Origin of the sequence: Bacillus yunxiaonensis, assembly GCF_037104695.1 — a bacterium.
Taxonomy (GTDB): Bacteria; Bacillota; Bacilli; order Bacillales; family Bacillaceae_G; genus Bacillus_A; species Bacillus_A yunxiaonensis.
In genome coordinates this window covers 1-115,013 of the sequence record NZ_JBAWSV010000002.1, presented here as the reverse complement: position 1 = coordinate 115,013, position 115,013 = coordinate 1, and the positions used below count along the sequence as shown (strand labels likewise).

The following is a 115,013-nucleotide window of genomic DNA, read 5'->3' as shown; positions in this document are numbered from 1 at the left end:
AAACCGAGAGCTAACAGCGGATATCCGGGATAGTTACTTTTCACTAAACTCTCATCATATGAATAACATTATGAAAACATTAACCGTTTTTTCAACCATTTTCATGCCATTAACATTTATTGTTGGTGTATATGGAATGAATTTTGACAATATGCCAGAGTTAAAATGGGTGAATGGTTATTATGTTTGTTTAGCCATAATGGCTCTTATTGGTGGTGGAATGATGGTATGGTTTTATAAAAAAGGTTGGTTTAAATAAAAAGACGCCGGGAATTCCCGGCGTCTTTTTATTAGCCAATGGCAGGTAACACAAACATGAGTAAGAAGAGACATGTGATAATATAAAGAGGTTTTGCAACTTCTTTATGCTTACCGAGTGCTACTTTTAAGATTGGATATGCAATGAATCCAAAAGCGATACCATCAGCGATGCTATATGTGAGCGGAATCATAACGATAATTAAAAACGCTGGAAATCCTTCTGAAAAATCGTTCAGAGGAATTTGTTGAATGTTTGTAATCATTAAACCGCCAATAATAATTAAGATTGGAGCGATGGCACTATCTGGAATCAGCTTTACAAACGGCAAAGCAAATAATGAGGCAAAGAATAATCCACCAGTGACGATAGACGTCAGACCTGTCTTGCCGCCCGCTGTAATACCAGCAGCACTTTCTATTGTAGAAACAGTTGGACTTGTGCCAAATAGACCGCATGTCATCGCTGAAATTGCATTTGCCTGATAAGCACGAGAGAATTTACGCTGATCTTCTAACAAACCATGCAACAGTCCCATGTTTTCAAAAATGAGTACCATACTCAATGAGAACGTTGCAATTAAAAATGGTAAAGAAGCGAGTTTCCCGAATGACATTGCACCAAACACATCACCATAGTTAGCAAATGAAAATGAGCTATTGCCAACTTGACTTGTATCAACAAGACCAAATAACCAAGCAATTCCTGTTCCGATTGCGATTGTCCATAAAAAGTTTCCACGTACGTTACGAATAAATAAAACTAATGCAACAATAAGGGTAAGCAGTGTTGCTAAAACAACTGGACTACTTAATTTTCCTAATGCAACAGCAGTATTCGAATTCGCAACGACAAGACCACCTTTTTGCAAACCGATAAATGCTAAAAATAGTCCGATACCGACAGTAATAGCTTCTTTTAACGACTTTGGAATTGCGGCAGAAAGCGTGCGAGCAATAGGTGTAAACGCAGCAATTGTAAAAATAATACCAGCGATAAAGACAGCTGCTAATGCTTCTTGCCAAGTTAAACCAAGCGTATGCACAGCTGTGTACGTGAAAAACGCATTTACTCCCATGCCTGGCACAAGAATCACTGGTGCATTTGCCCAAAATGCCATCAATAGACATCCGACAAATGAACTGAAGACAGTTGCTAAAATTCCTGCTTCAAGAGGAATACCAGCATCTGATAAAATCGATGCATTCACAATCATAATATAAACAATCGTGAAAAATGATGTTACACCAGCGAGTACTTCCTGTTTTGGCGATGTGTGATGTAGGTCTAATTTAAATGTTTTTTCAAGAATTCCTTTCATGTTAAACCTTCTTTTTTATATCCCTCTCCCGCCCGTGATATCCCTATGCAGGACTCACCATTGTTTATTATAACAAAACGAAAGGTTTTTTCAATAACTAAAATGAGAACGTTTACTTCTTTTTATTGGATATAATTAAATATAGGTAAAAACAGCGCGTACCGTTGAAATGATTTCCAATTCTCCTGATTGAATAGGAGGAGCACCACTATGGACAGCGGAATAAGCAACAAATTCCCGCGGCATTTGAGAGGACTCTTCAACGAGAGAAATGGGAATGGGATTTATATTTAGACTATATGTACTAGCAATCGTTCTTGCTTTTTCTTGGGCATTTTGCACAGCGAGTACTAATGCTTGTTTGTAGTAAGCGTTAGGATCTGAAACGCGAAATACAAGTCCTTTGGCGACGTTTGCGCCGTTTGCTACAGCTGCTTCATATACTTCTCCTGCTTTTTGTACATTCAATACAATAATTTCATATAAATGTTCAACTTGATAACCGCGTAAAATAGCCTTTTCGTTCACATGTTCATATTGCGGTGTAATGGTGTAAGAAAGTGTTTTGATATTTTGCTCTGTAATTCCAAGCTGTTTTAAGGATGCAAGCAACTGAGTAGAAAGAGCAGCGTTTTCTTCTTGTGCTTGCTTTACATTTGTACCTTCAGTACGAACACCAATTGTTAACACGACAACATCAGGTTTTGCTTTTACGACACCTTCACCTTGTACAGTAACAGTTGCTTCTTTACCATTACGTAAATCATGTATATATGGGGGCATTCCGATTTGCATAACTGTTCACCTTCCTTTTTCCATTTATATGAAAGAAATCAGTCCATTTTTTCTTTAAATTTAGAAATATATTGGAAAATCTAAGTAGAAAGAAAATATATACAATTAAGGTATTCATGCATTATAATATGTGTAAATATTATAAAAAAGGATCGAGAACAGTGAACGAAAAACGAGAAGCACTTATTTTAGACTTATCTATTTCCTTTCGAAAAATGATTCGTTTATTACAAAATGATATTAATGAACTCTTTTCTGAGTATATGCCATGGAATGAGTTTTCTGTACTGCGTGCATTATATTGGAAAAGCCCACAAATGGCATCGCAAATTGCAAGTGAAGTGAACGTTACATCGAGTCATATTACAGCGGTTACAGATCGTCTTGTTCGTAAGGGACTTGTAATGAGAAAGCGCTCTGATTCAGACAGACGTATTGTTTATTTAGAAATTACGGATAGCGGGAAAGAAGTTGCCGAAAAGCTTGAAAATGTTCGAAAAGAATATTATAGAGAGAAGTTCCAGGACTGGAGCGATCAAGAAATTGAAATGGTATTGGAACTCTTTGGAAGAGTTCTATAAAAAATAGAAAAGCAATTTTGCTTTTCTATTTTTTGTGGCTTCATCATCCTATGGAACAGATACGTTGCATAAAAATTAACCTAAATTCCTATACTTTACCTATATGGAATAGGAGGTAGACTATGAAACGTATCGTTTCTTTTGGAATTATCGGTATATGTTTATTATGTTACAGTATACAAATAAGTGCGGCATCTCCGAAACAAATTGTACAAAAGGAACTGCAATATATTTCGAATAATGAATCTGTTTTATATGCGCAATTATGGGTACGTTCCATGCAAAATTCCGTTTTATTTTACCATAGTGATCAGATTCGTCATCAAGATACTTTACATAATGTGAAACGTTCTTCTCTTGTCAACGTAAAACAAATATCATTGACCAAAGCTTCAGTGTATATTCCGCGAGTCCCTCAGTATGTGGCTAAATTTGGAAAAGAAAACGTACAAGTGTATTATTTGGCTGCGCGGTATGATGTGAAAAAAGAAAATCCGTATCAGCTAAATGGAATGAACTATTTCTTACAAGTGTTTGTACAAGAGCACGGAGACTGGAAAGTTGCTGAAAGTGTCGTCGCACCGACAGATCAAATCGTGACAAATGGGGATGGATTTGGGACGGATGAAGAGAAGAACTATAGTGGAAGACGAAACAACGTGAAAAAAGCCTCCTGACTAGAAGGCTTTTTTCACGTTGTTCATTCTGCTATTCGCGGGCAGTAAGACTCCCGCTGATGGAAGTTTCACTTTATCTGACAAAATAGTCACTCTTTACTGTCTTAACCGGAGACACAACTGCATTCTCTTTAATAGAATATACTCCTTCAGCTGTTAAGCGTATAGCTGGTAGATGGGTCGATGTTAAAAAGAACATTGTATATAATGGATCGATATGCTGATGCCCTCTCTCCTTCAGGAGTTGCACAAGCTCCGTCGTTTTTACAATCAGTTCATGCATGGGCAACTTGCTCATTTTCCCTCCAAGCGGCAATTCCAAATTGAATAAGGTTTCCTCGCCTCTCATTAATATGGTACCGCCCCCTTGATCGAGCAGTTGGTTTACGGCTTTCACCATAATATCTTTCTTTTGTCCTATAACAACGATATCTTGAGATGCTGTGTAGGTTGTCGCTATAGCATCTAGGTGATTGGCAAACCCTTTTAGTATGCCATTAGTAACCCATTTTCCTTTTTGATCAATAAGACTGACATAACAATATCCTTCTCTAGCTTCTAACTCAATAATGCCTTGTTTTAGCGGCAGTGTTTCTGGACTGGATTTTGTAATAACCGCATTAAGCATTTCTATCACAGGGACTTCCGGGTTTTCAGTAGTCATATCTAGCCACTCCGGCTGAACACGCCACTCTATGTGCATAGGTTCAAATTGCAATTGTCGCCAATCACATACAGGAAACGGCTTCAAGAGCTGCCTGTTTGTCACAACCAGCTGTCCGTTTGCTATAACCTTGACCGGGGAAGGTTTGCTTATATCTTCGAGAAATAGAATATCTGCGACTCGTCCTGGAGCGATTCCACCGATTTCTTGATCCAATCCATAATACGTTGCAGGATTTAAAGTGGCCATCCGATAAGCAGCATGGAAAGGGACACCATTATCGAGAGAAATCTTAATAAGATAGTCCATTAATCCGTGCTGAAGAAACGGGGGCATGGAGCCATCTGTTGTTAACATAAGCCTTGAAGCGGAAGGAAAATCAAAGTCGAGCTCTTGTAAATCTTTGATTAGGCCTGGCAAATCAGGACGTATGGAGGAGTGACGCAAAGTTGCATACATACCTAAACGAAGTCTTCTAATTACTTCCTCTCCATTTATGGCTTCATGACAAGCTGTAACACCGAGTGCTGCCAAAGCATTTAAGGTTTCACTGGAAGCTCCTGGGTTATGCCCTTCAATTCTTTTGCCCAGCCTCCGTGCTTCTGCAATTCCTTCAAGTATTGTTTCATCACCAGCCAAGGCAGCAGGCCAAGCTGTCAATTCACCGGCTTGTATAACCCGCTTATGACCAAGTAAACTGACCAAGCGCTCAGTCGTGAATTTCGCTAACATATCCGGTTGGTTGCTTTGCGGATCCATCCTTGCCCACCAATAATTTTTAACAGGTAAATGACTGCTGTAGTCTATTAAATATTCGAAATCTTTCTGATCTGTATTTAAATAAAATATTAGATTATCATTCACTAAAGTAGTTGTACCTAAGCTTAAAGCGAATTCTCCAAATGATGTAAGATTATAATACTGATACGGATGTGCATGAGGTTCGATGTATCCTGGAACTAATGTAAAACTGGATGCATCTATAATTTGCGTGTTCTCATCAATTTGCGGTTCACGCATTCCTACATAAGCAATACGATCTTCATACAAAACGATATCTTTTCTTTCCAGCTCTCCTGTGTATATATTAAGCACAATTCCTCCTGTAATCCAAGCTGTTGCTGGGTGCTTCCCTCTTGATACTTCTATAAGCTTCCACAATGTATCCTTTTCAATGGATCTCATGTAAGTCTCTCCCTTATCTGCTTTTTCCACGCTCAGAACTATTTTAGTCCATATCAAGTGTCTGAAAATTCGGTCTTATACACTTTTATATTTTACTATAAAGGGCAATCGCATTGTAGATTATCTTTACTTCTTCTATTTTTTTGTAAGTTAAATCTATGACAGACTTGCGCAGCAAACGCAGTACGGTTCATTTTTCAAGTTCTGTTCTACATAGTACATAAAAAAATCCTCCTCTTTCTATCGTAAAGAGGAGGGGGGAAAGGCGAGTGTATATGGATAAGTTTGTTTTTCAACACTCTGAAAATAGCCTTCTGACTAGGGGGCTATTTTGCATATAAAGAAAGTTTATGCTTTAACATTCGTTGTAAAATGACGTATGTCAAAATGCTAAACCCTATAACATACATATAGTGAAGCGGGATAGATTTACTGCCATTAGTGAAAATTTCGCTGCCAAGAAGTCCGAAACAAATGGAAGTACATATTGAGAAATAGACATGAAGTCTTTGATATAGCAATATCTTTCCATTATGTTCATTAGGTGAGCGTGCATATAAATAGGCTCCTAGTGGAAGACAGATAAGTATATAAATTGCAGGACTTAGTATTGTCCAAGCAGATGGAATATGGTGATAAGCAGGTCCTGCATGTAGGTCTCCGTATTCATCTTTTGTAGCTTCTTTTCGCGGATGATAGTCATAGTTAATTTTAAAATGCGTAAGAGGAGCTAATGTACTTGTATTTTCTATATACATGGAACTTTTACCATAGACATTGTTATATTCTTTTTCTGATAAATCAACATGTAATGCAAAGAAAGGAAACACAAGCTGAAAAATGTAAATAGGTAAAATCATTAAGATATAACTTAGCGCACCTTGTGAAACAATATTTCCGGTAATGGTTCCGATAAAAAGAGCTAGTGTATAAACTGCAATTAATGTCATGATTGTATAGGCAAAGTATAGATGAAATGGTGTAAATGATTGATATTCGGCATGTATCGTAGTTTTATAGACGATATACATAAGGAACCAGCTTACGCTAAGTGCACTTACGATATGAGCCATACCGAATAACCACTTTGATAAAAATAAGTGTGACCGTTTAAATGGCATAGCCCAAAGAAAATCGACCGATTGATTATTTCGTTCCCACCCTATTAATAGGGTAGCTAATGCAATTAAAATGAGAGCAGGAAATATGATAGGATCACTGCCTCCAAAATAATAAAAATAATAACTATCTTTAATATTCATCTGAAAGTAATGAACCGTATTTTGAGCCTCTACATAATATTTATAAGGTAAAGCGTATAGTGTAATGAACCAAAAGAGCAAAATGACATATTTCCCTTGCTTCCAGTTTCGCATCCATAATGCTTTATGGAACATGTAATTCACCTCAATTTAAATGTATATTTTTCTTGGCTAAACAAATCGTTATCTTCCTATGAAAGAGAATTTCCGTTTTAGTAGACGAGATAAAATAAGATAACAGATAGATCCTGTACCTAGAAAACCGATATAATAGCTCGCCAACGAATTGATTCCTCCTAGTAAACGAGCACCAAGCAAGGCAAAGCACGTTACCGTACAAACGATAAAGAGCTTTTGCAGCTTTGGAAAAAGTAGTATTTTTCCGTTCTGTTCGTTAGGTGACCGAGTATATAAGTACGTGCTTAATGGTAATAAAATCAGTGTATATAGAATAGGGCTTATTAATATCCAGGGAGACGGAATTGAGCTAAAGTTAGGCTCATTGATTCGTTTTCCTGTTTTATCTTTATAGGCAGACTGCGGATCGTAATTAAAATAAATTTGAAAATGTATCATAGGTGAAAAGGTAGTAAGTTTTTCAACTTTATTCATATATGCATTTTCTTGTTCGTAAGTGTTAGAATACGATTTATTCGTATGAACAGAAATGAATCCAGCAATCAAAAGAGACAATACAAAAGGTAAAATAAGAACAATTGTAGTTAACAAACCTTGTGAAACAACATTTCCAGCAATTGTTCCGATACATAGTGTTAACGTATAGATTGCAATAAGTACAATGGCTGCGTATAAAAAGTAATAGTGAAAAGGTGAAAATATTTGATACTTATTATGAAAAGTTGTTTTCTTCAAAATAGCGAAAATCCCCCAGTTCAATACTAGAACGCCAATAATATTACAAACACCGAAAAGCCACTTTGTAAGAAAGATATGTGTGCGCTTAAATGGCATCGACCAAAGTAAATCGATAGATTGATTGTGACGATCCCATCCAATGAGTACACAACCTAAAACAATAACAAGTGCACCTTGTATTACTATAGTTTCTTCAGGAAAACTATAGTTGTAATGAAAACGATATTTCCATTTCATACTATCATGCAAAAAGTTTAGTTGTTCTGCAGCTGCCAAATAATATCTGCACGATAGTAGATAGAAGTTAATGAGCCAAAATAACCATATGATATATTTACTTTGCTTGTATGTTTGCAGCCACAATGCTTTCTGAAACATAGGATCGCTCCTTTAAAAAATTTTATATTTGCTAGCACGAGATAGTATGAAATAGGTGATGCTCCCAACTAAAAAGAAACCGACGTAGTAATTCAATAATAAGCCAAAAGGATTTGAAAACCGCCCACCTATTAAAGCAAAGTAAAGTGTAGTCCCCGATATCCATAGCAAGCGGTGTTTTTGAAAAAGAAAGATTTTCATATGATTTTCATTTCGTGTCCGTGTAAAAAGAAATGTGCCAAGTAGTAAGCAACAAATTGTATAAAAGACAGGAACCAGCATTGCTTTGGCAGAATAATATTGGTGAAATGCAGGACCTTTTAGAGTATTTTTAGTATCATCGGTACGACGATTTTTTGGATCATAATTGTAACCGATAGTAAACTTGTTTATAGGAGCTGAAATACTTGTTTTTTCATTGAATTCATAAAGTGATTCAGATGTTTTCCAATGATTTTCATTGTCTACTGCGTTCCAATGAGTAATTAGAAAAGAGAGTCCTAGTGAAAATACGCCACACCCCATAACTAAAAAAGTAATGCTAAAGATACTTTGTGAAATAACGCTCCCTGTAAATGTTCCAATACATAAGGTAGCTGTATAGATTGCAACATACGAAATAATTGCATAGAGAAAGTATCGGTGAAATGGATAAAATGATTGATATTCAAAGTGAATTGTTGACTTATAAACGAGATACATAAGTATCCAACTTATAAAAAAAGAACCTACAATGTGAACAAATCCAAAGAGCCATTTTGATAAGAAAATATCACGTCGCTTAAACGGCATTGCCATAAGCATATCCTCAGATTGATTTCTACGTTCCCATCCTATTAAGATACATCCTAAAATAATTGCAATAAAGGCTATCCAAAAACTATTAGAGGCAAAAAAAGTATATTCATAATAAAATTTTCCTTCTGTGTGAAGTTTATGATAAAAATCGAGTTGTTGTTGTGCTGCTTGATAATATTTATATGGAAAAAAGTAGAGACAACTAAAGAAAAATAGTAATATAATATATTTCCCTTGCTTCCAGTTTCGCATCCATAACGCCCTATGAAACATGTGACCCCTCCTCAAAAGCCGTAACAAATACATCCTCAAGTGACATTGGCAACTCTTCTAATAAGAGTGGCTGCTCTTTATGAAATTTTTCTAACGTAGCAGCTACATTGCCTTCGATTAAGACGGTATATACTTTTCCTGTTTGGTTTAATACTTTCACATTACATAAATTCATCAGCTTTTGTGGTAGGGAGCGCTCGTAAGCTACTTGAATTTTTGCATAGCGCAATTTTGTATCTTCTAAAGCTGTGATTGATGCGATTGTATGATCTTTTAAAATGATGACTGTGTCTGCGATTTTTTCCACTTCATCTAGATGATGCGTAGAAATGAGAACTGTGATTTCGCGCTCTGCTACTTCTTCAATTAAAAATTGAAGGATTTGTCTTTTCACGATTGGATCTAGTCCATTTGTTGGTTCATCTAAAATAATGTATTCTACGCCAGTAGAAAAAGCTAGGATCATCGCTAGCAATGCTTTCATTCCGCGGGAGTAACTGCGAATTCGTTTCTCTGGTAAGTTAAAGCGCTCTAGTAGCTTATAAAAATAGTCTGCATTGAAATTTTGATAGACTGCTTTATAAAATTTTACGATTTCTTTTACTGTATATCCGCTAAGTACATTTGTAGAGTCTGGAACATATACGACCGTTTGTTTTACTTCAGGATGTTTGTGCACGTCAATCTCGTTATATGTAACCGTTCCTTCATCTGGATTTAAGATTCCAACGAGTGTGCGTAATAATGTTGTTTTTCCAGCTCCGTTTCTTCCGAGTAATCCGACGATGCTTCCTTTTTTTAAAGTAAATGAAATATCTTCTAATATTGTTTGGTTATCAATTGTTTTCTTTACGTTCGTCACCTTCAGCATGAGTATTTCCTCCTAATTCTTTATAGTATGAATCAATCCAATCATGAATTTTTTCTTTTGAAATACCGAGATAAGAAGCTTCTAGTAATAGCTGATGAAATTGTTTTTCCACCATAGCAATTTTCCTTTCATCTTGTGTTGGGATAATCGATTGGGATACAAATGTTCCTTTGCCGCGCAGTGTTTCAATAATTCCTTGTCGCTCTAATTCTTGATACGCTTTACTTACTGTATTTGGATTAATTACGAGTGAAGAGGCAAGTTCCCGAACAGAAGGGAGTTTATCGTTTGGTGCGAGTATCGCTTTTAAAACTAGTTCCTTTACGTTGTGAACAATTTGTTCCCATATCGGAGTGTTGCTTCTTGGATCAAGTTGAATGTGCAAGAGCAATGTCTCCTTCCTGATGAAATTTTAAGTGTACTATTAGGTATAATACACTTAATACAATATATAATACACTTTTGTTTGTCAATTCTATTTTTAGAAAAAGATGGTATAAAAACCCTTCATTTGGAAAAGATAGGTGTGATATAGAATGGAGGGTTAGTCATGAAGCGATTGATTGGAATACTTGTTTGTTTCATGTTAGTGCTTTCCGCTGTTCCAATTGGTTTTGCGCAGTCTGAGAAAAAAGAAGCAGAAGCAGAAACAAAACCAAAACTAGCGGAACAAGCATCGTCAGCGATTGTTATTGAACAGGATACGGGAAAAGTTTTATTTGAAAAAAGCCCAAATGAAAAGTTGCCGCCTGCTAGTATGACAAAAATTATGACCATGCTACTCATTATGGAGCAAATTGAAAAAGGAAAACTAAAATTGCAAGATAAAGTGAGAACGAGTGAACATGCAGCTTCTATGGGCGGATCGCAAATTTTCCTTGAGCCTGGTGAAGAAATGACAGTGAATGAAATGCTAAAAGGTATTGCAATTGCATCTGGAAATGATGCATCAGTTGCAGTTGCTGAACATATTGCTGGGTCAGAAGAAGGATTTGTAGACATGATGAATAAAAAAGCAAAAGATTTAGGACTTAAAAATACTCATTTTCAGAATCCAACGGGCCTTCCAGCCAAGAACCATTATTCAACAGCATATGATATGGCAGTTATGGCAAAGGAATTAATGAAATACCCGTTAATTCGTAAATATACAGGTAAATATGAAGATTATTTACGAGAAGATACGGATAAGAAATTTTGGCTTGTCAATACAAACAAGCTTGTTCGTTTCTATCCAGGTGTTGATGGCGTGAAAACAGGCTTTACAACAGAGGCAAAATATTGCTTAACAGCATCTGCAGAACGAAATGGCATGCGTGTCATTTCTGTTATTATGGGGTCTCCGACATCAAAAGAACGGAATGCGGAAGTAACGAAGCTTCTTGATTATGCATTTAGTCAATATATGACGAAAAAAATGTATACAAGAGGCGAAAAAATTCAGACAGTAAAAGTTGGAAAAGGAAAAAAAGAAACTGTCGACTTAGTTGCATCTGACAATGTTTCTCTACTAATGAAAAAGGGAGAAACGATGAAAAATATCAAAAAAGAAGTAGTTACTGAGGAAAAAGTGAAAGCTCCAATTAAAAAAGGAGATGCTTTAGGTACACTTGTCATAAAAAAAGATAATCAAGTTTTACTTAAACAGACAATTGTTGCGAAAGAGGATGTCGCAGCAGCGAGCTGGTGGGAGTTATTTAAACGAAGTTTTGGGATGTTTTCGACATCGAAATAGCGGCAATTTTGTTGCCGCTTTCTCTTTTGTTGTTGAGTCTGTTGTTATCTTAATGGTAAGAGATACCGCTAAAAGGTTCATTTTATGACGAAATAATACTTCTTTTGTCAGGTGGAAGGATTCTGCATTTATTTTAGAGAAAAACTTCTTATATGTTTTGCGTGTATACGCGAATTTTGAATGTAAGGAGGAAATAAAGTGAGTCTTTCCATTCATTTAGAAGTAAAGCGTGACGTCTTATGTGTTCGTTTAGCAGGCGAACTGGATCATCATACTGCCGAAGAGTTGCGAGCGAAAGTCACTGATATGATTGAGACGCATCATGTTCATCATATTATTTTAAACTTAGAGCAATTAGCATTTATGGATAGTTCTGGTCTTGGTGTTGTGTTAGGAAGATATAAACATGTCAAAAGCTTAGGCGGCGAAATGGTTGTATGTGCAATTTCTCCTGCTGTAAAACGCTTGTTTGAGATGTCAGGGCTATTTAAAATTATTCGTTTAGAAGAAAATGAAGCACATGCGCTCGCGACATTGGGGGTGGCGTAGATGAGAAATGAAATGAACCTTCAATTTTCAGCATTAAGTCAAAATGAATCGTTTGCTCGGGTTACAGTTGCGGCTTTTATTGCGCAGCTTGATCCAACGATGGAAGAGTTAACTGAAGTGAAAACAGTTGTGTCTGAAGCGGTAACGAATGCCATTATTCATGGGTATGAAGGGCATGCAAATGGCATTGTGTATATTACAGTTATTTTGGAAGATGACATGGTAAAGTTAACGATTCGTGATGAAGGGATTGGAATCCTAGATTTAGATGAAGCAAGGCAACCCCTTTTCACAACAAAACCCGAATTAGAGCGTTCCGGAATGGGATTTACCATTATGGAAAATTTTATGGACGAAGTAGAGGTTATTTCTAATGAATCTTTCGGGACAACGATCCATTTGACGAAGTATCTATCAAAAAGTAACGCTCTATGCAATTAAGGAGAATTGCCTATGGACATAGAGGTCAAAAGTGAAAAAGGAAAAGGCCAGTTAAAGGATCACGAGTTAAAAGAATTAATTAAAAGAAGTCAAGATGGTGATCAAGGAGCGAGAGATTTAATTGTACAAAATAATATGAGACTTGTTTGGTCGGTTGTACAACGTTTTTTAAATCGCGGTTATGAACCGGAAGACTTGTTTCAAATTGGTTGTATTGGTTTGTTAAAATCTGTCGACAAATTTGATTTATCTTTTGATGTAAAGTTTTCGACATATGCAGTCCCAATGATCATTGGAGAAATTCAACGTTTTTTACGTGATGATGGGACAGTGAAGGTAAGTCGTTCTTTAAAGGAAACTGGAAATAAGATTCGCAAAATGAAAGATGAATTATCAAAAGAGTATGGCCGTGCACCGACAGTTACCGAGATAGCTGAGGCATTAGAATTAACGCCAGAAGAAGTTGTAATGGCGCAAGAAGCAAGTCGGACACCGTCATCTATACATGAAACGGTGTATGAAAATGATGGTGACCCTATTACCATTTTAGATCAAATTGCGGATCGTTCTGAAACGAAGTGGTTTGATAAGATTGCTTTAAAAGAAGCGATTCGTGAATTAGATGAACGTGAACGACTGATTGTATATTTGCGATATTATAAAGACCAAACGCAATCAGAAGTAGCGGATCGTTTAGGGATTTCTCAAGTACAAGTGTCACGACTAGAAAAGAAAATATTAAAGCAAATGAAGGAACGAATAGGCGAATAGTCTATTCGTTTTTTTTATTTCAAAAAAGTTGTATTAGAAAATTTTCCAATATCCATACTACAACTACGAGGAATAGTTAAGAGGTGATTGGAGTGGAGCAAACGATATATGTAAAGATGAGAAGTCGTCTTCAAGTGTCGCCTGCTTATGAGATTACAGTTGGTGATGTTGCACAAGTAGTTGGAGATTCACATATTGTCGACGAAATAAAACGACAGGCTGTATACAAAATTACAAAGAAAGATAAAACGCATGTGGTAATTGATGTGATGAAAGTTATTCAGCGCATTCAACAGTATTCTAGCAATTTACAAGTTAATTTGCTTGGTTCAGCACAAACTATTGTTGAAATCGTATATGAGAAAAAACGAGTAAATCCCTTTTTCTTTGGAATGGTTTGGCTATTACTATTTGTGGGAGCTGCCCTTGCTATTATTTATTTTCATGAAGATGTTAGTATGCAGCAAGTACATCAACGCTTGTATTACATGATTACAGGAGAAAACAACAAAAAGCCACTTTTATTTCAAATCCCATATTCGTTAGGACTTGGGCTTGGAATGATTCTTTTTTTTAATCATGTTTTTCAAAAGCGCATTAATGAGGAGCCGAGTCCATTAGAAGTTGAAATGTTCCAATACCAGCAATCTCTCGATCAATATGTAATGATGAACGAAAATAAAGAAATGATAAAGAAAATCCCAAATGATTGAATATATCGGGGTAATCTTTATTGGATTTGCTGGTGGAATTGCCGTTGGAGGAGGATACGTTGCATTTTTAACTGTATTAGGCGTGATTCCAAGGCTTGCTCAGTTAACGAAAAGTGGTCATCGTGTTCAATATTATGAATGGGCTGTTGTGAGTGGCGCATTAAGCGGCGTATGGTGCAGTTTACGGGATATCACATTGGTGGCTTCACCGTATTGGCTTTTGCTCCTTGGATTGTTGTGTGGCACATTTATTGGAATGCTTGCCGCTGCCTTAACAGAAGTGCTGAATGTACTTCCGATATTGGCAAAACGTGTTGGGGTTGATGGAAAAATTGTTATTCTTCTTATCGCACTTGTTCTTGGTAAGGTGGTAGGTTCTTTATTTCATTGGATTTATTTTGTGAAATAGGAGGTATGTAAATGACACCGCGAAAATTGAAAGATGATTATACAAATAACGTGAAAAAGTATCAACCAAAACCTAACTATGTTATGAATTGCGTCAAGGCCTTTGTTGTGGGAGGACTTATTTGTACATTAGGTGAAGCCTTGATGAAGATGTATATACACTATTTTGATTTTACGGAGAAAAATGCGGGAAATCCAGTAATCACAACATTAATACTATTGTCAGCCATTTTAACGGGGGTTGGTGTTTATGATAAACTTGGACAATTTGCAGGGGCAGGATCAGCCATCCCGGTTACTGGATTTGCAAATTCAATGGTGAGTGCAGCAATGGAACACCGCAGTGAAGGGGTTGTTCTTGGGATTGCCACCAATATGTTCAAGATTGCTGGAAGTGTAATTGTATTTGGTGTTGTTGGAGCGTATGTTGTCGGTCTCATTCGGTATACATGGAAGCTGTTTATCTCACCCTAATAGCAGTAATTTCTCACCTTAAGATTCAGAGAAACCGAAGAGGACAGGTGGGGAAAATCACTAAGGGAAGTTTCACTTTATGTAAGTAAAGGAGAAGGCAGATGAGATTAACAGGGAAACAAACGTGGGTATTTCAAAACGATGTATATGTGAATGCGACAGGAACGGCTGTTGGACCGGAAGAAGCGGAGGGGCCGCTTGGAGAAAGTTTTGATATTACATATGATGATTTGCATTGCGGAGAAGAGAGTTGGGAGCTAGCAGAAAGACGATTAATGAGAGATTCAATTCAACAAGTATTGCGAAAAGAAAAGCTGCAAGCATCTGATATCGATTTTTTTTTAGCTGGAGATTTATTAAATCAAACGGTTACAGCAAATTATGTTGCTAGAGAACTTTCGATTCCATTTTTAGGAATGTTTGGAGCATGTTCAACTTCTATGGAGACACTCGCTATTGGTGCTGCATTTATTGATGGTGGATTTGCAAATCGCGTATTAGCAACAGTTAGTAGTCATAATGCCACTGCTGAAAGGCAATTTCGTTATCCAACAGAGTATGGAGGGCAAAAACCAACTACAGCGACATTCACTGTTACAGGAGCTGGTACAGCTTTAATTAGTCGTGAAAGAAGTTCAATTAAAGTAACATCAGCAACCATTGGAAAAGTTCAAGATTTAGGCATAACAGATCCGTTTGATATGGGATCTGCTATGGCGCCTGCTGCAGCCCATACAATTCAACAGCATTTTGAAGATTTAAAAAGAAGTGCTGCAGATTATGACTTAATTGTGACGGGTGATTTATCTGCAGTTGGAACACCAATTACGCGGCAACTTTTGTTAGATGAAGGCTATGACATAGGTAATGTCTATAATGATTGCGGTTTAATGATTTACAGAGATGACCAGCAAGTATTTGCAGGGGGGAGTGGCTGTGCCTGCTCTGCAGTTGTGACATATGGACATTTAATGAAAGAAATGAGAAAGGGAAATTTACAACGGATTTTTGTTGTAGCAACAGGTGCTTTGTTAAATCCGATTATGATACAACAAAAAGAAACGATTCCAACGATTGCACACGGTATCGTATTTGAAAGAATAAAAGGGGTGTAATATGTGGAATTTATATATGCGTTTGTAGTTGGAGGGGCGATCTGTGTTATTGGACAACTACTGTTAGATTTTACAAAATTAACACCTGCACATGTTATGGCAATCTTCGTAGTAGCTGGCGCTATTTTAGATGGATTTGGAATTTATGATAAGTTGATTCAGTTTGCAGGAGCAGGAGCGACTGTTCCTATTACAAGTTTTGGTCATTCTTTATTGCATGGTGCGATGGAAGCCGCAGAAAAGCATGGTTATCTTGGGATTGGAATGGGAATGTTTAAGTTAACATCTGTTGGAATTTCAGCATCAATTTTATTTGCATTTTTAACAGCACTTATTTTTAAACCGAAAGGATAAACAAGATGAGAAGACGGGTTATTTTGGTGACAGACGGAGATGAATATGCACAGCGAACAATCGAGTTACTGACAAAGGAGTTTGGGGGACGATGTATTTCGGCATCACAAAGTAATCCAACGAAATTAACAGGGAGAAAGATTGTTGAGCTTATCATGCAAACACCACATGACCCAGTTTTTGTTATGTTTGACGATAGTGGATATATTGGAGAAGGTTCAGGAGAAAAGGCACTAAAATATGTAGCAACAAATAAACAAATTGATGTGCTTGGCGTGTTAGCTGTCGCCTCTAATACACATCATTGGGAATGGGCCCGCGTTGATGTAAGCATTGATCGAGAAGGACGGTTAACTGAATATGGTGTTGATAAGTTTGGGTTAGCAGATGTTGAAATAGGAAGGATTAACGGTGATACCGTTTACTGTTTAGATGAATTACATGTTCCCATTATTGTTGGAATTGGGGATATTGGAAAAATGCGCGGAAATGATGACTGCAAGCGTGGATCACCGATTACAAAAAAAGCAATTCAAGTAATTTTAGAAAGGAGTGGTTTTTATGACCAACAAAAAAAAGACTAGCATACCAATTTCTTCGTTTTTAAGCGATAATGAAAATTATTTAAAACAAACAGTTGGACTTGGTGTTACGTTTGATGTGGGAATTCGTAAATTTCAAATTTTAGATAAAGAAATTGGTGTTTTTTTTGTGAACGGTTTAAGTGATTCGAACTTCATTATACACATTTTGGATGAAGTTGTTGATACGAATGAAATACAAAGGTATGAAGACAATACTGTAAAGCTGTTAGAGAATCGTCTTATTCATCAGCAAGTAAGTAAAATAAAGACGATGGAAGATGTTATATTTCAAGTTTTGTCAGGTTTAATCGTTATTTTTGTTGAGGGAGAAACAGAAGCATTTGTAATAGATGTTCGTAGTTATCCAGGACGAACTCCGACAGAGCCGGATACAGAGAAAGTTGTTAGAGGGGCCCGCGATGGATTTGTTGAAAATATTATTGTGAATACAGGTCTTATTCGGCGGCGTATTCGTGATCCTCGCTTGCGATATGAGATGATACGGGTAGGTGACCGATCAAAAACTGATACTTGTATCGCATATGTGCAAGATATTGCGAATCCAGACTTAGTGAAAATAATAAAGCAAGAGTTAGAAAATATTCAAATCGATGGTATAACAATGGCTGATAAAACCCTTGAGGAGTTTCTTGTCAAACAAGGGTACAATCCTTTTCCGCTTATTCGATATACGGAAAGACCAGACGTCGCTGCGAACCATTTGCTAGAAGGACATGTTTTACTATTGACAGATACTTCCCCTAGCGTAATTATTACACCAACAACATATTTTCATCATGTACAGCATGCTGAGGAATTTCGGCAAAATCCAGCTGTCGGAACGTTTTTACGTTGGACTCGATTTATTGGAATAGTATTTTCACTGTTTTTATTACCACTTTGGCTTACGTTTGTACTTGATCCTACTTTATTGCCAGAAAAACTTGCGTTTATTGGACCAAATAAAACGACAAATTTACCGATTTTCTTGCAAATTATTTTAGCGGAAGTAGGATTGGAATTTTTACGAATGTCAGCTATCCATACACCAACACCACTGTCATCAGCAGCCGGATTAATTTCAGCTATATTAATTGGTCAAATAGCAATTGATGTCGGTCTATTTGTACCAGAAGTTATTTTATATATTGCCATTTCTATGATCGGAACATTTGCAACGCCAAGCTATGAATTAGGATTAGGGAATAAAATTGGTAAATTATTCTTAATTATATGTACAGCTGTATTTCGAGATGTAGGATTTGTTGTTGGAATGACAGTGTTAATTTTATTTTTAGCATCGATTAAGAGTTTGCAAACACCGTACCTTTGGCCATTCCTTCCATTTGATTTGGGAGCATTCATGAAAATTTTCATTCGGCCGTCTATTCCTAGTTTGAAAATGCGTCCAAGTATAGTTCATCCACAGGATAAAAGACGACAAAAATGAGCAGAAGGAAACTTCTGCTCATTTTTATTATAAATTTATATGTTTTTAACAAAAACATAACATTTCTTTTGTACACTAGAAGTACATATGTTGTATGGAAGGGGAGATTACATGATTAAGTTATTTGTGAGTGATTTAGATGATACACTCGTTTATAATGTGAACCGGATTCATCGAGAGGATGAAAAAGCATTATGCTGGCTAGCAGAGAAAGGAACGGATATTTGTTTTGCTTCTGGCCGTTTTACTCATCGTATTCATGATGCTGTGAAGCAATTCGCTTTCCCTTATTATACAACAGGGTTAAATGGTGCGGTCTTATTAACGAAAGAAGGAGAAATGCTCCACGAATCGACTTTTAATGGTGCAATTGCCCGGGAAATATATAAATATATACATGAAAAAGAGATGGCGGATATTGTATGTGCGAAGGAGCATCGATATACGAAAAAGAAAAATGAGCATCATCGTATGTTTGAAGAATCTATTCAAGTGAAAATCGCAGAAGTGGAGACATTAGAGGAAGAGTTTGGACAAACTATTCATCCCTCAAAACTATTTGTATATGGAGAAGAAGCAAAAGTTACAATGTTAGATGAAGAGCTGCGAAACAAGTTTCGAGGCAAAGCAGAAGTAGTGATTTCGGGAAAGAGATACGTGGATATTATGCCAGTTGGGATTAGTAAAGGAAGTGCGCTGCAACTTTTAATGGAACACTTACAAGTAGAAGCACATGAAGTGGCGTGCATTGGGGATTCCTTTAATGATGTTTCAATGTTTTCTGTGACGCCGCATTCTTTTACGTTGCATCATGCTCATCCATATGTGAAAGAAAAAGCGAATCATGTTGTTCGTTCTGTAGAAGAAGCAATTATGAAACTTCCATTGTTAGCATAAAAAAAGCTCGTCAATGACGAGCTTTTTTTAGTTAAATAGTGATTTAATAAAGTCAATAAAGCTGGAGAATACACCTTTTAGCTTTTCTAAAAAGCCTTGACCTTGTTCAGAACCTAGAAACGCAGAAACATGATCTTTCGCTTTGTTTAATTGGTTACTAACTTGATTCCAATCAATATTTAAGTTTTTCATTTTTTCAAAGAGTGATACTAAACTATTGAGTTGTTCATCAGTTAATGTAATTCCAAGTTGATCTGCAACCTTTTTAATTAGTGAACGTAAATCTTCTGTTGTTTTTGGCTGCTCTTTTGCTATTTCTTGTTTAACGTTTGCAACAAGTTGTACAGCTTTATCATTCCCGATTTGGTCACCAAGTTTTGCGGTTTGAACCATTTCTTCGTTTGCCACTTTTTTTACTTCGTCTGGAATTTCTTTTTTCGATGTTGTTTCGTAAGCTTTCATTAAACCTGTTAAAGCTGCAGTTCCTGATACTTTAAAAGGTGCTGTAATGTAGATATTCGCATCTTTTACACCTGCTGTAATTAATGCGTTTGTATACATTGCATCTGTTACCCAATTAATATTATGTGCTTGTACAACAAGACCAGATCCTTTTTTAGTATACGTAATCATAGAAGAAGAAATTGCTTTTGTGCCGATTTGTGCGTTTGGTACAATCCCATCTAAATATTTATGTTCTTCCGCATTTGATACCGTAATAATTTGCGCATCTTTTGGCGCTTTCATTTCTTCAAGAAGTTGTTGTTTTTGCTGTTCTGTTAAATTTTCTCCTAATGTAACAATAGACTCTCCCTCAATCACGTCTGCATATGAAGCTGTTGGAATTAAAAAGACCATGACAGCTAATAGCAGTGCTAATAGTTTCGTTTTCACGAAAAATCGCTCCCTTTCTCTTTCTGGAATTTTCGGGCAACAAAGTAATTATAGTATATTTTTTGTATTTGTCATCCGTCTTCAGATTGATTTGTTAAAGAAACAGCAGGATTGTCGGATTTTATAAAGGTTTTCGCAATAATATTTTTGTTTATTGCAGTGATTGTGGTAATATAAGGCTGAGATTGTTGAAAGGAGCTAATTATACATGAAAACTTTAGGATACATATTAATGGAAAACGGTGAAAAAATCGAACTAGAATTTTTCCCAGAAGAAGCACCAAAAACAGTAGATAACTTTAAAAAACTAGCAAACGAAGGCTTTTATAATGGGGTTACGTTCCACAGAGTAATTCCTGGATTTGTAAGCCAAGGTGGCGATCCAACAGGAACAGGAGCAGGCGGTCCTGGCTACTCCATTCCTTGTGAAACTGAGGGTAACCCTCATAAACATACAGTAGGCGCACTTTCTATGGCGCATGCTGGTAGAAATACTGGAGGAAGTCAGTTCTTTGTTGTGCATGAGCCACAGCCGCATCTAGATGGTGTTCATACTGTATTTGGAAAGGCAACAAGTGGTATTGAGACAGTATTAAATATGCGTCAAGGCGATGTTATGAAAGAAGTTAAAGTTTGGGAAGAGTAAAATGTGAGGAGGGAGCAAAATGCTCTCTCTTTTTTTGTAAAAAAGGAATGTGTAAGTTAAGAGCGGTAAAAGATACGTATAGGAGAATTTATGTTTTGATGTACCATTTAAGCTAGATGCGGACAATATTATGATATGAGCATAATATAAATAGAATATCTATATTTGACTTCCTCTTTCCCTCTTTGTATGATTATAAAGTTGTTTTTGGGCAACCCTTCTCAGCTAATTAGAAATATTGTAAAATAGACATGATGTAAGATTTAAATTGCTGGTTGAGGGGATATATGATTTGTAACTTTTGTAAGAAGGGATAAATTTCATGTTAATTCGTTTTAAAAAAAGTTATGAAAAAATTGCAATGGGACTTCTTTCTTTTATGCCAATGGAAAAAGATATAAAACGTTTACAAGCAACGATGAAGGATTATGAAAAAAATGATAATTGGCAGCTCTATTTATGGAAAGAGGACGATGCTATTGTTGGGATTATTGGTACGGTAAAACAAGATGAAGGTGTATTAGAAATTCAGCATATTAGTGTGAACCCTTCGCATCGTCACGTGGGAATTGGAACAAAAATGGTACAAGAATTACAAACAATGCTGCCGAATGTTACAATATGCGGCAATGAACAAACTTCTGGCTTTTGTGAGAAATGCAAAGAAGTCGAACATAATGTGCATTAATAAAGTGAAACTTTCTTCAGTGGGAATTTTTTTCATCCATCACTGAGGGAAAGCTCTCACCAATTGGGTGCATGCCAACAGTTATCTCTACCCTATCTTTTTTCTGAATTTTGAGGTTGGGATTTTACTGTTCAGAAGTGGCGGAATAAAAGCAGAGATAATGTTATCTCTGCTTTCTTTTTTGTAATTGCACATTTCGTTCAGCAATCACATCTTCACGATTGCGGCGAGAATGTTTATGAATAATATCGTCATTTGGAGTAGAAGAAGTCTCTTTCCAAGAAAGTCCTTTGTTTTTACATAATTGTATGCATATGTTTTCTAGATTCGGATTAGAAAAAGGAAGAAATAGTGCTGTATAAGGCTTATGATTTTGAATGATGTGCAGTCGTTCCTCAAGGAGCAATAATAGGTTGGGATAGTCTAAATCTAACGCTTCTATGTGTTGTTTTTCATTTTGTAAAATGGAGAGCGCACTCTTCATCATTCGCTGAGCGCCATTCCAATTACAACGTCTATGATGATATAAAGCGACAGCGATTTGAATGAGACCTACCCAATGTTGCTCACGTTCTCCGCGTGGTTTTGTTTTCCAATGTTCTTCTAAAATTTCGTGACATTCAAAGTAGTCGTAATCACTATGAAAATGAATTAAAAACTGTATGTATGCTTCATGATACATGCTTTTCACTCCTATTCTAAGCAACGTACATATATAGTGTATCATAAAGTGAAACTTCCATCAGTGGGGGATAAATATAAAGCGACTAGAGATTGTTCTAGTCGCTTTATGTCAGTTAGCAGAAGCAAGCTGCACCGACAATAATTAATAAAATAAACAAGACAACCAGTAGAGCGAATCCACCGTGGAAACCTCCAATATGTCCTCCCATAGTTTGTAACCTCCTACAATGTACTCATTACACTGTTATCATATGAACACGATGGGCATTGTGGCATAGGTATACGTCTATTTTTGATTAAATTTCTGAAAAAGGTTGGATAGTGTATGCGTATGCTCTATACTTATGGAGTGACAGAAAAAATGTGGTGGGATGATTTGTGCAATATAATTTTAAAGTTGAGGCATTTGAGGGCCCTTTAGATTTGTTATTACATTTAATTAATCGTTATGAAATTGATATATATAACATTCCTGTAGCGGGAATTACAGAACAATATTTATCATATATCCATGCGATGAAAGAATTGCAGCTTGATGTTGCAAGTGAATATTTAGTTATGGCCGCGACGCTATTACAAATTAAAAGTAAAATGTTACTTCCAAAGCATGAAGAAGATGAACAGGATAGCAGTGAAGAATTTATAGAAGATCCTCGGCAAGAGTTAATGGAACGTCTGATTGAGTATAAGAAATATAAGCAAGTCGCTACCCAATTAAAAGAAAAAGAACAAGAACGAGCACAGTTATATACACGTCCTCCTCTTGATTTTATGATGTTTCAAAAAGAGGATGATGAAAAGCTGCCGATTGATGTTACGCTATATGATATGCTGGCAGCATTTCAAAAGCTAATGCGTCGAAAGAAAATACAACGTCCGGTGACAGCTACAGTTGCTCGGCAAGAGATTCCGATTGAACAACGAATGGGTGATGTTTTAAAACAATTAGAAATGGCAGGAGGTCGTCAAAGTTTTTATGATTTATTTGCAGATGACGACCGAGAAATGGTTGTTGTTACATTTTTAGCAATTTTAGAGCTTATGAAACATCAGCAAATTGTCATTGAGCAAGAGCATAATTTTGATGAAATTTTCTTATTGAAATCATAGTTGTACAGTTTGGCCGAACGCAATATATTGTTGTTCGGTCTTTATGATGTATATGGATACAAGGAATGTGAGAAAGGAGCTTTTATCGTTGGATAGACAAGAACAAAAGGCAGTTATAGAAGGACTGCTGTTTGTAGCAGGTGATGAAGGGATTTATCCGGAACAAATCGCAAAAGTGTTAGAAATAGAAGTGAAAACTGTAATAGGGCTTGTAGAGGAATTACAGACGGAATATGAGCAGTTGCACCGAGGTTTGCAAATTGTTCAATTTGCAAAGGTGTATCGTTTTACAACGAAGAAAGAACATGCCTCGTATTATCAAAAATTGATGGATGCACCAACAGCTGCATCTTTATCGCAAGCGGCATTAGAAACATTAGCAATTGTTGCCTATCGCCAGCCAATTACGAGAACAGAAATCGAAGAGATTCGCGGTGTAAAAACGGATCGCGCTTTGCAAACACTTGTGTCTCATTTGTTAATTAAAGAAGTAGGGCGTGCAGAAGGACCAGGACGTCCCATTTTATACGGCACAACAAAAGAATTTTTAGATACATTTGCATTACAAACATTAGATGAATTACCTGCTTTGTCAGAAGAGGGCGAAGGAATGAATGAAGCGGATTTATTCTTTGGTTCTTTACAAGAAATTTCGAAGTGAAAGCTTGGCATTTTGCCAAGCTTTTTTGTATATGAAATGAAAGCTGCGTCATACTAAATAGAAAAAGGAGAAGGTGTATGAAAGATGTGCGTATCGCTCTTTTTCTATTTTCAATTGTATTATGTATAACTTTAAATAGTGCATCCCCTATACGTCAGCATACTTCTATACATACGGCTTCTTCCTTTTCAAGTCAGCGTACGCATTTAGGTAAGATGACTGTAAACTTTTTAAAAGTTGGGCAAGGGGATGCAACAATTATTTCTTTACCGAACGGGAAAACAATTTTAATTGATGGTGGACCGTATGAAGCAGGAGAGCCTATTATTGATACATTAATTAAAAAAGGGATTAAACGTTTAGATGTTGTCATTGGTACGCATCCTGACATGGATCATATAGGGGGATTAATTCCAATTATTGAACAAATGCCAGTTTCACTTGTGTTAGATAGTGGAAAACTATATAGTTCATTTACATATCATACGTACATAAGAAGTATTAAAAAAAGAGGTGTACCATTTTTACGAGTAAAAGAAGAACAATATATCCCTCTAGATCCTCATATTTCTATTCAAGTGTTAAATGATGGGAAAGCGAAGCGAGAAAATAATGAATCCTCTATTGTATTGAAAATTCGTTATGGTAAGGCTGATTTTTTGTTTATGGGAGATGCAGATACAAATACAGAGGAAGAAATGATAAAACGATATGATGTACATGCGGATGTATTGAAAGTTGGTCATCACGGCTCGTATACATCAACGAGTGAAAAGTTTATAACGGCTGTTGCACCGCAGTTTGCTGTTATTTCATATGATAAAAAGAATCCGTATGGTCATCCACATCGAAGTGTGATGAAACGACTATATCGGCATGGCATTACTGTATATACTACAGTAAAACATGATGTTGAAATTGAAACAGATGGAGAGCGTATTGTTATTCAGCATCAGTTACCTTTACCGTTGTTAAAATAGTGTATGTATAAGCTAACTTCAGCAGCGGGTATATAAGCTGCTGAAGTTACAAATATAATTAATTACGTTTATATACAGTCACGTTCCAAAGCTTTTCTTGATATCCGTTTAATAAAATATCTAAGTCATGCATAACACGATGTATTTCTACAAGTGTAGTTGCTTTTTTCTCTTTACGGGCTTGTTTCGTGTAAGAAACAATATTTTGAAAGTCTTTTTGCAAATCTCCTTCAACTGACGGTGTGTATTGTAAGAATTGTTCTTCAATTTGTTTTAAGGCGGCATCATGCTCAGCCCATAAAGAAGAGGAAGGGGTCCAGTTTTTATATTGGTCATAACAGACCAATTTGTTTAGTAATTCATGCTTTTCATGAATTGATTTGTAAATAGCTGCAGTTTGAGCATCTTTTGGAGGCTCTGGAGGTGTTGAGACTTGTTTAGATATATTCATTTTCGTCATAATATAATACGTTCCACAGCCAATAAGAACTACTGTTATAAAGATAGTGAATGAAATAATTGCGGATTTCTTCATGAGATTGTTAATCTCCCCTTTTGAATAAAATGAATGTTATATATTATAATTAGAGAAGAAAAGTGAATTACCTGTTTCTTTTATCAAAAATTTATCTGTATTGTATAGACAACTACTCGTGTATATATTATGATGAAAATAGGTAAATAGGTAATAATACAAGTAGTATTATATGGGAAAGGATCGATGGAAATGAAAACGCAAGTTGTCATCAATGCCAAAATTTATACAGGTCATGAAGTGTTAGAAAACGGTTTTATTCGTTATACAGATCAAATTCAAGAACTGGGATTGATGGCTCAGTATGTACCACAAGAAAATGAAGAGATTCATGATATAAAAGGGAATATTGTAATTCCAGGAATGATTGATGTTCATATTCACGGTGGATACGATATTGATGCAATGGATGCAAATAGCGATGGATTAGTAACTCTAGGTAAACAGATGTTACAAGAAGGAGTTACAACTTTCTTCCCAACAACAATGACGCAGTCTCCCGAAGCAATTGAAGCAGCTCTAAATGCTGCAAAAGAAGCAAAGGGAAAAGGTGCACATATTGAATATATTCATTTAGAAGGCCCGTACGTTTCAAAAAAACGTGCAGGTGCACAGCCACTTGAATACATTGTTCCTGCAAATATTAAACAATTTAAACAATGGCAAGAAACAAGCGGAAATTTAATTAAACTGGTAACATATGCTCCTGAAGAAGAAGGGGCGCGTGAGTTTGAACAATACCTCGCAGAAACTGGTGTTATCGGTACAATCGGACATACAGATGCAACTGATAATCAATTAACAGATAGAAATATTACACATGCAACACACCTTTATAATCAAATGCGTGGTTTGCATCATCGGGAGCCGGGTGTAGTTGGTCATGTGTTATTAAACCCAGACGTAATGGTTGAAGTGATTACAGATGGTATTCATATTCATCCAGATATGGTGAAATTGGCATATAAATTAAAAGGTCCTAAAAAAGTAAGTGTTATTACTGACGCAATGCGTGCAAAGGGTCTAGAAGATGGATTATATGAACTTGGCGGACAGCCTGTACATGTAAAAGATGGTAGTGCTCGATTAGAAGATGGAACATTAGCTGGTAGTATTTTAAAAATGGACCAAGCGTTCCGAAATGTAATTGAATTTACAGGATGTTCAATTGAGGATGCTGTACTTATGACATCAGTTAACCAAGCGGAAGAATTTGGATTAAATAGCAAAGGTGCATTAGCGGTAGGTAAAGATGCAGATTTTGTTGTCATGACAGAAGATTTACATGTATATGATACTGTTCGATTAGGAATCCATATGAAAGAAGGGAAGTAAATAGATGAATATCCTTGTTGTGAAAACTCCAGAAGAATTAGCAGAAGCAGGCTATAAAATAATTGAAAAAATTGTAAAATCAAAAGAAAATCCAGTGCTAGGAATGGCTACAGGAAGCTCTCCATTAGGGATTTATGCATTAATGAGAAAAAATAAACTTGATACAAGCCGTGTAACCACTGTAAACTTAGATGAGTACGTAAATTTACCATACGAAGACAAAAACAGCTATCATTACTTTATGCAAGAACAGTTGTTTAATCATCTTCCATTTAAAAAAACTTATGTACCAAATGGAATGGCAGGCGATTTACAAGAGGAATGTAAACGTTATGAAAGCATTATTGATACCAATCCAGTTGATTTGCAAATTCTTGGAATCGGTGAAAACGGTCACATCGGATTTAATGAGCCGGGAACACCACTTGATTCTGCAACTCACATTGTTGAGTTAACAGAATCTACTCGTCAAGCAAACCGTCGTTTCTTCGAAAAAGAAGAAGATGTGCCAACTCATGCCATTACAATGGGAATTGGTAGCATTATGAAAGCAAAGCAAATTTTACTTGTTGTTTCTGGCTTAAAAAAAGCAGAAGCGATTAAGGAAATGCTACAAGGGAACGTAAACGAAGGTTGTCCGGCTACAGTTTTACAACGTCATCCAAATGTAACCGTAATCGCAGATCAAGAAGCTCTATCTTTATGCAGTGAGGCGATTGCTGATGAACATCGACAAGTATTCACCATTTCCGATCTATTATCAGATTCAAGAGTGGGTGAAACAACTAATTGAAGACGGTGAATGGAAGCCGGGAGATAAAATTCCATCTGAAAATGAATTATGTGATAAGTTTGAAGTAAGTCGAATGACAATCAGACAGGCAATTAATAACTTAGTTGAACAAGGATATTTATACCGAAAGCGTGGAATTGGAACTTTTGTACAACTTCCGAAAGTTGAACAAAAGCTGCAAGGCATGACTGGATTTACAGAGGATATGCTCTCTCGTGGAATGGAACCTAGTAGTGAGTTATTAAGCTTTCGCCTTGTTCCGGCTACTGCTAAAGTAGCAGACAGACTTAGAATTCAAGAGGGAGAATCAGTTTATGAAGTGAGACGTATTCGCTTAGCTGATGAAGAACCAATTGCGTTTGAGACAACGTATTTGTCACCATCTCTTGTAAAAGATATTAACGAAGAAATTTTGCAGCAATCATTGTATGAGCATTTAGAAAAAAAACTAGGTTTTAAGCTAGTTCGTGCTATGCAATCTATTGAAGCATCTATTGCAACGGATGAAGAGGCTGAGCATCTTCATATTCCAAAGAAAGCACCTGTGCTTGTAATGAGACAATGGTCGTATGCAGAAGGTGAGTTACCACTGGAATACGTAAAATGTATTTACAGAGGAGATCGCTATAAGTTTATTACAAATATTTCACGCAATAAATAGGAAAATAATGTTTTATGGAGTGAAATAAAGTGAAACTTCCATCAGTGGGGGTGAAGAAAACCCCACTGATGGAAAGCTCTCACCAATCGGCTTTTTACTCCTCGCGAATAGCGGGATAAAAATACGACTCATCCTTATAGGGAGTGAGTCGTATTTTTATGTTCTTCATTATAATGAAGAACATATTCAATCGCATCTTTAACAGAAGAAACTGTATGAGTTGCGTGTTGTCTGACTTCATCATCTGCGCCCGCCATCGCAAAGCTATGAGGTGTTAAAGCAAACATTGGGATATCATTGTAAGAATCACCGATACAAGCTATTTCGTTAGGCTGAATGTTAAATTCATCTAATAAGACAGAAATAGCAGAACCTTTACTAATGTTAGGTGGCATCACATCTAAACACTGCTCGGCAGAAATAAAGGTGCTTACTTTTCCTTTGAAAGTTTCATCAATTTGTTTTTGAAGAGTAATTAAATCTTCTTTGGTACCCCCAACTGAAATTTTATTAGGGAAAAGTGTCTTATCGATTTTTTCGAGCAAATTTGGTTCTGCAACGGAAGTCATTTTTATTTGCTTTTCGAGCTCATGAATAAACGGTGTTTTTTCCTCAATATAATAATTATATTCATCACTTACATAGCGAAAGAATGGTTCTTTATTTGTTATAGACAATAGCTCTGGTAAAATAGTAGAATCAAATGTTGCTGATAGCAATTGTTTATTTTCGTGTGTATATACAAATACACCATTTACACTAATACGATGAAAGTTTATGTCAACTTTGTTCATTAACTCGGCAATTTCGTTATCAAGTCTTCCAGAAGCGAAACAAAGGATTATATTTTGGTCAGCAAGGCTACGCAGTGCATCTATATCTTGTTCATCGATTACACCTCCGTGTTGCATCATTGTGCCATCAATATCGCTTATGAACATTTTAATCATGTTGTTGCTCCTTTCTACTAGGCGTATATCTTTACATTATACGCATCTCATGCAATCATGTCTAAAAAACGACATTTTCGAAATGGTAGATGTTTTACATTGACGAAAAATAAGATTGTTCTGTAACATGAAAGCAGACGTTTTTATGAGCAAGGGTGGTGTTGAATGAATAATTGTCTCGAAATTAAAAAAGTTTTAAATAATAATGTTATTATTGCTGCACATCCAGAACATGAAGAAGTAGTCGTCATTGGAAAAGGAATTGGGTTTGGCAAAAAAGCAAAAGAAATGTTACAAGTAGACCAGATTGAAAAGATGTTTGTATTAACAAATGAACGTGACCGTGAACAATATAAACTTCTTGTTCCGCATGTGAGCGAGAAGTTAATTGAATTAATGAATGATCTTATGTTTTATATTCAAGATCGTGTAGATAAACCGTTAAATGAACATATTCACATAGCTTTAACGGACCATATTGCTTTTGCTATTAAGCGATTAAAGCAAGGATTTACAGTAGACAATCCATTTTTAGTAGAAACAAAAGTACTGTATCCAAACGAATATAAAATTGCAGAGGAAGTTGTAGAATTAATTAACTCTCGTTTAAATATTCATCTTCCAGAAGGGGAGATTGGATTTATTGCATTGCATATTTATAGCTCTATTACAAACTCTGAAGTGTCTTCTATTAATCAAAATTCTAAATTGATTGCTCATCTCGTCTCTTTAATTGAAGCAAATTTACAGATCGTGTTAGATAAAGAGAGCATTCATTATTTACGTCTTGTTCGGCATTTGCAATACGCAATTGAACGTGTGAAAAATGGTGAACAAGTGGAAGAATCACAAAATTTTGCAGCTCTATTAAAAGCTGAATTTCCAGAGTGCTATAATTTGGCATGGAAACTTGTTAAAGTAATGCAAAAACAATTGCAATTGCCTGTGTATGAAGCGGAAACGATTTATTTAACGATGCATTTACAGCGCCTTGTGAAGGTAGAACAAGTATAGGAATTGTTTGATTTTGTCGAAAATGTAAACGTTAAAAAAAGTTGTTGAATCGCTTACATGACTTATGTATAATAAACTTACAGAAAGTTATTACTTTCGACAAATTTTGCACATCGATAAACGGAAACGTTTGCGTGAACTGAATATCGCACTTATTTCATTACGATTCGACACGTGTTACTGATTCGATCAGGCATGAGTGAAGAAGAGGTTGGAATGGTAGCTATTGAAAGGGACATACTACTCCTTGATAGCTATTTTCTACCTTTTTTTAACTCATGCCTTTTTGCATTTGCCGAAAGTAAAAATAAAAAAGAAAGGGAGGAAGAATCCAAATGTTTAAAAAGATTTTTGGTGTTCTTCAAAAAGTCGGAAAAGCGTTAATGCTTCCAGTTGCTATCCTTCCGGCGGCAGGTATTTTACTTGGATTTGGTAATGCATTTCAAAACCCACAGTTAACAAATCTAATCCCTGCTTTAAAAGCAGACTGGTTTGTTCTAGTTGCAAAAATTATGGAACAATCTGGTGATATTATTTTCGCAAACCTTGCATTATTATTCGCAGTAGGGGTTGCCATCGGGTTATCAAACGGAGACGGAGTAGCTGGATTAGCGGCCTTCGTTGGATATTTAATTATGAATAAAACGATGAGCGTATTCTTAGGAGTAGACAAGCTAGTTCAAGTAACAAGCAAAGCTGGAGATCCAATTAAAACTGGTTTTGCAGATCCATCTTATGCAAATGTATTAGGCATTCCAACACTTCAAACGGGAGTGTTTGGTGGTATTATTGTAGGGATATTAGCAGCATATTGCTATAACAAATACTTCAACATCGAATTGCCATCATATTTAGGATTCTTTGCTGGCAAGCGTTTCGTGCCAATTGCAACAGCAACATTCGCTTTAATTTTAGGGATTGTAATGTGCTTTGTTTGGCCACCAATCCAAAGCGGTTTGAATGCATTTTCGCATCAAATGATTGATGCAAATAAAACGTTAGCAGCATTTGTGTTCGGGTTGATTGAGCGGTCTTTAATTCCGTTCGGGCTACATCATATTTTCTATGCGCCGTTCTGGTTTGAGTTCGGTTCATATACAAATGCAGCAGGTGAAGTTATCCACGGTGACCAAAAGATTTTCATGGCACAATTAAAAGATGGTGTCACATTAACAGCTGGTACATTTACAACAGGTAAATATCCGTTTATGATGTTCGGTCTTCCAGCAGCAGCATTAGCAATGTATCATGAAGCACGTCCGGAAAATAAAAAAATGGCAGCTGGTATTTTAGGATCTGCTGCGTTAACATCTTTCTTAACAGGTATTACAGAACCAATTGAGTTCTCATTCTTATTCGTAGCACCTGTACTATTTGGAATACATGCAGTATTTGCTGGTTTATCATTTATGACTATGCAACTTTTAAACGTTAAAATCGGGATGACATTCTCCGGTGGCTTAATTGACTTTATGCTATTTGGTGTCTTACCAGGCCGTACGGCATGGTGGTGGGTAATTATTGTTGGTCTTGTACTAGCAGTGATTTACTACTTCGGATTCCGCTTTGCAATTCGCAAATGGGATTTAAAAACACCAGGTCGTGAAGTAGTAGAAGAGGTCGAAGGAGCAGAAAAAGTAGAAGCAGGCGAGCTTCCAGGTGAAATTTTAGTAGCATTTGGCGGAAAAGAAAACATTGCTTCTTTAGATGCTTGTATTACACGTTTACGCGTTCAAGTAAAGGATCAAAAAGATGTAAATAAAGGTCGTTTAAAAGAGCTTGGAGCAGCAGGTGTTCTTGAGGTTGGTAACAATATTCAAGCGATCTTTGGTCCAAAATCTGATACGTTAAAATCACAAATTCAAGATATTATGGCAGGTCGTGCAGTGCATGTTCCAAAAGAAGCGCCTGCAAAAGTAGAAGAGCCTGTACAAAAAGCAGATGTAAATGAAGTAATTGCGATTCCGATTGAAGGTAAAATTTTACCGATTACAGAAGTGCCAGATCAAGTGTTTTCCGGAAAAATGATGGGGGATGGATTTGCGATTGAACCGGCGGAAGGAACTGTAGTTTCTCCGGTAAATGGTGAAATTGTGAACGTATTCCCAACGAAACATGCGATCGGTATTCAATCTGAAGGCGGAAAAGAAATTTTAATTCACTTCGGTATTGATACAGTGAAATTGAATGGAGAAGGCTTTGAAGCACTAGTTTCTCAAGGTGATAAGGTAACGCAAGGCCAGCCTTTATTAAAAGTAGATATAGCATTTGTAAAAGAAAATGCGCCTTCTATTATTACGCCGATTGTTTTCACAAACTTACAAGAAGGCCAGAAGGTTGAAATCAAAAAGCAAGGTAATATTAAAAAAGGTGAAACAAACGTTATTGACATTCAGTAAAATTTAGACGCAAAATGTTTATAATTATAATAGGCGATGTAGTTGACCGAACATCGCCTATTATATACAATAGAATGTGTAGTACTCACGTCTATACAACCTAAAATATACTGTAGTTTAAAGGAGATAGATTATTATGGAAAAAATCTTTAAAGTAACTAGTGACTCAGGAATTCATGCTCGTCCAGCAACTTTACTTGTAAATACTGCAAGCAAATTTGGTGCTGATATTAACTTAGAGTATAATGGAAAAACTGTAAACTTAAAATCAATCATGGGTGTTATGTCTTTAGGTATTCAACAAGGCGCAGAAATCAAAATCACTGCAAACGGTGATGATGCAGCTCAAGCAGTAGCAGCTATCGAAGAAACTATGAAAAACGAAGGATTAGGAGAATAATGACTCTTAATATTAAAGGAATCGCCGCGTCAAGTGGTATTGCAATTGCAAAGGCGTTCCGTCTAGAAAATCCTGAATTTAACATTGAAAAGAAAACGATTACGGATGAAGCTGCGGAAATCGCACGCTTAGAAGCTGCGCTTGAGAAATCAAAATCTGAATTAGAAGCAATTAAAAATCACGCTTTTGCTGAGCTTGGTGCTGATAAAGCGGCTATCTTTGAAGCACATTTACTAGTATTAAATGATCCAGAACTAGTAAACCCAGTAAAAGATAAAGTGAAAAACGAAAAAGTAAACGCTGAATTTGCGATGGATGAAGTTGCATCAATGTTCATTACTATGTTTGAGAGCATGGATAATGAGTATATGAAAGAACGTGCAGCGGATATTCGTGACGTGACAAAGCGTGTTATTGCACACTTACTTGGAATTAATTTCTCAAACCCAAGTACAATCTCCGAAGAAGTAATCATCATTGCAGAAGATTTAACACCGTCTGATACAGCACAGTTAAATCGTAAATATGCAAAAGGTTTCACAACTGATATTGGCGGACGTACATCTCACTCTGCAATTATGGCTCGTTCAATGGAAATCCCAGCTGTTGTTGGTACAAAAGTTGTTATGGAGCAAATCCAAAACGGCGATATCGTAATCATCGACGGCTTAGATGGAGAAGTAATTGTAAACCCATCTGAAGAGACTCTTCGTGTTTATGAAGAAAAGAAAGCACAATTTGAAGAGCAAAAAGCAGAATGGGCAAAATTAAAGAATGAAGCAACAGTTACGGCAGATGGTCACCATGTTGAGCTTGTAGCAAACATCGGTACACCAAAAGATGTAAAAGGTATTATTGATAACGGTGGTGAAGGCGTTGGTCTATATCGTACAGAATTCTTGTACATGGGCCGTGACAACCTTCCAACAGAAGAAGAGCAATTTGAAGCATACAAAGCTGTTCTTGAAGGTGTAGGAGAAGGTCAGCCGGTTGTTGTTCGTACACTTGACATTGGTGGCGATAAAGAGCTTCCATACTTACATTTACCAAAAGAAATGAACCCGTTCTTAGGCTACCGTGCAATTCGCTTATGCTTAGAAGAACAAGATATCTTCCGTACACAACTTCGTGCATTACTTCGTGCGAGTGTATACGGTAATTTGAAAATTATGTTCCCGATGATTGCAACTCTTGATGAATTCCGTCAAGCAAAAGCAATTTTATTAGAAGAAAAAGAAAAACTTGTGCAGGCTGGTACAGTTGTGTCTGATAGCATTGAAGTTGGTATGATGGTAGAAATCCCCGCTTCTGCGGTGTTAGCTGATCAGTTTGCAAAAGAAGTAGATTTCTTCTCTATCGGAACAAATGATTTAATCCAATACACAATGGCAGCGGATCGTATGAATGAACGCGTATCTTACCTATACCAACCATATAACCCAGCAATTTTACGTCTTGTAAAAATGGTTATTGATGCAGCTCATAAAGAAGGAAAATGGGCTGGTATGTGCGGTGAAATGGCAGGAGATGCTCTAGCAATTCCGCTATTAGTTGGATTAGGATTAGATGAATTTAGTATGAGTGCAACATCTATTCTTCCAGCGAGAACGCAAATTTGCAAGCTTTCAAAAGCACAAATGGAAGAGTTAGCACAAAAAGCTTTAAACATGTCAACTGCTGAAGAAGTAGTAGAACTTGTAAAAAGCATTTAATGAAAAAAACCTGAGCTGAGTGAAATCGGTCTCAGGTTTTTTTATAACGTAAAAAATTTTCTAGGTAGGTATTTTTTCTCGCAAGTAACAAAATAAATAAAACCAGGAAAGCAATAGCTTTCCTGGAAGGTAATGACTTCTATTAGAAAACGATAGCTACAACGTCATGTGGGCAAACACGTAGTAAACCTGTTGTTGTTGTTCCTACACTTACACTTGTAGAGACTCCAGAGAAAAGTGCTACCCCATTTGAGAAGCCCTCAAATACAACGTTATTAAAAGAACCGTTATCTCTAATTGTTAATAGAGCGATTGGAGTACCGATTGAAATATTTCTAAGAACGCTGCAAAAACGATTTCTATGACCAGTACGATGCTCGCTACGGCGGTCGCTACGTACACGGCGCTCGCTGCGGCGGTCGCAGCCATCAAATCCGAAACATCCGAACATAATTCTCACCCCCTTCACATTAATAAGATATGCTCAAGGTACATGCTTTGTTTGGACACAGTGCAGATTTTTTAAAAAGATTTTTTCCTATTTTGTAGGAAAAGAATAAATGTTTTAGGTAGACTGTTGCGATTCTTCTTATAACATATGAGAAGAGGGAAATGAGAGTTTGGACAAAAATCTGATATGGAAATAAAAAAGACTGCCTCTTTTTTAAAGGCAGTCTTTATATTTTTTTGCTTTTATATAAAACAATGATATACACAGGAAGTGCTAATAGTAGTGGTGCAACAGATCGAGAAGCATGTTGACCAATTTCGGACTGAAGCGCTGTTTCTTTTGAAAACTGTAGCATCGCAATATTTGTCATATCTCCAACGAAGTACAGAAGCAGTACTGTGACTAGGTAGCACAATATCGCGATAAAGCTTCCATATAAATTCAACGAAAATCCCTCACTTGTTATCAATTTGTTACTATTGTATCATAATTGTAACAAAAAAGCATCTTTAGATTCTATCCTTCCTAAATAAAGTAGTGATAATTACTGGCTTGCTAAAGATATGGATTAAAAAAGACGAAGGAAAATCCCTTCGTCTCTTATCCTGCTATTCGCGGGCAGTAAGTCCCCACCTCAAGATTTAGAGCGAAACAAAGAAGATAGGTGGGAGATAACTGCTGGCAGTTTTACTTTATTTTGCCCATTCTGTTACTTGTTCTACGCTCATGCGTGGTGCTGGGTGCCCCTCTAATGTAGATTCACCAATTGTAATTAACATAATTGGAAGGTAACGAGAAGACACATTAAACTCTTCCATTAATGCTTGCGGGTTAAAACCGCCAATTGCACATGTGTCCCAACCAGTTGCTTTTGCTGCAAGCATAAGTTGCATTGCTGCTAAAGATGCATTAGAGAATGCAGCATCACGTGGGTATTGTTCACGTTGATATGCACCTTCAATGTTTTGTGCCAAACGATTTTTTGCTTCTTCTTGCATAAGTCCTTGTTCTACAAGTGGACCGTATACAGCATCAACATTTTTATTTGCTTCTAAGTCACCTAATATAGCGACAACTGCAGATGCATCAAGAATTTGTTGCTGGTTATATGCAATTGGATGTAAGCGGCGTTGTACTTCTTCACCTTGGAATACAAGGAATTTCCAGTGTTGTAAATTCCAAGCTGATGGTGCTTGACCAGCAGCTTTTAAAATATTATATAGTTCCTCTTTTGAAATTTCTTTTTCAGGATTGAAAGCACGATTAGATGTACGTTCGTATAAAACAGTAAAGAAATCTTGCTGTGTCATTATAATTCCTCCAAGCTTTGTTTCTATTTATAAATGAGACGAATATAAAAATGTTCTTAACTTACATTTTGTAAGTATGTACTGTAAAAGAATATAATATATGTAGTTATATTGTCAAGTGTTTTAAAAAAGATAGGAATAAAAGAAGATATTCGCACAAACGTCTCACTTATTGTTGTCATACAATAAAAAGATGATACAGGACTTCAAGCGGTTTATATAACGTGAAACTGCCATGTGATGGTTTGTTGAACAAATCAAGTTCTTATAAGTGACGAACTCTATCGTAAGGGGGTTCTTAAGCTTGTAAGAATGAGATAAATGAAGTGAGTGAAAGCCTAGTGGTGAACATTCTGCATTTTTTATTAGAACATACAGTTTTTCAAAATGTATTACAGGATCTCGATATGAATGTATTGTATATTGAAGAAGGTCATAATCAAGAACATACAGTTGCAGCGTTAAAGCCAAAGTGCTTGTTTTTAGCACATAATTTTAAGGAAGGGAAAATATTGTTTGAAAAAGTTCAACCACAAATCGTAATTATATATATTTCTCATTCTTCTCAAGTCGAATTTGTAAAAGAATTATTTACTTCAGATATTTCTTTTATCATTGTATGGAGTGAACAAGTTACATCTCAATTTGTTGACCTTATTAAACTTGGGGTGCGAAATATTGTATTACCTCCAATTACGCCTCAATCTATACTTGCTGAAGTGCAAAAGAGTGTGTATGAGTTGTCACTATTAAAACAAGTTATATTACAACAAGAGCTACTTCAAATGATATTTGATTTTCAGAATGATTTGTTTTTTATTCTAGAAGATGATGAAATTATAGATTGCAATACAAATTTTTTACGTTTCTTCGGATATGAAGATCTTATGTCATATCATGAGGATCACATGACATTTGCTGAACATTTTGCAAGGGAGAACGGGTATTATATTGCAGAAAATGATATGATGTGGATTGATGATTGCTTAACGCAATCAAGAAAAATCAAAATGTATAACGACGCTGAAGAAGCAACTGTATTCTTGTTACGTATTGTTCCTTTGCCGGATGATGTATCGAGATTCATCGTTACATGTACAGATATTACAGAATTAGAAGACGAATATAAAGAGCAAGAGCGTTTAGCAACCATTGATTCCTTAACAAATATTTATAATCAGTTGAAGTTTCAAAGACTATTTTCACAAGGTTGGGAAACTGCTATACGAATGAGTCAATCATTTGCTCTTATTTTATTTGATCTTGATGATTTCAAAAAAGTAAATGACACATATGGTCATGATTTTGGAGACTTAGCATTGTCACAACTAGCAGAACTTGTGACAGCAAAATTACAGCCGCATCATGTTTTTGCACGGTGGGACGGAGAAGAATTTATTATTTTTTTGTCTCATACAACAGAAAAAGAAGCATTTCAAATTGCAGAATCACTTCGTTTTTTTATCGAAACAAAAAAATTTTCTGGAATTTCAAAGATCACAGCAAGCTTTGGTGTTGCTGCATACGAAAATGGAATTACGAAAGAAATATTGATGCATCGAGCAGGTATTGCATTATATGAAGCGAAAAACAAGGGGAAAAATCAAGTGTGCTTATATAGAAAAGAAAAAATGTAACATTTTTCGCAACAAATTGTTGCGATTTTTTTTTATTGTCGGATAATGGTGAAGAGGGGAATAATTATTTAAGATGCGACGGAGGATTTTTAGTAATGAAGACGTTATGGAGTACCATTATTTTTTTGCTTTCTATTTTATTAGTTGGGAGCTATTTCTTTTTTAAAGTACCTGCTAAAAAAGAAGCAAAGTCAACAAAAACAATACCCTCTACTGAAACAATAAAAGAAAGAGAAAAAGAAAAAGAAAAAGAAAAAGAAATTGATTATACGGCTGTTACGCAAAAACTAGAACAATATTTAAAAGATAAACAATTTAACGGCTCGGTTCTCGTTTCATATCAAGGCCGTACAATATTCAATAAAGGGTATGGCTTCGCGGATGTACAAAAACAAACTGAAAATACGCCGCAAACAAAATATCGAATTGGTTCTATTACAAAAACGACCATTGCGGTATCAATTCTACAGTTGCAAGAACAAGGGAAGGTAAATATACAGGATAATGTGAATAAATATATTCCTTCTTTTCCTGCTAGTAAAAATATTACGTTGTATCATTTATTAACGCATACATCGGGACTCCCTGAACATGGAAAAGGGAAAGTCAATGCATCATCTCGCCTTAATTTAGTGACATGGCTGGGACAACAACCAACCGCCTTTCAACCTGGAAGTGGCTGGTTATATTCGGATTATAATTATATGGTGCTAGCTTATATTGTAGAAAAACTCTCGGGTCAATCCGTAGCACAATATGTTACAAATCATATCTTTATTCCCGCAGGAATGACGGAGTCAGGTATGGGAGAGGCACCAACAAGAGATGCAAATTTTTCAAAAGGATATAAAAGGAAAGAGAATGAGCTTGTGTTAGCGCCTAAATTAGCAATGAATTGGTTATATGGATGCGGAGAGATGTATACAACGGTGCAGGATATGAAAAAACTAGATGAAGCAATTATGACAAATAAGCTTATTTCTGCTGAAAGTTTAAAATTAATGCTAACACCATCCTCCGAAAAAAAATATGCATTTAGTTTATATATATATCCTGATTATTATCATAATCATGGTGTACTTTCGGGATGGAATACATTTAACAATTTTAATTGGAATAAACAATTATTTGTGATTGTATTTTCAAATGTGCAAAATGGAATTGATGATGGGTTTAATAATGAGTTTCGTAAACTTGTGAGTGATTTATTAGAGAAAAGGGGATAAGAAGATGAAACAGATATTGCCACCGGCTTCTATTGGTTTTGTTGGTACAGGTGTTATGGGAAAAAGTATGGTGCGTCATTTAATAAAAGCTGGTTATATTGTTTATGTATATAATCGTACAAAAGAAAAAACAGCAACTCTGATTGAAGAAGGTGCACACTGGTGTGATTCTCCTAAGGAAATTGCAAAAAAAGTAGATGTTGTCATGACTATGGTTGGTTATCCGCATGACGTGGAAGAAGTATATTTCGGTGCAGAGGGGATTCTTACTCATGCCAAGCGAGGAACGATTACGATTGACTTTACAACATCAACACCAACTCTTGCGAAACGTATTTATGAAGAAGGGAAGAGCAAAGGAATTCATGTATTAGATGCCCCGGTATCAGGCGGCGATATTGGAGCAAAAGAAGGGCGCCTTGCGATTATGATTGGTGGGGATGAAGAAGTATATGAAGCATGCTTACCTTTATTTGAATTGTTAGGTAAAAACATTATGTTGCAAGGAAATGCAGGTAGTGGTCAACATACAAAAATGTGCAACCAAATTGCAATTGCATCTAATATGCTTGGTGTATGTGAAGCACTTGCTTATGCAAAAAAGGCAGGTTTACATCCAGAAAAAGTGTTACAAAGTATTTCTACTGGTGCAGCAGGTAGCTGGTCATTAAGTAATTTAGCACCGCGTATGTTACAAGGTGACTTTGAACCAGGATTTTATGTAAAACATTTTATTAAGGATATGAAAATTGCGTTAGCAGAAGCAGAACAGCTTGGATTATCTGCACCTGGCTTAGCTCTTGCGCGAGAATTATATGAACAATTGATGCAAGACGGTGAAGAAAATAGTGGAACACAGGCATTGTATAAACGATACATAAAGGAGTGAGTGCATGGGCTTGGAGAAATTTGATAATATCATTGATACGGTACAGCGCGCAGAAACAATTCATATTAATGATAAGCAACTGGCTGCATTTAAAAAGAAGTATAATTTTGAACCGGTATTTGAATATGGCAGAGATGAAACAGGTCGTTATGTCATTCGCACAACGAAAGAAATGCTAGAAGAGATGGAATTTTATTTAGCGTTAAAGTACGAACGTGATCTCATTGATGTATATATGAATGCAGAAGTAGCTGGGAAATTTTATGTTTCGGTTAGTTATGGAGAGGATGCACTTCATTTACAGGAGCTATTTCAATTCTTAGAAGAAAATAAATAAAAAAGTCCTCATATGAGGACTTTTTTATTTAAGAAAGGCCTGTTGCGCGGCGTGCTTTTTCAATTGGAAAGGGAATGACTTCACCCATTCTAGTTCGAGTAAATCGTTTTGTGCGAGAATGACGTAATATATATAGTGCAAACAGTGTACAAACAGGAATTGCACCATATAAACCAAAAAATAAAGCGCTTACAGAAGATGCGACAAAACCGATCATACCGACTTCTAATTCCTCCATAATAGCTCCCACAACAGCAGGTATAGACCCGCAAACGACACCGAAAAGAATGGCTAAAATTAACTCCATGTATTCCCTTCCTCCTTTTTACAATTTCACTTGTTTTTTCTATTATTTGTATTATAACACATTTTAAACAGAATATTCAGAAAAAATTCACAAAATGTTCATAAAATTGTAAAAAATTATTCAACAAAAAATGCAGGTTTATCTCCTGTATAGAGATAAACCTGCCCATAGGAGGATGTATATATGTAGAGTGAATAAAAGGAAGAAAAAGGGGAATCCATTCCTTTTATTCAACGTACTACCTTAGTAAATAGGAACCCAACCTTCAGTTGTCACAAAAATACGAATTGCGACAACTTGACGATCATCTTGAAGTGTAAAGTAATGTCTCGTGTTTTCAGGAACCGAAATTAAATCGCCTGGTTCAAGTTCAACATCAAAGAAACGACCATCTTTTCCTTGAATGGCAAAAATGCCATGTCCGCTAACAATAAAGCGAACTTCATCATCAGTATGATGGTGTTCTTGTTTAAAGTTTACTAATAATTCATCTAAATTCGGTGTTGCGTTAGAAAGTGAGATAACATCGCTTGCTTGATAGCCGCGGCGCTTAGAAACATCAGCGACCTCTTCTGCGAACACTGCTAAAATTTCTTTCTTACTTTCATCAGTTAATGCATAGTTTTCTTGTAAATGAGCAGGAAGTTTTATGATATCCCATTTCTCATACAAAACACCTTCATTTTGTAAAAATTGTTGTACTTCTATTTCTTTTTCAATACGAGTGTTAACTTCATGAATACGAATTTGCGCCATGTTGAACGCCTCCTTTAATTGATAAAAGTTTAATATGGAACTGGAATAGAAACTCATATGCTTCTAATCTTTTTTTTGTATCAAAGCTATCTTTTCCCCATACTGTAATACCGTGATTTCGGATTAAAACTGCTCCTGCATCTTCATAAATATGATTACGGAAATTCTCACCTAACGTTGGAATATGAGCGTAATTTTCAATGATTGGAATTCGAATAGAGGCTCCTTCTTCCCAAATGTTGAGAGCTTTAATAATTTCTTGATTGCAGAGTACAACTTCTTTGTCATATACGTTTGTAATGACATTGTTATCGGTTGTATGGACATGCAAGACGCATGCAGCGTTTGTATTGTTATAAATGTGAGTATGTAACAATGTTTCTGCAGAAGGGCGTAAATCTGTTTCTAAAACAGGATCCCCATTTTGATTGACTAACAGAAAGTCATCTGGCGTTGTTTTTGTTTTATCTCTTCCACTTGCTGTAATGAGAAAGGTAAGTGGATTGTCGCTCACTTTTATGGAAATATTTCCGCTTGTTGCTGGAAACCAATTTCGGTCGGTTAATTCTTTTTTCAGGTCACTTAGCTCTTGCCATTGACGAAATAACTGTTTCACTTTATCACCTCCAACAATTTCCCTACTTCGTTTTGGATATCATGAAATGTTTCAAAAGGTGTATAAGAAATGTGATGTTCTTTGCATTTTGTAATAAGAAAGTCACGAGCAAACACTTTATCAGCAAGTTTTGCGGCTTGTAAATCTGTAATAGAATCCCCAATTACAATTTTAAAATTATTCCGTGAACTTAAATTGCGAATAAGCGTTGATTTACAAAGACCACATTCATTTTCACAATGTTCATCACACAAATGTGGCCAATTTACTTGAATTGTTTCATTAGAAAAATCAGTTGTATTACAATAAATTTGCTTAAAATCAACAAGTCCTTCGAGAAGAGGATAAACAAAAAAGTCCATTCCTCCTGATATGATATAAAGTGAGATATTGTTATCTCGTAAAAACTGTACAAATTCTATAAAGCCAGTACGAATGACTGCGGTTTCTTTAATGAAAGCTGTAATCTCATTTTGTAGACTTGTAGGTAATAGAGAAAAAAGTTTTCCAACACCTTCTTGAATAGAAAGTTCTTGTGATAAAATTTGTTGTTTAATTGTTTCCGCTTCTGGCGGTGCAAACTTTTCCATAATGGCAACAATATTATCGTTATTTGTAATTGTGCCATCGAAATCGCAAAAAATTTGAATACTCATGCCTTCACCTCTCCAGAAGGATTGCCCCATAAACGCAAGGCGGCTTGTAAATTAGGATCATTAACCTCATGAAGAGGTATGTTTGTTAGCGTTGCATCGATAGCAGATCGAAATGCTTTTCCGCCTCCCTGTGCGCCAGATGGGTGTCCGTGAATACCGCCACCAGCATTAATGACACATTGCTGACCAAAATCACGAATAAGAAGCGGAACAAGTCCTGGGTGAATGCCAGCAGATGGAACAGGAAAACTTCGTTTAAATGGCTCATTTTCATCTGTAAGTGATTTTGCTAAAGAAAGTGCTTCTTCTTGTTTTAAAGCGACAGTTCCATAAGGTGATGGAAATAATGAAAAATCTGCGCCTGCATAGCGAAGGAGCTTGCCGAGTAATAAGGAAGATGAAAATCCATATAAATCAGATGCTATGTAAGTCCCGCTTACTGCTGGGTGTGCCATGATTGGAATAGAAATATCATCGTCCTCCGCTAAAGCTTGTAAAACATCAAGTCCATAAGCAAATGCATTGAAGAGTAATAGATCAGCTCCAGCTGCAACGGCTTGTTTCGCCTTCTCTTTTAAATCATAAGTGCGTCCTGAAAGATTAACAGCATATAACGTCTTATGACCATATGTTTCGTAAACGGACTGCAATACTTCTTTTCCAGCTCGGATCCGTTCAGACAGTGGTGTTAACGGATTATCAAATAAAATTTCGTCATCTTTTACAATGTCTACACCTCCGCTTGCTTGATCGCGAAGCTGTGTTTTCAAATAGCCGATATTTCGGCCAATCATTCCTTTGAAAATACTCATGAGAAGAGGGCGGTCGTGAACTTTCAATGTGTTTCGTATCCCATTAATACCAAATTTAGGACCTGGAAAAAGCTTTTTTATATCATCAGAAAATGTTAAATCAATTAATTTAATTTCTCCGTCTAGTGACAATTTTCCGAAAACAGTGGTGAAAATTGCTGGTAAGTCGGTACTGAAGTTAGCAGATGGATAATGAATTTTAATAAGGCCTCGCTTTACTTTTTTATCAAGGTATATATTTGTTTTTTCGTTGTTTTCTAATTCTTCCACGCTAATGACGGAGCCTTTATGTTGTTTTAATTGTTCTTGTAGTAAGTGAGGTAAGTGTGTCCACGAACCAACTGTTAAACCGAGAGCGATTTGCTCTGCTTTGTGAATTAAATTGTGAGAATCATCATGAATTAAGTATGTTGCTATTATTCCGCTCATTTTCATAACCTCCTAGTTGAATAAAAAAAACCTCTCAGCTAAGGAGAGGTTTTTTACAACCAGCTCCTTATCTGTCAGCGTAATGCTGCGAGAATTAGCACCGTGCCTACATAAAGTAGATCGGTTGCCGGGTTTCATCGGGCTCGTCCCTCCACCTGCTCTTGATAAGAAGTATTTGGAAATGCTTTAATTTTTTTTGATAACTGAATTTTGACAGAGAATTTTTATGTTGTCAATATTTTTTTGAAAATTTTTAATTGATCAATTCTATGAACTGCTTCTCGAAGGCGTTCTTCTGTATGTAATAAACCAACGCGAATATAACCTTCTCCGTGTTCACCAAATCCGATACCTGGTGCGACGGCAACGTGTGCTTGCGTTAATAGTACATCAGCAAATTGCTCTGACGTATATCCATCTGGAACAGGAAGCCATGCGAAAAAAGATCCTTTTGGTGCAACAACATTCCAGCCGATAGAACGACAAGCGGCAATTAAAGCATTTCTTCGAGATTCATAGCGTTCTACTAGTTCATCTACGCAAGTTTGCGGACTTAATAAAGCTTCGCAAGCAGCTTCTTGCACGGCACCAAAAATACTGACGTACATATGATCTTGTAATAAGTTGATCGTTTCGATGACACTTTCATTCCCAACGGCAAATGCAATGCGCCATCCTGCCATATTATATGTTTTTGATAACGTATAAATTTCAATGCCAACATCTTTTGCTCCATCCACTTGTAAGAAACTAATTGGTTTTTTGGTATCAAAACCGATAGCACCATATGCGAAATCATGACAAACTAAAATGTCATGTTTGTTTGCATATGATACAGTTTCCTCAAAGAATTCTGTTGTTGCAACAGCTCCGGTTGGATTATTTGGATAGTTTAAAAACATTAATTTTGCTTGTTCAGCAGTTTGTTTATCAATCTTTGTATAATCAGGTAAAAATCGATTTTCTGCTAATAATGGCATTGTTGAAAACTTTGTTTTCGCTAAGGCAACACCTGATAAATAATCTGGATAACCAGGATCAGGAACGAGAATTGTATCGCCTGGATTTGTAAAACAAAGCGGTAGCTCAACTAATCCGGCTTTCCCGCCAAATAAAACAGCTACTTCGGTTTTGGGATTTAACTGTACACCGTATTCACGCTCATAAAACGTAGCGACAGCTTCTTTTAAGCTTTCATGTCCGCGAAATGGCGGATATTTATGATGAATTGGCTGTTCTGCTGCACGCTGTAGTGCCGTTACGATATGCGTTGGTGTTGGCTGATCTGGATTTCCTTGTCCTAAGTTAATAACATCATGCCCAGCTTGCACGGCTTTGTTGACTTTTGTGACAAGCGTAGCAAAAAATTGTGTTGGTAGTGATGTTAATACCTCAGAAGGTTGAAAATGTTTCATACTTTCCACCTCTTTTGAAAATTGTTGCAATTATAGTGACAAATGATATAATCTTTTCAACTTTTTGTAAAGGAAAAAAATAAAAGGGAGTAGGGAGAAATCTATGAAAATTGCTTGTATTCAAATGGATATCACTTTTGGTGATGTAGAGAAAAATATAGAACACGCTGAGAAAAAAATAAACGAAGCAATGAAGGAAAAGCCAGATGTTATTGTATTACCAGAGCTATGGACAACAGGTTATGACTTAGATCGGCTTGCTGAAATTGCTGATCCAGATGGGGAATACACGAAACAACTATTATCGAAGTGGAGTAAGCAAAATTGTGTAAATATTGTTGGAGGATCGATTGCTAAGCAAACAGAGAAAGGTGTTACAAATACAATGTATATTAGTAATCGAAGCGGAGAAATTGTGGCTGAGTATAGTAAAGTTCATTTGTTTCAACTGATGGATGAGCATAAATATTTAATTGCTGGAAATGAAACTGGGCATTTTCTATTAGAGGATATACCGTGCGCAGGAACAATTTGCTATGATATTCGTTTTCCAGAATGGATACGTGTTCATGCTGCACATGGGGCAACAGTATTATTCGTTGTAGCAGAGTGGCCACTTGTTCGCCTAGCACATTGGCGGTTATTACTTCAAGCAAGGGCAATTGAAAATCAATGTTATGTTGTAGCGTGCAATCGTGCCGGACGTGATCTAAATAATGTATTTGCAGGGCATTCGCTTATTATTGATCCTTGGGGAGAAGTCGTCAATGAGGCAGATGAAACAGAAATGATCTTGCATGGAACGTTAGATGTAAAGAAGGTTGCTGAAGTGCGTAAAGGGATTCCTGTTTTTTTTGATCGCCGTTCAGAATTGTATAAGTAAAAAAGTATTGACAAGTAATTTTTATTCTTGGTATAGTCAACAACAGAAACTGAAAAATTTAGACAACTATATACTCTTATCAAGAGCAGGTGGAGGGATTTGGCCCGATGAAACCCAGCAACCGACCGTAATACCATTGTGAAATGGGGCGCACAGTTCGCGCCTAGTAAGGCACGGTGCTAATTCCAACAGAAAGAGAGACTTTCTGATAGATAAGAGGGGAGAAGTGAATCTTCAAACCTCTTTCGTCATCGAAAGGGGTTTTTTATGATGAAAAACCCCAATATATTTAGGGGGAATCAAAATGGGATACAAACAATTAACAGAAGAAACAGCCGTTACATATGCGAAAGAAAATGGTTATTTTTCAGAAAAGGCAGTTGTCACTTGTGAAGAAATTGGTGATGGGAATTTAAATTATGTGTTTCGTTTACGTGATGGGAAGAAGGGATTGATTCTTAAGCAAGCTCTTCCATACGCAAAGGTAGTAGGAGAAAGTTGGCCGCTATCTTTACGCCGTGCAACCATTGAAAGTGATGCATTGCAAATTTTTGCAAAATACGTACCAGAGTATGTACCGAAAGTATATGGGCACGATGAAACATTAGCGATTAGTGCTATAGAAGATTTATCAGCTTTAACGATAACGAGAAAAGGATTGATAAACGGGGAAGACTATCCCCTATTATCCAAACATATCGGGCGTTTTTTAGCTCATGTTCTTTTTTACACATCCGATTTTGGAATACAAGCAGAAGAAAAGAGAGTGCTAGATAGTCAGTTTGTAAACCCTGATTTATGTAAGATTACAGAGGACCTTGTATTTACTGATCCATTTGCAAACTATGAAACAAATGAGTATGAAGAAGAATTACAGGGTGTTGTTGACGAACTTTGGTGTGATAAAAACTTGAAGCTACAAGTAGCGCAGTGTAAGTATAAGTTTTTGACGCGAAAAGAATCATTAATTCACGGTGATTTACATACGGGAAGTATATTTTCATCATCTTCAGAAACGAAAGTGATTGATCCAGAATTTGCGACATTTGGTCCGTTAGGGTTTGATCTAGGTCAATTTATTGCGAATTTATTATTAAATGCACTGTCGCGTGAAGAAAACAAACGCAGCGTATTATTTTATCATATTGAGCAAACATGGAGTGTTTTCGTAGAAACATTTACAAGGTTATGGATGCTCGAAGGCGTAGAACCGTATACGAGAGAAAAGCAATGGCTACCAATTGTACTGAACAATATTTTCACTGATGCAGTTGGATTTGCAGGATGTGAGGTCATTCGCCGTACAATTGGATTAGCGCATGTTGCAGATTTAGATGAGATTTCTCATAAAGAAACACGATTACAAGCAAAAAGGCATGCATTACAGTTAGGAAGAAAATTACTTCTACATAAAACAGAAAATGCAGATGCTCGTTTGTTCCATATCTTATTTGATTCTATTGTTTTGGGGAAGGAAGTAAAAGCGTGAGTATAAGCATAGCAGTACCTCGTTCTATTAGTTGGAAGGGAGATTCCATCGCTCTTTTGAATGAAACGAAGTTGTCGACTATTGTTGAATATAAGGCATTAACTACAATTGAAGATATTCGGAAAAATAAGCTGAAATGATTTGTCTTGTTTTTATTTACCACTTTTTTGGAGTCTCACTTACCTATAATAAGAAGGGAGGAGAGACTATGGAGGAATGGATATCGGTTATTGGCAATGTTGGCTTTCCGATTGTCGTTACGCTATACTTACTGCATAGAATTGAAAGTAAGTTAGATGGCGTTATTGTCGCGATTGAGAAGTTACCAAAGCAGATGCAAAGATATGAAGCTCCAAAATAAAGTGAAACTTCCATCAGTGGGGGTCTTACTGTCCAAAAGTAGCGGGATAAAATATGTGATGAAAACGGATTGTGTGGTAAAGGCACAATCCGTTTTTGTATATATAATAGAAGAAAAAGATGCTGAATTTTATTGTGCGGTATAACCACCATCAATGACAACAGCTTGTCCTGTAATGCCTTTCGCTTTTTCACTTGCCAAAAATAAGGCGTAGTCTGAAATTTCTTCCACGCTGAGCAATCGCCTTTGTGGTACAAGCGGGTAAATTACATCTTCTAATACATGTTCAAGCGGGACATCTCTTGTTATCGCTAAATCTTGAAGTTGATTGCGAACAAGAGGTGTATCAACGTAACCAGGACAAAGTGCATTTACTGTAATATTATGTTCGGCACCTTCTAATGCTGCTACTTTTGTGAGCCCAATTACTCCGTGTTTGGCACTATTATATGCAGATTTGCCAGCAAAGCCAACAAGACCATTAATAGAAGCTATATTAATGATGCGTCCGTATTTTTGTTTTTTCATAATAGGAAAGGCATGTTTTATCGCAATAAACGGTGCAATTTGCATAATCTTAATAAGCATTTCAAACTTTTCAGTTGGAAAATCTTCAATTTGGGAAACGTATTGCATGCCTGCGTTATTAATTAATATATCAAGTGAACCAAAACGTGTAACTGTTTCAGAAATAGCTTGTACAATCTCTTGTTCTACTGTTACATCACATTGCATTCCAAACACTTTATATCCTTCATTTTGTAATTGTTTCGCTGCCTTTTGTGCCTTGTCTTCTAAACGATCTGTAATCATTACAGTTGCGCCTTCTTTTGCAAAGGCTTTTCCCATTTCGTATCCAATTCCGCTTGCAGCACCTGTTAAAAATACAACGCGATTTATAAACATTTTCGATTCCATCTCCTTCATAAATATAGTTAGCTCTAGTGCTCTATTTAGAGAAATAAGGATGGAAATCCTGCAATCTTTTGGAAAAAATGCTCAAGCTATCTTGTAAAGCAAAATACTGTTTGCTATACTACTTGGTAAAGCAAGATACTTACACTTATCTATCTTGTAAAACAAGATAGAAGGGGGATTTGAATAATGTCGACGAGTCAAATGCTAAAAGGTATTTTAGAAGGATGCTTGCTTGCTATTATTTCTGAAGGAGAAATATACGGATACGAAATGAGTGAAAAACTGGCACAGTACGGTTTTACAATGGCAAGTGAAGGAAGTATTTATCCGTTACTAATTCGCATGCAAAAAGAAGGATTGATTACAAGTACGATGAAGGAGTCGCCATCTGGCCCAAAACGAAAATATTATACATTAACAGAAAAAGGTGAAGATGCATTAGATGATTTCATGGAAAGATGGGAAGCGATGCAAAGTAGTGTGCAGCGGTTGTTAGAGGGAAAGGAAAGCAGACGGTGAATTTTGTATTTCTAACGCCGAAACAATGAAAGTAAAGCAAAAATAAGTAATCTAGACGAGGAGGTTACATATGAACGTTTCTAAAGAGGGCGAAAAGTTTTTGATTGATATGAAAGTATATTTATTAACAAAAGGAATAAAAGAAAATGATATAAATAATTTTATAGAGGACGCTGAGCTTCATTTAATAGACGGAGAAAAAGAAGGAAAGACGGTAACGGATATTTTTGGAGACTCGCCGAAAGAATATGCAGAAGAATTGGCTGAAGAGATGGAAGTTGATAAGAAAGAAAATTGGAATTTACTTATTTCTTTAGCAATTGGAACAGTGGCTTATTGGATGATTCCGGCTCTCGTATTTCGAAATGCAGAGAAGCCATTCACTGTATCGCTTATTAGTTTAATTGGGTATCCTATCATTTTATTTTTGATGATAGCAGGTATGATTTTTACTTTTCGAAGCTCCAGTTTTCAAAGTAAATTGAGAGAGTTTTCCATTATATATGTGGTAATGGCCATCATTCCAATGGTGTTACTTGTTGGATTAATGCTATTAGATAAAAAGTATGGTACACCATTTTTCTCTTTATCTTCGGCTCAAAGCTATGTTCTTGGTTTTTTATTATTTGCAGCAGCTATAATCATTAATTTTCGTTTAAATAGCTGGATGGGGATATTAACATTATTTGTTGTGCTTTCTATTATGTTTATATTTGAGTATTTTAAAATTAATAATACGGCTTGGGGATCTTTAGAACCAGTTTTGTTGTATGGAAGTTTAGTACTGCTTATGATGTGGGATTCCAAACGACAAAATATTGTACAGAGATAGTTAAGATAGGAGAGAGTTAGATGCTTTCAAAACAATCAAAGTAATTTCTAGAAGATAAAGGAGCGTATTTAACGGTAAAAGGAATAAAAGAAGATATAAAATCTTTTGGGGTAGAAGAGAGGAAGTACTCATATAAATTCATGATGATTTTTCAACATATAGGTCGCTGCTATGCAGAATACAACATGACCTGTACTCGTTTTCTCCTTTTGTTTTAAACCTTGTATGTGGTAGGAAAAGGCCCTGACCGTTTCTATGTGCGGCCAGATGCTCTCGTCCTCCTAAAAATAGTTTTTTAAATTTATATATATAGAAGTAACTGTAACGGTTACTTTTTTTCTTTGCGCAATAAGGGGCTTTTTAAAGATAATTCTCTTTGGGTATTTGTTAATAAGGAATCTATTTGTGATTTATAAGGAGTAGGAATGATGTAATACATAAGGTTTGTGGGAGAAGGATGGTGCTCGGAACCGTTTGGGCATTCGGGATCTGCATTTGTAAGCTTGTCCTGTACACGGCGCGTGAATAAAATGTGACCAATTTCATGTGCAAGTGTGTACATGTTCTTCCAAGCTGAAGCGGAGTTTGTTAATATAATGTAACCTTTAATTTGTTTATTAGTTGATAAAGAATAGGCACAAGCGATAACAGAGTGTTCTTGAAAATAATCACTACCGATATAACAAATATAAATATCACTTTGCGATGCACGTTCGGTACATTCAGCAAATAAGGAAGTCAACTTTGGTTGTGATTTTAGTGAAGACATGTAACTAATTTCGCCGTCATTAAAACGATATGCTTCATCTAACGTGCTGATATCTTCAATTTGAAATACAATAGGATGCCAAATATATTCAGCAATTGTAATATCCCTAGCAATCCGGTCTTCATCAATATTCGCTCCAGGGGCAATGCAAATACATATGTTAACATAAGGATACATATGGGACACCTCAAATATAGTGAATTTTTAGGAAGAGATAAAAAGAAATTATATTTATCGATTGAAAAAAGGAGGGATAAATGTTTTTAATGTATCTACAGTATTTTGTGAGCGCATCTTGTATGGGGAATATTCTTTATTTGATAAAAGGTGCGGTAACATATCATCATCTTTGTTGAGCAAATTGCTGAAATTTGTCAGGATATGAGTAAATTGTTCATCCGTAATCATACCGCTCGTGTGCCAATAGCACATCATCGCATAGGCAATGGAGCTTGTATCGACGTTTACGTTTACATTAACATGAGAGTTTCCGCTGTTTGAAATATTTGAGCCGTTTTTTGGTAACATGATAAAACCTCCTTACAAAAATAGGCTACGTTTTAGTAGCCTAATCGTATATGTCTCGATTATTGTAATTTTGATTTTGATAATTTTGATTTGGATAATTCTGATTTTGATGATTTTGATTTTGATGATTTTGATTTGGATAATTTTGATTTGGATAATTTTGATTTTGGTAATTTTGATTTTGGTAATTTTGATTTTGGTAATTTTGATTTGGGTAATTCTGATTTGGGTAATTCTGATTTTGGTAATTCTGATTTTGGTAATTTTGATTTGGGTAATTCTGATTTGGGTAATTCTGATTTTGGTAATTTTGATCTGGGTAATTCTGATTCGGATAATTTTGATTTGCGTAATTTTGTGGGGGTTGAGCGGCATTACTTAATGCATTTGTTAAAAATGGTAGCAAAGCCGCTAATAGTTGGTTTGTAACATCTGTATTCAACTGTCCTTGTCCTTGTGATTGTCCTTGCCCTTGTGGTTGCCCTTGTCCTTGTGGTTGCCCTTGTCCTTGTGGTTGTCCTTGTCCTTGTGATTGTTCTTGTGATTGACCCTGACCCTGCTCCAGTTCTACATCAGTAGACTGCTGATTCGAAGAAGCTGTTTCAGAATCCAAATCAGAGTCTACATTTAAACTTACGCGGGAATTTCCACTATCTGAAATCTGAGCAACATTGTGATTGTGTGTATGTTTTTTTGTAATTTCTTCTTGTGAGTCAGATCCAGATCCATATCCAGATCCATCAGATCCACCAGATCCAGATTCAGATCGGTTCTCAGATCGGCTCTCAGATCGGTTTTCAGTATACTGGGATTTTCTTCGATAACGATCATAATAATAAAAACACAACAATACCCTCTCCTTTATAAACTATAGAAAATGTCTATATCAATACTTTATGTAAAAATAGAGAATGTGCATGGACAAATGAACTATCATTTAGTATAGTTTTTTATCGTGTCACAACATAAGTTGATAAGAAATTATTATATTTGCATTAGGGTGATTTGTGGGAAATTACAGTACCAAGGTATGTATATGTAGTGTTCAGGTTGCCGGATTTTTTTAGCAATGTGATTGTATGTAATAAGATGATTAGAAGCGCAGCAATTATGAGTACTTCCTTTGAAGTCATTTGTTCACCTCTTCACTGATGGGATTCATTTTATCCCGCTATTCGTTGGCAGTAAGAACCCCATCTCAAGATTCGGAGAAAAGCAAAGAAGATAGGTAGGGGATGAGGAAAACCCCATGATGGAAGTTTCACTTTATCCCGCTATTCATGAGCAGTAAGCCTCCCGCTGATGGATTATTAGCAGCTGTGTGTTAGCCGAGAAAAAAATTATTTAAAAGAAGTCAGAAAATAGTCACACTTCGACACGTTTATATATTCATTTTTTGTTATAGTAAAAAGAAAAGGGGGAAAAAACATGTATACATTTAAAATTGTTTCAGATCGTGAAGCTATTTATCAATTTGCAAGTTATGCTCAAGTTGTACAAGGGGTAGAAAATGTATATGTGGAAGTAGGTGAACCTTTGTATGAGCGTCCACTTATGAAGTTTTATGTTCATATCTCCATAAAACAAGAGTATGAACAAGCAAAAGCATTGCGTGAAATCGCACGTTTAATAGAATTAGGACGTTTTACATACGTACATTACCGAGATGAAGAAATTGAAAGAGCATTTGAAGAAGTAAAATATGAGAGCCGCGTGGGCTAAATAATAAATAAGGAAGGAGCTAATGTGAATTAGCTTCTTTTTTTGTTTATGAAATATTTTTATATGCATCAAACAAATAAAGAAGGAATTTTGCTATGATAGGAGAGGAAAAGAAAGGGGAGTTATATAATGGGGTATATACAGGAACTAAGGGAATTAGTTGGAACAAAACCACTTATTATAGTAGGATCAGCAATTATTGTTTTAAATGAAAAGAATGAAGTATTATTACAACTTCGTTCTGATACATATGATTGGGGATTGCCAGGGGGAGCAATGGAGCTAGGAGAAACAATTGAAGAAACAGCAGAGAGAGAATTAAGAGAAGAAACAGGTTTAAAAGCAGATTTCTTACAATTTCTTGGTGTGCTCTCTGGACAGGAATTATATTATCGTTATCCGCATGGAGACGAAATTTATAATGTAATCAATGTATTTCAAGCACATCACGTATATGGTGAAATAGAATGCGATGAAGAAGGGTTGGACATTCAATATTTTCCAATTGATAAATTACCAAAATTAAATACAACAACAGAAAAAATCCTTCAAAAATTTTTATTGGCATTAACAGAGTAGAGAGAAGAATGAACCTTCTTTCTATTTTTATTATATTAAATATTTTGATTTTTTAGTTACTTAATAATATAATAGATATAGACATACATCTTATGGTATTCCATCCAAAAACTTATCAGGGTACATAAGAGAGGGGAAAGTACACGATGCGCAATGTAGTCATTACAGCTGCAGTTCGTTCACCAATTGGAACATTTGGAGGAGCTTTCAAAACTGTAAAACCGACTGAACTAATGGTTCCTGTATTGCAGGAAGCTGTAAAAAGAGGCGGTGTTTTACCGCATGAAGTAGATGAAGTGATTTTAGGTCACTGTATTCAACGAACAGATGAGGCAAATACAGCAAGAACAGCAGCGCTTATGGCGGGATTTCCTGATACAGTTACAGGTTACACAATTCAGCGTCAATGTGCTTCAGGTATGCAGGCGTTAATTTCAGCAGCGATGCAAATTCAATTAGGTGTAAGTGATGTTGTTGTTGCAGGAGGAGTAGAAGCGATGAGCTCTAGTCCATATGTATTAAAGGAGAACCGCTGGGGACAACGAATACAACACGGAGAAATTCGTGATATGGTATGGGAGGTACTAGAAGATCCAATTCATCATATTATGATGGGTGAAACTGCAGAAAACCTCGCTGAGCAATATGAAATTACTCGTGAAGAACAGGATGAAGTAGCGGTGTTAAGCCATCAACGTGCTCTTCATGCAATCGAAGCGGGCTATTTTGACGAGCAAATTGTACCGATTACGATAAAAGAACGTAGAAAAGAAATTGTTGTTTCTAAAGATGAACACCCTCGTGCAGATATTACGTTAGAAAAACTTTCAGGTTTAAAAGCAGCTTTTCGTAAGGGTGGAACAGTAACTGCAGGAAATGCATCGGGTATTAATGACGGAAGTGCAGCGTTAGTATTAATGAGCGAAGAAAAAGCGAAGGAAAAAGGACTGCAACCGTTAGCGAGAATCGTTGGATACTCTATGGCCGGGGTAGATCCTAAAATTATGGGAATCGGTCCAGCTCCAGCGATTCGAAAAGGACTGGAAAATATAAATTGGTCAGTAAATGATGCGGATTTGTTTGAAATTAATGAAGCATTTGCTGCGCAATATTTAGCAGTAGAAAAAGAGTTAGGCTTAAATCGTGAAAAAGTGAATGTAAATGGTAGTGGAATCAGTCTTGGACATCCAATTGGATGTACAGGAGCACGCATTACGGTAAGCTTGATTCATGAATTAAGAAGACAAGGACTAGAAAAGGGTATTGCTTCTCTTTGCGTCGGCGGCGGCATGGGAGCAGCGTTATTTATAGAAGCATTATAAGAAACAAAACCAGCCAGTGTACTCACTGGCTGGTTTTGTTTATGGACGGAATAGATGATGGAATAGCCTTTCACGATCTTCAAAGAAGAGTTTCATTGTTTGATAATGTTCTGTTTCTTCTAACGTAATTTCTTGTATCTTTTCCTGATGTAAGGAATACATAGTTGCATCTGGATATCCCATTAAAATCGGAGAATGCGTAGCTATAATGAACTGTGCCCCTTCATCAATGAGTTCGTGCATTCGAATTAACATAGAAAGTTGGCGCATCGGTGATAGGGCGGCTTCAGGTTCATCTAAAATATATAGTCCGTTACCAGAAAAGCGGTTCATAAATACAGAGAAGAATGATTCACCGTGGGACTGTTCGTGCAGGGAAGTACCCCCATAAGAGCGAATAGCATCAATTTCATCAATATAAGATGCAACATTATAAAAAGATTCTGCACGAAGAAAAAATCCATCTATTGGTTTTTGTAAACCTTTTACAAGTGTGAGGTATTTATGTAAGTCTGAATGAGAAGCGTTTGTAGAAAAACGAAAATTTTTCGTCCCTCCCTCTGGATTGAATCCCCATGCAGTGGCAATTGCTTCTAATAATGTGGATTTCCCTGTTCCGTTTTCTCCTATAATATAGGTAACCTTTGGATGAAAGGATAAAGCTTGTAGTGAACGAACAATAGGTAAGGAAAAGGGATACATAGAAAATGATGGGACTTTATCTTTTTTTAATAAAATTGTTTGTAAAAAGGATCGTTTCTCTTTCAATATAAGAACCTCGCTTCAAAATATATAAATCCATTTTGATTTTTCAACATATAAGTCGCTACTGTGCAGATTAAAACATGGTATGTACTCACTTTCCTCTTTCTTGCATATGACAGGAAACTTTCTAAGCATGGCTAAATGCTCTCATCTATTTAAAAAGAAAGGGTTATCTATGTTGTTTTTTTATTTGTATTTATATATTAACAAAAATTGAAAGAAACTTTACTTTATATTCATAGAAAAAATAATTAATATAAAAGTAATTCAATCGTTGTTTTAAAGTATAGAAGGAGAAAGATAATGAAAATATGGAACGTATTTTGTATTTTGTGTAGTTTTGTTATTGTTTTAAGTGGTTGTACTCACCAAGAAAAAGTGAAACAGCCGAAGAAACAGGCCATTCCAGAAACGAATGAGTACGGCGGTATACAATTAACAAAAGTTGGGCAAGAAATCAAAGAAAAAAATTGGGGTACTCTAAAATTAGAACAAATCAAACATGTAAATGAAACATTTACAGTTGGAACGATGAAAATCTATGTAGAAAATGTGAGAGTTATTACACTATCGAATATGGAAGATGAAACAAAAGAGACGCTGAAAATGTATACAAAATTAAGTCCAGAAGAAGTACAAAGTCGTTTAGGTAAGACAATGGACCAAGCAGAGGCAGAATGGTATGCTTCATTAAGTGGACAAGATATTGGTGATACTGCTAAATATGTTGAAATTACATATAAGGTTGAAAATACTGGCGATAAAGAAATGCAGTTCTTTTCTATGAATGATGTAACTGTAAATGAAACACAACAATTTCATGTGCCAACGAAAAACTTCTTATATGCAGAAGATACGCTTGTTGGTACAAAAAGTGTATCGAGAGAGGATTATAGTTCTGGAGAAACAAGAGAAGGATTAATTGGACTTTTACTAAGTGATAATCATGAAAAAGTAAATACAGTTTCTTTTATAACAGATGTACTTGCAATAGGCGGTACCCATGAGAAAATAGCAGAACCACAAACGTTTACCATTTCACTATAATAGTGAAATGGTTTTTTCTTCATTGCTAGTAGGACAGGAAATATGTCGTTTTGTAGAGAATTTATACATATATAGCGTTTAGGAGGGAAATGAAAATGAAGAAGGGATGCTACATATGTGGTAATAAAGAAGTAGAAAAAGGCACTATGTCACCTTATATAGAAAGTAATGTTGGAAGTTATATTGTTCCGCTTGCAGAAATGACAGCAGAAGTGGAAGTATGTAAGAATTGCGGGGCTGTTATAACGATGAAAAAAGAACATATAGAGTATAATCAAAGGAGAGAGAAGTAAACGTCATGTATATTGTCAAAGCAAATCTACATGACGCAAAAGAAATTGCACGTGTTCATGTTGATAGTTGGAGAGAAACATATGAAGGCATTATGCCAAAAGAAGTGTTAGATAAAAAATCGTATGAGAAACGAGAAGTGTTGTGGAAACAAATATTACAGAAGCAGCAGTCACATGTTTATGTCGCCAAGACAATTGACGGGAAAATAGTTGGTTTTGCAGATGGCGGGAAAGAGCGAACTGGTATATATGAGTATGACGGAGAGTTATATGCGATATATATTTTACGGGCATATCAGCGTAACCAACTTGGGAAAAGATTGATAAAAGCAGTGGCAGCAGATTTATATAAGAACGGATACTGTTCTATGCTTGTTTGGGTAGTAGCAAACAATCCGTCTAAATATTTTTATGAAGCGTTACAAGCTTCTTTTTTAAATGAGAAAGAAATTGAAGAATTACGCGTAAAAGAAATTGCGTACGGTTGGAAAGATATACAAACTCTTTTCATGTAATAGCAATTCCCGGCAATGGCCTGCTCGTTTTATCACTTCGTGAATATAATATAATGAAGTGAATAGAATGAAAGGAGAGACAATCCGTGAGAGTGTTCACGGTTTTGGTCGGGTTTGTTATAGCTGTTTGCTTTCAAATAGGATTATTATATATGTTACAACGAATCGAGCAACTATCACTTATTCATCTTCTATATGAAATTATATATATAGGAGTACTATTTGGATTTGGAATGGGTATTGCACATTATTTCTATAAATATAAAATCTATATACTTATAGTCGTATTCGTCTTTTTATATGGATGGGGATACTATAACTATCATGATAATGTTCAAACCATTTTACAACTGCATCTTGTATTAATTCAACAGGCATTACTGTTGTTATTTTGTATTATGTTTGGAACCATTGTTTATAGAATGTTGTTTTATAAAGAAAATACAGAGGAAAAGGTCAGATGAAATGTTTCATTTGACCTTTTTTTAAGATGGTTGCTTTTCTTTTGTAAAGTAAGTTTTTACATTTTGTAATTGAACTTGTTTAGGGATACGAAATTCTTGTTTTTGTTCTTCGAATTGTTTTTTTGTATAGGGACCAAATCTGCGGTTATTTTTTAAATCGATAATCCAATAATTTTCTGTCGTTTCATTCGTAACAGAAGCATCAGGGTTATTAGGATCATCTATTTTTTCTATCTGCTTTGCTAAAATATAGGTGTCGTTCCAGGCAATTTCCGCAATTTCTGGTGGGATATATTGGGAGGCGTATAAAGCGTCTGCTTTAGGAAAAAGTTCTAGTGCATTGCCTGAAACATTAATGAGCTCATATTCATCTCCAACGCTGTAATGAGATGGATTAAAATTTGTTGAACAACTAGTTAAAAATATGAGAGAACAAATGATGATGAAGCGTTTCAATATGAGCTCCTCCTTCCGGAATATGATTGATACATATTTTACAGGAAAAGAAAATAAAACACCAATTTATGAGTTGTTTACAACTGTTTTTAGACATGATACGATGAAACAGTTAATAAAGGATAGAAAAAAGGAGTCGACACAACATGAAGTTGAAAATACATCAACCAGCGATTGTTATGAATCGTCTAGGGGCTGCAATGATCGATATGTTTTTCATTTCTGTTTTGTATGGTGCTGTTGTTGCAATTACAACAGGAAACTATAAAGCGATTTTGAATCGTTTTAATGTGAGTTCAGGAGACATCCGTTATGATCTTGGGCTTGCATTTTTATTAATGGCGCTTTATTTTATTATTCTACCATTTATTTGGAATGGATATACGCCAGGGAAAAAAATTACACGTACAAAAATTATATCGCTTACAAGTGAAAAGTTAACGTTAGGAATATTAATAATGAGGTTTATTGTATTGCTAGTACCAAACATATTACTACTTGGAATTCCAGCAATATGTAATATATACATGATGTTGTTTAGAAGTGATAATAGTGGTTTCCATGATCTTATAGTAAAAACTAAAGTTATGAGTATTGTGTAGGGAGAGAGGGAAGAGATTGCCTCTCTCTTTTTAATTCGAAAAAATTTTTGTGTAATTTGGTAAAGATGAAATGTTTCAATCTTATAGAGATACAAGTAATATCTCAAGTGAAATAACTGATTATACTATTATCAGAGATTTTTGTTAGTATAATGAAGGACACTATGGACTTTTTATTGAATAGGAAATATATGTTATAAAAATTAACATTTTGTAAAAATATTTTTATTAAGTCTAAATTTTTACAAAATTCGATATCTTCAATTGGTATAATAGAATTTATATAGGACAGGCATCTCCTATATAGTACCCTCCATATTGATGGCGCGTCACGGAAAGACGCGCTTTTTTTATGAAAAATAGACTGAAAATTAAGGTAATTATAGTATTTACAATACAGAGTTTATGTTTTTTATATGGGAAGGAAGCGAAATGACAGGAGAAAGTTTATTGTTTTGGGGGATTCTTATTTTTGTTGGTTTAGTTTTTGATCAGTATAATAGTAAGAAAAAAGAGGGATCTTGAAAGTAAGCGATTATATTATATATATCTATCTTTTCCTGCTTGCGGATGCTTAAAAAAAAAGAGTATACTGTATGACGTTGAGACTAACCAGAAGGGGTAATGACGATGAAGCTAGCAGGAAAAGTTGCCGTTGTAACAGGTGGAGGCATCGGCATTGGCCGTAATACGGCTCTTTTGTTGGCAGGGCAAGGTGCAAAGGTAATTGTGACCGATATTGATGAGGAAAACGGACAAGCAACAGTGGAGAAAATTGTAGATTTAGGTGGAGCTGCACTTTTTGTTACTCACGATATGAGTAAGCAAAGTGATTGGCAACATGTTTTAGAAGTTGCAATTGAAACCTATAGCAGAATAGATATGTTGTTTAATAATGCGGGATTATATAAAATAGCTCCAACTTTTTCTCATGAAAAAGAGAACGATTCCAATGTACTTTGCATAAATGACGTCTGGATAGAAATAAAACAATTGAGGTCATCTTTTATAGGGCAGCAAGAAGAAGTGAGGTTGAGTGATCTACCTATTTTTGGTGTTATCAGTACAAAGAAACAGTCACTTCATACAGTAGAATCTTTAGTATAATAAGTTGAAAACCGTCCTCAATTTATATGTGGACGGTTTTTTTTCGCTATTCGCAAGCTGTAAGATCCCTACCTCAAGATTCAGAGAAAAGCATTGTCCAGCTCTAGCGGCTAGAATCTGCCCCCTCGGACGAGGCAAAAAGCGCCTCTCTGCCTTGAGCGCGGGCGTCCTGCGATTCTGCGCGAGCCGCTTCCGCTTTTCTTAAGAAGATAGATGGGGGATAACTGCTGGCATGCGCCCGATTGATGAGAGCTTTCCAACAGTAGTGAATGAAGCCTCCACTGTTGGAAGTTTCACTTTATTTAGCGAATACGTTTTTCAGTTATTACATCAAAGAAGTGCGCTTTGTTCATATCAAAAGCAAGCTTAATCTGATCACCATGTGTAAAAGTATGTCTTGCATCAACACGTGCTGCAAAATCTTGATCTCCAAGTTTCATATATAAAATAGATTCTGCACCTAATAGTTCAGCAACATCAATTTTTGTTGTAAATGTTGTATCTTGTGAAGCTTCTAAAAATAAGAGTTCATCATGAATATCTTCTGGGCGAATTCCTAAAATAATTTCTTGGCCGATGTAGCCTTGTTCACTTAGTAGTTTCATTTTTCCTTCAGATACTTTAATTTTTATCTTATTGTCAATTACAAAGTGATTTTCTGTTAACTGACCACGGAAAAAGTTCATCGCAGGAGAGCCAATAAATCCGCCAACGAAAACATTTTCTGGTGTTTCATATACTTCTTTTGGTGTTCCAATCTGTTGTATCTTTCCGTCTTTCATAACAACAAGGCGTGATGCCATCGTCATAGCTTCTGTTTGGTCATGTGTTACATAAATAGTTGTTGTTCCTAGTTTTTGATGAAGCTTAGAAATCTCTGATCGCATTGTTACGCGTAATTTTGCATCTAGGTTTGATAATGGTTCGTCCATTAAGAAGACTTTTGCATCACGAACAATGGCACGGCCTAATGCAACACGTTGCCGTTGACCTCCAGATAATGCTTTTGGTTTTCGATTTAAATATTCTTCTAGTCCTAAAATACGGGCTGCATCTTTCACACGGCGATCAATTTCGTCTTTTGAAATTTTACGAAGCTTTAAGCCGAATGCCATGTTATCATAAACACTCATATGCGGATAGAGTGCATAGTTTTGAAAGACCATTGCAATATCACGATCTTTTGGAGGAACATCATTCATTATCTTGCCATCAATTGAGAATTCACCTTTTGAAATATCTTCTAAACCAGCGACCATTCGTAATGTCGTTGATTTCCCGCACCCAGATGGACCAACAAACACGATAAATTCTTTATCTTGTATGTGCAAATTAAAGTCTGTTACTGCTGTTACATTGTTATCGTATATTTTGTAAATATTTTCTAATTTTAGTTCTGCCATGACTTTTCCTCCCTAGCAAAAGTGTGCAAACGTTTTCTTTGGTTTTATTATAAATTAATGCATAAAAAAAAGAAATAAAAAATTAAAACGTTTTCAAAAATTTAAGGAAGTGTACACATAAATAGTGTGTTTTTATATTAAAGGAGCTTTAATTTTATTTTTTAACCAATACAAAAAATGTAAGGGTTGTTTTCATTTTATTTCAAATCTGTTATCATTCACTAATGAAAACGTTTGCGCCTGTTTTGCGATTAAATAATGAAATGGGGTAGCATGATGGAGAAACAATGGTGGAAAGAAAGTGTTGTATATCAAATTTATCCACGTAGTTTTATGGATAGTAATGGTGATGGAGTTGGTGATCTTCGCGGAATTATTTCAAAGCTTGATTATTTACAAGAACTAGGAATAGATGTAATTTGGTTATCGCCAGTTTATGAATCTCCAAACGATGATAACGGTTATGATATTAGTAATTATCGTAAGATTATGGATGAGTTTGGGACGATGAATGATTGGGATCAATTGTTAGATGAAATGCATAAACGTAATATGAAGTTAATGATGGACTTAGTTGTCAATCATACTTCAGATGAACATAATTGGTTTGTTGAATCCCGAAAGTCAAAGGATAATCCATATCGAGATTACTATATTTGGCGTAAAGGAAAAAACGGAAAAGAACCAAATAATTGGGGAGCTGCTTTTAGTGGGTCTGCTTGGCAGTATGATGAAACAACTGATGAATATTACTTACATTTATTTTCAAAAAAGCAACCAGATTTAAATTGGGATAATGAACATGTACGAAAAGAGATTTATGAGATGATGAAATTTTGGCTGGAAAAAGGCATTGACGGTTTCCGCATGGATGTCATTAACTTTATTTCAAAAGTAGAGGGACTACCAGCTGTGAATACAGAAGCAGAAGGGTATGTATCGGGTCATCAATATTTTATGAATGGACCTAATATTCATACGTATTTACATGAAATGAATCAAGAAGTGTTATCTCAATATGATATTATGACAGTTGGTGAAATGCCTGGTGTAACAACGGAAGAGGCGAAGCTTTACACAGCTGAAGATCGTCAGGAATTACAAATGGTTTTTCAGTTTGAGCATATGGATTTAGATTCTGGAGAAAGTGGTAAATGGGATGTAAAGCCATGTTCGCTTGTTACATTAAAGGAGAATTTAACAAAGTGGCAAAAAGCATTAGAACATACAGGATGGAATAGTTTGTATTGGAACAATCATGATCAACCTCGAGTTGTCTCTCGCTTTGGTAATGATAAAACTTATCGTATTCTATCAGCGAAAATGTTAGCGACGGTACTTCATATGATGAAGGGAACCCCTTATATTTATCAAGGTGAAGAGATTGGAATGACAAATGTCCGATTTACTTCAATTGATGAGTACCGCGATATTGAGACACTGAATATGTATCGTGAAAAAGTAAGTGAACGTGGTGAGAATCATGAAATAGTGATGCAATCTATTTATGCTAAAGGACGCGATAATGCTCGGACGCCAATGCAATGGGAAGACAGTGAACATGCTGGGTTTACAGCAGGTAAGCCGTGGATTCAAGTAAATCCTAATTATAAAGAAATTAATGCGAAACAGGCATTACATGATCCAAATTCTATTTTTCATTATTATAAGAAATTAATTGCACTTCGTAAAAAGTACGAAATAATTGTGTATGGTACATATGATTTAATTCTAAAAGACCATCCATCTATTTTTGCTTACGTAAGAACATGGAAAGGTGAGAAATTACTTGTCATTGCAAACTTTACGGAAGATTCATGTGTATTTGAATTACCGGAAGAGATAGCGTACAGTAATTTAGATTTATTGATACACAATTATGCTGTACAGGATGAATCAATTGAAAATATTATTTTGCAGCCTTATGAAACGAGGGTGTATAAATTGAAATGAGAAATATGTAAGTAGACAATAGAGAGACCCAGAGACGGGTCTCTCTTGTTTCTCGATTAGAATGGTTGGTATTGGTACATAAAACGATGCATTGGATTGTAAATTATAGTATACAACATATACCGGTTTCTAGAGAGTGGTTGCTGACCATGATAGATTCGTTAAAATGCTTGCTGCTTTGTCTTGGATAAATATAGTAAAAGCCTTGTGTAATTTTTTTGCACAAGGCTTGTTAATTTCAATATTTTAAAATGGAAAATCCATATGGAGGAATTGTAACTAGTAATAAGTTTGTTTCAGCGGAAAACTCTTCTTTTGTATACAGATTTACAATTTTTTTGCCAGCCATATCAAAAGGGATAGGAGCTGTAATTTTATTATTTGTTGGATTTAAAACGAATAATATCGTTTCTTTTCCGTATGTTTTTGTATAAGAAATATAATTGTGTTTGTTATTAGCTTCAATCCATTGAAAGGAACCGTGTCCACCAAAGGCTTTATATTGTTTCCGAAGTGAAATTAATGTCTGTATATGTTGAAATAATTCTTTATCCTGTTTATCTTCATCCCAGATCATACATTTTCGACACCCTGGGTCTATTTCTCCTTCCATTCCAATTTCATCACCGTAATAAATGCAGGGTGAACCGATAAAAGAGAGTTGGAATACATAGAGTAATTTTACTTTTTCTTTATTGCCTTTACAGGTTGTTAAAATTCGTGGTGTATCATGGCTATCTAATAGGTGAAAAGCAACTTCGTTTACATTCATAGAATATGAATGTAAAGATTCGTTAATTTGGTGCATAAATTCATTCGCCCCAATGGTTTCATTTGCAAAATAAGAAAGAAGAGCGTTTGTAACTGGATAACTCATAACGGCATCAAATTGATCGCCTTGTAACCATGGAAGAGCATCATGCCAAATTTCGCCTAAAATGTAGACATCAGGATTGATCGCCTTTATTTCACTGCGGAATTCACGCCAAAAGCTATGATCCACTTCATTTGCTACATCAAGTCGCCAGCCGTCAATGTGAAACTCTCGTACCCAATAACGTCCCACTTCTAGTAAGTATTCTTTTACGGCTGGATGAGTGGTATTTAATTTTGGCATATGCGGTGTAAAAGCAAATGTATCATAATTAGGTAAAGGTTTTGTTATAATTGGAAACTCATGAATGTGAAACCAATCTTTGTAGGGAGAGTTTTCTCCTTTTTCAAGAACATCTTGAAATTTATCAAAAAAGTATCCACTATGATTAAAAACGGCATCTAGCATTATTTTTATCCCGCGTTGATGACATGCTTCCACAAGCTTATGAAATGTTTCTTTCGTCCCGAATTGAGGATCAATTTCCATATAGTCAATCGTGTCATATTTATGATTAGAATGTGCTGTAAAGATTGGAGTAAAGTAAATGCCGGAAATGCCAAGTTCTACAAGGTAATCAAGGTGATTCATAATGCCGACGAAATCCCCGCCAAAAAAATTTGTTGCAGTTGGATCTGTACTGTCCCAAGGAAGAGTGTTTGCTGGATTACATGTACAATCTCCATTAGCAAATCGTTCTGGAAAAATTTGATACCATACTGTATTCTTCACCCATGGGGGAGCCGTAAAAACATCCTTTTTATGTATAAATGGGAAGCAAAAGTAATAGCCAACGTCATTAGTAGGTGCTTCAGAGAAAAGGCCTCTTTCTGTATAAACGATAGTTTCGGTACTACTTTTCAGTTCGAATCCGTATCGTAAACGCTTAAATTTCGGTTCAATTGATACAAACCAATAATCAAATAAATCCGTCGATCCGCTCTTTTTCATTGGTATTTTTTTTGTTAACCATTTCCCATCTTGCCATTCATATGGATCACCATAAATGAAGGATACTACATCTGCGTCGTTTTTTTTCGTACGTAGCCGAATGTGAAGTGTTTTTTCATTATAAGCGTATGCGTAATTATCTTTTGGTCTGTGGTATATTGCTTCTTTAATCATATAAAATATTCTCCTTTACTAGTTCTTTAAATAAGAATATATTGCAAACGATTGCTTTTTATATAATTTTAATATTGCTTATAAGGGTAGTACGCATTCCATATAAAGTCAATGAATATAAAGAATAACTGCGTAAATTTTTTGAAAAATAATATTTGCAAAACATATAAATGTATGTATAATAATAGACAAATAGCGCAAACGTTTTCATAGATTAGAAAGTTGTTTGTGCTTCTATAAAACTATTAGTTGCAAACGTTTTCATTAATTAGAGTAACATATACATAATTTGGGGAGGTATTTAGGGATGAAGAAAAAAGCGTTATCTTTATTAACAGTTTCAGCTTTGGCAATCGGTATGTTATCGGCATGCGGACCGAAAGATTCAGGGAAAAAAGAAGCGAGCAAGGAGAAGAAAGATTATGATCTTCTTGTTTGGGAAGATCAGAAAAAAGGTGTTGGTTTAGATCCAGCCGTAAAAAGTTTTGAGAAGAAATATAATGTAAAAGTAAAAGTTGTCGAGATTCAGATGACAGAACAAGTAAAAAAACTTCGTCTTGATGGTCCAGCTGGTACAGGACCGGATGTTGTAACATTACCGCATGATCAAATCGGGGATGCAGCAACAGAGGGGTTACTTTCTGAGATAAAAGTGGATGATTCTGTTAAAAATAGGTTTACTGATTTGTCACTAAAAGCGCAAACATATGATGGGAAATTATATGGTTTACCGAAAGCGATTGAAACACCTGTATTCATTTACAATAAAAAATTAATGCCAAAAGCACCAGAAACGATGGATGAACTATTTAATTTTTCAAAAGGATTTACGAAGGACGGGAAATATGGATTTTTAGCATTAGGAGATAACTTATATTTTGCGAATGCATTTATGGCTGGTATGGGCGGTTATGTATTTGGTGAGAAAGACGGACAACCAAATGTAGCTGATATTGGATTAAATAATAGCGGTGCAGTACAAGGTGCAGAATATATTCAAAAATGGTATAAAGAAAAACTATTTCCAGAAGGAATTATCGGTGAGTCTGGCGGACCAGCTGCAGATGGATTATTTAATGAAGGAAAAGCTGCTTCTATTATGAATGGTCCATGGGCATTCCAGGCGATGGAAAAAGCAGGAATTGATTATGGTGTAGCTCCAATGCCAAAATTACCAAATGGTCAGCCGATGAAAACATTTGTTGGTGTAAAAGGATGGCATGTAACAAGCTTCTCAAAAAATAAAGATTTAGCAACAAAATTCACTGATTGGGTAACAAATGAAGAAAATGCAAAAATTCGTTTTGAAAAAACAAAAGAAATTCCACCAGTGAAATCAGTTATGGAAGATCCGGTTATTAAAAATAACGAAGCTGCAAAAGCAGTAGTGACACAAGCCGAAAATGGTGTTCCAATGCCGAATATTCCAGAAATGCAAGAAGTTTGGAAACCAGCTGGTGATGCGCTGCAATTAGTTGTAACAGGTAAACAAGAACCAAAAGCGGCACTTGATGAGGCTGTGAAACAAATTAAAGGAAATATTGAAGCAAATCATAGTAAGAAAAAATAATATAGAATTCGTGTCTTTTGTAAACAAGAGGCACGAATTCTCCTCCTTCCAAGGGGAAGAAAAAAGGGGGAAGAACTATGCAAACATCCTTTGAACCAACACATGCAGTAAACGGTTCAAAACACCGGAAAACAGCGATAGCGTTGTCTATTATTCCAGGTATTGGTCAACTGTACAATAAACAATATGTAAAAGGTATCATTTTTTTAGTATTAACTTGTTCGTTTTTTGTAGCATTTGCTGATTTGTTAAATATCGGGTTGTGGGGAATTGTAACGCTCGGTACAGAAGTTCCTCGTGATCACTCTATTTTTCTATTAGTAAAAGGTATTTTAGCGCTTATTGTTATTGCATTTGGACTAGGTGTATACACCTTTAATTTATATGATGCGTATCAAAACGGGAAAAAGCGTGATGTAGGAATACCACTAAACTCTGTGAAAGAACAATATCATCATTTATTAGATCAAGGTTTTCCATATTTGATGGTTTCACCAGGTTTTCTTCTATTAATTTTTGTTGTTGTACTTCCAATTATTTTCGTCCTATTAATTGGATTTACCAATTATGATTTATATCATTCTCCTCCTGCAAAACTTGTAGAGTGGGTTGGGTTTAAAAACTTTGTTGATATTTTTACATTGCCAATGTGGCGAGACACATTTGTAAGTGTATTTTCTTGGACTGTGATTTGGACCTTTGTCGCAACGACATTACAAGTTGCACTTGGTATTTTCTTAGCCATTTTAGTTAATCAACCGAGTATTAAAGGAAAAGCAGTAATTCGTACAATTTTCATTTTACCTTGGGCTGTTCCGGCATTTGTATCTATTCTCGTATTTGCTGGTATGTTTAACGAATCATTTGGAGCAATTAATAATCAAGTGTTAGCTCTATTTGGAATCGAAAACATTGCTTGGATGACAGATCCATTTTGGTCGAAAATCGCTTTAATTTTTATTCAAACATGGCTCGGATTTCCTTTTATTTTTGCGATGACGACAGGTATACTGCAATCGATTCCAGGCGAATTGTATGAAGCTGCTACGGTAGACGGTGCGACAGCTTGGCAACAATTTCGTAAAATTACATTGCCGCTCGTTTTATATGCGACTGCTCCTATTTTAATTACACAATACACATTCAACTTTAATAATTTCAGTATTATTTATCTGTTTAATGGTGGTGGTCCAGCTGTAGCGGGACAAAATGCAGGTGGAACGGATATTTTAATTTCCTGGATTTATAAGTTAACGATGACATCAGCTCAATATGGAAAAGCAGCAGCATTAACGATGATATTATCGGTAATCGTTATTTCAGTTGCTTTATGGCAATTTAAAAGAACAAAATCATTCCAAGAAGAGGATATGATGTAAATGAATATAAAACGACAGAAGATGTTACGCCTTTCATTAAGTTATTTCGTAATTTTCGTGATGTGTGTTATTATTTTCTATCCATTATTATGGATTATAGGCTCCTCGTTTAACCCAGGAGATAGTTTGTCGGGATCAAGCATAATTCCTAAAAATGCAACGCTGGATCATTACAGAAAACTATTAGATCTTTCACAAAGTAACTATGTACTTTGGTATAAAAATACATTGAAAGTTAGTATTTTGACAATGATTTTCTCTGTATTGTCAATTAGTTTTACAGCATATGCGTTTTCGAGATACCGTTTTGTTGGGAGAAAGAATGGTTTGCTAACTTTTTTAATTCTTCAAATGGTTCCAAACTTTTCAGCATTAATTGCATTGTATATATTAGCGCAGCTGACAGGGTTAATTGATACACATCTAGCATTGATTTTAATTTATGTCGGCGGTGCAATTCCAATGAATACGTGGCTCATGAAAGGGTACTTTGATACAATTCCAAAAGAATTAGACGAGTCAGCCCGTATGGACGGGGCAGGACATTTTCGGATTTTTTGGCAAATTATTATGCCTTTGGCAAAGCCAATTATTGCGGTTGTAGCGTTGTTTACCTTTATTGGTCCATTTACTGATTTTATTTTAGCAAGTGTTATTTTGCGTACACCAGAAAATTATACGTTAGCCGTTGGATTATACGAAATGGTAGCGAAAAAATTCGGTAATGAGTTTACAACATTTGCAGCGGGATCGGTATTAATTGCAATACCAATTTCAATTTTATTTTTATCATTGCAAAAATACTTTATTTCTGGTTTAACAGCTGGGGGAACGAAGGGATAAATGGGACATTATGTTCCATTTATCTTTTTTAATAGGAATATTGGTTTAGATGACATAAGAACAGGGTAATTTTAAAAAAAATAGTATATAGTATAGGAAAATAAGGTTCTATCCCTTACAATACATGAAGAGGGAAAATATAGATATAGATTTACATTAATAGAAGTTTTTATGAATGGAATAAGGTGTAACGTCCATCAGTGGGGAGTTACTGTCCGCCAATAGCAGGATAAAAATAGAGATAACTTGTATAAATAATGTAGATAAAAAAGAAAGGAGGAACAAATTTATGACAGTTACAATTAAAGATGTGGCAAAAAAAGCAAATGTTGCTCCTTCTACGGTTTCACGTGTTATTGCTGATAATCCGAGCATTAGTGAGAAAACAAAACGACGCGTTCGTAAAGTGATGGCTGAATTAGGATATCACCCGAATTTAAATGCGAGAAGTCTTGCAAATCAAACAACAAAAACGATTGGACTTGTTATGCCAAGCTCTGCGAGTAAAGCATTTCAAAATCCATTTTTCCCAGAGGTTATTCGAGGAATTAGTTCATTTGCACATGGAGAAGAATATTCATTGTATATGTCAACGGGAGAAACGGAAGAAGAAATTTTTAATGGTGTTGTGAAAATGGTGCAAGGAAGGCAAATCGGTGGCATTATTCTTTTATATTCCCGTATGAATGACCGTATTTTAGAATATTTACACAGGCAAAATTTTCCGTTTGTTCTCATTGGAAAACCATATGAACGAAAAGAAGAGATTACATATATTGATAATGATAACTATGTAGCTGCACGAGAAGTAACGGAATATTTAATTTCACTTGGCCATAAACGAATTGCTTTTATCGGTGGTGATTCGGATTTACTCGTTACGAAAGATCGCCTCGCTGGAATGGCAGATGCATTAAAACTAGCTGATATATCTTTGCCAGCTGAGTATGTTTTAAATCTTGGATTTTTACGAGAAAGTGGTCAAAAAGCGGTAGAAGAACTTATGACACTTGATGCACAGCCAACAGCTATTATAGCAACGGATGATTTAATTGGATTAGGTGTACTAAGTGCTTTATCAGAAAAGGGAATTTCTGTGCCGGAAGATATTTCTATTGTTAGCTTTAATAACGTATTATTGTCTGAAATAGCAAATCCACCATTAACAACAGTCGATGTAAATATTTATCAGCTAGGTTACGAAGCAGCGAAATATTTAGTTGATAAAATTGAACATTGTGAAACTTCACCGAAGTGTATTATTATCCCACATAAATTGGTGAAACGCCAAACATGTAATGAAATATTGAAATAGAATCTAAGGTGGTATCGTATAGATAAGATTAATTTAAACAAATTGTAAAATGAAATATTTATAGACGTAGTCTTCTCACCTAGAGCTAAGTTGTATGGTAAACATACAATAATAGACAGGAGGTGAAGAAGATGGATAAATCAATGAAGTATTTCTTAGTAGTAGTTGTTGGTTGGTTATGGACAGTACTTGCTGGAGTAATGGACCAATCATTAACAACAGGTTTTCATTATTTTTCTATTTATGCATTAGATGGACTAATCCATTTCATTCAATATGTAGTGACATTAGTTGGCTGGATAACAGTTGGATTATTTGGTTTTTTTATCATAAAAGATGGTTGGAAAGAGAAGAAAAGATAGTATAAATGCAAAAAAAACTAAGGGGAAAGGATATTCCTCTTAGTTTTTTTGTTGTATAAACGTTTCTAAACGGTCACAGCCTTCTTTTAGCATTTCCATACTATAAGCATAAGAAATACGAATGTACCCTTCACCGTACTCAGAAAATGCTGAGCCTGGAACAACTGCAAGTTTAGCTTCTTTCACAAGCTCCATTGCGAAATCAAAAGAAGAGGAGTTTAGATTACCGATATAAGGGAATAAATAAAACGCTCCTGTTGGCTTTTCAACAGTTAATCCCATTTGTACAAGACGGTTGTATACATAATCACGACGCTTTTTGTATTGATGACGCATCATACGGGGTGCGTCCTTTGCTGCTGTTAATGCTTCAATTGCTGCATACTGAGCAATTGAGGTTGCACATGTAACGTTGTATTGATGGACTTTTAAAATTTGACTAGCTAAAAAGTTTGGTGCAAATAAAAAACCAATACGCCACCCTGTCATAGAATGAGATTTTGATAAACCATTAATTACAATCGTTTTATTTCGCATTTCTGGGAAATTTGCAATAGATATATGTTTATTCTCGTATACAAGTTCGCTGTAAATTTCGTCGGAAAGAACAAAAATGTTTTTATCCTTTAATACTGTAACAATCTCTTTGAGTTCTTCTTCTGATAACGTTACACCAGTTGGATTTGATGGATATGGTAATACGATGCAACGGGTTTTGTTTGTAATTGCTTTTTCGAGTGCTTTTGCTGTTAAGCGGAATCCTGTGTCACGGACGTCTACAAAAACAGGTTTTGCACCGCATAGACGAATAATAGGTTCATAACCCGGATAAACAGGAGCTGGTAAGATTACTTCAGTTCCTTCTTCCAAAATCGTACGAAGGGCGATATCGATTGCTTCACTTGCCCCGATCGTTACAATTGTTTCATCTTCCGGGGAATATACTAAATCATAGCGTTCTTTTAAAAAATCACAAGCAGCTTGTCGAAGCTGTAATAGCCCCGCATTATGCGTATAACTTGTAAAGTTTTCTGTAATAGCCCGCTTAGCAGCTTCTTTCACTAAAGAAGGAGTTGGGAAATCAGGTTGTCCAATAGTTAATGAAATAAGGTCATCATAATTTTGAATCATGTTAGAAAATTGGCGGATTCCGGAAATTTGAATATCCTTTACACGAGGGTTAATAAATTGTTCCATTTTGTCTCCCTTTCTTCCGTTGCAAAATTTCTTTTTATTGTATCATATTTATCATACAATCGCTTTGAAAAGCTACAAATAAAAAAGATCGCCAAGGCGACCTTTTGTTTAATACCCGTATTCCCAATCGATTTCGTCTTCACTCCAAAGGACGGAAGAAACTTTTCCTAGATGTATTACTGAGTTGTTTATAGAGCATGCACAATCGTTTGTACCTGTTTGCTCTTGTAATTTTTTATACACCGATTTCTCAACATTTTCTAGTACAACAAGATTTTCCTCGTTTAAGACGAGCGCAGTTCCTGTCATTTTATTTTCCTCCAATCGATTTCTTAACCTGTATTTATTGTATCTTGTGCAAGGACAATTTGATACATAGTTTACAATCATTTTGAAAAGTTGTAACATTTGTGAATTAATTTCCACAAATTGTTTACAGTAATATTGAGAATAGTCTAAAAAATAAAACAAATTTGTCAATAAAATGGTATAATCATATCAAAATGAATATAGGGGATGAGGGGATGGTACTTATCCATGATTTAATGATTCAAGTCGCTATCATCATTTTGCCGGTATTTTTGTATGAAGCAATTCGTTTAAATCGCTATCAAAGCATGCTTCAAAAGCGCAATCGCTATTTTATTGTATTATTATCAACAACTACGCTTATCCTTTCGATGACATATCCGATTTGTGCTTGGGAAACCTGCAATTATAATTTTCACCAAATTCCAATAATTAGTGCATTTTTATATGGTGGCGCAGTTGGTATGATTCCAGCTGCGATGGCTATTTTATATGATGGATTTCTTCATGGTTTAAACTGGTTGCGGCTACTGGAAATTATTTGTATCTCTATAATCCCTTTGTTATTATCTAAAAAGTGGAGTGCATTTCCAAGAAATAAAAAAATTATTTTATCTTTTATGTTGATATCTTTTTATACACTCATTTCTTTAGGGGTTAAAATAGTTAGTTTGTTGTTAGAGAAGGGCTTTACGCCAATGGTATCTTATTTGTACAGCGAATACATATTTGCCTCTTTTATTATGATTATGACGATGACATTCCAAGTGTATTTAACAGAGTATTTATATGAAAATGCAATGTTACGAACTGAAATGCAAAAGTCTGAGAAATTAAATATTGTCAGCGAGTTAGCAGCAAGCGTGGCCCATGAAGTTCGTAATCCACTTACAGTTGTGCGTGGATTTATTCAATTGTTAGAAAGTACAGAAGATGTTAAGAATAAAGAATACATGCGCCTTGTTTTGGCCGAATTAGATCGGGCGGAACAAATTATTTCAGACTATTTAAATTTAGCTCGGCCGCAAATCGATAAGAAAGAACATATTTGTTTATCCGCACAGCTTATTGAAATGACGACGTTAATGTCTTCCTTTGCTGCAATGCGAGGTGTATATTTACAGGTTGAAATTGCAGAGAATTTATATACGATAGGTGACAAAACAAAATTAAAACAAGCGATTATGAATGTTGTAAAAAATGGTATTGAAGCAATTCAAGAAAATAAAGGGTATTTAAAAGTGACTGCATTGCAAGAGGATGAATCTATTGTTATTCGTGTTAAAGACAGCGGTGTTGGAATGACAAAAGAGCAACTAGCGAGACTTGGACAACCATACTATTCATTGAAAGAAAAGGGAACAGGGCTTGGATTAATGGTTACATTTAGTATCTTACAAGCTCATAATGGTACACTTGTATATAAAAGTGAAATTGGACAAGGAACAGCAGCGATTATTACCTTACCGGCCGCGAGGCAAAACATAGTATATAAAGAATAAAAGTTACCGAGGTACGGTAACTTTTATTTATTTACTTCTCCTGTTTTTTCAGATTTAAATCGAATGAATAAACTTTTAAATGATTTAAATAAACTTTGTTCTTGTGAAGCAGCAACTAATCGTTTTGTTTCTTGAATTTCTCGAATGACTTGCATAAGTTGAGCATCCCGATTGTTTTCCTTATGATAAACTTGATTCATAAGTTTGTTCATTTTTTCTTCTTGTTTGGATTCGCGTTTATACATATGATTCATGAGTAAATCCATTTTTTCTTTTTGCAGCGCATCAGTTTCTGCTGCGTGATCTACAAGATTTTGTAACATTTCCTCTTGCTTTGATTCTTTTACATATACTTGGTGCATTAATTCGTTTAGCTTTTCATCTTTTAAACGATTCTGCGTAATAAGGGTAGAATTTTGATGAATAATTGCTTCGTTTAATTGAGCAAGCATATCTAACTTGTGCATAAATTCTTCAAACTTGTGGTCTTGCTCTTTTAATTGTAGGTCTGTATTTTCCTCTACAATAGCAGGGGAAGCTGGTGGAGATTCCTCTTCTTTCAGTATAAATGCAATCGTTCCCATAATATCTTCTTCCAATGTAGCGGCTCGCTCGTGAATCAGTTTTAGTAGTCGTAAATCATCCATTTTATACGTGCGAGATTCAGCAGTTTTATCAATTAAATAGCCATGTTGTTCTAAAAGTTGGCTATATTTACGAACCATATTTTTGGGAATTCCCGTTTTATTTGTGACATCTTTCGTTTTATATGTTCCGCTCATGACATTTCCTCCCTAAAAAGTATCATGTATACCAATTCCATTTCTTGTTTTGGACTTCCTTTGAAAAAAAATGTCGTAAGGTAGAAAGTTTTCTACATGTTTAGTGGAAAGTTGCACAAAATGGCATGTTATTGATGGAAAAGAAGATAGGAATATAGAATAATGTCTGAAAACATAAGAATATGAAGTTTGTTATAATGAAAGAGAAAGAGGAAGAAAAATGGAGGATGTAAGCTGGATGAAACAAGTAAAAGGTATTTTGATTACAATTATTGCAATTCTGTCCTTATTAATTGGGGTATACAAGGTTCTGATAACGCCAGCATCAGAAAACAAGAAAGAGGTAGCGTACGACCGCATTCTTGAGTTTCCGAAAGAACGATATCCGGAAACAGGTAAACATATTGCAAACGCAATACAGGAAGGGCATTCTAATATTTGTACCATTGATCGAAATGGTGCTGCAGATAGAAGGAAACAATCGCTAGCTCCATACCCGCCAAAGAAAGGCTATGACCGTGATGAATGGCCGATGGCGATGTGTAAAGAAGGTGGAAAAGGAGCGCACATTGAATATATTAATCCCACAGATAACCGAGGTGCTGGCTCATGGGTTGGTAATAAATTAGATCAATATCCAGATGGAACACGGGTGAAATTTGTTGTGAAATAATATATTGCTTCACATCACTTAATAGAAAAAGGAGTGAAAAGAGTGGAGTTAACAATTTCTTATGCACAATTGATAGTAATGAATCAAGATAGGACATCTCCGTATGTAGATTGGACGGATACAGATTTTGAAAGAGGCTATGCTAGGGTGGAAGGAACGATTATATTTGAAGCCTTATCTGATTATACGTGTGAAGTAATGGTATTTACTCAGAAATTTGTAGAAAAGAAAGAAGCAATACGAACAGTATCAGTTCCGTTTACAGTGTTACAAGAAGGAGTGTTTATAAGCAGTGTACTAGCAAATCGACTTCATTTTCTTGTTCCATCAGGAGAGTATATAGTGACTATGCAAGCAATTCTCCTAGAAGAACCTTCAGCAGATGGCTTGTATAAGGTAAGATATGAATTGTTTTTTGAAGAGAACCTACATTGGTAACGTGGCTTTTCAAGGGCGCAAGTATATTGTTAATTATGAATGCAGGGTAAACCTTTCGTTGTTTTGTTAAGTAGTATAGCGTTCTTTTAATAAGGTGAAACTTCCATCAGTAGGGGGCTTCATCCCCCACAGATGGAAAGCTCTCACCAATCGGACTTTTACTGCCAACAAGTAGCGGAATAAAATTAGAAACCTACTGTCCCTTGGACAGTAGGTTTCTAATTTTGATTATCATACATTTGCTTGCAAAAGCTGGCGAGCTTTTACAGCCGCCTTTACCATATGTTCTAATGCAGGAATAACTTCTTCTGTTTTTCTTGTTTTTAATCCGCAATCTGGATTAATCCAGAAATATTTTGGATCGCATACCTTTAATGATTGTTCTGCAATTGCATACATTTCATCTATACTTGGAATACGTGGGCTATGAATGTCATATACACCAAGTCCAATTCCCTTTTCATACGGATGTTCTTTTAATGTATCAATAAACTCCCCGTGGCTTCTTGATGTTTCAATAGAGATAACATCTGCATCAAGCTGACGGATCGCTTCCACAATATCTTCGAAGTTACAATAACACATATGCGTATGAATTTGTGTTTCGTTTTCCACTGAAGAAGTAGAAAGGAGGAATGCTTGAACAGCCCATGTTAAATATGTGTCCCAATCTTTCTCTTTTAACGGCAGTCCTTCACGCAGTGCAGGTTCATCAACTTGAATAACACGAATACCAGATGATTCAAGTAATTTAATTTCATGTCGAAGTGCCAGTGCAATTTGGTAAGCAACTTCCTTTCTTGGAATATCGTTACGAACGAAAGACCAATTTAAAATTGTCACAGGACCAGTTAGCATGCCTTTGACAACTTTATTAGTACAACTTTGTGCAAATACTGTTTCTTTTACTGTCATACCATTAATAAACGCAACGTCACCATAAATAACAGGAGGTTTCACACAGCGAGAACCGTACGATTGCACCCATCCATTTTTCGTAAAGGAGAAACCAGCAAGTTTTTCACCGAAATATTCTACCATATCTGTTCGCTCAAATTCGCCATGAACGAGAACATCAAGACCAATTTCTTCTTGATATTGAATCCATTTTTTTGTTTCTTCTTCAATAAATCGTTCATACTGTTCATTTGAGATGTCACCACTACGCCATTGTTTTCTAGTTTGACGAACTTCTTGTGTTTGCGGAAAGCTACCAATTGTTGTTGTTGGAAGCAACGGTAAATTCAGTGCTTTTTGCTGTAAGTCATAGCGATCTTTAAATGAAAGAGGACGAGAAAAGTCTTCTTCTTGTAATGCTGATAGTGTAGATTGTACATCTTTACGATTACGAACTGCAGAAGTCTGAATTGCTTCGTGAGCATTTCGATATGTTTGTAATTCATCAGAAATATTTTCTATTCCATGAACGAGAGCTGTTTTTAAAATAGTAAGCTCTTCTAATTTTTGATTTGCAAAAGCAAGCACATCGTATAATTCGTTTTCAAGGTGTGTTTCAATTGTCTTATCAACAGGAGTATGAAGTAAACTACAAGACGGCTGTACAATCCATTCTTTTGGTTGGATAGTTTCTTGTAATGTATTGATAAGAGAAAGGGTTTCATCCAGGTTTGCTCTCCAAATGTTACGACCATCTATACAGCCAAAACCTAATACTTTATCGGATGGGAATCCATGTTGTAGTAGGGCGCGCAAATTACCTTCTTTACCGTGTACAAAATCAAGTCCAATACCAGTAACCGGGAATGAAATAATCTCTTCATAGTTTTCTTCTATACTATCAAAATACGTTTGCAGCATAATAGATATATTTGGAACAGCATTACGAATCGTTTCATATAATTCTTTCGCTATACCAATTTCTTGTTTTGATAAGGATGTAAAGATTGGTTCATCAATTTGAACCCAGCGTACGCCAGCATCTTGTAATTCTTGTAGCAATTGAATGTATGGCTGTATTAATTTTTGTAAAATGTTTGAGAAGTGTTCTTTTTTATAACCTTTTGCTAAGCTTAAAAACGTATACGGTCCTAATATAACTGGTTTACCATCAACGCCAAGTTCTTGTTTTGCTTCTTCATATAAACGAAGTGGACGATTGTCTTTAAGAGAAATATGTAAGCCTTCCTCATATTCTGGAACGATATAATGATAATTTGTATTAAACCATTTCGTCATTTCAGAAGCAACGTGATCTTTTGAACCGCGTGCCATACCAAAGTATACGTCAAGCTCTGATGTATACTTTGAAAAACGAGAGGGGATAAACCCAAGCATACATGCTGTATCAAGGACATGGTCATAATATGTAAAGTCACCAATTGGGATGAGATCGATTCCTTTTTCTTGTTGTACTTTTACATGTTGAAGGCGAATCTCTTTCATTTGTTTCACAAATTGTTGTTCATCCACTTTGTTTGCCCAAAAGGCTTCTAAAGCTTTTTTCCATTCACGATGTAATCCAATTCGCGGATACCCTAAGTTACTTGTTTGAATTGTCATTTTGATTTCCTCCCCTAAATATAAGTAAGCATTTCCGTTTACTCGGAAATGCATTTAACGAAAAGTAGACATAGAGGCAGAAAATGCTCCTCTTTCGTTAAAAACACTTCCTCATCATCCGTGAGTCTATCAGTGCCGTTAAAATAGGCAGGTCTCCTGGCTCATGCATCAGCGATTTCTATCACCTTCCCGTTTTCACAGTGGTATATCGAAAGAAATCTTTGCACTTACAGTGGCGGGACCGCGTTGGATTTTCACCAAACTTCCCTTTTAAACACGAAATAAATCTTTTCGTGTACCTATCTCCTTTTGGAAAGGAATTAGCGTATTTGATATTGAAACAAATTCTAACATAATATTTTAAATTTTGTCTACCATTTTAAATATGAATATTATAAATTTTTTGAAAAATATTTAATTACATTAACATTTTTCTAAATGCCACCACCAATGTGACGATGGGTATGTATGGGAGATATTATAGTAATAAGACTGTATACGTTTATATATATCGTGAGCATGATGAAAGAGTAAGCGGTCATAGGAGAGTAGTTCTAGTTGTTCATTTGGATGTAATGTATGAGATTGAAAGGCAATTTCACTGCGAAGAATTAGGATGTATAAGATTTGTTTTTGTAAATAAGAATGGTAGTATACAGAGAATCCATATTGTTTAATTAAATTATTCTTCATAAGATGCCACCTCCTTTATTCCGCTATACGCGGGCAGTATCAACTAACCATCAGTGGGGGATGAAGAACTCTCCACTTATGAAAGTTTCACTTTATATATTCGTATTGTAATGAAAAAGGGAAGAGGTTACAAAAAAGAAAAAAGGAAAAAAACGCTTAGGAAAATCCGTTTTTATGAATACAAAAAACAGTCACTCCTTGGTGACTGTTTCGATGTTTAATTATCTAATTCTGTATTGATTTCTGAAAGTTGTCCCTCTAGTGCGTCTTTATACAGTTTTTTCAGCCAACGAAATTCAACAGAAGCATGATCAATAACATTTTCCAAAATATAAAGCTGTGTACGGGGAATGCTAGTCTTATTATTTGTATATATGTTTTGCATCGTTGTTATAAATGTCTGTGTTTCTTCAATTTTCTTTTTAAGAATCGGAACAATGCGTTGATTGTCACTGAAATGACTAAAAGAAAGACCTGCGTAGATTGGTTTATATATATGATTTTTTGCTTGAATTTGCTCGAGTACAAGAGTATGAAAGAGCTCTTTTCCTTTTTCTGTAATATGATAAATTGTTTTATCAGGACGGCTTGTATCACGTACGATATGTGTAACAGCGATAGCGTCCTGTTTTTCTAGCTGCTCGAAGGCGTAATATAACGACCCTTTTGCATATTTAATATAGCAATTCATTTGCCTTTCTTTCATAATATGCTGCACTTCGTAAGGGTGTTTCTCTCCTTCGAGAAGTAAACCAAGAATGACTAATTTCATGCTCATCTTGTTTCAACTCCAATAACATCAAACTACTAAATTTAATATAACCTCCTCTCTATTCAGAAGAGGAGGCTCATATTAACTAACTTGTTTTTGTTTCTTGCTTCCTGGTACAATCAGTCGCTCTTTTCCCATTAATAAGATGCATATAATACTAAGTGCTGCAGGAATAAGCGCCCATAAAAATGTATCAGCGATAGAGGTTGCTAGTGCCTCTTTAATGCCATGTAAAATTTGTGGTGGCATTTTTTCAGTCGCATTTGGAGATAATAAGAAACTTGTATCGCCGCCTTTTGGAGCCATCTTTGCTAGTTCTGGTGGGAAAACAGATTTTAGTTTATCTGTAAATGCATGATTTTGAATCGTACCAAAAATTGTTACACCAAGTGTCATACCAAGTGAACGGAAGAAAGAGTTTGTTGATGTCGCCGAACCTCGTTCTCTCATACTTAAATTATGAATAGAAGCCATACTTAAGACAGAGAAGGAAAACCCGACGCCAAATCCAGCTAAAATCATAAAGACTGTAACCATTGTACGTGACGTATCGACTGTTAACGTACTTAATAGATACATACCAAGAATAAAGAAAAGACCAGAGATCATCATAATGTTACGGTAACTTGTACGCGTTGATAACTGTCCACCTATTTGGCTTCCAATAACAGACCCTACCATCATCGGTGTTAAAATTAATCCAGCATTTGCTGCGGATCCACCAAGAACACCTTGGATGAAAATGGGAATATACATTGTACAAATAATAAATGTTGCACCGTATAAGAAGGCAACGCCTTGACTTGCTGCAAATAAACGTTTTTTGAATAAATGGAAAGAAATAATCGGTTCTTCCACTTTTCGTTCAATAAAGAAAAAGATAATAAGCATAATAGCAAATGTGGCAAATAAGCTCACAATTACGCTTGAATCCCAAGCATACTGTTTACCTCCGAGTTCTAAAGCAAACATGAGACAAACAATACCGATAATTAAAGTAACAGCGCCTGCCCAATCAATTTTTTGTTTACTATATTGTAAAGATTCTTTATAGTATTTTGTAATTAAAAAGAGCGAGATAATCCCTAATGGAATATTAATATAAAATACCCAGTGCCAGCTAATATAGTCAGTAATATAAGCACCTAGAAGCGGTCCAAACACACTTGACGTTCCAAAAACAGCTCCAAATAGTCCTGTCATTTTACCACGTTTTTCTGCTGGGAAAATATCATACATAATGGTAAATGCGATTGGCATAAGAGCACCACCGCCAATTCCTTGAATTGCACGGTATACACTTAATTGTTCAATGCTAGATGCAGTGCCGCAAAGTATTGACCCAACTAGAAAGAGAAGTAATCCTCCTATGTAAAAACGTTTACGTCCGTACATATCTGATAGTTTTCCGAAGATAGGCATTCCGGCCATTGTAGCTACCATATAGGCAGAAGTGACCCATACAAATTTATCAAAACCGCCTAAATCACCTACAATAGTAGGCATTGCAGTAGCAACAATTGTGTTATCCATTGCTGCTAGTAGGATTCCCAGCAACAATCCTGTTACAACGAACTTTGTATTACTTGCTTGCTTTTGAGTTATTTGTTCCTCCAAGCATAACCCTCCTTTGTATATCAACAATAAATTATATTATAGTCAAATTTGACTAAATGACAAATAATTTTTTTTCGGCAAAATTATTTTGTCGTACATATGTATCTTTTAGTCAAAGAATATAAACATATTTCCTGATTAAATAATATACATACAACTTATTTAATCAGGAAATATGTAGAAAATATACTATCGGTTACTTATTTATAAAAAGTGTAGAAATGAAGAAATATAAAATGTCTTAAACAAAACATATTATTGAAAATGATTCATAATATAGGAAGTGACAAAAGGAAATGGTGCGTACTTATAAGAATTAGAGAGGACAGGAAACTGTCTATGTATCGTCATGAAATATAGAGGAAATTGAAAAAATAATAGAATGAGAAACAATATATAAAGTGAAGGTTTTATCAGTAGGAAAGTTTTTCATATGCCACTTATGGTTAGTATAAGATAAAAGAATACATGGGATCTTATCAGCAAAGCTGTACATGATGTACAGCTTTTTTAGAATGATTTTTTCTTTCGCTTATCGAATACTATATAAAGTAGAGGATAGAAAAAGGTTAAGTTTTTGTCGAAGGCCGCGAAGAAAAAAGTAGAGAGTATGAAATTTATATATTTAATATTAGAGTGGGGTGAATTTGTATGGTGGAATATTGGGGGGAGTTAGAAAATCGTGAAAAGTTTTCTTTGTGCATACAACCTTCTGTATGGTCAGGAAGTAATGATAAGGATTTAGCTCATAAGCAATATGCTCCTCATATAGATGTAACGCTTACGGTGTGTAATATGGAACAACAGTCTTCGTTTTCAGACACTATTTATTATGAACTGCAAGATATAATTGCGATTCAAATTGAAGTGGATAATAAAGGGGAAGAGGCTGTTTCTCGTATATGCGTAAGTCATATGATTAGAGATCAATTATCGTATATACCAAATACATTAACGTCCAATAATGGAGAATACGAATTTCTTTTTCAACTTGTTCGTTGGCGTATTGATAACTTATCGCCCAAAGAAAAAGCATGTTTAGTATTGCAAGTAAAAGCTAAGCGAAACAATATATCACCTTCTTTACCTCTTCGTGCTACGTATACATTCCAACATAACCAACAAATGTATGGACCATTGCAAACAAAACAGGCCCTGCTGATAAAACGATAAAAACGAATTTATTTTAAGTAATTGAATATCGCCCTATATGAGTACAAATAAAAAAGAAGGAAACTATCCATATGCAATAGATGATTTCCTTCTTTTTTGTTGAAATAAACTTTTTAAATATTATCTCGCATTAACTGGCATTAAGATCCCCACCTCAAGATTGAGAGGAACTAAAGATTAGTATTTTAGAACCAAACCTAGAGCGAATGGTTCTAAAAGTAGAACAAACATTGGTGCAGACAGTTCGAGAAAGAGATGTTATAACATGCTGGAAAGAAAATGAATATGTAATGATTGCAGCAGATAAGGGGCACGAACAATCAACATTAATGAATCGAATTACTAAAAAATTTAACAAAAATGTTGCAAGATGATATTGTACACATCACATTTATATTTGGTGGAGCAACATATCCAATAGAGGGAGAATCATTTGAAGTGCTATTAGAGCTAGCAAAAATACGATTATATCAAAATAGAGTCATGTAACAAGTAAAATTACAACATTATTATTTCGAAACATTTTTTTCATTTTTGTTACAACATATTGTGTGTTTTGTAACAAATCCCTTTAAAAATATGGTTAATCATCATATAATTAACGATGGATGTGTCAGTACATTTTGCACAATGATTTCTCATTAAAAGTGTAGAGCAGGAAAAATCTCTACACTTTTCCTTTTGAGGACAATTGTAAAATAATCGGAAAATATTGCATCGATTCCTTTGTACTGTGTAAAATGAAACAAGTAGAGATAGAAAGATAGAAAGGGAATGATAGAATGGTAGACGTTACGAACCGCCGCTCTACAGTAATTAAGCGGTTGGTTATTGTTGTTATTGCAATTTGTGCTGTAGCAGCAGGGTTTTTTATGTTTCAATCAATTACTTCTCCTGCAAAAGCAGTTGCGAATCAAAAAAATTCTGTTCAGTTCGCAAGTGAACAGCCCAAAGTAGAAATGAAAAAAGTAGCGCCCGAAAAATATAACGGTCAAGTACGTAAAGTAGTATATTTAACATTTGATGATGGACCAAGTGAATTTCAAAAAGAAATTTTAGATATTTTAAAGAAAAATGATATAAAAGGAACATTCTTTATGATAGGTGGGAATATTCCAGCCTATAAAGAGAGTGTGAAGCGCTTAGTAAAAGAGGGAAATTATCCGGGTGTTCATAGTATGACACATAATTATACAAAGCTGTATAAAGAAGGTAAATTTGTTGAAGAAATGAAACAGGCACAAGATATTATGAAAGAGGTAACAGGCATTCACCCAAACCTTGTTCGCTGTCCATATGGAAGTATGCCTGGACTTACTCAGGCGCTGCGTGATCAAATGGCATCTGCTGGTATGAAAGAATGGGATTGGACTGTTGATTCTTTAGACTGGAAATTACCGGGGAATCCAAACGGAGTTACCCAAAATGTTGTCTCACACGTTAATAAAGAACGAGAAGTTGTTTTAATGCATGAGAAAAAGCAAACAGTGCAAGCTTTACAAACAATCATTGATGATCTTCGTAAAAAAGGGTATGAATTCGAAGTATACGATGAAGCAGATCATTTTCCATTAAATTTCTGGCATGATAATCGCATATAAAATAGGAGGAATTGAAGTTGAAATATAAAAAGGTAGCACTAGTAGCAGTTATATCAATGAGTTTACTTGCAGGTTGCTTTGGACCTAAACCAGAAGAAGAGCTATACGTAGCATTTGAGAATGCTGCAAAACAAGAAAAAACAATGTTTGAAGATGCGAAAACATTGGAAACATTAGAAAAGCAAGGACAAGAATTGTACAACCAGATTGTAAAGGACGGAAAAGATAGCAATCAAGTGGTAAAAGAGAAATTGGATCAAGCTATAAAAATCGATGCAGATCGTGAAAAAGTATTAGATAAAGAGAAAGAAACGTTAGATAAAGCACAAAAAGAAGTAAAAGATGTGGATACAAATATAAAGAAACTGGAAGATAAAAAACTGCAAGAACAAGCAAAGAAAGTACAAGATGCGTATAAAGGCCGTTATGATGCTTTTAACAAAATGTATGATAGCTATAAAAAATCATTAAAATTAGAAAAAGAATTGTATACGATGCTGCAAGCACAAGATGAAAAATTAAAAGCGATTAGTGAGAAAGTAAAAGCTGTAAATCAATCTTATCAAGATATCGATTCTCCAAAAAATAAATTTAATGAATACACAAAACAATATAATCAAGAAAAATTGTCCTTTTATAAGCAAGCAAACATTAAAATAAAAGAAGATAAAAAATAAAGAAGCTTTGGCCAAAACGGCCAAAGCTTCTTTATTTTTTTGTGTAAGTACGACGATACCAAGGAATGGATTCGTTTAATTTTTTTTCTTGTTGAAATGCTTCTTCCCCAATATACTGCTGGAGCATTTTTTTAGCAGATGTTAAGGATAGATGTGTTTTTGGATTTCGATATGCACAATCAAGGCTACCGAGATGTGGAAGGTTACGAAAATCATCTTTCGTAGGAGGAATATGGAAGTAATAATTACCTGCTCGGACAAGAACGTCAGATTGTTGCTGGCTAAAGCGTGGGTTTTTGGAAAAGTGTAAACCTTCTTTCGTAGCTTGTTTTTCTGAAATTAACCGTTCTAAAGCTGTCTTTTTTAACCAATATAAATATTTCGGATTTGTAGCTGATTTTGCATGTCGGTTGACACTGAAAATTGCTTCAGCAAGTTGATGGACCGAAAATTGATTGTAGGAACGAGACTGGGATTGTGAAGACTTCATCTTAGCACTCCTTTCCTGTCTACAGTATCATAATTTAATAAAAGCTAGCAATTCTTCTATATAGAAAGCTATTATATGTATTTTCAATATTAAAGCAATGTTGTGAAAAAAAACAACTATTTTGTATAATAGTTATATCTTTCTTTGAAGTAAGGTAATACTTTATTTAATATCTAGAAGAATCTCTTATTCATGAACTTAAGTGCGCTTACGCTATGTTGGACAGGCTTTTAAAACTTTAAATAATGATATAATGATACAAAGAAAAGGATGACGAGAGTGTTGAAACAACAATATGGGATTATTGATATTGGATCAAATACGATGAGATTAGTTATTTATGAAAAACAAAATGGTGGCTTTTACAAAGAAATTGAAAATACGAAGGTAGTTGCTCGCTTACGCAACTATTTAGTAGAGGGTGTTCTAACTGAAGAAGGAATCCATATATTGTTACATACTTTGCTGCAGTTTCAAGAAAGCACGCGGTTTCACCAGTTACATAAAGTATTGTGCGTAGCAACCGCAACAGTTCGGCAAGCTAAAAATCAAATGGAAATTAAACGTCTTGTTGAAGAACACACTGATTTTCAGATTCGGGTATTGTCTGAGTATGAAGAAGCACGTTATGGATATATAGCAGTTATGAACTCCACCTCTTTCACAGAAGGAATTACTGTTGATATTGGAGGCGGAAGTACAGAAGTTACTTATTTCCAAAATCGAGAAATTATCGAATATTATAGTTTTCCATTTGGAGCTTTGTCATTAAAGCAACAATTCATTCGTCATGATACACCAACTTCAGAGGAACTTGAGGAATTAAGAAATTATTTATGGTATGAGTTTCAATCGCTTCCATGGCTCAAAGGTAAGAAATTACCGTTAATTGCAATTGGAGGTAGTGCACGGAATATGGTGAACATTCACCAGAATCTAATTTCTTATCCGATTTCTGGATTACATTTATATAAGATGAAGCCAGCTGATATTGAACATGTGCACGAACATTTACTAAGGCTTTCATTTACAGAACTGCAAAAGTTAGAGGGTCTTGCTAAAGATCGAGCTGATACCATTATTTCAGCAGTAGAAGTGTTTAGGATGTTAACAACTATTATAGAAGCGCCATCTTTTGTGTTGAGTAGAAAAGGACTGCGAGAAGGTGTTTTTTATGAAGAGTTAACAAATTCACTTGGGATTACTTATTATCCCAATGTTGTGGAAGAAAGCTTACATTTACTTTCTTATGAATATGAGATGGATATGAATGTTGTGATGCAACTTATGAAAAATGCCATGACTATTTGTAAAGAATTAGGAAAAAAAGGGGTTATTTCCTTTACGCAAGAAGATTGGACTCTGCTTCATAGGGCAGCAAAAGTATTTAATATTGGAAAATATATTGATGAAGAGTCAAGCAGCCAGCATACGTTTTATTTGTTAGCAAATAAAACGATAGATGGCATGATGCATAAAGAAAGAATTAAATTAGCATTAATTGCTTCATATAAATCGAAATTGTTGTTTAAACAATGTATCGAACCATTTACAGATTGGTTTGAAAAAGACGAACAAAGAAAAATACGATTATTAGGGTCTATTTTACAATTTTCTGCAGCATTAAATGTGACAAATCGTAATCTTGTCGAATCCATTCATATTGTAAATAACGAAGATGGTCTTGCTTTTTATATTTGCTGTAAGCAATCAGCATTATCCGAAAAAGTACAGGCGGAAAAACAGAAAAAACAGCTGGAAAAAGCTTTAAAAGCAAACATTGAACTATATTTTCACGAAAAATGTTAATTTGTACGAACTTCTTTACGAAAAATTTACATTTCTTTCAAAGGATATTTGGTAAAATGAATATAATAAAATTATATTGATAAAGCTTTAGAGGGAAGTGTGATGGGGAGATGGAAACGGTGAAGAATAGTCTTATAAACTTCAATGATACGGCTTATTATAACAATCGTGAATTAAGTTGGCTTGCCTTTAATGAGCGAGTATTACAAGAAGCGCAAGGTGACTGTAATCCATTATTAGAGAGATTAAAGTTTATCAGTATTTTCAGCTCAAATTTAGATGAGTTTTTTATGGTGCGTGTTGCAGGATTGAAAGATCAAGTAAGAGCTGGATTTAATCAGCCAGAAAATAAAGCTGGATTAACGCCGAAACAACAGTTGAAAAAGATTTCAACTAAGGCACATGAATTAATGAAAGTACAGTATGATACCTATCAAAATATTGTATTTCCTGCGTTGAAGGAAGAAGGAATAGAATTATTATCTTTTCACGATTTAACGAAAGAACAACGAGAATTTATTGAAGAATATTTTGATGAGCAAATTTTTCCGGTGTTAACACCTGTGGCAATTGATGCGTACCGACCGTTTCCTATGTTATTGAATAAAAGCTTAAATTTAGCTGCTATTTTATATGATGAAAGACAAACAGTAGAAGAAAATCGGACCAAGCTTGGTATTGTTCAAGTTCCATCATTATTAGAGCGCTTTATTTTTTTACCAAATGAAGATAATAGGCAAAAATTCATTTCTTTAGAAGATGTGATTAGTAACTTTACTCATAAATTATTTACAGGATATATGGTATCTTCTGTTACGCGTTTTCGCATTACACGTAATGCGGATTTGACTATTCATGAAGAAGGCGCACGTGATTTATTAAAAGTAATTGAGAAAGAATTAAAAAAACGAAAATGGGGCGCAGCGGTTCGTTTAGAGGTAGGAACAGATAACTTAGATGAACGAGTATTATCTTTATTATACGAAGCGTTAGAAGTAAAAGATGAAGATGTATATATGATTGATGGCCCACTTGATTTAACATGTTTATTTGCGCTTTATAAGAAGTTAGCATCTACATATGACAATTTGATCTATCCAGCACTTATTCCACAGCCACCTCAAGATTTAGGTGATGAAGAAGATGTGTTTGAAAAAGCTCTAGAACAAGATATTCTATTGCATCATCCATTTGAATCATTTCAACCTGTCATTGATTTTGTAGCAGATGCAGCAGAAGATCCTGATGTGTTAGCAATTAAACAAACGCTGTATCGTGTAAGTGGAGATTCCCCCGTTATTAAAGCTTTAAAAACAGCGGCAGAAAATGGGAAGCAAGTGACAGTACTTGTGGAATTAAAGGCTCGTTTTGATGAAGAAAATAACGTTCACTGGGCAAAAGAATTAGAAAAAGCAGGTTGTCATGTTATTTATGGTGTTAGCCATTTAAAAACACATAGTAAAATTACGCTTGTTGTAAGACGGAAATATGGGAAAATTGAACGCTTTGTCCATTTAGGTACAGGTAATTATAATGATGCAACAGCGAAATTATATACTGATTTTGGATACATTACATCACGTAAAGATTTCGGTATTGATGCGACAAACTTTTTTAATTATTTAAGTGGGTATACCATGAAACCTCATTTTCATCAATTATCCGTTGCACCGTTTGATATTCGTCAGCAATTTATTGAACTCATTGATGAAGAGATTCGTTATCATAAGCAATATGGAAATGGTTATATTATTGCGAAAATGAATTCGTTAACAGATAAGCCGCTTATTCAAAAGCTATATGAAGCATCACAAGCTGGCGTGAAAGTTGACCTCATTGTAAGGGGAACTTGTTGTTTACGTCCCCAAATTCCAGGTGTAAGTGAAAATATTCGTGTCATTAGTGTAGTAGGCCGCTATTTAGAGCATAGTCGCATTTATTATTTTCATCATAATGGAGAAGAAAAGTTATTTTTATCGTCAGCCGACTGGATGACGCGTAATATGGAAAAACGTGTAGAAATTTCATTTCCAATTTTAGAGTTTGATATGAAAGCGCGAATTAAAGATATTTTACAACTCATTTTAGATGATAATGTAAAAGCACGTGAACAAAATGAGCATGGAGAATATTACTATGTAGTAAATGATGATGCGCAAGAAGTTGAAAGTCAAATGAGACTCTTTCAAATGGCATATACACACACAGAGGAAGAATAAAGTGAAACTTCCGTCAGTGGGGGCTTCATCCCCACTGATGGAAAGCTCTCACCAATCGGGCGCATGCCAGTAGTTATCCTCCACTTATTTTCTCGGATTTCTTAAAATCTCGAGATGGGAGTTTTACTATCCAAAAGTAGTGGGACAAGAGATAGGTATTCTTATATTCTAATGTTTTACAGTTATTTATATAATATAGAGAAAAGGCCTCGATATGGGGCCTTTTTCCATAGTTGTTTCTATTTACATTAGTAGTAATATGGTGTTGGAAAAGGACCGTAGCAAGGATATGGTGGATAACATGGTCTAGGGCCAAATAGTAATGCTCCGCCGAGTACACCCCCTGCAAGACCAGCTAAAAAGGGGAATCCGATAAATGGTAGAAATCGTGAGTCTCCGATTGGACCAACTGGTGCTGAGCGAAACGGAATCGGCTGGTATTGTGGATACATGTTAAAACCTCCTTCATTGAACTCATTGTTATCATATGGAAAAGATAACGTGGATGAGCGAGTACAAGAGAGAATGGTGCGGAAAATAGGCGAAATAAGTTCGGATATTATGTCGATTGTAATGTAAAGAGCGTAATTTCCGGTTTTGCTAAAAATCGAAATGGTACACGGGTTGTTCCAAGACCACGATTAACATACAATAACAAGTCATAGTTTTGCTTAATATGATAAAAACCTTCAATATAATGTTTTGCAAATGTAGGGGTAATAATGGCGCCAAAGAAAGGGAGTTGTACTTGTCCACCATGACTATGTCCAGAGAGTAGTAAATTGACAGGGAAATTTGCAATATGCGGTGCGATATCAGGTTCATGCACGAGAGCAATTGTATACAGATTATTTTGTGCTTGTTGTAAGGTTCCGTGTATGTCAGGTTTTCCAAGCATGATATCGTCAATACCAAAAATGGAAATTTCACTTCCATCTAATAGGCGAATACGTTTTTCGATATTTTGTAATATTTCAAAACCAGATTGTGTCATGATGTGATTATAGTAATCTGTCCCATATCCACCATGATCATGATTGCCGAAAATTGCAAATTTACCAAGCGGAGCAATGATATTTTGTAAAATTGATGCAACAAGCGGAGTATATTCATATGTTTGATAATTATCGATTAAATCTCCAGTAAAAAACACGATGTCAGGCTTTTTTTCATTTATTTTTGTTACTACTTTAGAAAGTTGTTGAAGCGAGTAGTAATATCCTAAATGTAAATCACTAAATTGAACCATTTTAACACCGTTAAATCCACGTGGGATGAGTGGAGAACGAATTGTATGATACGTAAAAGAGAGAAGGCGGGGTTCTATGTATTTTGCATAATAGTAACCCGTTCCGGTTGTTATACAAGTATATAATAGTGTGTGAATGCCTTTTTTGATAAAGTTTCTTCTTGTTATATGATTCATGTTTATATGAGCGAGATGATAGGAAATAATCGTAGTAGGAAGGTGTGGTTTGTTAGAATGAGTCGCTACTTATCTTCTCTCCTTTCATTGTTAACGATAGAATAGTATATTTTATTAAAAGATATCAGAAAAATTAAAATTTATAAAGAATTCTAATGAATAAAGTGATAAAATGAATATGTATTCATTTTTGGGAGGGGATATTGTGAAAGAAAAAGTAGTTGTAATTACAGGTGGTTCAAGTGGAATGGGCAAAGGAATGGCGACTCGTTTTGCCAAAGAAGGAGCGCGTGTTGTTATTACAGGACGCACAATAGAACGATTAGAAGAGGCAAAGAAAGAAATTGAACAATTTGAAGGACAAGTATTACCTGTACAAATGGATGTGCGTAATACTGAGGATATAAAAAGAATGATTGAAAAAATCGATGAAGAATTTGGACGCATCGATGTACTCGTAAATAATGCAGCGGGAAATTTTCTTTGTCCGGCTGAAGATTTATCGCCAAATGGTTGGAATGCTGTTATTGATATTGTGTTAAATGGTACATTTTATTGTAGTCAAGCAATCGGGAAGTATTGGATTGAAAAAGGGATAAAAGGAACAATTATTAATATGGTTGCAACTTACGCATGGGATGCAGGTCCTGGTGTTATTCATTCTGCATCAGCTAAAGCAGGTGTATTAGCGATGACAAGAACGCTTGCTGTTGAGTGGGGACGTAAATATGGTATTCGTGTTAATGCAATTGCTCCAGGGCCAATTGAGCGTACAGGTGGGGCTGAAAAGCTGTGGATATCTGAAGAAGCAGCAAAGCGAACATTGCAAAGTGTGCCGCTAGGAAGACTTGGAACACCAGAAGAAATTGCTGGTCTGGCTTTTTATTTATGCTCTGAAGAAGCTGCGTACATAAATGGAGCTTGCATCACAATGGATGGTGGCCAACATTTACATCAATATCCGTTTTAAGGGATGGGATGTTTGTGACAAATTTGTGACATATAGAAAGAGGACCTTTACAAGGAACTTGTTTATGGGGTATATTTAAGACCTCTTTTTTCTTCATAGTAGAATTGCTAATTCCCCTTAGCATTTTACCCCTCTAATCCCTTCAGGAAAACTGAAGGGATTTTTTTATTATTTTTTCTGCATAACGTGTTATAATTTTTGAAAAGTAAAAGGGGGGAGTACTATGGTAGATGCATTAGATGTGATGAGTAATTTGGATCAAGTCCTTCCTTATTATCAAGCAATTTTTAGTGCAGATGAACATACTGTAATTGGATATGAAGTAGTAGGACGCATACAAACAGAAGAAGGAATTCACAGTCTTGCCTCATTCTTTCATGATGATTCGATTCCAGATGAGTTTCAACTTGAAGTAGATAATATTATTTCAGGAAAAGCATTAGATCGATATTTAGAAACGGATCAATCGTTTTTATTATTTTTGCATCGTAATGCAAATATACTGATGAACGATGAAAGTGAAAGTTTACTACACTTATTATTAACGTATGAAAAGAAAGGATTACGTTTAAACCATATCGTACTAGAAATAACAGAACATGACTTTAAAGAAGATATTGAACAATTTAATCATTTACTTATGTATTATCGTACATATGGCATTCAGGTTGCAATTAACAAAGTAGGAACAGGAACAAGTAACCTTGAAAGAATTAGTGTGCTAGCTCCTGATATTTTAAAAGTAGATTTAACAAATTTACGTCAAACGGCACTGTTACAATCGTATCAGGATATTTTATATTCATTATCACTCCTAGCGAGACGTATTGGTGCAACATTATTGTATGAAGATATTGATGCGTTCTATCAGTTGCAATATGCTTGGAAAAATGGTGGGAGATACTATCAAGGGGATTATTTAAAGGAATTTTCCGAAAATTTAATCGATAAAGACACCTTGAAAGAGCGTCTTGGCAATGAGTGTCATCAATTTATTCAGCATGAAAAACGAAAATTGCAAAAAGTTTATAAACTGACTGAAACGCTTCGAGAATATGTTGGAAATGTATTAGCAAAACAAAGAAAAATAGAAGATTTTAATAAATGGCTAGTGAATTTTAGTCAACTAGTAACACACTGTAGCTTCCGTATCTATATTTGTAATGAAGATGGCTTTCAACAATCAGGAAACGTCATGAAAAAAGACGGAGAATGGGTGTTAATGCCAGAATATTATATGAAGAATTGGAGTTGGCGTCCATACTTTTTAGAAAACATTATGAAACTGCGCTTTGAACAAAAAGGAAGATTGTCTGATTTATATGGGGATCTTGAAACGGGTGAATTGGTTCGAACAATCTCGTTTCCTATTGATGATGAGCATTATTTATTTATTGATTTGTCTTATGAATTTTTATATGAAGAAGATGTTTTACTATAATGCACGAAATATTTCGTGCATTTTTTTGTTTGTTTTTATCATAAATTGGTAATAGTGACAACTATGATAAGAATGATGTCTATCGTTGTAAAGATTTTACGAACGAAAGATACCCTGTCATTATATAATCATTGCTACAATGAATACTAGAAGGACAAGCTCTTTTTACAAGGAGGGTGCGAGAATGAGAAAGTATGGAATTTGGATTGTGCTATTTCTTTTTGTTGCATTTGTAATTGGACAAAGTGTAACAACTGTTCTTGGAAAAGAAGAAACAAAATTTGATCAAAATGAAATATTTGAAACGATTCGAAAGGGATATGAAGCACAATTTTCTATTCGTGGTAAGCGACTATCAATGGATAAAATGATTGATACATTATCCCCTTATTTCACAGAAAATTTCCTTCAAGTTTTTACGGATGAAAATAGTCAGGATGAAAAACGAAGTGCTCAATATTTATTGCCCACAAAAGTGGCGCCATTTACTTTTTCATCCAAAACAAAAATCGTATACAATCAAGAACATGATTTGTTATATGTGTATGAACATGATATAACAAATGATCAATATCAAATTATCACACTGCAAAAAGATGGTGATAAATGGAAGTTAGCGGGGTATCACGAAAATAAACAGCTTTTATCTGAGATTAGACAATTTGAAAAATAATAAAGTAAAAGGGTCTTATTGTTCGTTTATCCTGTATTAACGGCAGTAAGATCCCGATTGGTTCACCTAACGATCAGTGAAGAAAATCTTCACTGATCGTTAGGTGAACTTTATTGTTCTAGTTCTAAAAGCTGTTGTAATTTTTCAATTTGAAAGCCTGCTACAACTTCTCCATCTACAACAACAGTAGGGGTAGAATAGGAATCGTAATCATAGAGAAGGCGATTGCGAGCAGCAGTATCTTTTTTGACGTCATATTCTGTAAATGTAATATGATTATGTTTTAAAAATTCTTTTATAATTTGACATGGTGGACAATCTGGTTGTGTATATACATCTACTTTCTTCATGTAAATCCTCCTCTTCAACTCATTTCTATTATATTCTCGTGTGTAAAAAACTTCAATAAAGTGAAATTTCCTTAAGTAGAAGAGCATTGAGATAAAGTTTTTTTGGCTGTTAAGTGTGGGAGAAACGGAATAAAGGTGTTTATTTCGGCCTTTTGTACGTTTTTTCGACAAATTTTAGTTGAGTTTCTTGCTCATAACCATTATCCTAGGGTGTGGGACATTTTTTCAGTTATGACGGATAGAATGAGTATTGCTGCAAAACCTATTCGTAGGAAGATTAGAGAAAGGGGAGATTTCATGTCTCTGCTCCAAGGAATTTTAACTCGTCTTGTTAGTCTAAAAGAACAAGCTGAAAGCGGCGAAGTAGCACAACGCTATTTTGAAGTGAACGGTGAACGCAAATGTAGCGTTAAATATTTTGATAAAAGCGATATGTACGAGCTAGAAGTGTATCAACAAGGAGAAAAACCACAAGTATATCAATTTGATAATATTGATATGGTTGCAATCGAGATTTACGATATTCTTTCTTGATACATAAAAAGAAGGTGCCTGAGAATAAAGGCATCTTCTTTTTTTATGTAAGCTGAATAATATTAGCTCTCTGTTCCTACACTGATAATGCATTCTAGAAAATGAAACTTTTATCAATTGGACTCTTATTGTTCACGATTAGCGAGATAAAGAGGTGAGAAAAGTGAAGAAAATACCTGTTGTTGTGTGTCCGGAATGCCATGGGCAGTCAGAAATTACACATGTATTAACAGCGCAATCCAATCAAAATGTTATTTTCAAATGTCCATTTTGTACATATTTGATCCGGAATATTGAAACGAGTAAAGGATAAGTAAGACATATTTTGTTATTCTGTCCCATACAATGAGAATGCGAAAGTCTGTCTATGAGAAGGGACGTGACTGTATGGACGGAAAATATCAATTTTACAATTTATCAGAGCGCCATATGAACTTTGAGACCGTATTCTCACGAATTTGTCATTTTATTCAAAGTGCACCGCGTAATATGTATCGATTGTCAATTGGAACAGATTCACAAGTGCATCAAAATGATACTCGTTTTATTACAGCAATTCATCTGCACCGTGTCGGAAAAGGAGCGTGGGGTTGTTTATACCATCAGACAATCCGGAGAAAGCCCCCTAGTTTGCGAGAAAAAATCTATTTAGAAACACAGTTTAGTCAAGAGATTGCCTGTTTATTTACACCTGAGCGAATACAACAGTTGTGGGAACTTCTTTATCCGTACCGCGGAGAAGGTGCTGAATTTGTTATGGAAATTCATTTAGATATTGGGAAAGACGGTTTGACGAGAGAGTTTATTTTAGATATGACAAATAAAATTACAGCGATGGGGTTAACGCCTAAAATTAAGCCTGATGCATATGCGGCGTCTAGCTATGCAAATCGGTACACGAAATAATTTTCGTACTGAATTTTCAATCTATTAAATAGGGGAAATATTTTATATAATAAAGAATAAGGACAGTTGAATAAGGAGAGGAGAAAATGAGTAGAGAAATTGATTTAACAAAAGAGGAACAAAGCTTATTGCTAGATGTTTTGTTTCGGCAAAATTATGCGAGTGAAATACTTGCCGTTGAACTTTCTGATATCGAAACTGGGCGAAAGAAAACAGATATATCTCATTACAAACAAATCACAAACTTATTTGCTCGTCTGAAAAATGAAGGATATTAAGGCTGCCAGAATGGTAGTCTTTTCTTTTGTTTCTATGGTAAAATGAACTGTGGTTATTTATTTTATATGAGAAGCAAAAGGACAAATAATAATATGTAAACGTTGTCATAAACTGAAAATAGAAGTGAGAAAATAGAGGATTACTTGAACGAATTGGTTTTTTACGATTAGTTTACAATTGCTACTTGTTAGAATGGAATAAAGTGGGGGATAACAATATGATTAGTATTCCGAAAGAAGAGTTTCAGCAAGTTTTTGTAAAAGACTTAATGATTTCATCTGAAAAAGTAGCACATGTTCAAATTGGAAATAATCTTGAGCATGCTTTGCTTGTCTTGGTGAAATCTGGTTATTCTGCTATTCCAGTACTAGATCCGATGTACAAATTGCATGGATTAGTGAGTACGGCAATGATTTTAGATGGTATTTTAGGACTAGAGCGTATTGAATTTGAAAAGTTAGAGGACATGAAAGTAGAAAGTGTGATGAATGGTGATATTCCACGCCTAAAATTACAGGATTCATTTGCAAAAGCATTAGAGATTACGATTGATCATCCGTTTGTATGTGTTGAAAATGAGGAAGGATATTTTGAAGGAATTTTGACGCGACGTGCAATCTTAAAATTATTAAATAAAATGGTAAGACGGTTTAATCGATAACTTTGAAAAAGGCGACTTCAAATGAAAGAAGAAGTCGCTTTTATCGTTCGGTTGTAACGAAGGAAGGAGAAAACATTGCAAATTGATGATTTTCAAATGATGGTTATCTTAGCACAAGAGTTAAATATGCGAAAAGCTTCTGAGCGCTTATTTGTGTCACAACCAGCGCTTAGTCAAAGACTCCAATCGATGGAAAAACAATGGGGGATGAAATTTTTTATTCGCTCGCAAAAAGGCTTAACGATTACACCAGAAGGCGAGAAAGTAGCGAATTATGCTAAAGATATGTTACAGAGAGAAGAAGCAATTAAAAGTGAATTAGCAACATTTCAGACGGAAACATATGGTACTTTAAAGCTTGCTGTGGCTTCTGTTATTGGACAATATTGGTTACCACCAGTTTTAAAGATGTTTGTACAAAGGTATCCATTTGTGAAAATTTCTCTTTTTACTGGTTGGAGTAGTGAGGTACAAAATCATTTTTACGAAGGTGACGTTCACGTTGCAATTTTACGAGGAACACAAGAATATAAAGGATATAAACAACAATTATTTGAAGATGAGTTATATTTAGTTGATACGGAGATTAAGGATATTTCCATGTTAAAAGACACGAATAGACCGTTCATTCAATTTAAAAGTGATTCGACATATTATGGACAAATACAGAATTGGTGGTATGGTTTATTTTCTAATCCGCCTAAACGTACAATTGTTGTCGATCAAATTGAAACGTGTAAGCAGCTTGTTTTAAATGGAATTGGTTATGCACTTTTGCCTTCTACTGTTTTAAAAGAAGTAAAGCAAAAAACATATAAAACTCCAGTACAACTGACGAGAGAAACATGGCTATTAACAAGTGAATCGGCTAGACAGTTAAAACAAGTGCAGGCATTTTTAGAAATTATTGAAGAAATTCAAGAGGGAAAATAAGATTATTATCTTGCGAGGAGCCTTTTCGTTTGGTAGAGTAACATTATAAATGGATTTAGGAGGCAACAAGCATGAAAATGATGGATGCAAACGAGATTATTTCGTTTATTCAAAAAAGTGAGAAGAAAACTCCTGTAAAGGTATACATAAAAGGGGATTTAAAAGAAATTACATTCCCAGAAACAGTACAAGCATTTGTAAATAAAAAATCAGGTGTATTATTTGGAGAATGGTCTGACATTAAGGCAATTCTTGATGAAAATAAAAAGCATGTTGTAGATTATGTTGTAGAAAATGATCGTCGTAACTCTGCAATTCCAATGCTTGACTTAAAAGGCATTAAAGCACGTATTGAACCAGGTGCAATTATTCGTGACCATGTTGAAATTGGTGATAATGCAGTTATTATGATGAATGCAACAATCAACATTGGTGCTGTAATTGGTGAAGGTTCAATGATTGATATGAATGCAGTACTTGGTGGACGTGCAACAGTGGGTAAAAATTGTCACGTCGGAGCTGGAGCTGTACTTGCAGGCGTTATCGAGCCGCCTTCTGCAAAACCGGTTATCGTTGAAGATGATGTTGTAATTGGTGCAAATGTAGTGGTTCTAGAAGGTGTTACAGTAGGTAAAGGTGCAGTTGTTGCAGCGGGTGCAGTTGTAACAGAAGATGTACCGCCATACACAGTTGTTGCAGGAACACCAGCACGCGTTATTAAAGAAATTGACGAAAAAACAAAAGCGAAAACAGAAATTAAACAAGAGCTTCGTCAACTGAATCCAGAAAAATAAGGAAGAAAGCGTAAGGGCTTGTAGGCCCTTACGCTTTTTATCAATGGTGGTGAAAAGATGATGATAAACAAATTTATACAAATGCGCAGAGATTTACACCAAATTCCAGAGATTGGTTTTCAAGAATGGAAAACACAGCAATATATTTTAAATTATATAAATACTCTTCCAAGTGAACATATGGAAGTAAAAACGTGGAAAACGGGTGTCATTGTAAAAGTACATGGTCGGAATCCGGAAAAAACAATTGGCTACCGTGCTGATATTGATGGGCTTCCGATTACGGAAGAGACAGGATATGAATTTGCTTCATTACATGAAGGTATGATGCACGCATGCGGCCACGATATTCATACAACAATCGGTCTTGGATTATTAACAGCTTTTGTAACAGAGCGAATTGACGATCATCTCGTTTTTATTTTTCAACCAGCTGAGGAAGGGCCGGGAGGTGCTCTTCCGTTATTACAAAGTGAAGAATTTCAAGCATGGAAGCCGGATATGATTCTTGGGCTTCATATTGCACCTGAATATCCAATTGGATCAATTGCAACAAAAGAAGGGTTGCTTTTTGCAAATACATCGGAGTTATACATTGATTTGAAAGGTAAAGGCGGGCATGCAGCATATCCACATACAGCTAATGATATGATTGTTGCGGCAAGCCACCTTGTTACACAGCTGCAATCTGTTATTAGTCGAAATGTGAATCCGCTAGATAGCGCAGTTATTACAATTGGGAAAATTACAGGTGGAACAGTACAAAATATTATTGCAGAAAAGGCTCGTTTAGAAGGAACGATTCGTACATTATCTGTTGAGTCTATGAAACGAGTGAAGGAACGCATTGAAGCGATTGTTGGAGGGATTGAAGCGTCTTTTCAGTGTACAGCGCATATTGATTATGGAGCGATGTATCACCAAGTATATAATCATGAAATGTTAACGCAGGAATTTATGAAATTTACGTCCGAACATACAGATATGGATGTTATTACCTGTACGGAAGCAATGACAGGAGAGGATTTTGGATACCTGATTCGTGATATTCCAGGTTTTATGTTTTGGCTGGGAGTAGAATCTGAATATGGTCTACATCATGCGAAATTACAGCCGAATGAGTTGGCAATTGAAAAAGCGATTACTTTTTTAACAACATACGTAAAATGGAAAGGGAACAGAGCGTAATGCTTGTTCCCTTTTCGTATAAGAAAATTTTTATGATCTATCGTGCATTTTTTTTGTAATTCTAGCACAATACTTTATAATGGTAGGTAGAGGAAAAAAGTTAATAGTTAGTTATTTTATAATAATTATTAAATAATATTGACTAAAAACTAATTCTTCTTATATAATACAAGAGTAGATAACATATGACAAAAAATTTAACGGAGGTTGATACATATGGCAGAACGTATGGTAGCAAAACAGGCTCCACGCTTTGAGATGGACGCTGTTATGCCAAACAAAGAATTTGGTAAAGTAAGCCTTGAAGAGGTTATGAAACAAGATAAATGGACAGTGCTTTTCTTCTATCCAATGGACTTCACTTTCGTATGTCCAACAGAAATCATCGCACTTTCTGATCGTTATGATGAGTTTGAAGACTTAGATGCAGAAGTAATTGGTGTATCAACTGATACAATCCATACTCATTTAGCATGGATTAACACTGATCGTACGAAAAACGGCTTAGGTGAATTAAAATATCCATTAGCTGCTGATACAAATCATGTAGTATCTCGTGAATATGGCGTATTACTTGAAGAAGAGGGTATCGCACTTCGCGGTCTATTCATCATTAGCCCAGAAGGCGAATTAATGTATCAAGTTGTACATCATAATAACATTGGACGTGAAGTTGACGAAGTAATCCGCGTTCTTCAAGCTCTTCAAACTGGTGGACTTTGCCCAGCAAACTGGAAACCAGGTCAAGCAACTTTAAACGTTTAATTTTTTGACTGAGTGAAAAAAAGGTCTAACAAATCGTTGTTAGGCCTTTCTCTACATACATAAGGAGGAAATGTTATGAAGTTACGTGAACCAATGCCTTCCTTAGAAGGAGCAACAACTGTACTAAATGGAGAAGTAGTAAGGGAAGCGCTAATTGGCGATAAACCAACATTGATTCATTTTTGGTCTGTTAGTTGTCATTTATGTAAAGAAGCGATGCCGAGCATTAACGAATTCCGTGATGATTATAAAGACAAATTAAATGTAATTGCTGTACATATGCCGCGTTCAGAAGAAGATTTAGATCTTGAAAAAGTGAAAGAAGTGGCAGAGGAGCACGGTATTGTACAGCCGATTTTAGTAGACAATAAGCATGCAATTACAGATTCCTTTGAAAATCAATATGTGCCAGCATATTATGTTTTTGATAAAAATGGTGTGCTGCGTCATTTCCAAGCTGGTGGTAGCGGCATGCAAATGCTAACGAAACGAGTTAATCGTGTTCTTGATGAAGCTGAAAAAACAGCTGAATAATAGAAAACCTCCCTCGTGATAGGGAGGTTTTTAGTTTACATTTTATATACAAAATGTGTAAAATCAATTTGTTATATAGAGAAAAAGGGTAGGGGATAGTGTGCAAATCGGAAGTACTATACTATGTTTCTTTTTATATACATATGTAATCATAGCTGCGATATATTTCGGTGTTAGTTTCTATACATATTGTTTAGCAAAAAAAGAAAGCTATGCGAACACATATGAGTGGATGAGATTGTATTTATCACCTGTTGTAGAAATTATGAATGCGTTTGTACTATTCTTATTTGTTGGATTGATTGCTTTTTCAACGAGCTTAGTTGGAAATAAAATGACTTTATTTATCCTTGGTGCCATTATTTTTATGTTATTAGGAATTCGAATTGGTAATATGGTGTTTTGGAACAAAGCTCTAGTTGAAGGATATACTGGTATATGTATTCCAGGTTTGATAGCTGCAATTGTTACAAATATAGAAAATGAGTATTATCAGCTTCATTTTTGGTTAATTATTGTTCTGACAATTGTATCACTTTTATATATAAGTGCGGCTTTTTTAACGTATTGCGCGTATAAACGAGAAGACAGGCAAGCAGTATTACTCTTTCGAAAGTGGGCGTTGTTTTGGAGTGTTCCAACAATGTTTGTTATAGGAGCAATTGCTATTATTGTGAACGGATATGAGCTAACAGGATGGCAAAAAATGATTGAAGTATGGTGGATATTTATTGTTTCTTTTATTGGTTTTTTAGGAGCTACTCATTATTTATTTCATAAGCAGCACTATCAATTTGCATTGTTATTTGCTTTTATACAGTTACTATTTGCTTTTTTTGGACAAGAAACTTTAGTGTTTGTATTTCAGACGTTTAGTTCATTTGGAAATGTATTTATTTTCGGTATGTTAATATGTATGCTTGCGTTTTATTTACAACAATTTTTCTATATTCAAAAACAAAAATAAAGATAGAAAGGAAATTATTGTAACGTTTATAAAGTATGCTACAATGATAGTTGATCCTAATTAAACGGCAGTAAAGCCTTTGCATCTAGTTTTTGAAGAGAAAAGAATTAATAAGAGAATAACTGCTTATAAGAGCTTGATTCGTTCAATTAACCATGAGTGGGAGAGGAAAAACACTGATGGAGGATTCACTTTATACGATTCGATATTATTGGAGGAATTTGTGTGAGTACGAAGGAAAAAGAGTTTGCTGTTATTGGTCTTGGCCGATTTGGCGGCAGCATTTGCCGGGAATTAGCACAGCTAGGAATAGAAGTTATGGCGATTGATATGAATGAAGACCGTGTAAATGAATTTGCAAATATTGCATCCCATGCTGTAATTGCTGATTCTACAGATGAAATGGTATTAAAAAGTTTAGGGATCCGTAATTTTGATCATGTTGTGGTAGCGATTGGTGATAATCTGAATGCAAGTATTTTAACGACTCTTATTTTAAAAGAATTAGGCGTGAAAAATATTACTGTGAAAGCACAAAACGATTATCATGAAAAAGTTTTAACTAAAATTGGTGCCGATCATATTGTTCATCCTGAGCGTGATATGGGGAAACGAATTGCGAATAATATTGCCTCAAGTAGTGTCTTAGACTATTTAGAACTCTCAGATGAACATAGCATCGTTGAGATTATTGCGAATGAAAAGATTGACGGCCATTCGTTAATTGAATTAGATATACGTGCGAAGTTTGGATTAAACATTGTGGCAATTAAACGTGGAAAGGAAGTTCTTGTTTCACCGCGTGCGACAGAAAATATTCAAATCGGAGATATTTTGATAGTTATTGGTCATGATAATGATGTGGATCGCTTTGAAATGTTTTTAGCAAAATAATAAAAAGGACAATGCAGCTTAGCATTGTCCTTTTTATTTAAATTTCCATAATGATTGGTAAGATCATTGGACGACGTTTTGTTTTTTCGTATAAGAATGGAGCTAACGTATCTGTAATCTCATTTTTGATTTCAGACCATTGTGTCGTTTTGCGCTCCATTACTTTTTCTAAATGATTTGTAATCAATGTCTGTGCATCGTTAATTAAATCACTGCTTTCACGCATATAAACGAATCCACGAGAAATAATATCTGGTCCAGCTGCCACTTTGAATTCCTTCATATCGATGCTAACAACAACGATAACAAGTCCTTCTTCTGAAAGAATACGGCGGTCCCGAAGTACGATATTACCAATATCACCAATGCCGTTTCCGTCGATATAAACAGAACCAGAAGGGATCTTTCCTGCGATTGTTGCTTCATCTTCACGAAGCGCAAGTACATCACCGTTATCAATTATGAAGCAATTTTCTTCAGGAATACCACAATCATTCGCTAACTTTGCATGCATACGTTGCATACGATATTCACCGTGAATTGGCATGAAATATTTTGGTTTAATGAGACGCAGCATTAATTTCTGTTCTTCTTGTCCACCATGTCCGCTTGTATGAATGTCAGTCAGTGGTCCGTGAATTACATCAGCACCTGCACGATACAACATGTTGATTGTACGGCTTACACTTATCGTGTTCCCAGGAATTGGAGAGGACGAGAATACGACGGTATCACCAGGGATAATTTGAATTTGACGGTGTGTACCATTGGCAATGCGAGATAATGCAGCCATTGGTTCACCTTGACTTCCTGTACATAAAATCACAACTTTGTTTGCTGGTATACGATTTAGTTGTGATGGTTCAATAATTGTATCTTTTGGACAGCGAATGTAGCCAAGGTTTTGCCCGATTTCCATTGCTGCTTCCATGCTTCGACCAAAAACAGCAATCTTTCGATTGTTTGCTACTGCAGCTTCTACCACTTGTTGCAGTCGATGGATATTAGAAGCAAACGTTGCGAATATAATGCGGCCTTCTACTTTACGGAAAATATCCTGAATGCTATCACCTACGCGGCGTTCAGACATTGTAAAGTGAGGGACTTCACTATTCGTACTATCAGATAGCAAGCAAAGGACACCGTCTTTTCCGATTTCAGCCATTTTTGTTAAGTTTGCTGGTTCACCAACTGGTGTGAAATCAAATTTAAAGTCTCCTGTATGAACAACCTGTCCCTGTGGTGTTTTCACGACGATACCGTACGAATCTGGGATGCTATGCGTCGTGCGGAAGAAGGAAACGGCTGTTTTTTTGAATTTAATTACATCGTCTTCTTTAATCTCATACAGTTGTGCTTTTCGCAGTAATCCGTGCTCTTCTAGTTTATTTTTAATCAGTCCGAGCGCAAGTTTTCCACCATAAATTGGAATGTTTACTTGACGCAATAAATAAGGGATTCCACCGATATGATCTTCGTGACCATGTGTAATAAAGAGTCCTTTAATTTTTTCTTCGTTACGTACCAAATACGTGTAGTCAGGGATGACATAATCAATCCCGAGAAGTTCGTCTTCTGGGAATTTAATCCCAGCGTCAATAATAATAATTTCATCTTGAAATTGGACAGCATATGTATTTTTGCCGATTTCACCGAGTCCGCCAAGCGCGAAAACAGCAGTTTGATCATTTTTTAAGAATTTCATAAATTAGACGTTCTCCGCTAATTTGAAATCTGCATATTGCTTTTCATATTCAAGATGAGCACCAGTTACAGACTGGATAAACTCGATATTATATGCGAACTTGTGTAACTTTGTGCGAACTTCTCTTTCGGACTGAGCTTCTAGATAAAGTACCTTAGTATTTTCACGTACAGGTACCTCTAGCATTTTTTCTTGATAAAATACTTTAAAAATCATTAAAACAATCTCTCCTTGTTTATGTTTTAGGCTATCTTTTACCTATTATAAAGCAAACGGTTATGATTTTCATGTTTTTTCGAATAAGAATGAAGAAAAAAGCCCGAAATGGGCACGATTTAAGCAATTGTTTTTTTACGAAGTAAATCGTTCCAATATACTTTTAACTTTTTCTTCAGTTTCTTCAGCACGATTGTCCCTTCCTTTCTTCGTTCAAAACATGCATGTAATCTTATTCTAATGTGCAATAAGAAGTAAATTTTAGAAAATGAACTACTATTAAGAAGATATTTCGTTCAAATTATAGTATGAGATAGAATAGAAAAGAAAATTCATGTGTTGAATTGCAGTGCCGTTTTTATTTCAGTATATGTATAGTTAGGTAAGATGGTTAGATGCTGAGCGCTTTCTTCATAGATGTCTTATATGTTATACTTTTTTAGTATTTGAGAAGAGATTTAAACGATGAAGTGAGATGTTTAACTTGATGAAGTAGAAAGGATTATATAAATGAATGATAAAATTGTCTTTTTTGATATTGACGGAACATTACTAGATCATAACAAAGAGATACCGCAATCTACAAAAGAAGCTGTGCGTCGCCTTCAAGAAAATGGGGTACATGTAGCAATTGCAACAGGACGTGCACCATTTATGTTTGAAGATATTCGTAAAGAGCTAAATATTCATAATTATGTAAGTTTTAATGGACAGTATGTTGTATTTGAAGATGAAGTTGTATATAAAAATCCTTTACACCCAGATACATTACATGCCTTCACAAAATTTTCAGAAGAGGAAGGCTATCCTCTTGTTTATTTGGATCATAAAGATATGAAAGCAACAGTGGCATCACATAATTATGTAGCAGAAAGCTTTGCTAGTCTTCGCATGAGTCATCCTGTGTTTGAACCTAGTTTTTATGAAAAGCGTGACATCTATCAAACGCTTCTATTTTGTAAAGCAGGGGAAGAAGAAAAGTTTATCAACGACTATCCGCAATTTCATTTTATTCGCTGGCATGCTTATTCTATGGACATTATTCCAATGGGGGGATCGAAAGCGAAAGGAATTGAAAAATTTATTGAAAAGCTTGGATTCACTCGAGAACAAGTTTATGCATTTGGGGACGGGTTAAATGATTTAGAAATGATTGAAACTGTAGGGACAGGAATTGCTATGGGAAATGGACATGAAGATTTGAAGAAACTTGCTAATTATGTAACGAAAGATGTTGCAGAAGATGGTATCCTTCATGGATTGCAGTGGGCAGGATTATTGTAAAGAACTAGTATGAAAACCATTTCATGTAAAAAATAGTCTGTTTTCATTAACTTTAGTGAAAACAGACTATTTTTTTTATCCTGCTATTGGCGGACAGCAAAGGCCCTTACTGATAGGAGTTTCATTTTATCTTTCTAAAGGTGTTGTATTTTCTGGAATTAAAAATGGATTGTCTTTATTAATATGGTCATAAAACATAACACCGTTTAAGTGATCAATTTCATGTTGGAAGACAATTGCTGGTAAACCTTTTAAACGTAGTTTCACTTCTTCACCGTCTATTGTTGTTCCTTTTACAGTAATGCGAGTGTAACGAGGCACATAGCCAGGAACTTCGCGATCTACCGATAGACAACCTTCGCCACCTGATAGGTACGTACGTTCTACAGAGTGACTGATAATTTTCGGATTAAATAAAGCGTAGCTATATAACGTTCCATCTCTATCGGTTACATGAACAGCAATCATTTTTTTAGAAACACCAATTTGAGGAGCTGCTAAACCAATTCCAGGACGTAAATTATATTTTTCAACCATTTCGGGGTTTTGACTGTTAATAACAAATTCGATCATTTTTCGTAATATATGTACATCTTCTTCGCTGGCTGGTAGAGCTATCTCCTCAGCCACTGCTCGTAAAATTGGATTTCCTTCACGAATCACATCATTCATTGTAAGCATATGCAATCTCTCCTTTCATCTTTAGTCTACCAAAGGTCGTGGAAAAAGTCATGACAAAGAACAAGGTAGTCAAACCGCCTTGTTCTTTTATAATTGTTTCATTTTACATTAACAGATGCAAGAAGCACCGATGATAATTAAAAGAATAAACAATACAACGATTATAGCAAATCCGTGTCCGAATCCGCCGCAACCACCATATCCACCATATCCACCATATCCATACGTAGGACATGCGGAAGCAGTTGGGTAATAACACTGAGTGTATCCGTACATGGTGTAACCTCCTTTACCATTTCCGCGAATGCTGCGGTTAGTATAATGTATGGAAGAAAGAAGAAAAATGTTATAGTTATTTGCCTAAAAGGTGATAAGGGCTGCATATTTTTATTAAAATGGGACAAAAGATAAGAGTGAAATAAATCGTTTACATATTATTCTATGATCAAAATATGTGTGAAAAGGGAATAATATAACAGGTGAGGTTCACTCACTAATACAGATAGTATTTTGAAAATGTGTATTTGTTAAGAAAACCTCGTTAAATTCCGAAAAAAATTTCGAAATCAAAGTGATTGACAGGGTGATTAGAATAGTTGTAAACTTAAAAACGTGATCAAGATTGTATTAATTTGTTTAAATAAAAACATTAGTACAGATTGTTAGGTGCACAAATTATTCAATAACTGACGAATGGTGCGTCAGTTTTCGCGCTTATGCTTTTATTTTAGCAAGATGCTAGTGAAAGCGTTTAAGAATATGGTTCAAGAGAGGAAGAGGTGAACGGAATGGGTACTAAAACAAAAAAGGCCCTATTTAATGTTGATGAGCAAATGAAAGCTATCGCAGCTCAATTTGAAACATTACAAATCTTAAATGAAAAAGGCGAAGTTGTGAATGAAGCAGCTATGCCAGAATTAACTGATGATCAATTAAAAGAATTAATGCGTCGTATGGTGTATACTCGCGTATTAGACCAACGTTCTACTTCTTTAAACCGTCAAGGTCGCTTAGGTTTCTATGCGCCAACAGCTGGACAAGAAGCTTCTCAATTAGCAAGTCATTTTGCTCTTGAAAAAGAAGATTTCATCTTACCAGGATATCGTGATGTTCCACAATTAGTATGGCACGGTTTACCACTATACCAAGCATTCTTATTCTCTCGCGGACATTTCATGGGTAACCAAATGCCTGCAGATTTAAATGCACTTTCTCCACAAATTATTATCGGTGCGCAAATCATCCAAACTGCTGGTGTTGCGTTAGGTATGAAATTACGTGGTAAAAAATCTGTTGCAATTACTTACACTGGTGACGGCGGAGCGTCTCAAGGCGACTTCTACGAAGGTATGAACTTTGCGGGTGCATTCAAAGCTCCAGCAATCTTCGTTGTTCAAAACAACCGTTATGCAATCTCTACTCCAGTAGAAAAACAATCTGCAGCAAAAACTGTAGCACAAAAAGCAGTTGCAGCAGGTATTTACGGAATCCAAGTAGACGGTATGGACCCATTAGCTGTATACGCAGCAACTGCTTTTGCTCGTGAGCGTGCAGTAAATGGTGAAGGCCCTACTTTAATCGAGACTTTAACATTCCGTTACGGTCCACATACATTGGCTGGTGATGACCCAACTCGTTACCGTACAAAAGATATCGAAAACGAATGGGAACAAAAAGACCCAATCGTACGTTTCCGTGCGTTCTTAGAAAACAAAGGCATCTGGTCTCAAGAAGAAGAAGAAAAAGTAATCGAACAAGCTAAAGAAGATATTAAAGAAGCGATTGCTAAAGCGGACCAAGCTCCAAAACAAAAAGTTACTGATTTAATGGAAATCATGTACGAAACAATGCCTTACAATTTAGCTGAACAGTATGAAATTTACAAAGAAAAGGAGTCGAAGTAAGCCATGGCTCAAATGACAATGATTCAAGCAATCACTGATGCTTTACGCGTTGAAATGAAAAACGATCCTAACGTACTTGTGTTTGGTGAAGACGTTGGTGTAAACGGCGGTGTATTCCGTGCTACTGAAGGGTTACAAGCTGAGTTCGGTGAAGACCGTGTAATGGATACTCCACTTGCAGAGTCTGGTATCGGCGGACTTGCAATTGGTTTAGCACTTGAAGGCTTCCGTCCAGTTCCTGAAATTCAATTCTTCGGTTTCGTTTTCGAAGTAATGGATTCAATTTCTGGTCAAATGGCTCGTATGCGTTACCGTTCTGGTGGACGTTGGACTGCTCCAATTACAGTTCGTTCTCCATTTGGTGGTGGTGTTCATACACCAGAATTACACGCTGATAGCTTAGAAGGATTAGTTGCACAACAACCTGGTCTAAAAGTTGTTATTCCATCTACTCCATACGATGCAAAAGGCCTTTTAATTTCTGCAATTCGTGATAACGATCCAGTTATTTACTTAGAGCACATGAAATTATACCGTTCTTTCCGTCAAGAAGTACCAGAAGGTGAATACACAATTGAACTTGGTAAAGCTGATGTAAAACGTGAAGGTACAGATGTATCTGTTATCACGTACGGTGCTATGGTACATGCTGCATTAAAAGCTGCTGAAGAACTAGAAAAAGAAGGCATTTCTTTAGAGGTTGTTGACTTACGTACAGTTCAACCATTAGATATCGAAACAATTATTGCTTCTGTTGAAAAAACAGGCCGCGTAGTTGTTGTTCAAGAAGCTCAAAAACAAGCTGGTATTGCAGCAAACGTTGTAGCGGAAATTAACGACCGTGCAATCTTAAACTTAGAAGCTCCAGTTGTACGTGTTGCAGCTGCTGATACAGTATTCCCATTCTCTGAAGCAGAGAGTGTATGGTTACCAAACCACAAGGATATTGTAGAAGCTGTTAACAAAGTAATGAACTTCTAATTTTAATTTGACTTTTACTTTTATGTGCAAAAGAGGTCAGCGCATGCTGATTTCTTTTGCGATACTTAATAATAATGATATGAATCAGGGGGCTGAATTCCGTGGCATTTGAATTTAAACTACCAGATATCGGTGAAGGTATCCACGAAGGTGAAATCGTAAAATGGTTTATTAAACCAGGCGATGAAGTAAACGAAGACGATGTACTTCTTGAAGTACAAAATGATAAAGCTGTTGTAGAAATCCCTTCTCCAGTTAAAGGTAAAGTACTTGACATTCTTGTAGAAGAAGGTACAGTAGCAGTAGTAGGAGATGTTCTTGTTAAATTTGACGCTCCTGGTTATGAAAACCTTAAATTTAAAGGTGACGATCATGCCGAAGCTCCAAAAGCTGAAGAAGTAAAAGAAGAAGCTCCAGCAGCAGCTACTCCAGCAGCAACTGCAGAAGTAGTTAATGAGCGCGTAATTGCTATGCCATCTGTTCGTAAATATGCACGCGAAAAAGGTGTAGACATTCGTCTAGTAGCTGGTACTGGTAAAAACGGCCGTGTTGTAACAGCTGACATCGATGCATTTGCAAATGGTGGACAAGTAGTAGCAACTGAAGCTCCAGTAGCGGCAGCAGCTCCAGCAGCAGCTGCGAAAGAAGAAGCTCCAAAAGCACAACCAATTCCAGCTGGTGAATACCCAGAAACTCGTGAGAAAATGAGCGGTATCCGTAAAGCAATTGCAAAAGCAATGGTTAACTCTAAACATACAGCTCCTCACGTAACATTAATGGACGAAGTAGATGTAACTGAACTTGTTGCTCATCGCAAGAAATTCAAAGCTGTTGCAGCTGAAAAAGGTATTAAATTAACTTACCTTCCATACGTTGTAAAAGCATTAACATCTGCATTACGTGAATACCCAATGATGAACACTTCTTTAGATGATGCATCTTCAGAAATCGTTCATAAACATTACTTCAACATCGGTATCGCAGCTGATACAGACAAAGGTCTATTAGTACCAGTTGTTAAAGATACAGATCGCAAATCTATCTTCACAATCTCTAACGAGATCAATGAACTTGCTGGTAAAGCCCGTGATGGTCGCTTAGCTCCAGCTGAAATGAAAGGTGCTTCTTGCACAATTACAAACATTGGTTCTGCAGGTGGACAATGGTTCACTCCAGTTATCAACCACCCAGAAGTAGCAATCCTTGGTATTGGCCGTATCGCTGAGAAACCAGTTGTGAAAAACGGTGAAATCGTTGCAGCTCCAGTATTAGCATTATCTTTAAGCTTTGACCATCGCTTAATCGACGGTGCAACTGCTCAGAAAGCATTAAACCAAATTAAACGTCTATTAAACGACCCACAATTATTAGTAATGGAGGCGTAATAAACAATGGTAGTAGGAGATTTCCCAATTGAATTAGATACAGTCGTTGTTGGTGCAGGTCCTGGTGGATATGTTGCAGCAATTCGTGCAGCACAATTAGGACAAAAAGTAGCTATTATTGAAAAAGCTAACCTTGGTGGTGTATGCTTAAACGTTGGATGTATTCCTTCTAAAGCATTAATCAATGCAGGACATCGTTATGAGAATGCAAAACATTCTGATGACATGGGTATTACTGCAGAAAACGTAACAGTTGACTTCACAAAAGTTCAAGAATGGAAAAACGGCGTAGTTAAGAAATTAACTGGCGGTGTAGAAGGCCTTCTAAAAGGTAACAAAGTTGAAATCATTCGCGGTGAAGCTTACTTCGTAGATGCAAACACATTACGTGTAATGACTGAAGAAGCAGCTCAAACGTATACGTTTAAAAATGCTGTTCTTGCAACTGGTTCTACACCAATCGAAATTCCTGGATTCAAATATTCTAAACGTGTTATCAACTCTACAGGTGCATTAAGCTTACCTGAAATTCCTAAGAAACTTGTTGTAATCGGCGGAGGTTACATCGGTATGGAATTAGGAACTGCATATGCTAACTTCGGTACAGAAGTTACTGTAGTAGAAGCTGGCGATGAAATCTTAGCTGGTTTCGAAAAAGCAATGAGCACAGTTGTAAAACGCGCTCTTCAGAAAAAAGGCAACGTAACAATCCATACAAAAGCTATGGCTAAAGGCGTTGAAGAAACTGAAACTGGCGTAAAAGTTAGCTTCGAAGTTAAAGGCGAAGTACAAACTGTAGAAGCAGATTACGTATTAGTAACTGTAGGTCGTCGTCCAAATACTCAAGAAATTGGTCTTGAGCAAGTTGGAATTAAAATGACTGATCGCGGTCTAATCGAAATCGATGAGCAATGCCGTACAAGCGTATCGAATATCTATGCAATTGGTGATATCGTTCCTGGACCACCATTAGCTCACAAAGCTTCTTACGAAGGTAAAGTAGCTGTTGAAGCAATTAGCGGTCACGCAGCGGCAATCGATTACATCGGAATTCCAGCAGTATGCTTCACTGATCCAGAATTAGCATCTGTTGGTTACACTAAGAAACAAGCTGAAGAAGCTGGAATGAGCGTAGCAGTGTCTAAATTCCCATTCGCTGCAAACGGTCGTGCATTATCATTAAACAGCACAGACGGTTTCGTACAACTTGTAACACGTAAAGAAGATGGTCTTCTTGTAGGTGCACAAGTTGCTGGCGCAGGCGCTTCTGATATTATTTCTGAGATTGGTTTAGCTATCGAAGCTGGAATGACAGCTGAAGATATCGCTCAAACAATCCACGCTCACCCAACATTAGGTGAAATCACAATGGAAGCAGCTGAAGTTGCTCTTGGAATGCCAATTCACATTGTAAAATAATATAAGTTAAATAAAAACAGCCGACTCCTAGATACAGGAGTCGGCTGTTTTTATTTCTAAATTTCTTTTTATTAATCCTAATAGATAAAAGGAAAGGGAGCGATGTTCCATGATAGAAGCACTAAAAAACCATCATGATGAACTTGTAACAGTTCTTTTGGAAAAGTTAGTTCCGCAAAATCATTTTCTTCGTGATTGATTTTTATCCCGCTATTTTGGGGCAGTAAGACCCTCACCTCAAGATTGAGAGGAAGCGGAGAAGATAGATGAGGGATAACTGCTGGTATACGCCTGATTGGGCAGCTTCCGTCAGTGGAGGGGAAGAAAACCCCTACGGATGGAAGTTTCACTTTATATTTTTTTACAGAAGAAATAGGCCTAAATCTAAATTTAGATTTAGGCCTTAATATTTTTCTATAAATGGGGTTCTATATTTTATTTATTTAATGGTTTGAAATTTGAACATATCACCAAAAACATTTGTATCGTTGTATAAAAACATTACTATATCAGCATTTTGCTCAGCTAACTGTTGTTGAACACTTTTTCCTGTTGGATAACGTGGATCAATAAATGTTGTTTGGGCAAAATTATGTGCAAATAATGGATAAGTTGCATCAGCATAGGAATCTTTTAGAATAACTACATGCAAGTTATTTTGTGCTTTTGGGTTTATAATATTAATTTCGTCGTAATCACCTTGATATACACTCCCATACCCTGGATCTGGAATGTTTTTATCTTTCCCAAAAAACTCTTTCATAGTTTCTTTAGGCGTATCCTCTTTTTTTGGACCAAGATAGACTGTATAATCATCCCATGATTCGTCTGATTTGAAATATACATAAGGAATTTTTACAGATGATGTATCTATAAGGCGATATAACTGATTGTTCCAGCTACCAACAAATTTTCCTGTTGGCTTTTCCCAAGTAATTTCATAATCGTTTTTGTTAACTGGAGCACCTTTATACTTCTTAGAATGTGAAGCTAAATAGTTCATTGTATAGTCATAGGCATAAAATGCGCCTTCCATATTCCAATGATGATCAGTAGTAAGATACATTCGTTCTAGATCTTTCTTTGTAAAATTTTGTTGAAATGAAGGTAATAAATCAATTATAGGAAAATCAGTTTTACTCATCTTCTGCACAAAATGATCTCTATGTTTTTGTTGATAGCCGCGATTGACATAGGACGGGAATTTATACTCTAGTGCAGTCTGTTTACTTGGTACTAGAGCGAAATAAAATTCTGTATTGGCAAAAGAATTCTTAAGATGCGTTAACTCATCAATTCCCTTATCAACTTCATTCATATGATTTGATTGAAGCGGTTGATACAAAAGGAACTTGTCATTTGTAACGTGTATACCATTAATAAATGTATGTCTAGAAGCTATTTGTAATTTTGTATAGGTTTTAATAAATAGATCACGAGCACCAATATGATCTGTAAAATAAAGTTCAGTATCTTTAAAGTATTTACCTGATTTTAAACCATCCAAAGTCATAACGGGATCGATTGCTAAATTTCTATTTTCGAAACTAGAAAAGGTTTTTTTATCTAAATACATAACTTTTCCAGTCCATAGGCACATTCCGAAAATAACAAGTAAAAATCCGGTAATTAACATATAATTGTTGCATTTTTTCATAGCTATCCCTCCTTTAAAAACGGAAGTAAATAAATGGATTATAAGTTGCGTTTGTTAAATACATCATGACAATAATTAGTACACTAACATAATAAAGTGGGGATAGAATAGCCACTTTTTTTGTTGCAAGCATATTCTTCAGTACAAGGAAGATTGGGGCAGATGTAACAATTGCCAGTAAAAAGACTCCCCAGTAGTTCATGACATAGAAATAACTATCAATATCGGTAAGCGGTCCGTTTAGTCCAAACATAGTCTGTAAAAA

General features: G+C 35.5%; 128 protein-coding genes, 2 pseudogenes and 3 riboswitches (1 of these 133 running past the window's edge). Of the genes and pseudogenes, 83 read left to right on the top strand and 47 right to left on the bottom strand.

Annotated elements, in window-relative coordinates; genetic code table 11:
* Positions 1-259 carry the 3' portion of a magnesium/cobalt transporter CorA gene (gene corA / locus WAX78_RS06585; RefSeq protein ID WP_336481504.1) on the top strand. The gene continues 704 nt to the left of window position 1, outside the view, so 259 of the gene's 963 nt are visible here — the last part of the coding sequence; its start codon lies off the left edge, out of view; the stop codon is at positions 257-259.
* 31 nt (positions 260-290) lie between these two features.
* Here corA and WAX78_RS06580 read toward each other — a convergent pair whose 3' ends face one another.
* Positions 291-1,580, bottom strand: coding sequence for an NCS2 family permease (locus WAX78_RS06580; protein WP_336481503.1), 1,290 nt, complete (start codon positions 1,578-1,580; stop codon positions 291-293).
* A 135-nt stretch (positions 1,581-1,715) separates the two neighbouring features.
* Positions 1,716-2,375, bottom strand: coding sequence for an SIMPL domain-containing protein (locus tag WAX78_RS06575; RefSeq protein ID WP_336481502.1), 660 nt, complete (start codon positions 2,373-2,375; stop codon positions 1,716-1,718).
* A 161-nt stretch (positions 2,376-2,536) separates the two neighbouring features.
* Here WAX78_RS06575 and WAX78_RS06570 point away from each other — a divergent pair, with 161 nt between their 5' ends.
* Both WAX78_RS06570 and WAX78_RS06565 read left to right on the top strand, forming a co-directional pair.
* Positions 2,537-2,956 carry a MarR family winged helix-turn-helix transcriptional regulator gene (locus WAX78_RS06570; RefSeq protein ID WP_336481501.1) on the top strand — a complete coding sequence of 140 codons (420 nt, stop codon included), beginning with the start codon at positions 2,537-2,539 and terminating at the stop codon, positions 2,954-2,956.
* Between the two features lie 122 nt (positions 2,957-3,078).
* A complete protein-coding gene (locus tag WAX78_RS06565; protein ID WP_336481500.1) occupies positions 3,079-3,633 on the top strand; it encodes a hypothetical protein in 555 nt (184 codons plus the stop codon).
* Between the two features lie 73 nt (positions 3,634-3,706).
* On the opposite strand, the gene WAX78_RS06560 is transcribed toward WAX78_RS06565, so the two are convergent.
* The 6 genes from WAX78_RS06560 to WAX78_RS06535 form a co-directional block, all read right to left on the bottom strand.
* Complete coding sequence (locus tag WAX78_RS06560) at positions 3,707-5,482, bottom strand: adenine deaminase C-terminal domain-containing protein (RefSeq protein ID WP_336481499.1); 1,776 nt, start codon at positions 5,480-5,482, stop codon at positions 3,707-3,709.
* Positions 5,483-5,808: 326 nt separating this feature from the next.
* The gene (locus tag WAX78_RS06555; protein ID WP_336481498.1) at positions 5,809-6,879 is read right to left on the bottom strand and encodes an ABC transporter permease subunit; all 1,071 of its coding nucleotides are present in this window, start codon (positions 6,877-6,879) and stop codon (positions 5,809-5,811) included.
* Between the two features lie 48 nt (positions 6,880-6,927).
* Complete coding sequence (locus WAX78_RS06550) at positions 6,928-7,998, bottom strand: ABC transporter permease subunit (protein WP_336481497.1); 1,071 nt, start codon at positions 7,996-7,998, stop codon at positions 6,928-6,930.
* A 12-nt stretch (positions 7,999-8,010) separates the two neighbouring features.
* Positions 8,011-9,069, bottom strand: a complete 1,059-nt coding sequence (locus tag WAX78_RS06545) for an ABC transporter permease (RefSeq protein ID WP_336481496.1) — start codon at positions 9,067-9,069, stop codon at positions 8,011-8,013.
* The gene (locus tag WAX78_RS06540; protein WP_336481495.1) at positions 9,059-9,940 is read right to left on the bottom strand and encodes an ABC transporter ATP-binding protein; all 882 of its coding nucleotides are present in this window, start codon (positions 9,938-9,940) and stop codon (positions 9,059-9,061) included. The genes WAX78_RS06545 and WAX78_RS06540 overlap by 11 nt, the downstream gene beginning before the upstream one ends.
* Positions 9,906-10,325: a GntR family transcriptional regulator gene (locus WAX78_RS06535; protein ID WP_336481494.1), complete on the bottom strand. Its 420-nt coding sequence runs from the start codon at positions 10,323-10,325 to the stop codon at positions 9,906-9,908. Before WAX78_RS06535 ends, WAX78_RS06540 begins: the two co-directional genes overlap by 35 nt.
* A 165-nt stretch (positions 10,326-10,490) precedes the next feature.
* On the opposite strand from WAX78_RS06535, the gene WAX78_RS06530 reads away from it, so the two are divergent.
* From WAX78_RS06530 to WAX78_RS06475, 12 genes are all read left to right on the top strand, one after another.
* Complete coding sequence (locus tag WAX78_RS06530; protein ID WP_336481493.1) at positions 10,491-11,675, top strand: D-alanyl-D-alanine carboxypeptidase family protein; 1,185 nt, start codon at positions 10,491-10,493, stop codon at positions 11,673-11,675.
* Positions 11,676-11,873: 198 nt separating this feature from the next.
* Positions 11,874-12,224 (top strand): anti-sigma F factor antagonist, encoded by a 351-nt coding sequence (gene spoIIAA / locus WAX78_RS06525; RefSeq protein WP_098914605.1) that lies wholly within the window; start codon positions 11,874-11,876, stop codon positions 12,222-12,224.
* Positions 12,225-12,665 (top strand): anti-sigma F factor, encoded by a 441-nt coding sequence (gene spoIIAB, locus WAX78_RS06520; protein WP_336481492.1) that lies wholly within the window; start codon positions 12,225-12,227, stop codon positions 12,663-12,665.
* 12 nt (positions 12,666-12,677) lie between these two features.
* Positions 12,678-13,436 carry an RNA polymerase sporulation sigma factor SigF gene (gene sigF, locus WAX78_RS06515; protein WP_336481491.1) on the top strand — a complete coding sequence of 253 codons (759 nt, stop codon included), beginning with the start codon at positions 12,678-12,680 and terminating at the stop codon, positions 13,434-13,436.
* A gap of 92 nt (positions 13,437-13,528) precedes the next feature.
* The gene (locus WAX78_RS06510) at positions 13,529-14,149 is read left to right on the top strand and encodes a stage V sporulation protein AA (protein ID WP_336481490.1); all 621 of its coding nucleotides are present in this window, start codon (positions 13,529-13,531) and stop codon (positions 14,147-14,149) included.
* Positions 14,142-14,558, top strand: coding sequence for a stage V sporulation protein AB (locus WAX78_RS06505; protein ID WP_336481489.1), 417 nt, complete (start codon positions 14,142-14,144; stop codon positions 14,556-14,558). The genes WAX78_RS06510 and WAX78_RS06505 overlap by 8 nt, the downstream gene beginning before the upstream one ends.
* Positions 14,559-14,569: 11 nt before the next feature.
* Positions 14,570-15,031 (top strand): stage V sporulation protein AC, encoded by a 462-nt coding sequence (spoVAC, locus tag WAX78_RS06500; RefSeq protein WP_336481488.1) that lies wholly within the window; start codon positions 14,570-14,572, stop codon positions 15,029-15,031.
* 101 nt (positions 15,032-15,132) lie between these two features.
* Positions 15,133-16,146 carry a stage V sporulation protein AD gene (spoVAD, locus tag WAX78_RS06495; RefSeq protein WP_336481487.1) on the top strand — a complete coding sequence of 338 codons (1,014 nt, stop codon included), beginning with the start codon at positions 15,133-15,135 and terminating at the stop codon, positions 16,144-16,146.
* 3 nt (positions 16,147-16,149) lie between these two features.
* Complete coding sequence (gene spoVAE / locus WAX78_RS06490; RefSeq protein WP_336481486.1) at positions 16,150-16,500, top strand: stage V sporulation protein AE; 351 nt, start codon at positions 16,150-16,152, stop codon at positions 16,498-16,500.
* A 5-nt stretch (positions 16,501-16,505) separates the two neighbouring features.
* On the top strand, positions 16,506-17,084 hold the full coding sequence (spoVAEA, locus tag WAX78_RS06485) for a stage V sporulation protein SpoVABEA (protein ID WP_336481485.1): 579 nt from the start codon (positions 16,506-16,508) through the stop codon (positions 17,082-17,084).
* A complete protein-coding gene (locus WAX78_RS06480; protein ID WP_336481484.1) occupies positions 17,062-18,534 on the top strand; it encodes a spore germination protein in 1,473 nt (490 codons plus the stop codon). Before spoVAEA ends, WAX78_RS06480 begins: the two co-directional genes overlap by 23 nt.
* A gap of 90 nt (positions 18,535-18,624) precedes the next feature.
* Positions 18,625-19,431 carry a Cof-type HAD-IIB family hydrolase gene (locus tag WAX78_RS06475; protein ID WP_413789179.1) on the top strand — a complete coding sequence of 269 codons (807 nt, stop codon included), beginning with the start codon at positions 18,625-18,627 and terminating at the stop codon, positions 19,429-19,431.
* Between the two features lie 27 nt (positions 19,432-19,458).
* Here WAX78_RS06475 and WAX78_RS06470 read toward each other — a convergent pair whose 3' ends face one another.
* Entirely contained in the window at positions 19,459-20,325 is an 867-nt protein-coding gene (locus WAX78_RS06470) for a DUF1002 domain-containing protein (protein ID WP_336481482.1), read from the bottom strand.
* Positions 20,326-20,533: 208 nt separating this feature from the next.
* Between WAX78_RS06470 and WAX78_RS06465 the strand changes: the two genes are divergently transcribed.
* Together WAX78_RS06465 and WAX78_RS06460 are read left to right on the top strand one after the other, a co-directional pair.
* Positions 20,534-20,971: a peptidylprolyl isomerase gene (locus WAX78_RS06465; protein WP_336481481.1), complete on the top strand. Its 438-nt coding sequence runs from the start codon at positions 20,534-20,536 to the stop codon at positions 20,969-20,971.
* Between the two features lie 322 nt (positions 20,972-21,293).
* Positions 21,294-21,659: a GNAT family N-acetyltransferase gene (locus tag WAX78_RS06460; protein ID WP_336481480.1), complete on the top strand. Its 366-nt coding sequence runs from the start codon at positions 21,294-21,296 to the stop codon at positions 21,657-21,659.
* Between the two features lie 163 nt (positions 21,660-21,822).
* Here WAX78_RS06460 and WAX78_RS06455 read toward each other — a convergent pair whose 3' ends face one another.
* Positions 21,823-22,341 carry a DUF309 domain-containing protein gene (locus WAX78_RS06455; protein WP_336481479.1) on the bottom strand — a complete coding sequence of 173 codons (519 nt, stop codon included), beginning with the start codon at positions 22,339-22,341 and terminating at the stop codon, positions 21,823-21,825.
* A gap of 115 nt (positions 22,342-22,456) precedes the next feature.
* Entirely contained in the window at positions 22,457-22,552 is a 96-nt protein-coding gene (locus WAX78_RS06450; RefSeq protein WP_336481478.1) for a YjcZ family sporulation protein, read from the bottom strand.
* Positions 22,553-22,721: 169 nt separating this feature from the next.
* Here WAX78_RS06450 and WAX78_RS06445 point away from each other — a divergent pair, with 169 nt between their 5' ends.
* The 3 genes from WAX78_RS06445 to WAX78_RS06435 all read left to right on the top strand — a co-directional run bounded on the left by WAX78_RS06445 (position 22,722) and on the right by WAX78_RS06435 (position 25,094).
* On the top strand, positions 22,722-23,453 hold the full coding sequence (locus tag WAX78_RS06445; protein ID WP_336481477.1) for a segregation/condensation protein A: 732 nt from the start codon (positions 22,722-22,724) through the stop codon (positions 23,451-23,453).
* 88 nt (positions 23,454-23,541) lie between these two features.
* Positions 23,542-24,114 (top strand): SMC-Scp complex subunit ScpB, encoded by a 573-nt coding sequence (gene scpB, locus WAX78_RS06440; RefSeq protein ID WP_336481476.1) that lies wholly within the window; start codon positions 23,542-23,544, stop codon positions 24,112-24,114.
* A 77-nt stretch (positions 24,115-24,191) separates the two neighbouring features.
* Positions 24,192-25,094 carry a ComEC/Rec2 family competence protein gene (locus tag WAX78_RS06435; RefSeq protein ID WP_336481475.1) on the top strand — a complete coding sequence of 301 codons (903 nt, stop codon included), beginning with the start codon at positions 24,192-24,194 and terminating at the stop codon, positions 25,092-25,094.
* A 58-nt stretch (positions 25,095-25,152) separates the two neighbouring features.
* Here WAX78_RS06435 and WAX78_RS06430 read toward each other — a convergent pair whose 3' ends face one another.
* Positions 25,153-25,629 carry a hypothetical protein gene (locus WAX78_RS06430; RefSeq protein WP_336481474.1) on the bottom strand — a complete coding sequence of 159 codons (477 nt, stop codon included), beginning with the start codon at positions 25,627-25,629 and terminating at the stop codon, positions 25,153-25,155.
* Positions 25,630-25,821: 192 nt separating this feature from the next.
* Here WAX78_RS06430 and nagA point away from each other — a divergent pair, with 192 nt between their 5' ends.
* The 3 genes from nagA to phnF are packed head-to-tail and all read left to right on the top strand — an operon-like array spanning position 25,822 to position 28,418.
* Positions 25,822-26,964 (top strand): N-acetylglucosamine-6-phosphate deacetylase, encoded by a 1,143-nt coding sequence (gene nagA, locus WAX78_RS06425; protein WP_336482001.1) that lies wholly within the window; start codon positions 25,822-25,824, stop codon positions 26,962-26,964.
* Positions 26,965-26,968: 4 nt separating this feature from the next.
* The gene (locus tag WAX78_RS06420; RefSeq protein WP_336481473.1) at positions 26,969-27,757 is read left to right on the top strand and encodes a glucosamine-6-phosphate deaminase; all 789 of its coding nucleotides are present in this window, start codon (positions 26,969-26,971) and stop codon (positions 27,755-27,757) included.
* A complete protein-coding gene (gene phnF, locus WAX78_RS06415) occupies positions 27,687-28,418 on the top strand; it encodes a phosphonate metabolism transcriptional regulator PhnF (protein ID WP_336481472.1) in 732 nt (243 codons plus the stop codon). The genes WAX78_RS06420 and phnF overlap by 71 nt, the downstream gene beginning before the upstream one ends.
* A gap of 134 nt (positions 28,419-28,552) precedes the next feature.
* On the opposite strand, the gene WAX78_RS06410 is transcribed toward phnF, so the two are convergent.
* Positions 28,553-29,368, bottom strand: a complete 816-nt coding sequence (locus WAX78_RS06410) for an HAD family hydrolase (protein WP_336481471.1) — start codon at positions 29,366-29,368, stop codon at positions 28,553-28,555.
* Between the two features lie 165 nt (positions 29,369-29,533).
* Between WAX78_RS06410 and glcT the strand changes: the two genes are divergently transcribed.
* The 5 genes from glcT (at position 29,534) to ptsP (ending at position 34,893) form a co-directional block, all read left to right on the top strand.
* Complete coding sequence (glcT, locus tag WAX78_RS06405; protein ID WP_336481470.1) at positions 29,534-30,382, top strand: glucose PTS transporter transcription antiterminator GlcT; 849 nt, start codon at positions 29,534-29,536, stop codon at positions 30,380-30,382.
* Positions 30,383-30,577: 195 nt separating this feature from the next.
* Entirely contained in the window at positions 30,578-30,766 is a 189-nt protein-coding gene (locus WAX78_RS06400) for a hypothetical protein (RefSeq protein WP_336481469.1), read from the top strand.
* Complete coding sequence (gene ptsG, locus WAX78_RS06395) at positions 30,718-32,781, top strand: glucose-specific PTS transporter subunit IIBC (protein ID WP_336481468.1); 2,064 nt, start codon at positions 30,718-30,720, stop codon at positions 32,779-32,781. The genes WAX78_RS06400 and ptsG overlap by 49 nt, the downstream gene beginning before the upstream one ends.
* A 136-nt stretch (positions 32,782-32,917) precedes the next feature.
* Positions 32,918-33,181, top strand: a complete 264-nt coding sequence (ptsH, locus tag WAX78_RS06390; RefSeq protein WP_020059386.1) for a phosphocarrier protein HPr — start codon at positions 32,918-32,920, stop codon at positions 33,179-33,181.
* Positions 33,181-34,893 (top strand): phosphoenolpyruvate--protein phosphotransferase, encoded by a 1,713-nt coding sequence (gene ptsP / locus WAX78_RS06385; RefSeq protein WP_336481467.1) that lies wholly within the window; start codon positions 33,181-33,183, stop codon positions 34,891-34,893. The genes ptsH and ptsP overlap by 1 nt, the downstream gene beginning before the upstream one ends.
* Before the next feature lie 142 nt (positions 34,894-35,035).
* On the opposite strand, the gene WAX78_RS06380 is transcribed toward ptsP, so the two are convergent.
* The 3 genes from WAX78_RS06380 to WAX78_RS06370 all read right to left on the bottom strand — a co-directional run bounded on the left by WAX78_RS06380 (position 35,036) and on the right by WAX78_RS06370 (position 36,654).
* Positions 35,036-35,344, bottom strand: a complete 309-nt coding sequence (locus WAX78_RS06380) for a DUF3915 family protein (RefSeq protein WP_336481466.1) — start codon at positions 35,342-35,344, stop codon at positions 35,036-35,038.
* Between the two features lie 226 nt (positions 35,345-35,570).
* Positions 35,571-35,789, bottom strand: coding sequence for a hypothetical protein (locus tag WAX78_RS06375; protein ID WP_336481465.1), 219 nt, complete (start codon positions 35,787-35,789; stop codon positions 35,571-35,573).
* A 247-nt stretch (positions 35,790-36,036) separates the two neighbouring features.
* Positions 36,037-36,654, bottom strand: a complete 618-nt coding sequence (locus WAX78_RS06370) for a nitroreductase family protein (RefSeq protein ID WP_336481464.1) — start codon at positions 36,652-36,654, stop codon at positions 36,037-36,039.
* Between the two features lie 344 nt (positions 36,655-36,998).
* Between WAX78_RS06370 and WAX78_RS06365 the strand changes: the two genes are divergently transcribed.
* The 4 genes from WAX78_RS06365 (at position 36,999) to WAX78_RS06350 (ending at position 40,743) form a co-directional block, all read left to right on the top strand.
* Positions 36,999-38,291, top strand: a complete 1,293-nt coding sequence (locus WAX78_RS06365; RefSeq protein WP_336482000.1) for a sensor domain-containing diguanylate cyclase — start codon at positions 36,999-37,001, stop codon at positions 38,289-38,291.
* A 95-nt stretch (positions 38,292-38,386) separates the two neighbouring features.
* Positions 38,387-39,517 (top strand): serine hydrolase domain-containing protein, encoded by a 1,131-nt coding sequence (locus tag WAX78_RS06360; RefSeq protein ID WP_336481463.1) that lies wholly within the window; start codon positions 38,387-38,389, stop codon positions 39,515-39,517.
* Positions 39,518-39,521: 4 nt separating this feature from the next.
* Complete coding sequence (locus tag WAX78_RS06355) at positions 39,522-40,406, top strand: NAD(P)-dependent oxidoreductase (protein WP_336481461.1); 885 nt, start codon at positions 39,522-39,524, stop codon at positions 40,404-40,406.
* A gap of 4 nt (positions 40,407-40,410) precedes the next feature.
* Positions 40,411-40,743 carry a DUF3909 family protein gene (locus tag WAX78_RS06350; RefSeq protein ID WP_336481460.1) on the top strand — a complete coding sequence of 111 codons (333 nt, stop codon included), beginning with the start codon at positions 40,411-40,413 and terminating at the stop codon, positions 40,741-40,743.
* A 28-nt stretch (positions 40,744-40,771) separates the two neighbouring features.
* Here WAX78_RS06350 and WAX78_RS06345 read toward each other — a convergent pair whose 3' ends face one another.
* The 6 genes from WAX78_RS06345 to WAX78_RS06320 form a co-directional block, all read right to left on the bottom strand.
* A complete protein-coding gene (locus WAX78_RS06345; protein ID WP_336481459.1) occupies positions 40,772-41,050 on the bottom strand; it encodes a hypothetical protein in 279 nt (92 codons plus the stop codon).
* A gap of 243 nt (positions 41,051-41,293) precedes the next feature.
* A complete protein-coding gene (locus tag WAX78_RS06340; RefSeq protein WP_336481458.1) occupies positions 41,294-41,806 on the bottom strand; it encodes a 1,2-dihydroxy-3-keto-5-methylthiopentene dioxygenase in 513 nt (170 codons plus the stop codon).
* Positions 41,784-42,422, bottom strand: coding sequence for a methylthioribulose 1-phosphate dehydratase (locus WAX78_RS06335; protein ID WP_336481457.1), 639 nt, complete (start codon positions 42,420-42,422; stop codon positions 41,784-41,786). The genes WAX78_RS06340 and WAX78_RS06335 overlap by 23 nt, the downstream gene beginning before the upstream one ends.
* Complete coding sequence (locus WAX78_RS06330) at positions 42,419-43,078, bottom strand: 2-hydroxy-3-keto-5-methylthiopentenyl-1-phosphate phosphatase (protein ID WP_336481456.1); 660 nt, start codon at positions 43,076-43,078, stop codon at positions 42,419-42,421. Before WAX78_RS06330 ends, WAX78_RS06335 begins: the two co-directional genes overlap by 4 nt.
* On the bottom strand, positions 43,075-44,319 hold the full coding sequence (mtnW, locus tag WAX78_RS06325) for a 2,3-diketo-5-methylthiopentyl-1-phosphate enolase (RefSeq protein ID WP_336481454.1): 1,245 nt from the start codon (positions 44,317-44,319) through the stop codon (positions 43,075-43,077). Before mtnW ends, WAX78_RS06330 begins: the two co-directional genes overlap by 4 nt.
* Before the next feature lie 64 nt (positions 44,320-44,383).
* Positions 44,384-44,490: riboswitch (SAM riboswitch) on the bottom strand.
* 53 nt (positions 44,491-44,543) lie between these two features.
* Positions 44,544-45,734, bottom strand: coding sequence for a pyridoxal phosphate-dependent aminotransferase (locus WAX78_RS06320; protein ID WP_336481453.1), 1,191 nt, complete (start codon positions 45,732-45,734; stop codon positions 44,544-44,546).
* Between the two features lie 103 nt (positions 45,735-45,837).
* Here WAX78_RS06320 and WAX78_RS06315 point away from each other — a divergent pair, with 103 nt between their 5' ends.
* The 4 genes and pseudogenes from WAX78_RS06315 (at position 45,838) to WAX78_RS06300 (ending at position 48,467) form a co-directional block, all read left to right on the top strand.
* Positions 45,838-46,617: a carbon-nitrogen family hydrolase gene (locus WAX78_RS06315; protein WP_336481452.1), complete on the top strand. Its 780-nt coding sequence runs from the start codon at positions 45,838-45,840 to the stop codon at positions 46,615-46,617.
* A gap of 73 nt (positions 46,618-46,690) precedes the next feature.
* Positions 46,691-46,836, top strand: a riboswitch (SAM riboswitch).
* 85 nt (positions 46,837-46,921) lie between these two features.
* Positions 46,922-48,106 (top strand): S-methyl-5-thioribose kinase, encoded by a 1,185-nt coding sequence (gene mtnK, locus WAX78_RS06310; protein WP_336481451.1) that lies wholly within the window; start codon positions 46,922-46,924, stop codon positions 48,104-48,106.
* A pseudogene (gene mtnA / locus WAX78_RS06305) lies at positions 48,103-48,234 on the top strand (S-methyl-5-thioribose-1-phosphate isomerase); the annotation flags it as partial. The gene mtnK and the pseudogene mtnA, both read left to right, overlap by 4 nt.
* Before the next feature lie 80 nt (positions 48,235-48,314).
* Positions 48,315-48,467, top strand: a complete 153-nt coding sequence (locus WAX78_RS06300; protein ID WP_336481450.1) for a YvrJ family protein — start codon at positions 48,315-48,317, stop codon at positions 48,465-48,467.
* 129 nt (positions 48,468-48,596) lie between these two features.
* Here the strand turns inward: WAX78_RS06300 and WAX78_RS06295 are convergent, their stop codons facing one another.
* Positions 48,597-49,373, bottom strand: a complete 777-nt coding sequence (locus WAX78_RS06295) for a 3-hydroxybutyrate dehydrogenase (RefSeq protein WP_336481449.1) — start codon at positions 49,371-49,373, stop codon at positions 48,597-48,599.
* Positions 49,374-49,571: 198 nt separating this feature from the next.
* Between WAX78_RS06295 and WAX78_RS06290 the strand changes: the two genes are divergently transcribed.
* On the top strand, positions 49,572-49,904 hold the full coding sequence (locus WAX78_RS06290) for a PadR family transcriptional regulator (RefSeq protein WP_230573308.1): 333 nt from the start codon (positions 49,572-49,574) through the stop codon (positions 49,902-49,904).
* Between the two features lie 70 nt (positions 49,905-49,974).
* Positions 49,975-50,736, top strand: coding sequence for a DUF1129 domain-containing protein (locus WAX78_RS06285; protein WP_336481448.1), 762 nt, complete (start codon positions 49,975-49,977; stop codon positions 50,734-50,736).
* A 328-nt stretch (positions 50,737-51,064) separates the two neighbouring features.
* Here the strand turns inward: WAX78_RS06285 and WAX78_RS06280 are convergent, their stop codons facing one another.
* From WAX78_RS06280 to WAX78_RS06270, 3 genes are read right to left on the bottom strand one after another with little or no spacing between them, the layout of a single operon-like run.
* Complete coding sequence (locus WAX78_RS06280; RefSeq protein ID WP_336481447.1) at positions 51,065-51,682, bottom strand: ImmA/IrrE family metallo-endopeptidase; 618 nt, start codon at positions 51,680-51,682, stop codon at positions 51,065-51,067.
* 54 nt (positions 51,683-51,736) lie between these two features.
* Positions 51,737-52,033, bottom strand: a complete 297-nt coding sequence (locus WAX78_RS06275) for a hypothetical protein (RefSeq protein WP_336481446.1) — start codon at positions 52,031-52,033, stop codon at positions 51,737-51,739.
* Between the two features lie 40 nt (positions 52,034-52,073).
* Positions 52,074-52,880: a hypothetical protein gene (locus WAX78_RS06270; RefSeq protein WP_336481445.1), complete on the bottom strand. Its 807-nt coding sequence runs from the start codon at positions 52,878-52,880 to the stop codon at positions 52,074-52,076.
* Positions 52,881-53,461: 581 nt separating this feature from the next.
* Between WAX78_RS06270 and WAX78_RS06265 the strand changes: the two genes are divergently transcribed.
* From WAX78_RS06265 to WAX78_RS06255, 3 genes are all read left to right on the top strand, one after another.
* Positions 53,462-53,755 carry a DUF3928 family protein gene (locus tag WAX78_RS06265; RefSeq protein WP_336481444.1) on the top strand — a complete coding sequence of 98 codons (294 nt, stop codon included), beginning with the start codon at positions 53,462-53,464 and terminating at the stop codon, positions 53,753-53,755.
* Positions 53,756-53,884: 129 nt separating this feature from the next.
* The gene (locus tag WAX78_RS06260) at positions 53,885-54,334 is read left to right on the top strand and encodes an NUDIX hydrolase (protein ID WP_336481443.1); all 450 of its coding nucleotides are present in this window, start codon (positions 53,885-53,887) and stop codon (positions 54,332-54,334) included.
* Between the two features lie 146 nt (positions 54,335-54,480).
* Complete coding sequence (locus tag WAX78_RS06255) at positions 54,481-55,656, top strand: acetyl-CoA C-acetyltransferase (protein ID WP_336481442.1); 1,176 nt, start codon at positions 54,481-54,483, stop codon at positions 55,654-55,656.
* A gap of 39 nt (positions 55,657-55,695) precedes the next feature.
* Here the strand turns inward: WAX78_RS06255 and WAX78_RS06250 are convergent, their stop codons facing one another.
* Positions 55,696-56,358 carry an AAA family ATPase gene (locus tag WAX78_RS06250; protein ID WP_336481999.1) on the bottom strand — a complete coding sequence of 221 codons (663 nt, stop codon included), beginning with the start codon at positions 56,356-56,358 and terminating at the stop codon, positions 55,696-55,698.
* Positions 56,359-56,721: 363 nt separating this feature from the next.
* Here WAX78_RS06250 and WAX78_RS06245 point away from each other — a divergent pair, with 363 nt between their 5' ends.
* The 4 genes from WAX78_RS06245 (at position 56,722) to WAX78_RS06230 (ending at position 58,740) form a co-directional block, all read left to right on the top strand.
* Entirely contained in the window at positions 56,722-57,468 is a 747-nt protein-coding gene (locus tag WAX78_RS06245; RefSeq protein ID WP_413789178.1) for a hypothetical protein, read from the top strand.
* Between the two features lie 95 nt (positions 57,469-57,563).
* Positions 57,564-57,761: a hypothetical protein gene (locus tag WAX78_RS06240; RefSeq protein ID WP_336481440.1), complete on the top strand. Its 198-nt coding sequence runs from the start codon at positions 57,564-57,566 to the stop codon at positions 57,759-57,761.
* Positions 57,762-57,766: 5 nt separating this feature from the next.
* The gene (locus tag WAX78_RS06235; RefSeq protein WP_336481439.1) at positions 57,767-58,276 is read left to right on the top strand and encodes a GNAT family N-acetyltransferase; all 510 of its coding nucleotides are present in this window, start codon (positions 57,767-57,769) and stop codon (positions 58,274-58,276) included.
* An 86-nt stretch (positions 58,277-58,362) separates the two neighbouring features.
* Entirely contained in the window at positions 58,363-58,740 is a 378-nt protein-coding gene (locus WAX78_RS06230) for a hypothetical protein (protein WP_336481438.1), read from the top strand.
* Positions 58,741-58,761: 21 nt separating this feature from the next.
* Here WAX78_RS06230 and WAX78_RS06225 read toward each other — a convergent pair whose 3' ends face one another.
* Positions 58,762-59,196, bottom strand: coding sequence for a DUF3997 domain-containing protein (locus WAX78_RS06225; protein ID WP_336481437.1), 435 nt, complete (start codon positions 59,194-59,196; stop codon positions 58,762-58,764).
* Positions 59,197-59,342: 146 nt separating this feature from the next.
* On the opposite strand from WAX78_RS06225, the gene WAX78_RS06220 reads away from it, so the two are divergent.
* The 3 genes from WAX78_RS06220 to WAX78_RS06210 all read left to right on the top strand — a co-directional run bounded on the left by WAX78_RS06220 (position 59,343) and on the right by WAX78_RS06210 (position 60,905).
* Positions 59,343-59,798, top strand: a complete 456-nt coding sequence (locus WAX78_RS06220) for an RDD family protein (RefSeq protein ID WP_336481436.1) — start codon at positions 59,343-59,345, stop codon at positions 59,796-59,798.
* Between the two features lie 432 nt (positions 59,799-60,230).
* The gene (locus WAX78_RS06215; protein ID WP_336481435.1) at positions 60,231-60,323 is read left to right on the top strand and encodes a flagellar motor protein; all 93 of its coding nucleotides are present in this window, start codon (positions 60,231-60,233) and stop codon (positions 60,321-60,323) included.
* A gap of 105 nt (positions 60,324-60,428) precedes the next feature.
* A complete protein-coding gene (locus WAX78_RS06210) occupies positions 60,429-60,905 on the top strand; it encodes an SDR family NAD(P)-dependent oxidoreductase (protein ID WP_336481434.1) in 477 nt (158 codons plus the stop codon).
* 302 nt (positions 60,906-61,207) lie between these two features.
* On the opposite strand, the gene WAX78_RS06205 is transcribed toward WAX78_RS06210, so the two are convergent.
* Positions 61,208-62,308 (bottom strand): ABC transporter ATP-binding protein, encoded by a 1,101-nt coding sequence (locus tag WAX78_RS06205; RefSeq protein WP_336481433.1) that lies wholly within the window; start codon positions 62,306-62,308, stop codon positions 61,208-61,210.
* A gap of 276 nt (positions 62,309-62,584) precedes the next feature.
* Here WAX78_RS06205 and WAX78_RS06200 point away from each other — a divergent pair, with 276 nt between their 5' ends.
* A complete protein-coding gene (locus tag WAX78_RS06200) occupies positions 62,585-64,261 on the top strand; it encodes a glycoside hydrolase family 13 protein (protein WP_336481432.1) in 1,677 nt (558 codons plus the stop codon).
* Between the two features lie 238 nt (positions 64,262-64,499).
* Here WAX78_RS06200 and WAX78_RS06195 read toward each other — a convergent pair whose 3' ends face one another.
* Positions 64,500-66,260: an alpha-glycosidase gene (locus WAX78_RS06195; protein WP_336481431.1), complete on the bottom strand. Its 1,761-nt coding sequence runs from the start codon at positions 66,258-66,260 to the stop codon at positions 64,500-64,502.
* Positions 66,261-66,567: 307 nt separating this feature from the next.
* On the opposite strand from WAX78_RS06195, the gene WAX78_RS06190 reads away from it, so the two are divergent.
* The 5 genes from WAX78_RS06190 to WAX78_RS06170 all read left to right on the top strand — a co-directional run bounded on the left by WAX78_RS06190 (position 66,568) and on the right by WAX78_RS06170 (position 71,729).
* Positions 66,568-67,830 carry an extracellular solute-binding protein gene (locus WAX78_RS06190; protein WP_336481430.1) on the top strand — a complete coding sequence of 421 codons (1,263 nt, stop codon included), beginning with the start codon at positions 66,568-66,570 and terminating at the stop codon, positions 67,828-67,830.
* A gap of 77 nt (positions 67,831-67,907) precedes the next feature.
* Positions 67,908-69,209 carry a carbohydrate ABC transporter permease gene (locus tag WAX78_RS06185; protein ID WP_336481429.1) on the top strand — a complete coding sequence of 434 codons (1,302 nt, stop codon included), beginning with the start codon at positions 67,908-67,910 and terminating at the stop codon, positions 69,207-69,209.
* Positions 69,210-70,052 (top strand): maltosaccharide ABC transporter permease MalD, encoded by an 843-nt coding sequence (gene malD / locus WAX78_RS06180; RefSeq protein WP_336481428.1) that lies wholly within the window; start codon positions 69,210-69,212, stop codon positions 70,050-70,052.
* Positions 70,053-70,341: 289 nt separating this feature from the next.
* Positions 70,342-71,367, top strand: coding sequence for a LacI family DNA-binding transcriptional regulator (locus tag WAX78_RS06175; protein WP_336481427.1), 1,026 nt, complete (start codon positions 70,342-70,344; stop codon positions 71,365-71,367).
* Positions 71,368-71,498: 131 nt separating this feature from the next.
* Entirely contained in the window at positions 71,499-71,729 is a 231-nt protein-coding gene (locus tag WAX78_RS06170) for a hypothetical protein (protein ID WP_336481426.1), read from the top strand.
* 39 nt (positions 71,730-71,768) lie between these two features.
* Here the strand turns inward: WAX78_RS06170 and WAX78_RS06165 are convergent, their stop codons facing one another.
* Together WAX78_RS06165 and WAX78_RS06160 are read right to left on the bottom strand one after the other, a co-directional pair.
* Positions 71,769-72,926, bottom strand: coding sequence for an aminotransferase A (locus WAX78_RS06165; protein ID WP_336481425.1), 1,158 nt, complete (start codon positions 72,924-72,926; stop codon positions 71,769-71,771).
* Between the two features lie 108 nt (positions 72,927-73,034).
* A complete protein-coding gene (locus tag WAX78_RS06160; RefSeq protein WP_336481424.1) occupies positions 73,035-73,235 on the bottom strand; it encodes a hypothetical protein in 201 nt (66 codons plus the stop codon).
* A 215-nt stretch (positions 73,236-73,450) separates the two neighbouring features.
* Here WAX78_RS06160 and WAX78_RS06155 point away from each other — a divergent pair, with 215 nt between their 5' ends.
* Entirely contained in the window at positions 73,451-74,737 is a 1,287-nt protein-coding gene (locus WAX78_RS06155) for a HAMP domain-containing sensor histidine kinase (protein ID WP_336481423.1), read from the top strand.
* Between the two features lie 23 nt (positions 74,738-74,760).
* Here WAX78_RS06155 and WAX78_RS06150 read toward each other — a convergent pair whose 3' ends face one another.
* Positions 74,761-75,519 (bottom strand): DUF3967 domain-containing protein, encoded by a 759-nt coding sequence (locus WAX78_RS06150; protein ID WP_336481422.1) that lies wholly within the window; start codon positions 75,517-75,519, stop codon positions 74,761-74,763.
* A gap of 238 nt (positions 75,520-75,757) precedes the next feature.
* On the opposite strand from WAX78_RS06150, the gene WAX78_RS06145 reads away from it, so the two are divergent.
* Positions 75,758-76,192, top strand: coding sequence for a NucA/NucB deoxyribonuclease domain-containing protein (locus WAX78_RS06145; protein ID WP_336481998.1), 435 nt, complete (start codon positions 75,758-75,760; stop codon positions 76,190-76,192).
* 42 nt (positions 76,193-76,234) lie between these two features.
* Positions 76,235-76,630, top strand: coding sequence for a competence protein ComJ (gene comJ / locus WAX78_RS06140; protein WP_336481421.1), 396 nt, complete (start codon positions 76,235-76,237; stop codon positions 76,628-76,630).
* Positions 76,631-76,861: 231 nt separating this feature from the next.
* Here the strand turns inward: comJ and metE are convergent, their stop codons facing one another.
* The 4 genes from metE to WAX78_RS06120 form a co-directional block, all read right to left on the bottom strand.
* Positions 76,862-79,150 (bottom strand): 5-methyltetrahydropteroyltriglutamate--homocysteine S-methyltransferase, encoded by a 2,289-nt coding sequence (metE, locus tag WAX78_RS06135; RefSeq protein WP_336481420.1) that lies wholly within the window; start codon positions 79,148-79,150, stop codon positions 76,862-76,864.
* 129 nt (positions 79,151-79,279) lie between these two features.
* A riboswitch (cobalamin riboswitch) is annotated at positions 79,280-79,468 on the bottom strand.
* A 105-nt stretch (positions 79,469-79,573) separates the two neighbouring features.
* The gene (locus WAX78_RS06130; protein WP_336481419.1) at positions 79,574-79,843 is read right to left on the bottom strand and encodes a hypothetical protein; all 270 of its coding nucleotides are present in this window, start codon (positions 79,841-79,843) and stop codon (positions 79,574-79,576) included.
* Between the two features lie 217 nt (positions 79,844-80,060).
* Positions 80,061-80,621 (bottom strand): PadR family transcriptional regulator, encoded by a 561-nt coding sequence (locus WAX78_RS06125; RefSeq protein WP_336481418.1) that lies wholly within the window; start codon positions 80,619-80,621, stop codon positions 80,061-80,063.
* Positions 80,622-80,696: 75 nt separating this feature from the next.
* Positions 80,697-82,232, bottom strand: a complete 1,536-nt coding sequence (locus WAX78_RS06120) for an MDR family MFS transporter (RefSeq protein WP_336481417.1) — start codon at positions 82,230-82,232, stop codon at positions 80,697-80,699.
* A 651-nt stretch (positions 82,233-82,883) separates the two neighbouring features.
* On the opposite strand from WAX78_RS06120, the gene WAX78_RS06115 reads away from it, so the two are divergent.
* The 4 genes from WAX78_RS06115 to WAX78_RS06100 all read left to right on the top strand — a co-directional run bounded on the left by WAX78_RS06115 (position 82,884) and on the right by WAX78_RS06100 (position 85,683).
* Positions 82,884-83,405: a hypothetical protein gene (locus WAX78_RS06115; RefSeq protein WP_336481416.1), complete on the top strand. Its 522-nt coding sequence runs from the start codon at positions 82,884-82,886 to the stop codon at positions 83,403-83,405.
* A 206-nt stretch (positions 83,406-83,611) separates the two neighbouring features.
* On the top strand, positions 83,612-83,779 hold the full coding sequence (locus WAX78_RS06110) for a hypothetical protein (protein ID WP_336481415.1): 168 nt from the start codon (positions 83,612-83,614) through the stop codon (positions 83,777-83,779).
* A 408-nt stretch (positions 83,780-84,187) separates the two neighbouring features.
* Entirely contained in the window at positions 84,188-85,006 is an 819-nt protein-coding gene (locus tag WAX78_RS06105; RefSeq protein WP_336481414.1) for a peptidoglycan-N-acetylglucosamine deacetylase, read from the top strand.
* A 56-nt stretch (positions 85,007-85,062) separates the two neighbouring features.
* A complete protein-coding gene (locus tag WAX78_RS06100; protein ID WP_336481997.1) occupies positions 85,063-85,683 on the top strand; it encodes a YkyA family protein in 621 nt (206 codons plus the stop codon).
* A gap of 31 nt (positions 85,684-85,714) precedes the next feature.
* On the opposite strand, the gene WAX78_RS06095 is transcribed toward WAX78_RS06100, so the two are convergent.
* Positions 85,715-86,173 (bottom strand): YkyB family protein, encoded by a 459-nt coding sequence (locus tag WAX78_RS06095; protein WP_336481413.1) that lies wholly within the window; start codon positions 86,171-86,173, stop codon positions 85,715-85,717.
* A 270-nt stretch (positions 86,174-86,443) separates the two neighbouring features.
* Between WAX78_RS06095 and WAX78_RS06090 the strand changes: the two genes are divergently transcribed.
* Together WAX78_RS06090 and WAX78_RS06085 are read left to right on the top strand one after the other, a co-directional pair.
* The gene (locus WAX78_RS06090) at positions 86,444-87,982 is read left to right on the top strand and encodes a Ppx/GppA family phosphatase (RefSeq protein WP_336481412.1); all 1,539 of its coding nucleotides are present in this window, start codon (positions 86,444-86,446) and stop codon (positions 87,980-87,982) included.
* 110 nt (positions 87,983-88,092) lie between these two features.
* Positions 88,093-90,201: an RNA degradosome polyphosphate kinase gene (locus tag WAX78_RS06085; RefSeq protein WP_336481411.1), complete on the top strand. Its 2,109-nt coding sequence runs from the start codon at positions 88,093-88,095 to the stop codon at positions 90,199-90,201.
* A gap of 248 nt (positions 90,202-90,449) precedes the next feature.
* Here WAX78_RS06085 and WAX78_RS06080 read toward each other — a convergent pair whose 3' ends face one another.
* Together WAX78_RS06080 and WAX78_RS06075 are read right to left on the bottom strand one after the other, a co-directional pair.
* Positions 90,450-90,653 carry a hypothetical protein gene (locus WAX78_RS06080; protein ID WP_336481410.1) on the bottom strand — a complete coding sequence of 68 codons (204 nt, stop codon included), beginning with the start codon at positions 90,651-90,653 and terminating at the stop codon, positions 90,450-90,452.
* A 107-nt stretch (positions 90,654-90,760) separates the two neighbouring features.
* A complete protein-coding gene (locus tag WAX78_RS06075) occupies positions 90,761-91,627 on the bottom strand; it encodes a metallophosphoesterase (RefSeq protein WP_336481409.1) in 867 nt (288 codons plus the stop codon).
* A gap of 205 nt (positions 91,628-91,832) precedes the next feature.
* Here WAX78_RS06075 and fadH point away from each other — a divergent pair, with 205 nt between their 5' ends.
* From fadH to WAX78_RS06060, 3 genes are all read left to right on the top strand, one after another.
* Positions 91,833-92,597, top strand: a complete 765-nt coding sequence (fadH, locus tag WAX78_RS06070) for a 2,4-dienoyl-CoA reductase (RefSeq protein ID WP_336481408.1) — start codon at positions 91,833-91,835, stop codon at positions 92,595-92,597.
* 223 nt (positions 92,598-92,820) lie between these two features.
* Positions 92,821-94,038: an EAL-associated domain-containing protein gene (locus tag WAX78_RS06065; protein ID WP_336481407.1), complete on the top strand. Its 1,218-nt coding sequence runs from the start codon at positions 92,821-92,823 to the stop codon at positions 94,036-94,038.
* 184 nt (positions 94,039-94,222) lie between these two features.
* A complete protein-coding gene (locus WAX78_RS06060) occupies positions 94,223-94,711 on the top strand; it encodes a DUF3993 domain-containing protein (protein WP_336481406.1) in 489 nt (162 codons plus the stop codon).
* Between the two features lie 110 nt (positions 94,712-94,821).
* Here the strand turns inward: WAX78_RS06060 and WAX78_RS06055 are convergent, their stop codons facing one another.
* Positions 94,822-95,061 carry a glutaredoxin domain-containing protein gene (locus WAX78_RS06055; RefSeq protein ID WP_336481405.1) on the bottom strand — a complete coding sequence of 80 codons (240 nt, stop codon included), beginning with the start codon at positions 95,059-95,061 and terminating at the stop codon, positions 94,822-94,824.
* A 297-nt stretch (positions 95,062-95,358) separates the two neighbouring features.
* Between WAX78_RS06055 and WAX78_RS06050 the strand changes: the two genes are divergently transcribed.
* The 12 genes from WAX78_RS06050 to WAX78_RS05995 all read left to right on the top strand — a co-directional run bounded on the left by WAX78_RS06050 (position 95,359) and on the right by WAX78_RS05995 (position 103,516).
* Entirely contained in the window at positions 95,359-95,595 is a 237-nt protein-coding gene (locus tag WAX78_RS06050; RefSeq protein WP_020059327.1) for a YkuJ family protein, read from the top strand.
* Positions 95,596-95,758: 163 nt separating this feature from the next.
* On the top strand, positions 95,759-95,908 hold the full coding sequence (locus WAX78_RS06045) for a hypothetical protein (protein WP_336481404.1): 150 nt from the start codon (positions 95,759-95,761) through the stop codon (positions 95,906-95,908).
* Positions 95,909-95,982: 74 nt separating this feature from the next.
* Complete coding sequence (locus WAX78_RS06040; protein WP_336481403.1) at positions 95,983-96,501, top strand: ribonuclease H-like YkuK family protein; 519 nt, start codon at positions 95,983-95,985, stop codon at positions 96,499-96,501.
* 86 nt (positions 96,502-96,587) lie between these two features.
* On the top strand, positions 96,588-96,779 hold the full coding sequence (gene abbA / locus WAX78_RS06035) for an antirepressor AbbA (RefSeq protein WP_336481402.1): 192 nt from the start codon (positions 96,588-96,590) through the stop codon (positions 96,777-96,779).
* Between the two features lie 218 nt (positions 96,780-96,997).
* A complete protein-coding gene (gene cbpB, locus WAX78_RS06030) occupies positions 96,998-97,441 on the top strand; it encodes a cyclic-di-AMP-binding protein CbpB (protein ID WP_336481401.1) in 444 nt (147 codons plus the stop codon).
* Between the two features lie 75 nt (positions 97,442-97,516).
* Positions 97,517-98,374 (top strand): LysR family transcriptional regulator, encoded by an 858-nt coding sequence (locus WAX78_RS06025; RefSeq protein WP_336481400.1) that lies wholly within the window; start codon positions 97,517-97,519, stop codon positions 98,372-98,374.
* Positions 98,375-98,445: 71 nt separating this feature from the next.
* Positions 98,446-99,168: a 2,3,4,5-tetrahydropyridine-2,6-dicarboxylate N-acetyltransferase gene (dapD, locus tag WAX78_RS06020; protein ID WP_336481399.1), complete on the top strand. Its 723-nt coding sequence runs from the start codon at positions 98,446-98,448 to the stop codon at positions 99,166-99,168.
* 57 nt (positions 99,169-99,225) lie between these two features.
* Positions 99,226-100,356, top strand: coding sequence for an N-acetyldiaminopimelate deacetylase (locus tag WAX78_RS06015; protein WP_336481398.1), 1,131 nt, complete (start codon positions 99,226-99,228; stop codon positions 100,354-100,356).
* 216 nt (positions 100,357-100,572) lie between these two features.
* Positions 100,573-101,121 carry a peroxiredoxin gene (locus WAX78_RS06010; RefSeq protein ID WP_090914271.1) on the top strand — a complete coding sequence of 183 codons (549 nt, stop codon included), beginning with the start codon at positions 100,573-100,575 and terminating at the stop codon, positions 101,119-101,121.
* Positions 101,122-101,196: 75 nt separating this feature from the next.
* Positions 101,197-101,655: a TlpA disulfide reductase family protein gene (locus WAX78_RS06005; RefSeq protein ID WP_336481397.1), complete on the top strand. Its 459-nt coding sequence runs from the start codon at positions 101,197-101,199 to the stop codon at positions 101,653-101,655.
* Between the two features lie 100 nt (positions 101,656-101,755).
* Entirely contained in the window at positions 101,756-102,622 is an 867-nt protein-coding gene (locus tag WAX78_RS06000; protein ID WP_336481396.1) for a cytochrome C oxidase assembly protein, read from the top strand.
* 225 nt (positions 102,623-102,847) lie between these two features.
* Positions 102,848-103,516, top strand: a complete 669-nt coding sequence (locus WAX78_RS05995) for a potassium channel family protein (protein WP_336481395.1) — start codon at positions 102,848-102,850, stop codon at positions 103,514-103,516.
* Positions 103,517-103,553: 37 nt separating this feature from the next.
* Here the strand turns inward: WAX78_RS05995 and rnjA are convergent, their stop codons facing one another.
* Together rnjA and WAX78_RS05985 are read right to left on the bottom strand one after the other, a co-directional pair.
* The gene (gene rnjA / locus WAX78_RS05990; protein WP_336481394.1) at positions 103,554-105,221 is read right to left on the bottom strand and encodes a ribonuclease J1; all 1,668 of its coding nucleotides are present in this window, start codon (positions 105,219-105,221) and stop codon (positions 103,554-103,556) included.
* A 3-nt stretch (positions 105,222-105,224) separates the two neighbouring features.
* Entirely contained in the window at positions 105,225-105,437 is a 213-nt protein-coding gene (locus tag WAX78_RS05985; RefSeq protein ID WP_336481393.1) for a DNA-dependent RNA polymerase subunit epsilon, read from the bottom strand.
* 510 nt (positions 105,438-105,947) lie between these two features.
* Between WAX78_RS05985 and WAX78_RS05980 the strand changes: the two genes are divergently transcribed.
* Positions 105,948-106,721: a Cof-type HAD-IIB family hydrolase gene (locus tag WAX78_RS05980; protein WP_336481392.1), complete on the top strand. Its 774-nt coding sequence runs from the start codon at positions 105,948-105,950 to the stop codon at positions 106,719-106,721.
* Between the two features lie 126 nt (positions 106,722-106,847).
* Here the strand turns inward: WAX78_RS05980 and def are convergent, their stop codons facing one another.
* The gene (def, locus tag WAX78_RS05975) at positions 106,848-107,402 is read right to left on the bottom strand and encodes a peptide deformylase (protein ID WP_336481391.1); all 555 of its coding nucleotides are present in this window, start codon (positions 107,400-107,402) and stop codon (positions 106,848-106,850) included.
* A 108-nt stretch (positions 107,403-107,510) separates the two neighbouring features.
* A complete protein-coding gene (locus tag WAX78_RS05970; protein ID WP_336481390.1) occupies positions 107,511-107,678 on the bottom strand; it encodes a YjcZ family sporulation protein in 168 nt (55 codons plus the stop codon).
* A gap of 512 nt (positions 107,679-108,190) precedes the next feature.
* On the opposite strand from WAX78_RS05970, the gene pdhA reads away from it, so the two are divergent.
* The 4 genes from pdhA to lpdA all read left to right on the top strand — a co-directional run bounded on the left by pdhA (position 108,191) and on the right by lpdA (position 113,091).
* Entirely contained in the window at positions 108,191-109,306 is a 1,116-nt protein-coding gene (pdhA, locus tag WAX78_RS05965; RefSeq protein WP_336481389.1) for a pyruvate dehydrogenase E1 component subunit alpha, read from the top strand.
* A gap of 3 nt (positions 109,307-109,309) precedes the next feature.
* On the top strand, positions 109,310-110,287 hold the full coding sequence (gene pdhB, locus WAX78_RS05960; RefSeq protein WP_098305677.1) for a pyruvate dehydrogenase complex E1 component subunit beta: 978 nt from the start codon (positions 109,310-109,312) through the stop codon (positions 110,285-110,287).
* 101 nt (positions 110,288-110,388) lie between these two features.
* Complete coding sequence (locus WAX78_RS05955; RefSeq protein ID WP_336481388.1) at positions 110,389-111,672, top strand: dihydrolipoamide acetyltransferase family protein; 1,284 nt, start codon at positions 110,389-110,391, stop codon at positions 111,670-111,672.
* A gap of 6 nt (positions 111,673-111,678) precedes the next feature.
* Positions 111,679-113,091 (top strand): dihydrolipoyl dehydrogenase, encoded by a 1,413-nt coding sequence (gene lpdA / locus WAX78_RS05950; RefSeq protein WP_336481387.1) that lies wholly within the window; start codon positions 111,679-111,681, stop codon positions 113,089-113,091.
* Positions 113,092-113,530: 439 nt separating this feature from the next.
* Here the strand turns inward: lpdA and WAX78_RS05945 are convergent, their stop codons facing one another.
* Together WAX78_RS05945 and WAX78_RS05940 are read right to left on the bottom strand one after the other, a co-directional pair.
* Positions 113,531-114,748 carry an alginate O-acetyltransferase AlgX-related protein gene (locus WAX78_RS05945; RefSeq protein WP_336481386.1) on the bottom strand — a complete coding sequence of 406 codons (1,218 nt, stop codon included), beginning with the start codon at positions 114,746-114,748 and terminating at the stop codon, positions 113,531-113,533.
* A 13-nt stretch (positions 114,749-114,761) separates the two neighbouring features.
* Positions 114,762-115,013, bottom strand: a pseudogene (locus tag WAX78_RS05940) (MBOAT family O-acyltransferase); the annotation flags it as partial.

Bases quoted from the DNA above. Each gene is read 5' to 3' on its own strand.
- WAX78_RS06580 (WP_336481503.1), bottom strand. From the start codon at position 1,580: ATGAAAGGAATTCTTGAAAAAACATTTAAATTAGACCTACATCACACA.
- WAX78_RS06575 (WP_336481502.1), bottom strand. From the start codon at position 2,375: ATGCAAATCGGAATGCCCCCATATATACATGATTTACGTAATGGTAAA.
- WAX78_RS06565 (WP_336481500.1), top strand. From the start codon at position 3,079: ATGAAACGTATCGTTTCTTTTGGAATTATCGGTATATGTTTATTATGT.
- WAX78_RS06560 (WP_336481499.1), bottom strand. From the start codon at position 5,482: ATGAGATCCATTGAAAAGGATACATTGTGGAAGCTTATAGAAGTATCA.
- WAX78_RS06555 (WP_336481498.1), bottom strand. From the start codon at position 6,879: ATGTTCCATAAAGCATTATGGATGCGAAACTGGAAGCAAGGGAAATAT.
- WAX78_RS06550 (WP_336481497.1), bottom strand. From the start codon at position 7,998: ATGTTTCAGAAAGCATTGTGGCTGCAAACATACAAGCAAAGTAAATAT.
- WAX78_RS06545 (WP_336481496.1), bottom strand. From the start codon at position 9,069: ATGTTTCATAGGGCGTTATGGATGCGAAACTGGAAGCAAGGGAAATAT.
- WAX78_RS06540 (WP_336481495.1), bottom strand. From the start codon at position 9,940: ATGCTGAAGGTGACGAACGTAAAGAAAACAATTGATAACCAAACAATA.
- WAX78_RS06530 (WP_336481493.1), top strand. From the start codon at position 10,491: ATGAAGCGATTGATTGGAATACTTGTTTGTTTCATGTTAGTGCTTTCC.
- spoIIAB (WP_336481492.1), top strand. From the start codon at position 12,225: ATGAGAAATGAAATGAACCTTCAATTTTCAGCATTAAGTCAAAATGAA.
- sigF (WP_336481491.1), top strand. From the start codon at position 12,678: ATGGACATAGAGGTCAAAAGTGAAAAAGGAAAAGGCCAGTTAAAGGAT.
- WAX78_RS06505 (WP_336481489.1), top strand. From the start codon at position 14,142: ATGATTGAATATATCGGGGTAATCTTTATTGGATTTGCTGGTGGAATT.
- spoVAC (WP_336481488.1), top strand. From the start codon at position 14,570: ATGACACCGCGAAAATTGAAAGATGATTATACAAATAACGTGAAAAAG.
- spoVAD (WP_336481487.1), top strand. From the start codon at position 15,133: ATGAGATTAACAGGGAAACAAACGTGGGTATTTCAAAACGATGTATAT.
- spoVAEA (WP_336481485.1), top strand. From the start codon at position 16,506: ATGAGAAGACGGGTTATTTTGGTGACAGACGGAGATGAATATGCACAG.
- WAX78_RS06480 (WP_336481484.1), top strand. From the start codon at position 17,062: ATGACCAACAAAAAAAAGACTAGCATACCAATTTCTTCGTTTTTAAGC.
- WAX78_RS06465 (WP_336481481.1), top strand. From the start codon at position 20,534: ATGAAAACTTTAGGATACATATTAATGGAAAACGGTGAAAAAATCGAA.
- WAX78_RS06460 (WP_336481480.1), top strand. From the start codon at position 21,294: ATGTTAATTCGTTTTAAAAAAAGTTATGAAAAAATTGCAATGGGACTT.
- WAX78_RS06455 (WP_336481479.1), bottom strand. From the start codon at position 22,341: ATGTATCATGAAGCATACATACAGTTTTTAATTCATTTTCATAGTGAT.
- WAX78_RS06450 (WP_336481478.1), bottom strand. From the start codon at position 22,552: ATGGGAGGACATATTGGAGGTTTCCACGGTGGATTCGCTCTACTGGTT.
- WAX78_RS06435 (WP_336481475.1), top strand. From the start codon at position 24,192: ATGAAAGATGTGCGTATCGCTCTTTTTCTATTTTCAATTGTATTATGT.
- WAX78_RS06430 (WP_336481474.1), bottom strand. From the start codon at position 25,629: ATGAAGAAATCCGCAATTATTTCATTCACTATCTTTATAACAGTAGTT.
- nagA (WP_336482001.1), top strand. From the start codon at position 25,822: ATGAAAACGCAAGTTGTCATCAATGCCAAAATTTATACAGGTCATGAA.
- WAX78_RS06420 (WP_336481473.1), top strand. From the start codon at position 26,969: ATGAATATCCTTGTTGTGAAAACTCCAGAAGAATTAGCAGAAGCAGGC.
- phnF (WP_336481472.1), top strand. From the start codon at position 27,687: ATGAACATCGACAAGTATTCACCATTTCCGATCTATTATCAGATTCAA.
- WAX78_RS06410 (WP_336481471.1), bottom strand. From the start codon at position 29,368: ATGATTAAAATGTTCATAAGCGATATTGATGGCACAATGATGCAACAC.
- glcT (WP_336481470.1), top strand. From the start codon at position 29,534: ATGAATAATTGTCTCGAAATTAAAAAAGTTTTAAATAATAATGTTATT.
- WAX78_RS06400 (WP_336481469.1), top strand. From the start codon at position 30,578: ATGAGTGAAGAAGAGGTTGGAATGGTAGCTATTGAAAGGGACATACTA.
- ptsG (WP_336481468.1), top strand. From the start codon at position 30,718: ATGTTTAAAAAGATTTTTGGTGTTCTTCAAAAAGTCGGAAAAGCGTTA.
- ptsH (WP_020059386.1), top strand. From the start codon at position 32,918: ATGGAAAAAATCTTTAAAGTAACTAGTGACTCAGGAATTCATGCTCGT.
- ptsP (WP_336481467.1), top strand. From the start codon at position 33,181: ATGACTCTTAATATTAAAGGAATCGCCGCGTCAAGTGGTATTGCAATT.
- WAX78_RS06380 (WP_336481466.1), bottom strand. From the start codon at position 35,344: ATGTTCGGATGTTTCGGATTTGATGGCTGCGACCGCCGCAGCGAGCGC.
- WAX78_RS06370 (WP_336481464.1), bottom strand. From the start codon at position 36,654: ATGACACAGCAAGATTTCTTTACTGTTTTATACGAACGTACATCTAAT.
- WAX78_RS06360 (WP_336481463.1), top strand. From the start codon at position 38,387: ATGAAGACGTTATGGAGTACCATTATTTTTTTGCTTTCTATTTTATTA.
- WAX78_RS06355 (WP_336481461.1), top strand. From the start codon at position 39,522: ATGAAACAGATATTGCCACCGGCTTCTATTGGTTTTGTTGGTACAGGT.
- WAX78_RS06350 (WP_336481460.1), top strand. From the start codon at position 40,411: ATGGGCTTGGAGAAATTTGATAATATCATTGATACGGTACAGCGCGCA.
- WAX78_RS06345 (WP_336481459.1), bottom strand. From the start codon at position 41,050: ATGGAGTTAATTTTAGCCATTCTTTTCGGTGTCGTTTGCGGGTCTATA.
- WAX78_RS06340 (WP_336481458.1), bottom strand. From the start codon at position 41,806: ATGGCGCAAATTCGTATTCATGAAGTTAACACTCGTATTGAAAAAGAA.
- WAX78_RS06330 (WP_336481456.1), bottom strand. From the start codon at position 43,078: ATGAGTATTCAAATTTTTTGCGATTTCGATGGCACAATTACAAATAAC.
- mtnW (WP_336481454.1), bottom strand. From the start codon at position 44,319: ATGAGCGGAATAATAGCAACATACTTAATTCATGATGATTCTCACAAT.
- WAX78_RS06320 (WP_336481453.1), bottom strand. From the start codon at position 45,734: ATGAAACATTTTCAACCTTCTGAGGTATTAACATCACTACCAACACAA.
- WAX78_RS06315 (WP_336481452.1), top strand. From the start codon at position 45,838: ATGAAAATTGCTTGTATTCAAATGGATATCACTTTTGGTGATGTAGAG.
- mtnK (WP_336481451.1), top strand. From the start codon at position 46,922: ATGGGATACAAACAATTAACAGAAGAAACAGCCGTTACATATGCGAAA.
- WAX78_RS06300 (WP_336481450.1), top strand. From the start codon at position 48,315: ATGGAGGAATGGATATCGGTTATTGGCAATGTTGGCTTTCCGATTGTC.
- WAX78_RS06295 (WP_336481449.1), bottom strand. From the start codon at position 49,373: ATGTTTATAAATCGCGTTGTATTTTTAACAGGTGCTGCAAGCGGAATT.
- WAX78_RS06290 (WP_230573308.1), top strand. From the start codon at position 49,572: ATGTCGACGAGTCAAATGCTAAAAGGTATTTTAGAAGGATGCTTGCTT.
- WAX78_RS06285 (WP_336481448.1), top strand. From the start codon at position 49,975: ATGAACGTTTCTAAAGAGGGCGAAAAGTTTTTGATTGATATGAAAGTA.
- WAX78_RS06280 (WP_336481447.1), bottom strand. From the start codon at position 51,682: ATGTATCCTTATGTTAACATATGTATTTGCATTGCCCCTGGAGCGAAT.
- WAX78_RS06275 (WP_336481446.1), bottom strand. From the start codon at position 52,033: ATGTTACCAAAAAACGGCTCAAATATTTCAAACAGCGGAAACTCTCAT.
- WAX78_RS06265 (WP_336481444.1), top strand. From the start codon at position 53,462: ATGTATACATTTAAAATTGTTTCAGATCGTGAAGCTATTTATCAATTT.
- WAX78_RS06260 (WP_336481443.1), top strand. From the start codon at position 53,885: ATGGGGTATATACAGGAACTAAGGGAATTAGTTGGAACAAAACCACTT.
- WAX78_RS06255 (WP_336481442.1), top strand. From the start codon at position 54,481: ATGCGCAATGTAGTCATTACAGCTGCAGTTCGTTCACCAATTGGAACA.
- WAX78_RS06250 (WP_336481999.1), bottom strand. From the start codon at position 56,358: ATGTATCCCTTTTCCTTACCTATTGTTCGTTCACTACAAGCTTTATCC.
- WAX78_RS06240 (WP_336481440.1), top strand. From the start codon at position 57,564: ATGAAGAAGGGATGCTACATATGTGGTAATAAAGAAGTAGAAAAAGGC.
- WAX78_RS06235 (WP_336481439.1), top strand. From the start codon at position 57,767: ATGTATATTGTCAAAGCAAATCTACATGACGCAAAAGAAATTGCACGT.
- WAX78_RS06220 (WP_336481436.1), top strand. From the start codon at position 59,343: ATGAAGTTGAAAATACATCAACCAGCGATTGTTATGAATCGTCTAGGG.
- WAX78_RS06215 (WP_336481435.1), top strand. From the start codon at position 60,231: ATGACAGGAGAAAGTTTATTGTTTTGGGGGATTCTTATTTTTGTTGGT.
- WAX78_RS06210 (WP_336481434.1), top strand. From the start codon at position 60,429: ATGAAGCTAGCAGGAAAAGTTGCCGTTGTAACAGGTGGAGGCATCGGC.
- WAX78_RS06205 (WP_336481433.1), bottom strand. From the start codon at position 62,308: ATGGCAGAACTAAAATTAGAAAATATTTACAAAATATACGATAACAAT.
- WAX78_RS06200 (WP_336481432.1), top strand. From the start codon at position 62,585: ATGGAGAAACAATGGTGGAAAGAAAGTGTTGTATATCAAATTTATCCA.
- WAX78_RS06195 (WP_336481431.1), bottom strand. From the start codon at position 66,260: ATGATTAAAGAAGCAATATACCACAGACCAAAAGATAATTACGCATAC.
- WAX78_RS06190 (WP_336481430.1), top strand. From the start codon at position 66,568: ATGAAGAAAAAAGCGTTATCTTTATTAACAGTTTCAGCTTTGGCAATC.
- WAX78_RS06185 (WP_336481429.1), top strand. From the start codon at position 67,908: ATGCAAACATCCTTTGAACCAACACATGCAGTAAACGGTTCAAAACAC.
- malD (WP_336481428.1), top strand. From the start codon at position 69,210: ATGAATATAAAACGACAGAAGATGTTACGCCTTTCATTAAGTTATTTC.
- WAX78_RS06175 (WP_336481427.1), top strand. From the start codon at position 70,342: ATGACAGTTACAATTAAAGATGTGGCAAAAAAAGCAAATGTTGCTCCT.
- WAX78_RS06170 (WP_336481426.1), top strand. From the start codon at position 71,499: ATGGATAAATCAATGAAGTATTTCTTAGTAGTAGTTGTTGGTTGGTTA.
- WAX78_RS06165 (WP_336481425.1), bottom strand. From the start codon at position 72,926: ATGGAACAATTTATTAACCCTCGTGTAAAGGATATTCAAATTTCCGGA.
- WAX78_RS06160 (WP_336481424.1), bottom strand. From the start codon at position 73,235: ATGACAGGAACTGCGCTCGTCTTAAACGAGGAAAATCTTGTTGTACTA.
- WAX78_RS06155 (WP_336481423.1), top strand. From the start codon at position 73,451: ATGGTACTTATCCATGATTTAATGATTCAAGTCGCTATCATCATTTTG.
- WAX78_RS06150 (WP_336481422.1), bottom strand. From the start codon at position 75,519: ATGAGCGGAACATATAAAACGAAAGATGTCACAAATAAAACGGGAATT.
- WAX78_RS06145 (WP_336481998.1), top strand. From the start codon at position 75,758: ATGAAACAAGTAAAAGGTATTTTGATTACAATTATTGCAATTCTGTCC.
- metE (WP_336481420.1), bottom strand. From the start codon at position 79,150: ATGACAATTCAAACAAGTAACTTAGGGTATCCGCGAATTGGATTACAT.
- WAX78_RS06130 (WP_336481419.1), bottom strand. From the start codon at position 79,843: ATGAAGAATAATTTAATTAAACAATATGGATTCTCTGTATACTACCAT.
- WAX78_RS06125 (WP_336481418.1), bottom strand. From the start codon at position 80,621: ATGAGCATGAAATTAGTCATTCTTGGTTTACTTCTCGAAGGAGAGAAA.
- WAX78_RS06115 (WP_336481416.1), top strand. From the start codon at position 82,884: ATGGTGGAATATTGGGGGGAGTTAGAAAATCGTGAAAAGTTTTCTTTG.
- WAX78_RS06110 (WP_336481415.1), top strand. From the start codon at position 83,612: ATGGTTCTAAAAGTAGAACAAACATTGGTGCAGACAGTTCGAGAAAGA.
- WAX78_RS06105 (WP_336481414.1), top strand. From the start codon at position 84,188: ATGGTAGACGTTACGAACCGCCGCTCTACAGTAATTAAGCGGTTGGTT.
- WAX78_RS06100 (WP_336481997.1), top strand. From the start codon at position 85,063: ATGAGTTTACTTGCAGGTTGCTTTGGACCTAAACCAGAAGAAGAGCTA.
- WAX78_RS06095 (WP_336481413.1), bottom strand. From the start codon at position 86,173: ATGAAGTCTTCACAATCCCAGTCTCGTTCCTACAATCAATTTTCGGTC.
- WAX78_RS06090 (WP_336481412.1), top strand. From the start codon at position 86,444: ATGACGAGAGTGTTGAAACAACAATATGGGATTATTGATATTGGATCA.
- WAX78_RS06085 (WP_336481411.1), top strand. From the start codon at position 88,093: ATGGAAACGGTGAAGAATAGTCTTATAAACTTCAATGATACGGCTTAT.
- WAX78_RS06080 (WP_336481410.1), bottom strand. From the start codon at position 90,653: ATGTATCCACAATACCAGCCGATTCCGTTTCGCTCAGCACCAGTTGGT.
- WAX78_RS06075 (WP_336481409.1), bottom strand. From the start codon at position 91,627: ATGAATCATATAACAAGAAGAAACTTTATCAAAAAAGGCATTCACACA.
- WAX78_RS06065 (WP_336481407.1), top strand. From the start codon at position 92,821: ATGGTAGATGCATTAGATGTGATGAGTAATTTGGATCAAGTCCTTCCT.
- WAX78_RS06060 (WP_336481406.1), top strand. From the start codon at position 94,223: ATGAGAAAGTATGGAATTTGGATTGTGCTATTTCTTTTTGTTGCATTT.
- WAX78_RS06055 (WP_336481405.1), bottom strand. From the start codon at position 95,061: ATGAAGAAAGTAGATGTATATACACAACCAGATTGTCCACCATGTCAA.
- WAX78_RS06050 (WP_020059327.1), top strand. From the start codon at position 95,359: ATGTCTCTGCTCCAAGGAATTTTAACTCGTCTTGTTAGTCTAAAAGAA.
- WAX78_RS06040 (WP_336481403.1), top strand. From the start codon at position 95,983: ATGGACGGAAAATATCAATTTTACAATTTATCAGAGCGCCATATGAAC.
- abbA (WP_336481402.1), top strand. From the start codon at position 96,588: ATGAGTAGAGAAATTGATTTAACAAAAGAGGAACAAAGCTTATTGCTA.
- cbpB (WP_336481401.1), top strand. From the start codon at position 96,998: ATGATTAGTATTCCGAAAGAAGAGTTTCAGCAAGTTTTTGTAAAAGAC.
- dapD (WP_336481399.1), top strand. From the start codon at position 98,446: ATGAAAATGATGGATGCAAACGAGATTATTTCGTTTATTCAAAAAAGT.
- WAX78_RS06015 (WP_336481398.1), top strand. From the start codon at position 99,226: ATGATGATAAACAAATTTATACAAATGCGCAGAGATTTACACCAAATT.
- WAX78_RS06010 (WP_090914271.1), top strand. From the start codon at position 100,573: ATGGCAGAACGTATGGTAGCAAAACAGGCTCCACGCTTTGAGATGGAC.
- WAX78_RS06005 (WP_336481397.1), top strand. From the start codon at position 101,197: ATGAAGTTACGTGAACCAATGCCTTCCTTAGAAGGAGCAACAACTGTA.
- rnjA (WP_336481394.1), bottom strand. From the start codon at position 105,221: ATGAAATTCTTAAAAAATGATCAAACTGCTGTTTTCGCGCTTGGCGGA.
- WAX78_RS05985 (WP_336481393.1), bottom strand. From the start codon at position 105,437: ATGATTTTTAAAGTATTTTATCAAGAAAAAATGCTAGAGGTACCTGTA.
- WAX78_RS05980 (WP_336481392.1), top strand. From the start codon at position 105,948: ATGAATGATAAAATTGTCTTTTTTGATATTGACGGAACATTACTAGAT.
- def (WP_336481391.1), bottom strand. From the start codon at position 107,402: ATGCTTACAATGAATGATGTGATTCGTGAAGGAAATCCAATTTTACGA.
- WAX78_RS05970 (WP_336481390.1), bottom strand. From the start codon at position 107,678: ATGTACGGATACACTCAGTGTTATTACCCAACTGCTTCCGCATGTCCT.
- pdhA (WP_336481389.1), top strand. From the start codon at position 108,191: ATGGGTACTAAAACAAAAAAGGCCCTATTTAATGTTGATGAGCAAATG.
- pdhB (WP_098305677.1), top strand. From the start codon at position 109,310: ATGGCTCAAATGACAATGATTCAAGCAATCACTGATGCTTTACGCGTT.
- lpdA (WP_336481387.1), top strand. From the start codon at position 111,679: ATGGTAGTAGGAGATTTCCCAATTGAATTAGATACAGTCGTTGTTGGT.
- WAX78_RS05945 (WP_336481386.1), bottom strand. From the start codon at position 114,748: ATGAAAAAATGCAACAATTATATGTTAATTACCGGATTTTTACTTGTT.